We start from the raw sequence: 115,343 nt of genomic DNA, 5'->3' as shown, positions 1-115,343 counted from the left end.
CGATGCCGACCATGTTCGAACGCCTGATGCGCCAGTATCGCTTCGACGCCAAGCCGCCGGAGTTCCTGCTGACTCACCCGGTCACTGAATCGCGTATCGCCGACACCCGCAACCGTGCCGAACAGGCCAAACCCGGCGGCATCGAAGACAGCCTGCGCTATCAACTGATCCGCGCGCGCGTGCAACTGATCTACGAAGAAACCCCGGGGCTGAGTGCCAAACGCTTCCGTGCACAACTGGATGAGAACCCGAAGAACAACGTCGCACGCTACGGTCTGGCAATCGCCCAGATCAAGGGCGGCCAGTTGAACGAGGCTCGGGAGAATCTCAAGCCACTGCTGGCAGCGGCGCCGAACGAAATCATCTACAACCTTGCACAGGTCGATCTGGACATCACCAATAATCGCTTGGCAGATGCGCAATCGCGGGTGGACCGGATGCTCACGCAGTATCCGGGCAACTATCCACTGAATCAGGTGCGCGTGGATCTACTGCTCAAGCAGAACCGCACAGCCGATGCCGAGAAGGCCCTGGAAGGCTTGCTCAAGTCGCGCCCGGATGATCCGGACGTCTGGTATCAGGTCGCTGAAACCCGGGGCTTGTCAGGCAACATCATCGGTTTGCATCAGGCGCGCGCCGAGTACTTCGCACTGGTCGGCGATTACCGTCAGGCGATCCAGCAACTGGATTTTGCCAAGCGCAAGGCAGGCAGCAACTTCCCGCTGTCATCGCGTATTGATGCCCGCCAGCGCGAGCTGATGGAGCAGGAGCGCATGATCAAGGACATGATGGGCTGATTCTGTCTTTCGGCAAAAAGCTTCCGGCATAAAAAACCGCCTCTTTCGAGGCGGTTTGTTTTTGCCTTCGGCGCTGAATTATTCAGCCAGCTTGAAGGTGATGAAGCTCGCGCGACCTTGACGCAGAACCCGCATCGACACCGAACGGTTCTTCGGCAGTGCCTTGGCGATGTCGGCGAACTCCTTGGTGGAGCCGATGGCCTGGTTGTTCAGGTGAGTGATCACGTCACCCGGCTGCAGACCGATCAGGGCCGCAGGACCATCCTGCACTTCCTTGATCACCACACCACCTTTAAGGTCGTAGGTTTTCTTCTGCTCGGCGGTCAGCTCGCCTACCGAAACACCAAGGCGATTGCTGGTGCTTTCAGTGCCCGACTTCGGCAGCGCGTCCAGCGCCTTGTCTTCGTCCGGAATCGCACCCACCGTCAGCTCGACGTTCTTGCGCTTGCCTTCACGAATCACTTCAAGATTGGCTTTCGCGCCCGCCTTCAGTGCGCCGACCAGATGCGGCAGGTCAGCGGACATGACAATCGGCTGGCCGTTCATGCTCAGAATCACGTCGCCGACTTGCAGACCGCCCTTGGCCGCCGGACCGTCATCCTGGATCTGTGCCACCAGCGCACCGGCCGGCTTTTCCAGACCGAACGACTCGGCCAGATCCTTGTTCACTTCCTGAATGACCACACCAAGCCAACCGCGGCTGACCTTGCCACCGCTCTTCAACTGGTTGGACACATCCATCGCCACGTCGATCGGAATGGCGAACGACACGCCCATGAAGCCACCGGAACGGGTGTAGATCTGCGAGTTGATCCCGACCACTTCACCATTCAGGTTGAACAGCGGACCACCGGAGTTACCCGGGTTGATCGGCACGTCGGTCTGGATGAACGGCACGTAGTTTTCGTTCGGCAGGCTACGGCCCACGGCGCTGACGATGCCTTGGGTCACAGTGTGGTCGAAGCCGAACGGCGAACCGATGGCAACGACCCACTGGCCGGCTTTCAGGTCCTGGGATTTGCCAAGCTTCAGCACTGGCAGATCCTTGCCTTCGATTTTCAGCAGCGCCACGTCGGAACGTGGGTCGGTGCCGATCAGTTTGGCTTTCATTTCACTGCGGTCGGCGAGACGGACGAGGATTTCGTCGGCATCGGCGATCACGTGGTTGTTGGTCAGAATGTAGCCATCCGGAGAGATGATGAAGCCCGAACCCAACGATTGCGCTTCACGCTGACGATCACCACGCGGCGAGCGCTGTTGAGGCGGCATGCCACGTTCGAAGAACTCGCGCAGCATCGGCGGCAAGCCTTCCAGGTCTGGCATCTGCTGGTTGACCTTGCGATCCGGCAGTTTCTGCGTGGTACTGATGTTCACCACGGCTGGCGAAGCTTGTTCGACCAATTGGGTGAAGTCAGGCAGATCGGCTGCTTGCGCAGCAGGTACGGCCTGACCGAGCAACAGCACGGTGGCGAAAATGGAGAGATAAGATTTCAAACTTGGTATCGACATACAGCTCCCGTTACGACGAGCAGGGTTAAGCGATATGGAGCAAGGAACACCGGAAACCACCGACCGGCATTTTTGTTCCGGGAACAACAAACAAGGCCAGAGCCGTGAGGCTCTGACCTATAAAAAATTTTCAGGTGTTTTGCAAATGAAAATGCTCAGCAAACATTTCTACGTCTCGGCGACGAAGTGGGAATGACTGGAATCAGCTCACTGCTTGCTGGTTGCAGCGCCATCATTGTTACGCATCGACAGCGCAATTCGTTCGGCTGTGCCAATAGGAATCTCGCCCACCACCGTCACCATCATTTCGCCTTGTGGCGTCGTCAGGCGGCGGGATACGGCAACGGTCGGGCCCAATTGCGTACGGGTATCGGTGACCGTAGCGCCATTCAAAGGCTCGAGGAAAACCGAGAAACGCGCCAGACCGTCGTCATACAGCAAGCTGTTGACCTGGGTCTTGGTTTCCGGATCCTTGTGCGACGTGCTGCTGGTCAGTTCGAAGCCCGGTGGCAACCAGTCGGAATGCCAGACCTGAGCGGTCTTCATGGCTGAAGCCTTGTCACTGTCCAGCGTGACTGACTTGCAGTCGGCGTCAGCCAGCAAATCCTTGTCCGAAGGAACTTCGTCGGTATTGAGGCTGGTGAACTGGAATCGCTCCAGCAACTGCCCCTTGTCGTTCAGCAGCAACGACTTGAGCGGCAGGCCGGTCTGTTTGTCCAGATGCAGTTCGAAGCCGTAGCGATGCTGATCGCGAGGCGTCAGCGATACGATCACTGCGTCCCGCCCGGCCACGCGCGATTTGCCAATGACGGCAAGGTCATACCAGTTTTTCAGCTTCTGGGGATCGAGAGAACGAGCAGTAGAGTTTGGAGAATCTCCCAACCCCGCAATCAGGGTGCCGCTGACGCATTGAGTATGTCCATCAATGCGCACGACTTCCTGTGCCGAACCGTCGAGCTGGAGCAAACGCTCGCGGACCTGGCCATTCTGGACACGATGCCAGATGTTGTGGGTAGAAAAACTACCGTTACGCTCGTAAACGAAGGTGCCGTGAAAGCTTTGCCGCTGCTCGGCCTGGCCCAGCCGGGTCAACCAGTCCTGGGCCTCATCAGCGTGGGCTGGAACAATGAACCAGCCACTGAGCAGAAGCGAAAGTAGAGGTATGGCGCGCATGATCCTCCTTAACGGTTTTCCAGGCTTGCGGCACGCGCATAAGGCAGTGCGCTTTCAGTACCTTTCAGTGCAGCCTGCTGAGCGTGCTGACGCAGATAGCCTGGCAGACGCTGGTCATGCCAGCCTGGCTGACCTTGCAATACGCCATTGGCCATTGGGCCAGTCGCTTCGGAACTCTCACTGTAGCCTGCCAGAACAGCCGGGCCTTTTACCTGTGGAGTGGCCAGGGTTGGCTGATTGGATTGCTGAGCCAGTTCGGCACCAGCGATTTCGTCCTGGTTGTACAGACGCACACCCGCCAGAACGGCAACGGTCACCGAGGCGGCAACAGCCAGACGACCAAGGCTGCGCCATGGGCTGCGGGATACTTTGGCCGGAGCCGTTTCGTCTTCCAGCGCAGCAGACACTGCCGCAGCGATATCCAGACGTGGAAGCAGCAAATCCTTGTGCATGGCTGCCCGAGCGATCTGGTAACGAGCCCAGGTCTCACGGGTATCCACATCATCCAGTGCATTGAGCACTCGACGCAATTCCAGTTCGTCCGCTTCGTTATCCATCACTGCGGACAGCGATTCCTGCAGGGCTTCACGACTCATGGCGTTCCTCTCTTGGCTGTCGCCGCTGTCTCAGTTTTCCTGCAACAACGGCTGCAGGGCTTTATCGATGGCCTCCCGAGCGCGGAAAATCCGGGAGCGCACGGTACCCACCGGGCATTGCATGACGCTCGCAATGTCCTCGTAACTCAGACCATCGAATTCACGTAAAGTTAAAGCCGTACGCAAATCCTCTGGCAGTTGCTGAATGGTTCGATGGACGGTGCCTTCGATCTCATCCCGCAGCAGTGCTCGTTCTGGTGATTCGAGATCCTTGAGGCCGTGATCGCCATCGTAGAACTCTGCATCTTCGGAACTGACATCGCTATCCGGCGGCCGGCGGCCGCGTGAAACCAGGTAATTCTTCGCCGTGTTAATGGCAATACGGTACAGCCACGTATAAAACGCACTGTCGCCGCGAAAGTTTCCAAGTGCTCGATACGCCTTGATAAAGGCTTCCTGAGCCACGTCCTGGGCTTCATGGGTGTCGTGCACGAAACGCACGATCAACCCGAGAATTTTGTGCTGATACTTCAGCACCAGCAGATCGAAAGCTCGCTTGTCGCCACGCTGAACGCGCTCGACCAGCTGCTGATCCTCTTCCTGGGTTAGCATGAACACTCCTCGATAAGCCCGGAGGAGGCTTGCACAACTAAACGACCAGACTTGCAAACATAGACTCGGGCTTTTCGCAAAAGTTCTCCCCCTCCAAGCAAGTTTCCTGCGGGCTCTGATTTGGCACGCACGAAAAACGCAGCTCGGGATAAACCGGCTGCGCGAATAATCTTGTCATCGGTTTCGCCGGCAGGAATCTAACTGCAGATTCCGCACTGAAGCCGACACGTCCCTTGTTTCTGGCACCGACTATTGATCTTGGGCCTTTGGCAAAAGTTCCAATTATTTATAGCCGGACCGATCCGACATTGGGCAACCCTGCGCTGAAAAATCCTGTTTCAACGCCGATACAGTCGTCTTTTCGCGAACCCGGCGAAAAAAACTTCCGACGAAGCACCCGGCTTTTTTCGTCACAGTAGTTTCACAATGCCATATCGGCGCGGCTATTGTGCCGCCCCACCCCTCTATATACTAGTGGGCTGTGTGGCTGCCTTGACTCGCCGACCCAGCTGTCTTGCGCCAACCCCGATCCGGGTCGCTTTGAGCGGAATCCTGAAATGAGCCAACAGTTCCAACACGATGTTCTGGTCATTGGCAGCGGTGCTGCCGGTTTGAGTCTCGCGCTGACCCTGCCGGGTCATTTGCGCATTGCCGTATTGAGCAAGGGCGATCTCGCCAACGGTTCAACCTATTGGGCCCAGGGCGGCGTCGCCGCCGTGCTCGACGATACCGATACTGTCGAATCCCACGTTGATGACACCCTCAATGCCGGCGGCGGTCTGTGCCATGAAGACGCCGTCCGGTTCACTGTCGAGCACAGCCGTGAAGCGATCCAGTGGCTGATCGACCAAGGCGTGCCGTTCACCCGCGATGAACAGTCCGGCACCGAAGACGGCGGATTCGAATTCCACCTGACCCGCGAAGGCGGCCACAGCCATCGGCGCATCATCCACGCGGCCGACGCGACCGGTGCAGCCATTTTCAAAACCCTGCTGGCCCAGGCGAGGGAACGTTCCAACATCGAATTGCTCGAGCAGCGGGTTGCCGTCGATCTGATCACCAAGCGCCGTCTGGGACTGGATGGCGACCGTTGCCTGGGTGCCTACGTGCTCAACCGGGCCACCGGCGAGGTCGATACCTACGGCGCCCGTTTCGTGATCCTCGCCTCGGGGGGCGCCGCCAAGGTCTACCTCTATACCAGCAACCCCGATGGCGCCTGCGGGGATGGCATTGCCATGGCCTGGCGTTCCGGCTGCCGGGTGGCGAACCTGGAATTCAACCAGTTCCACCCCACCTGCCTGTATCACCCGCAGGCCAAGAGTTTTCTGATCACCGAGGCCTTGCGTGGCGAAGGCGCGCATTTGAAATTACCGAACGGCGAGCGCTTCATGCACCGCTTCGACAAGCGTGCCGAGCTGGCTCCACGGGACATCGTCGCCCGGGCCATCGACCATGAAATGAAGCGCCTGGGTATCGACTGCGTCTACCTCGACATCAGCCACAAGCCCGAGGCCTTCATCAAGAGCCACTTCCCGACCGTCTACGAGCGCTGCCTCGGCTTCGGCATCGACATGACGAAGCAGCCGATCCCCGTCGTACCCGCCGCGCACTACACCTGCGGCGGGGTGATGGTCGACCAGAATGGCCGCACCGACGTAACGGGCCTGTACGCCATTGGCGAAACCAGCTTCACCGGTTTGCACGGCGCCAACCGCATGGCCAGCAACTCGCTGCTCGAATGTTTCGTGTATGCGCGCTCGGCTGCAGCCGACATCGTTGCGCAACTGGATGATGTCGCCGCGCCAAGCGCCCTGCCCGCGTGGGACGCCAGCCAGGTGACCGATTCGGATGAGGACGTGATCATCGCGCACAACTGGGACGAATTGCGGCGGTTCATGTGGGACTACGTCGGTATCGTGCGCACCAACAAGCGCCTGCAACGGGCTCAGCACCGTGTGCGCCTGCTGCTGGACGAAATCGACGAGTTCTACAGCAATTACAAAGTCAGCCGCGACCTGATCGAGCTGCGCAACCTGGCCCAGGTCGCCGAACTGATGATCAGCTCAGCGATGGAGCGCAAGGAAAGTCGCGGCCTGCATTACACCCTCGACTATCCCGACCTGCTGCCCGAGGCGCTCGACACTATTCTGGTGCCGCCCACCTACGTCGGCTGAACTTGAGCCGGACCCGCAGGCGTCGGTGCAAGTCCGCCGCCTGCGAGTCACGCGGTACGCAGACCGATCTGACCCGCCATTCCCCACGCAAACGAAAGCGCAGCACCACGATCAGTGGCAGCGCCAGGCTGTCCGGGCGCAGTTGGACAGCCTGCCAGCCATCGGCCTGATTCCACAGTTGCCAGCCATCGGCATCCCGACGCAACCCTCGAAACGCCCTTGGATGGCTCAGCAGAATCTGCCTTGGCAGTACCCGAAAAGCGTGCGCAAGACAGGCGAAAGCCCCGAGCACACTGGCCCAGAGCGGAATCGAAAGCAGAAACAAGGCACCCAGTGCGAACGCCTGGGCCAACAGATACACCGCCAGCAACTGCCTTGAGGCATGCCAGCGGCATTCGAACGAGTTACTTGGGCTGAACACGGTCCAGAATCATGCGAACCATGCGCTGCAGCTCAGGATCTTCAGACTCGCTGCGCTCCATGAACCAGCCGAACATGTCCTGATCCTCACACTCCAGCAGGCGAACGTACAATGCGCGATCGACCTCGTTCAGATCGGCATAAACCTCTTTCACGAACGGCACCAGCAACACGTCTAGCTCAAGCATGCCGCGGCGGCTGTGCCAAAAGAGGCGATTCAGTTCAACTTGTTCGACCATGGGGCCCTCCTCAAATTTGCCGGCAAGTATACAGGCCCGGCGCGGGCCGCACAGTCGGCTTTGGTCGGGCACCACCGATCCTTTATCAACTACCCATTTCAACAACGCGCCCTTATGATGTGCCCCAGTCTATTTACCCTGCGATGACCCATGGCCGATTCTGCTTTTTTCTGCACCCTGTCTCATGAAGGCGTTCTCGCGGTTCGCGGCGCGGATGCCGGAAAATTCCTGCAAGGCCAACTGACCTGCAATATCAATTACCTGAGCGACACCCGGGCCAGCCTCGGCGCCCGCTGCACGCAGAAAGGCCGGATGCAGTCGAGCTTCCGCATCCTGCTCGAAGGTGACGGCGTGGTGCTGGCGATGGCCAGCGAGCTGCTGGAGCCGCAACTGGCGGACCTGAAAAAGTACGCGGTGTTCTCCAAATCGAAACTCACCGACGAAAGCACGGCCTGGGTGCGCTTTGGCCTGGAGCATGGCGATACCGCCCTGACCAGCCTCGGCCTCGATCTGCCAGCCGAAACCGACAGCGTCGTGCGCAACGAAGGATTGATCGCCATTCGCGTCTCGCCGCAGCGCGCCGAACTCTGGGCGCCGGCCGATCAGGCCGATGCGAGCAAAGCCAGACTGGCCGCAGCCCTGCCCGAAGCCGGGCTGAATCAATGGCTGCTGGGCCAGATCCGCGCCGGTATCGGCCAGGTCATGTCGACCACCCGCGAGCTGTTCATCCCGCAAATGCTCAACCTGCAAGCCGTCGGCGGCGTAAGTTTCAAGAAAGGCTGCTACACCGGCCAGGAAATCGTCGCGCGCATGCAGTACCTGGGCAAACTCAAGCGCCGTCTGTATCGACTGAGCCTCGACACTGCCCAATTGCCAGAGCCTGGCACCCCGCTGTTCGCACCGAGCCACAACAGCTCCATCGGTGAAGTGGTGCTGGCTGCCCACGCCGGGCAAAACATTGAACTACTGGCGGTGCTGCAGGCCGAATCTGCCGAAGCGGGCGACCTGCATGTGGGCAGCCTCGAAGGGCCCGCCCTGCATTTGCTCGATTTGCCCTACGAACTGGATCGCGACCGCGAAATCCAGCGCTGATCGCAGCGTTTGGTTGCAACACCCTAGAGAGTCTAAATGAGCGAACTGGCGGAAAAGGTCCAACAGGATTTGGTTGAGGCCATCGATAACGATGACCTGGTTCTGCCAACGTTGCCGGAAGTGGCCCTGCAGATTCGCAAGGCCGCTGAAGACCCGGAAATCAGCGTCAGCGACCTGAGCAAAGTGATCGGCCGAGACACGGCGCTGTCGGCGCGCCTGATCAAAGTGGTCAACAGCCCCCTGCTGCGGGCCGCACAGGAAGTCACCGACCTGCACACCGCCATTACCCGCCTGGGTATCAACTACAGCAGCAACCTGGCAATCGGGCTGGTGATGGAGCAAATCTTCCACGCCCGCTCTGAGGTGGTTGAACAGAAGATGCGTGAAGTCTGGCGCAAGAGTCTGGAGATCGCCGGTGTCAGCTACGCGCTGTGTCGGCGCTACACCCAGCTCAAGCCCGATCAGGCCGCGTTGGGCGGGCTGGTGCATCAGATCGGCGTACTGCCGATTCTCACCTACGCCGAAGACCATTACGAACTGCTGTCAGATCCTGTCAGCCTCAACCATGTGATTGATCACATTCACCCGCTGCTGGGCGACAAGTTGCTGCGTGTCTGGGAGTTTCCGGAACGGCTGGTGGAATTGCCGGGGCGCTATCAGGACTTCAAACGCGATTCGACGACCATCGACTATGTCGATCTGGTGCAAGTGGCGAGCCTGTACTGCCACAAGGACACCGACCATCCGTTTGGGCGGATTGATCCGCTCAGCGTTCCGGCATTTCGCAAGTTGGGGATTGATCCGGAGAACGAGGCGCTGTGCGCGGATCTGGAAGAATCGCGGACGATGTTTTACTGATCCGCAACCGAGACGCCCCGTTCGCAAGCAAACCGCTCCCACAGGAGACAGCATTCGTCTGTGGGAGCCGGCTGGCTCGCGAAGAAGTCATGACAAACCACGGCAACTCAGCCGGCAATAAAACTGACCCGCACTTTAAGCCCCGCCTGTTCGCCATCATGCAACGTGATCTGCGCCAGGTGCGCGCGACAGATTTCCCCGACAATCGCCAGCCCCAGCCCTGAACCGGCCACCTGCTGATTGCGCCGGTAGAAGCGCTCGAACACTCGATCGCGCTCCTGCAGCGGGATCCCCGGTCCGTCATCCTCGACCTCAAGCACCGCTGGCGCCGTCACCCGCAAAATCACATTACCGCCCGGCGGCGTGTGGGCCAGTGCGTTGTCCACCAGATTGCTCAGCAATTCATTAAGCAGCGTCGGCTCACCGCGCAGCCACACCGGTTCATCCGCTTCCAGCGCCAGCGCCACCCCGCGTTTGTGCGCCAGCGGTGCCATGGCCATGCCCAACTCGCGGGCCAACTGGCTCAGATCGAGCAACTGCGCACCGCCCTCGGCAATCGCCCGCGCGCCGTTTTCGACCCGCGCCAGCGACAGCAATTGATTGGCCAGATGGGTCAGACGGTCAGTGCTTTGCGCTGACGACTCCAGCGTGCTGTGCCAGGTTTGCGGATCACTCGAGCGCAGGCCCAGTTCCAGCCGCGCCTTCAACGCCGCCAGCGGCGTGCGCAATTCGTGGGCGGCATCGGCGATAAACTGCGCCTGCCGTTCGAACTGGCCCCGCAGGCGCTCGGTGAAATGATTGAGGCCGCGCACCAGCGGCCACAGTTCATGCTGCACTTCCACCAATGGCAGCGGACGCAAATCGTCGGGTTGGCGCTCCTCCACCGCGGTGCGCAAACGCTCCAGTGGACGCAACGCGGCACTGACCGCAAACCACACCAACAGCAACGCACCGATCGCCAGCATGCCCAGGCGCAACAAAGTGTCGGCCGCCAGACTGCGGGCCATGCTGACCCGGGCTTCGTCGGTTTCGGCCACGCGGATTTCCGCCATGCCGTTCATGTTCGGCTCGGTGACCGCTTTCAACAGGCTGACCACACGCACGTTCTGTCCGCGGTAGGTCGCGTTGTAGAAGCGCGCCAGAGCCGGATAATCATCGGTTCTGGGGGTGCCGGGCGGCGGGCCTGGCAGGTTTTCATAACCGGAAATCAGCTTCTGATGGATGTCATTGACCTGGTAGTAAATCCGCCCGGCGCTGTCGTAAGCAAACGTGTCGAGCGCCACGTAAGGCACATCGGCACTCAGGGTGCCGTCGCGTTGCGACAAGCCCGCCGCGATAGTGCGCGCCGAAGCCAGCAATGTGCGGTCATACGCTGTGTCGGCGGCTTCGCGACCATTCCAGTAAGCACTCAAGCCGCTGGCGAGCATCAGCACCACCAGCAGCAACGCAAGGTTCCACAGTAACCGCCAGCGCAGGCTGCTGGGCTTATGCATCGCGGCTTTCCAGCAAGTAGCCAAGGCCACGGAAGGTCACGATAGCCACCGGTTGGCCGTCGAGTTTCTTGCGCAACCGGTGCACGTAGATTTCGATGGCATCGGGGCTGGCCTCTTCATCAAGGCCAAACACCTGCGCGGCCAATTGTTCCTTGCTCATCACCCTGCCCGGCCGGGCGATCAGGGCCTCCAGCACGGCCTGCTCGCGGGAGGTCAGCGTGAGCAACTCCTCGCCGAGGGTGAACCGCCGGGTGTCGAGGTCATAGGCCAGCACACCGCAGCGCTGTTGCCGCTCGCCGCCGAGCACACTGCGCCGCAACAGGGCTTTGACCCGCGCTTCCAGTTCCGTCAGTTCGAACGGTTTGGCCAGGTAATCGTCAGCGCCTAGATTCAACCCGTGCACGCGATCCTTCACATCGCTGCGCGCCGTCAGCATCAGCACCGGCAGATTTTTCCCGCGTGCCCGCAAACGCGCCAGCACTTCAAAACCATCCATGCGTGGCAGGCCGACATCAAGGATCGCGACCGCGTATTCCTCGCTGCCCAGCGCCAGATCGGCGGCCACGCCATCGTGCAACACATCCACGGTCAGACCGGTGCTCTTGAGCGCCTGAGCGACACTTTCGGCCAGTTGCAGATGGTCTTCGACGAGCAGAACACGCATGGTTTTTTACCTCGTTCAGGGATGGCCGACGCCACGCTTTGCCGCGGAGTTTACAGCCGCCACCGCAGCTGTGAAGCCCGAAAACCGTGAAAGCCAGCTGAAAGGTTAGTGAAAGGTTAGCCCGTTAGAGTCGTGCTACGGACAGTCCCGACTGCCGTCGCTGATGCCACACAGCGCAAAGAAAAACGCCTCGAAGCGTTTTCGACCAATAAGAACAATAAACGGAGTACACCCGCATGCAGTCCGTGCAGCCTCAGGCGTCCACGCCTGTTCGCCCTTCCCGCTTCAGCCACGCCACCCTCGCCAGTGCCGCCGCCCTCGCCGGTTTTTCGCCGCTGAGCTACGCCGACTTTATCGAAGACAGTTCCGCCACTTTCGAAACCCGCAACATGTACTTCAACCGCGACTTTCGCGACGGCACCAGTGCCCAGCAAAGCAAGCGGGATGAATGGGCACAAGGGTTCATGCTCAACCTGCAGTCGGGTTACACCGACGGCACTGTGGGGTTCGGTGTCGATGCGTTGGGCATGCTGGGCGTCAAACTCGATTCGAGCCCTGACCGCACCGGCACCGGCCTGCTGCCGACCCACGATGACGGGCGCGCCGCCAACGAATACTCCAAGGTCGGCCTGACCGGGAAAATGAAAATCTCTGCCACTGAACTGAAAGTCGGCAGCCTGATTCCTGAGCTGCCGATCCTCAAGCCGAACGACGGGCGCATCCTGCCGCAGACCTTTGAAGGCGGCCTGCTGACCTCTAAAGAAATCAAGAACCTGACGTTCACCGGTGGCCGCCTGGAAAAAGCCAAGGACCGTGACAGCACCGACTTCGAGGACATTGCCCTCAACAACAAGAACAGCCGCTTCGCCGGCACTGCGGTCGGCAAGCATTTCGATTTTGGCGGCGTCGATTACAAGTTCACCGACAAGATCACCGGCAGTTACCACTTCGCCCAACTCGACGAAGTCTACAACCAGCACTTCTTCGGCCTGGTCGCCTCGCGTCCGATGGGCCCCGGTACGTTTGCCACCGACCTGCGCTTTGCGGTCAGCGATGATCAGGGCGCGGCCCGTGGCGGCAAGATCGACAACCGCTCGCTCAACGGTCTGGTCAGCTACGCCCTGAGTGGCCACAAATTCAGCGCCGGCTACCAGCACATGTCCGGCGACAGCGCTTTCCCGTATGTCGATGGCAGCGACCCGTACCTGGTCAACTTCGTGCAGATCAACGACTTCGCCGGCGCTGAAGAACGCTCCTGGCAAGCGCGCTACGACTTTGACTTCGCCAAACTCGGCATTCCTGGCCTGAGTTTCATGAGTCGTTACCTGAGCGGTGACAACATCAAGCTCAAGAACGGCGAAGAAGGCAAAGAGTGGGAGCGCAATACCGAGATCAAATACGTTGTACAAAGCGGCGCCTTGAAGGATGTCGCCGTGCGTTTGAGGAATGCCACCTACCGCTCCAACTACTCCGCTCGCGATGCAGACGAAGTGCGTTTGCTGGTGAGCTATAGCGTTGCCCTTTGGTAATTCAGTACGTCCATAACAACAACTCCCAAGGAGACATAGATGAACTTATCACTGCGTAAAGTTGCTCTAGCCGCTGGCGTCATGCTGTTCGCCGGCCAACTCATGGCCGAACCGAAACGTCCGGAATGCATCGCCCCGGCCTCCCCCGGCGGTGGTTTCGACCTGACCTGCAAACTGGCGCAAAGCGCGCTGGTCAACGAAAAACTGCTGACCAAACCGATGCGCGTGACCTACATGCCCGGCGGTGTCGGCGCGGTGGCGTACAACGCTGTGGTCGCCCAGCGTCCGGCCGACGCCGGCACACTGGTGGCGTGGTCCAGCGGCTCGTTGCTCAACCTGGCGCAGGGCAAGTTCGGTCGTTTCGATGAAACCAACGTGCGCTGGCTGGCAGCAGTCGGCACCAGCTACGGCGCCATCGCGGTCAAAAGCGATTCGCCCTACAAGACCCTCGACGATCTCGTTCAGGCCCTGAAGAAAGATCCAAGCTCGGTGGTGATCGGTTCCGGCGGCACCGTCGGCAGCCAGGACTGGATGCAAACCGCACTGATCGCCAAGGCTGCCGGGATCAACCCGCGCGACCTGCGTTACGTGGCCCTCGAAGGCGGCGGCGAAATCGCCACCGCCCTGCTCGGCGGCCACATTCAAGTCGGCAGTACCGACATCTCCGACTCCATGCCGCACATCCAGAGTGGCGACATGCGCCTGCTCGCGGTGTTTGCCGACAAGCGCCTCGACGAGCCGGAAATGAAAGACATTCCGACCGCTCGCGAGCAAGGCTACGACATCGTCTGGCCAGTGGTGCGCGGTTTCTACCTCGGGCCGAAAGTCAGCGACGAAGACTACGCCTGGTGGAAAGACGCGTTCGACAAACTGCTGGCCTCCGAGGATTTCGCCAAGCTGCGCGATCAGCGTGAACTGTTCCCGTTCGCCATGACCGGCCCGGAACTGGACACCTACGTGAAGAAGCAGGTCGCGGACTACAAAGTGCTGGCCAAAGAGTTCGGCCTGATCCAGTGATCGCCTCTGTCTAGCGGCTGCGTTCCCGGTTGCGGGGACGCGGCACAGGAGCTCCCATGCTTATTCAACGCATTTTCGCCTCGGTGCTGTTGCTGGTCTGTGCCGGCCTGGCCCTGATGGCGTGGCCGTACCAGGCGGCCTTTTCCTACGAACCGGTGGGCCCGCGCGCCTTCCCTCTGCTGATGCTCGGCCTGATGGGATTGGCGCTGCTGTACATGGTGTTCCGCCCGGCACCGATCAAACACAGCGAAGACGAGCCGCCTCTGGATCGCGAAACCCTGACCAAGATCGCGATCTGCGTCGTCCTGCTGCTGGTGTTCGCCGGCACGTTCGAACCGCTGGGTTTCATCATCGCCAGCATCATCACCGGTGTTCCGATGGCTCGCCTGTACGGCGGCCGCTGGGTACCGAGCGTGGTGATCATCAGCCTGATGGCCATCGGTCTTTACTTGCTGTTCGACCGTTTGATGGACGTTCCGCTGCCCCTTGGCCTGCTCAGCGTTCTGGAGAACTGATATGGATACTCTTGGCTATTTGGGTCAGGGTTTCGGCGTCGCGCTGAGCCCATACAACCTGGTGACCGCGCTGTGCGGCACGCTGATCGGCACCGTCGTCGGCCTGTTGCCGGGCCTGGGCCCGATCAACGGCGTGGCGTTGCTGATCCCGATCGCATTTGCCCTCGGCCTGCCACCGGAATCGGCACTGATCCTGCTGGCGGCGGTGTACCTGGGCTGCGAATACGGCGGCCGGATCAGTTCGATCCTGCTGAACATTCCGGGCGAAGCCTCCACCGTGATGACCACCCTCGACGGCTACCCGATGGCCCGCAAAGGCCTGGCCGGTGTGGCGCTGTCACTGTCGGCGTGGAGTTCGTTCATTGGCGCGTTCATCGCCACCTGCGGCATGGTCCTCTTCGCACCGTTGCTGGCGAAATGGGCGATTGCTTTTGGCCCGGCGGAATATTTTGTGCTGATGGTGTTCGCGATCGTCTGTCTCGGCGGCATGGCCGGTGACCGTCCGCTGAAAACATTCATTGCGGCGTTGATCGGTCTGTTCCTGTCAACGGTCGGCATTGATGCCAACAGCGGCGTGTACCGCTTTACCGGCGACAACATTCACCTGACCGACGGCATTCAGTTCGTGGTGCTGGTGCTGGGCCTGTTCTCGATCAGCGAAATTCTCCTGCTGCTGGAAAAAACCCACCACGGCCAGGAAGCGGTGAAAGCCACCGGCCGGATGATGTTCAACTTCAAGGAAGCGGCGTCGGTGTTCGCAGTCAACGTCCGTTGCGGCGTGCTGGGTTTCATCATGGGCGTGTTGCCGGGTGCCGGCGCGACCCTCGCCAGTGCCGTGGCCTATATGACCGAGAAACGTCTGGCCGGCGCCAGCGGCAAGTTCGGTGAAGGGGATGCCCGTGGCCTCGCCGCGCCGGAAACCGCGATCGGCGGCGCAGCCTGCGGTGCGCTGGTGCCGATGCTGACCCTCGGCGTTCCCGGCTCAGGTACCACGGCGGTGATGATCGGCGCCCTGTCGCTGTACAACATCACCCCGGGCCCGCTGCTGTTCCAGCAACAACCGGACATCGTCTGGGGCCTGATCGCGTCGCTGTTCATTGCCAACATCATGCTGGTGATCCTCAACATCCCGATGATCCGCATCTTCACCCGCATTCTCGCCGTGCCGAACTGGGCACTGGTGCCGGTCATCGCGATCATCACCGGGATCGGCGTCTACGCGGTGCACGCCACCACGTTCGACCTGTTCCTGATGATCGGTATCGGCATCTTCGGCTACATCCTGCGCAAGCTGGACTTCCCGCTGTCGCCGCTGCTGCTGGGGTTCATCCTTGGCGAACTGATGGAGCAGAACCTGCGTCGCGCCCTGTCGATCTCCAACGGTGCGCTGGAAATCCTCTGGTCGAGCCCGATCACCGTCGGTTGCTGGGTGTTGACGGGGATCATGCTGTTGATGCCGATCATCCGTATCTGGCGCAAGCGTGCGGCTGCGCAACGCGCCATTGCCGATGTTTGATCGCTCCGCGCTCAAATCCTGGTGGGGCACCCCGCTGGTCGGTCTGCTCGGCGGTTATCTCGCCAGTCAGATCGGCTGGCCGCTACCGTGGATGGTCGGCTCGTTGCTGGCGATCATCCTGGTGCGCTGCCTGACGCCCTGGCAGCTCACGGAAATCCCTGGCGGCCGCAAGTGCGGCCAGTGGATCGTCGGCATCGGTATCGGCCTGCACTTCACCCCGGTGGTGATGGAGCAGGTACTCAGTCATTTCGGTTTGATCTTCTTCGGCGCGCTGGTCACGAGTCTGTCGGCGGTGGTCGGCGTCTGGCTGATGCGCCGCACCGGCGAAGATCGCGCCACGGCATTCTTCTCCAGCATGCCCGGCGGTTCCGGGGAGATGGTCAACCTCGGCGCGCGCAATGGCGCGATGCTCAGCCATGTCGCGGCGGGGCAGAGTCTGCGGGTACTGGTGGTGGTGCTGTGTGTGCCGGCCGCGTTCAAGTACCTGCTCGGCGATGGCACGCCGATCGCTCACGCCGGCAGCGTCGACTGGCGCTGGCTGGCGATTCTGTTCCCGGCAGGCGCCCTGCTCGCGTGGCTCTGGCAACGTCTGCGTCAACCCAACCCGTGGCTGTTCGGGCCGTTGCTGGTGAGTGCGGCGGTGAGTATTGGCTGGGACCTGCACATCGGTTTGCCCAATGGCGGCAGTCAGATTGGCCAGTGGCTGATCGGCAGCGGTCTGGGTTGCCACTTCAACCGGCAGTTCTTCCGCCGTGCACCGTCGTTCATGGGCCGTACCTTGATCGGCACGGCACTGACCATGTTGATCGCCACGTTGGCCGCATTGGGCTTGAGTGCGCTGACCCACCTGGATCTGCGCTCGCTGACCCTGGGCATGATGCCCGGCGGCATTGCCGAAATGAGCCTGACGGCGGAAACCCTGCAACTGTCGGTGCCGCTGGTGACGGCGATGCAGGTGATGCGGCTGTTGTTTGTGCTGTTTCTGGCGGAGCCGTTGTTCAAGTACTGGAACCGTAATCCCGAGTAGCACCGAGTCGACTTCATCGCTGGCAAGCCAACTCCCACAGGTTCTTGTGGCTGCCACAGACTATGGGCACCCCCCAAAAACCTGTGGGAGCTGGCTTGCCAGCGATGGGGCCCTTCAGACCGCCATCAGATCGGAGGAAGCCGCCACTCGATCGGCGTCTCGCCATTCTGCTCAAGAAACTTGTTGGTCCGGCTGAAGTGCCCGCAGCCCAGGAAGCCACGATACGCCGACAACGGCGACGGATGCACCGACGTCAGTACCAGATGTTTGGTTGCATCAATCAGCTTCTGCTTGCTCTGCGCATGGGCGCCCCAGAGCATGAACACCAGATGCGGCTGGCGCTCGCTGACCAGTTCAATGATCCGGTCGGTGAAAAACTGCCAGCCCCTGTCCTTGTGCGCATTGGCGTTGGCACGCTCGACGGTCATGGTGGTATTGAGCATCAACACGCCCTGATCGGCCCAGCTCTGCAGGTAACCGTGGTTGGGGATGTCGATGTTCAGGTCGCGTTTCAACTCTTTATAGATGTTGACCAGCGACGGTGGCGCCGGCACGCCCGGTTGCACCGAGAAGCACAAGCCGTGGGCCTGACCCGGGCCGTGATACGGGTCCTGGCCGAGGATCACCACTTTGACTTTATCCAGCGGCGTCGAATTCAGCGCATTGAAAATCAGCGGTCCCGGCGGATAGATCTCCTTGCCGGCCGCCCGCTCCTGCTGCAGAAAGTTGCGCAACTCTGCCATGTAAGGCTGGTCGAATTCAGCACGCAGTGCCTCCTTCCAGCTCGGTTCGAGTTTGATACGGTCGTCAGCAGTCATGGTCATACCCGGCAAAAACAATGGGGCGAACCCTAGGAAAGCCGACCACGCTTGTCAATTGATCTGACGCAGATCCGGCACTTTCCCACGCAACGATCATACTGATCGTTCAAATTCCCGATCGAGGTCACGATGAATCTGCACTTCGAAGAACTCACCGGCACCGACGGTGCCCGCCTCGGTATCGCCAGCCTGGATGCTGAAAAATCCCTGAACGCGCTGTCGCTGCCGATGATCAACGCCCTGAGCGACAAATTGAACGCCTGGGCCAAGGATCCGCAAATCGTCTGCGTACTGCTGCGCGGCAATGGCGCAAAGGCGTTCTGCGCCGGCGGCGAGGTGCGCAGTCTGGTCGAAGCCTGTCGCGCCCACCCTGGCGAAGTACCGCCGCTGGCCGCACAGTTTTTCGCGGCGGAATACCGCCTGGATTACAGCCTGCACACCTACCCGAAACCGTTGATCGGCTGGGGCCACGGTTACGTGCTGGGCGGCGGCATGGGCCTGCTGCAAGGCGCGAGCACGCGGATCGTCACGCCGAGCAGCCGTTTGGCGATGCCGGAAATCACCATCGGTCTGTATCCGGATGTCGGCGCCAGTTGGTTTCTCGCGCGCCTGCCGGGCAAGCTCGGTTTGTTCCTCGGCCTGACCGGCGCGCACATGAACGGCCGCGATGCGATTGACCTGGATCTGGCCGACCGGTTCCTGCTCGACGAACAGCAACCGGAGCTGATCGAAGGCTTGCTGCAACTGAATTGGCAGGAACAGACCGACATGCAGCTCAACAGTCTGCTCAAGGCCTTGCAGCAGGAAGCCGTGGCGCAAATGCCTGAAGCACAGTGGTTGCCGCGTCGGCAGCAGATTGATGAGTTACTGGACGTGAGCGACGTAACCTGCGCCTGGAAAGCCATCAGCCTGCAACGCGACAGCCACGATCCGCTGATCGCCCGAGCGGCGAAAACCCTGAGCGAAGGTTCACCGCTGACCGCGCATCTGGTCTGGGAGCAGATCCGCCGCGCCCGGCACCTGTCGCTGGCGGAAGTCTTTCAGATGGAATACACCCTGAGCCTCAATTGCTGCCGGCATCCGGAATTCAGCGAAGGCGTCAGGGCGCGGTTGATCGACAAGGATCAGAAGCCGCACTGGCATTGGCCGGACGTCAGCAGCGTGCCGGATGCGGTGGTCGAGGCGCACTTTCACAAGGTCTGGGAGGGGCGCCATCCGTTGGCGGATCTGACGCAGTATTGAACTGACGCGATGCTCGCGATGACGACAGGATTCCCATCGCGAGCTGGCTCAATCGGTCGCCATAGAACTCAGACATTCAGCTCGTAAAACTGAATGATCTCCGTCATCGCCTGCTGCGCTTCTTCGTCGCCCTTTATCAAAATGTCTTCGACATCCCTCAATGGCGGAAGAGGATGCAGACGTTCAGCAATCTGCATCTCACTGTAGTCTTGAGTCGCTGTTCCTTCGCTGACTCTTATGAAGCCGATAGCGCTTTCGACTGCGGCAAAATGATTGGAAACCCGGATTTTCGGTGCCATGCCGTAATCCACCACGATCACCAGATCATCGCGCTCACGGTGAAACTTCAAGTTGTCGATCGTCAGCCTGCGCTCGGAAAAGTCGATTCCGTCAAGGCCGTCTCCCCGATTGATGATCACGTCCCTGCCGAGGCCATCGTATCGGTAGATATCATTTCCGGCGCCGCCGGTTAGCGTGTCATTGCCCGGCCCACCCAACAGCAGATCATCACCGGGGCTGCCCGTGAGCACGTCATCCCCTTCCATGCCTCGGATTTCCCCCGCGCCGCTTATCGTGTCGTTGCCTCGACCACCGACTAACGGCAACGCCCGTCCGTCTCGCAGAGACGTAAAACGCATTGAATTGTTAACGGTTACCCCCGTATGAAAAGTCTCGGGCGCGGGGCCCAGCTGACTTGACTCCAAGAGTTGTTTCAAACTCACGACCGACCCATCGGAGAAATTCAAGAGCTCAATCCCGGCCCCCTCAAGTTCACCATTGAGGGGCAAGACGATGCGAACTTTCTGTATCCCACCCCAATTGATATCGAGTGTCGGATGGAGCATTTTCGCTCTTGGCGGATTGCGGTGTGCCCCGCGACCTGGGTTGGGTTCCAGCTCGACATGCGTGGTTTCTATCAGCGCAGCACCCCAGCTCAATTGCAGTGCATCGCGCTGCGCATCTGCTGGAAGGACGACAGTGTCCTGATCGATCAATCCGTACTCGTCTTTCCACCCCGCTGCGCCAACTTCTGCTCGGTGGAAAACAGGGTTCGGCACATCCGCAATCGTGGTAGTTGCTCCGGCGTGCGCTTGCACGATGTAGGTGTCGGCACCGTCTTCACCGTAAAGCCAATCATCCCCTGCCCCGCTGACCAGATAGTCGGCGCCCTCGGAGCCCAGCAAGGTGTCGTCACCTGCACCTGCGGATAAAAACGCGCCCGGCGTTCTGTCGCCGACAGTGCCGTAGTCAAGTGGGGAGCCTGCATAAGCGACAATCAGATCGTCTCCCGCGCCGCCGTGGAAAACGTTTTCCACTTCGACGTTGACTCGCCCGCCGGCATCGTCGCCAGGGACGATTTTGCGTTTGATCGTTTCAGTTGTGACATCCCAGCGAAACGCCTTGGGCACCGTTTCCCCCGAACCGAAGCTTGCTGCCGGATAGATGTACCAGCCCTCAAGCGCGCCGGATTCCTTACGGTCTTCAACCAATACATCTCCCGTATTGAATGAAAAGCCGTTGGCCGAGCCGGATCGATAATAGCGAGGCGCCTGACTTGAAGAGGCTATCGTCCCATCGGCTTTCACCTGTTTATGTTCGACACGAGTTGTGGTTTTCGACTGCCTTTCACTGACCACGGCATGCCCTGCATCAACCTTCATCCATGGCGGCGTTTCAGACAGTGTTCCCGCTTCAACGCCGTCATCGCTCAGCTCGGTGTGAGTGATGAAACCGGTGTCGCTAGTCGTGATATGACTGCGAACCCAGACGCCTTGATCACTCAAGGTGAAACCTGTGGCGTGTTTGCGGGCGTAGCGCTTGGATTTGATTTGCGCGAGGAATTTTTCAGTCCAGTCAACGGGGTGATCAGATGCCACAGGGCGTTGCGCCGCGATGGTTACATCGTCTGGCTGAACCGGGTCTTCAACTTTGCTTTGCTGGATTCCTGTGGCGGTTACAACTTCCGGTACAGGTGACTCGGGCACCTTTATCGGCGGCAATGTTTTGCGCAGGACATCCTCATAACCAAGTACAACGCCATCGCTGAAACAGAATGTGGAATCCTTCCACTGCTCGTGACTCTTGATGAGTATCGCGTCGCCCGCGCCATTGGCCAGCCGCAATACTGTGCCGACGGCAACTTCGATAATGTCGGCTTTCAAACTTTCCGCAGAGAACCCGGCACCGAACTTGATGACATTGCTGCCACCTGAATCGGTGATAACGTCAAGACCATCACCCACCCCGAAATAGTAAACATCAGCGCCGTCATGGCCCTCCATCACGTCGTTACCGGCCCCGCCATCAAAAACGTTATTGCCGGAATCCCCACGAAGGTGGTCTACACCCTCCCCGCCCAATAACGTGTCATTGCCACCACCGCCCAGCAAGGTATCGTTGCCTGAACCACCGTCCAGATAATCTGCGCCATGTTCGGCTTCGGCTGTCTGCGCGTAGTCGCCGGATAAAATGTCATCATCTGCGCCGCCATAAAGCGTGTCGGCGCCCAAGCCTCCTAGAAGGGTATCGTTTCCTTCATCGCCTTGAAGGTAATCATTGTTAATTCCACCTGACTGCAGGTTGGACACATCACCATCCAGCGCGTCAGCTCCTGCTCCACCGATCAGGGTGTCGGAGCCCCCCATTCCCTGAAGTGTGTCATCGCCCGCTCCACCATCAAGTAAATCATTGCCGTGGTACCGAATTGGGTGCTCGGCATAATCCCCGGCCAGCGCGTCGTTACCCTCACCTCCGAACAGCAGATCATCCGCCCCACCGCCCCAGAGTGTGTCGTCTCCTGCACCACCGTCCAGCAGGTCGCTTCCAAAAAAGTGGGCAGCGTCACCGGCAACGCCGTTCAGTACATCGTCATCGCCCTTGAGAGTGTCATTGCCTGGACCACCATAAATCGCATCGTTTCCACCGTTACCAGCGAGCCAATCATCGCCACTGCCACCGTCCAATACATCGTTGCCATGGTGTTTGCTTTGCAGGCCACCGCCCCAATCAAGGTTGTCTCCCATTATCGTGTCGTTACCACTTCCTCCGGCCAGCGTGTCATCCCCCCCATCCCCTCCAAGAAGATCATCTTCAGTTCCGCCATCAAGCAGATCCTCGCCCCATCCGCCATTGAGAACATCGCTGCCGCCCTGGCCGTAGAGAACATCGTTATCGCCCTGCGTCGAACTGTTAAAGGAGGCCTTTGACAAGACAGTTCGGTGACTGGTGACACCACCGTCTATAAGAACGTCGACGCGTTTGAATCCCCATTTCTGCTCCAGCGCGCCGGTCGTTTCATCCCCTGATAAAACGTCGTCTCCCGCACCTCCAATCAGCGTATCCCGATCGTTACCGCCCAGAAGCACGTCCTGGGACGCCGTACCGATGAGCAAATCGTGACCTGCCCCGCCATCAAGCCAATCGCCTCGAGCGGCTTTCCCTTTAGAGTCACCAGCGGCCATGGCTTTTTCGAGCGTCGTCTGTTTATCCCCAAACAACTGATCGTTTCCGTCCTTGCCGAACAATCGGTCTGATCCACCAAGTCCGAGAATGATGTCGTCTTTTGCAGAGCCGTAGAGCACATCGGCCTTGTTTCTCTGTTTTACGTTGGGCAATAGCAAGGCGTTGCCCAGCTCATCGTATGAGAACTGATCACCGGGAACATTGGGGTCGATATCTTTCGCTTTCCAGTCGCCCTGGAGAACCAGGTCGGGAGCAGACACCGTATGGTCTTGGTGTTCAGGAAGTCGGATGCCAAGCATCCCGGGGCGGAAGTTCTTGATAACGACGAGGTCGTTCAGGCCATATTTGATGTTGAGGGTGGGTTCAGTGAGTTCTTCGATGAGGGTCAGGGTGATGGCCTGATCCTCGGTCGACCAGATATTGCTCAAAGGGGCGCGACGTTTGAGTGAAGGAATCGGCGAGCCGTTGATCCATAACTGCCCATTTACGTTGGCGTCGAAGATCTCATCGATGCCATCACCGCTGGAAAACTCATAGCGGTCGCTGCCCTCGCCACCGATCAAAGAGTCGTTACCCTTTCCTCCGACCAGAACATCATCACCGGCCATTCCGTACAGCGCATCATTGCCGTCGCCTCCGCCAAGCAAGTCGTTGCCGCGTCCACCCTCGATGACATCGTGACCTGCCAGTCCGTTGATCGTGTCATTGCCCGCGCCGCCATACAGATGATCAGTGTTCGCACCGCCCACGAAAGACCGCGCACCGTCATCACCGAACATCACCAGCGGGTTCAACACACCGGTGGTCATCGGCACCTGTTTGGCTGAGGCGAGATCGGAGTAGGAAAACTTCTGCAGCGAGTGTTCTCCAAACGAACCCTGGGTTCGGGCAATCAACCGGGCCAACATCTGCGCACGATCGGCAAGCCATTGCGCGGTGATGAAACCTTCGCCGGTCAGCGGATCGTAGAGTTCCAGTCCGCGTCCGGAGTAACCGTCATCGCGTTCGATGACGATTTCACTGAGTTGCTTCAGGGAATTGCGCAACGACAGGCCGATGGGTGTCGACTCGCCAGCCAGTTTTGCCCATGAATTCGCGTTTCCGTATTCGCCTATCGAACGGGTGACGATGCTTTGAGACTGCTCTGGTGAAAATGCCGAGAAGAATGCGTAGGCGTTAGTGGCGAAGGTTTCATCGGTGGTAGGTGGCGCTGCTGAATCGCCGTCGTAGGTGCGCTTGAACATGTCCAGGAATTCGTTCTGGCCATAGCGCAATATCAGGTCGACCACGACGGAAACCGGCGTGCCTTTCACTACATGCTGAATCAGCGGATTGAGGCTGCCACTGGCAAGCGCGATATTGATTTGCTCTGGCACGACGGAAAGCAGACTTTGCAATGGATTGACGCCGAAATTGCTGATCGCCGCTCGCAGGCCGACACTGTAGGAATCGATGGCGAACAGAATATTTTTATAGTCATCGAGCCTGTTGGCTTTTGTTTGAGTCGGCGGGCCGCCATCTTCCCCTTGCGAATCACCCGCGGAGATCAATCTCCAGGTTTCATAGGGCGGCGCTCCACCCAACAGGCTGAATCCGACTGTCCCTGACCAGCCGGCGTTATGGCTCACGGCGGTATCCGTCTCTCCGCAATCCTCACTAAACAGTGCCTTGCCGATCGCACTGGCATCAATCTCTGCAATCTGGCTGATGGATGGAACCGTCCAGGGTGCCAGCCGACCAGCGAGGGATCCGTCGATCAAGGTATTGATGAAATTGGCGGCGACCTGATTCGATGACAGCTGCATCAGTTCTTCACTGAAGATTTTATTCAATCTCAGTTCACCTTGCCGCGAGGTATAACCGCGAATCAGGGCGGAGTAGGCACCGTTTCCCCCGTTGGCATCAATGGCCACGGCAAGCCAGAGCCTGGCGCTTTTCAGAATTTTCCCCGTTTCATTATCGACAACGGTAACCTCAGAAACTCTGAGGCCAATAATATCGAATAGCTTTTGATACAGGGGAGCGCAGCTAGCCCCTGTTAATTTCAGCGCAAGATATTCGGTATCTTCAGAATCGAACATCAGTCCCTTGCAAACATTTGCTGCATTTAAAATCTCTGACTTTTCCAGATCGCTAAAAACATAACTCATCGTTACTTCCTTGTAATAACAGAGCGTGAAAGATACTCACTGAGAAACTTGAGCATCTCAGGTGCTTCGCGTAATGACGACAGTCCAAGACTTACCCGACCGTGCCCCCCGGCAAAGTCAAAACTGTGCAACTCCACAGTGCAAAAAAAGCTCAGCCTACCAAAATCCAGATTTTCCAATTCAGCTCTGCTGAACTTTGACAGTTTCTCGTCAGTCAATTCTTCCTCTGCAGCCGGGCGAATCAAGCCGTTACAGCTTATCAAGCGAGGGGTGCCATCACGCCGCGGCCAGTCAGCAATGACAAACTTTCGAACGGAAGCCTCATTCTTGAAATGCGGCGGAGGTGCATTCAGCCAAAGTTCCAGTCCCGGATAATTTTTCAACTTCACAATCAACTCATCCGGCCAGTTGACGTGCCGATAACCCCGCTCATGGGGCTCGGTAGTCTCTTTTCTTGTATAAAGCCCGGCGTTCAGTTTATAAAGACGCCAACTTTCAGGGATCGACCCCAAGCTCTGATCCTGGTACCGGCGCAAGCCCGTCCCGGTCCACCAGAAATGCCCCTTGAGCGTATTGGCAAGGCAGGCTTTTTTATTCGCCAATTCAGGCATGCCCACATAAAACTCCGGGACCAGAGTCTTATCCACATAGCTGCCGCCCAGTATGGGCACCTGCTTCATGCTCGCCAGCTTCTTTTGGCAGGCCTCCTGATCCGCGTAATAGATTGCCATCGCCGCGGCGACTTCTTCTTCACGGATATAAAAATCCACCACGCAATAACAGGCATAAATAAACAAGCCGTATTTCAACAACTTCTTAAACCATTTAATCAATTGCTTATACGACATCCGGAGCATTTCAAACCTCCCTGCCAAACTGAGGAGCAGGCTGTTTCTTGAGATACCCGGATGTCGCGTTCTCAAACACCTCAAAGTATTGTTTCGTGCCGTACTCCACATTAAATCTGCTCGCCGTCAACTTCGCAGCGCTGCGAAGGCGGTCGTACTCACCAGCGGATTCAAGAACCCTGGCAATACGTTTGGCAATAGCGTGATGATCGAAGAAGTCCACCAGCAACCCATTGTGACCATCAACGATCACTTCCCTTACCGGAGCCGTGTCCGACGCTATTACCGCACACCCAACTGCCATCGCCTCCAGCAACGACCACGACAAAACAAACGGATACGTCAAATAAACATGAACCTTTGAACAGTCCAGGACTGCCCGGTAAGTCCGATAAGGAAGCTTCCCTGTGAAATGCACCCTGGAGTCATCGAAACATATCTCAGCCTCCATTTTGCTGCGCCAATTTGCATATCCAACCGGCTTACACCCGTAACTGACTTCATCACCGCCCACTATGATTATCTGCGCATCGGGACACTCAGCCTGAATATGCGGGATCGCTCGCATAAAACTGTGAAACCCGCGATAAGGCTCAAGATTCCTCGCGACATAAGTAACGATCGGCTGCCCGGCTCTCAGTTCGACGCCATTGGGCAACCTGACGTCCCCAACTTTCGCCAAACAGGAACTTTGAATGACGCCCTCGTGAATAACCCGAATGGCCGACTGATAAGCGGCCGGAAACAGACTGCGCTGCCACCGCGTGGGCGCAATGGCAATGTCACATTGCTCAAGATTCAAAAGATGCAGCGAATTAAGCACTCGCAGCCTTGATGACTCTCTTGTGGCTCGCGGGAATTCAGGGTCGAACCCGGAATCTGCGCCCCGCGCCCGATAGTAATATTCGCAATAGTGAATAAGCGGCGCGTCAGGATAGACATCCTTGACGAAGAGCGTTTCCCCCCATCCGGGATGAGCGAGAATCACGTCCGGCCGATAACCCGAATGTTTCAGCCAGCTCAGAATCTCAAAAACCTTCTGTCCATCAGTCACCGCTTGTTCGTAACGGGTCAGGTAGGGGTGAATACCGCCTGGTGCTCGGCTGGCAGCGCGGTATCGATATATTTTCACTCCTGCGATACCCGGCGCCGTATCCCGACCTATCGCTAAAATCTCATAACGCCTGTCAATCGCCGCCAGCACCACATGACGGAACTGGCCCGGAAAGTTTTGGTGAATCACAAGAAGCTTCATAGCGGCATCGTCCTTTTATTCGCCGCTGTTGAACTGAGTTTTGCTCACCTCGATCGGCACGAACAGACGCTAACAAATGCAAGGAAATGAAACTGTAGGAAGCGTCTGGGAATGCCCTGGGAGATGGCTAATGGGACGACTTTTCGACGGGCATAAAAAAGCGGCGCTAATTGCGCCGCTTTCATTTGCGGATGATTACCAGCGATTGCCACGTCCGTTGTGGTCACCGCGTCCACTGTGTCGGTCATAGTTGCCACGACCGCGGTGATCGTTATCCCAACCGCCGCGACGGTGGCCATCCCAGCGCCCGCGATCATTGTCGTGCCAGCGACGACTTTCGTAATAACGTGGTGCCGGTTGGTAGTAGCGCGGCGCCGATTGGTAATAACGCGGTTGCTGGTAATACCGCGGAGCTGGCTGGTAGTAGCGAGGCTGCGCGTAATACGTGCTGCCACCGCGGTAATAGGTGCCGCCCGTGTTGTAGTAGGCCGGTGCGGGTGACGTGTAGACCTCTGAGCTGTAATACGAGTCCGCGTAAGAGTACGGGACGCAACCGGCAACGGAAAACATCAACGCAGCAAGCAGAAGAATTCGTCTATACATGGCGGCCTCCTGGACCGCGGGTAGCCTCGCCAGCGACGCTGGCAGGCGTCAGTCGTTTATTCGGTGACTGACGAGAAATCAGACAGCGTTTTCGGCATCTGGTGCGTTCCTGCAACAAGTTGAAACAAGTGATTGATGAAATCCTGTTCATTTGGAAAACGCTGTCATTCAGCGACTGATCAATGGTGACCACCGTGGTACCCACCGCCGTGATAACCCCGTCCATAGCCGCCCCGATAGCCGTGGCCACCGTAGTAGTAGCGCCCGCCGCCGTAGTAGCGCGGACCGTAATAGCCGCCGTAGTAATAAGGCGAGTAATAGCCCGGAGAGTAGTAAGTAGAAGGGTAAGCATCGTAAGGGCCGGCGTAGTAATAACAGCCGGATAAGCCCAGACCGAGCACCGCTCCCAGCAGCACCCGACGCAACGTTTTCTGAATAAGCATGGCGGCCTCCTGAAAGACCTGCGACAGCAGTCGGCACAGACCGGCTGACATCTGGTTTGACTGACAAATCAGGGCCGAGTGCCAACGGTGCATCAGCATCAGATCAGCGGCAGACACGCTGCATCACGGTGCAGTCGCGCACCAACACAAAGCGTCGCTCCGCTGCGCATCAGCGATGATCCACCCCGTGAGCCCGCGCCAGAGCGCCTGACGCGACTTGGCACGCCTCTCGCTTTAGCGAACCCGTGCAGGAGTCATCACAGGTTCGCGGCACCACAATTTGCAATGGCTGACTAGGGTTCCGGCTCGCACTCGCGAGTGGCTGGTCCGAGAGTTGGCGACCTCCAGTTGAGGTTACACGGCGGGACAAAAGCCCGGGAGACAAGCCACCGTTCGCGGTGCCGCGTTGCCTTCCTGTCCGCCCTTGATCAACTGGAGAACCCACCATGTCCCGACTACGTTTGCCCGCCCTGCTCGCCGCTGCGTTCGCCGCGCTCATCAGCACGCAATCCCCCGCCGCCCAGAAAGACCACTTCAGCGTGTGCTGGACGATCTACGCCGGCTGGATGCCGTGGGAATACGCCGGCAGCCAAGGCATCGTCGACAAATGGGCGAAGAAATACGGAATCAAGATCGACGTCGTGCAACTCAATGACTACGTCGAATCGATCAACCAGTACACCGCCGGCCAGTTCGACGGCTGCACCATGACCAACATGGATGCGTTGACCATTCCCGCCGCCGGCGGCGTCGACAGCACCGCACTGATCGTCAGCGACTTCTCCAACGGCAATGACGGCATCGTCCTCAAAGGTGAAGGCAAGACAGTCGCCGACCTCAAGGGCATGGACGTCAATCTGGTCGAACTGTCAGTCTCGCACTACCTGCTGGCCCGGGCACTGGACTCGGTCGACCTGACCGAGCAAGACCTGAAAGTGGTCAACACGTCCGACGCCGATATCTCGGCTGCCTTCAACACCGCGCAAGTCAAAGCCGTGACCACCTGGAACCCGATGCTCTCGGACATCAAGGCCAAACCGGGGGTGACCGAAGTGTTCAACTCCAGCCAGATTCCCGGCGAGATCATGGACATGATGGTGGTCAACAGCGCCACCCTCAAAGACAACCCGGCGCTGGGCAAAGCGCTGACCGGTGCGTGGTTCGAAGTGGTCGAGCTGATGAACGCGAAGAACGCCGCGAGCAAAAGCGCGCTGGAGCACATGGCCAAGGCCTCGGGCACTGATCTGGGCGGATTCCAGGCACAACTGGACACCACCCGACTGTTCGCCACACCGAAGGAAGCCCTGAGCTTCGCCACCAGCAAACAACTGCCGGAAACCATGCGCAAGGTCGCCGAGTTCTCGTTCCAGCACGGCTTGCTTGGCGAAGGCGCGAAAGACACCAGCGCGGTCGGCATGGCCTTCGCCAACGGCGTGACCAGCGGCGACACCGGCAACCTCAAGCTGCGTTTCGATCCGACCTACGTGCAAATGGCTGCCGACGCCAAGCTGTAAACCACGGAGGATTTGGCCATGCGCCTGATCAATCACCACCCGGATCGCCCGAGTCGCCTGCTGTTGGTGATCCTGCCGTTCGCCCTGGTGCTGTTCGCCTACTTCATGGGCTCGGCCGAGCGCCTGGCCGACAACCCCAACGACAAACTGCTGCCTAGCGCGGTACAGATGAGCGACGCGGTAAAGCGACTGGCCTTCAATGCCGACAGCCGCACCGGTGATTACCTGTTGTGGCAGGACACGGCCTCCAGCCTGCGGCGTCTGGCCATCGGCCTCGGCATCGCTGCGCTGGCCGGGCTGTGCCTGGGCATAGCTGCCGGCACCTTGCCGTTGTTCGGCGCACCGTTGTCGCCGTTGCTGACGGTGCTGTCGATGGTGCCGCCGCTGGCGATCCTGCCGATCCTGTTCATCGTTTTCGGTCTGGGTGAGTTGTCGAAAGTCATGCTGATCGTGATCGGCATCACTCCGGCCCTCGCCCGGGATCTGGAACAGCGCGCCCGGGAAATCCCCGTCGAACTGCTGATCAAGGCGCAGACCCTCGGCGCCTCGACCTGGACGCTGATGCTGCGCGTGGTCCTGCCGCAACTGCTGCCGCGTTTGCTGATCTCGCTGCGGCTGATGCTCGGCTCGGCGTGGCTGTTCCTGATTGCCGCCGAGGCGATCGCTTCCACCGACGGTCTCGGCTACCGGATCTTTCTGGTCCGGCGTTATCTGGCGATGGACGTGATCCTGCCGTACGTGGTGTGGATCACCCTCCTCGCCTGGCTGATGGATTGGGGCCTGAAATACCTGACCCGCCGCGCATTCCCTTGGTATGAGGGGGCGGCCAAATGAGCTTCATCACAGTCAAAAACGTCTGGCAGCAATACGCCGATCAGGTCGTGCTCGAAGGCTTGAACCTGAGCGTCAACGAGGGTGAATTCTGCACCCTGGTCGGCGCCTCCGGTTGCGGCAAATCGACCTTCCTGCGCCTGCTGCTGGGGCAGGAAACCGCCAGTCGCGGCACGATCCTGCTCGACGGCCGGCCACTGGCCAACGAACCGGATGCCAGCCGTGGCGTGGTGTTCCAGCGCTACTCGGTGTTCCCGCATTTGAGCGTGCTCGACAACGTCGCCCTCGGCCTTGAACTGCCTTGCTCGCCGTTGTTCGGTCGGTTGTTCGGCAGCGCCAAACGTGAGGCGCGCGAACAGGCCGCGGCATTGCTCGACAAAGTCGGCCTCGGCCATGCGCTCGACAAATACCCGGCGCAGCTGTCCGGCGGCATGCAGCAACGGCTGGCAATTGCCCAGGCGCTGATCATGAAACCGCGGGTGCTGCTGCTCGACGAACCGTTTGGCGCGCTCGATCCGGGCATCCGCAAGGACATGCACGCCTTGCTGCTGGAGCTGTGGCGCGAGACGAAACTGACGGTGTTCATGGTCACCCATGACCTGTCCGAAGGTTTCAGTCTCGGCACCCGGCTGCTGGTGTTCGACAAGGTTCGCCTCGACCCGCACGCCCCCGGCGCCTATGGCGCGCGCATCACCTACGACATCCCTTTGAACAGCGACCGCTGCGCCCAACGCGCCGCCGTCGACGCCCTGCCGTTGCCACTGGCAGGCGCCCTTCACACCGCTTGAGAGGATTGCTCCAATGACCGATTCGACCCAACTGTTCCCACCGTTTGCCGAAGAAATGCTTCCCGGCGGCGGCCATCGCTCTTTCGTGTTGAAGCGCGGCCAATTGCTGCGCCTGACTGATCTGCGCGGCGGCGCCAACGTCAGCCTGACCCTGCTCAATGCCAATGAAAAAACCGAACGGCTGAACCTGCCCGACAGCCTCAAATGCCAACACACCGCCAAGCTCACCAGCGGCCATTGCCTGTATTCGGACATGGGCCGCGTACTGGCCGCGATCACCGCCGACACCTGCGGCTGGAGCGACAGCCTCGGCGGCGTGCTCTGCGCCGAGGAAGTGGCCGAGAAATACGGCCAGGGCCGTTACCAGGAACTGCGCAACGGCTTCTTCCGCAACGGCACCGACAACCTGCTGGTGGAACTGGGCAAGTGGGGGCTGGGCCTGTCCGACCTGCTGATGACCCTCAACCTGTTCAGCCGCGTGAACGTCGATGACGCCGGACGCTTCCACTTCGTCGAGGGCAACTCCAGGGCCGGCGACTACATCGAGTTGTACGCGCCGATGGACACGCTGGTGGTGCTCACCGCCCTGCAACACCCGATGGATCCGGCACCGGAATACGCGCCAAAACCCTTGAAGCTGAGCTGGATGAACGCCGACGCGAGCGTCGCCGAACACTGCCGCACCTCGCGCCCGGAAAACGAGCGCGGCTTTATCAACACCGACCGTTTGTTCGCCTGAGGATCGCTGCCATGTCCGTTGCTATCGCCACTTCGCAAAAACAACCCGACACAGCGGTGTACCGCGCCACGATCCCGGCCGGTGAACCCTGGCTGATGGAGGTCAAGGCCGGCCAGACCCTGCGCATCCTCGACCTGGAAGGCAATCAGGCCATCGACACCTTGTTCTACAGCCTCGCCAATCCCAAGGAGCGCTACGACGTGCAACGCACCTTGCGTCGGCAAAACAGCGTCTACCTGAGCACCGGCAGCGTGCTGTATTCCAATCTCGGCCACGCGATGCTGACCATCGTCGCCGACACCTGCGGGCGCCACGACACCCTCGGTGGCGCCTGCGCACAAGAGAGCAATACCGTGCGCTACGCCCTGGAAAAACGCTACATGCACAGCTGCCGCGACAACTACCTGCGCGCCTGCGTCCACGACGGGCGGCTGGGCAAAGGCGACATCGGGCCGAACATCAATTTCTTCATGAATGTGCCGGTGACGGCGGATGGCGGGCTGACCTTCGAGGACGGGATTTCGGCACCGGGCAAGTACGTCGATTTGCGTGCGGAGATGGATGTGATCGTGCTGATTTCCAACTGCCCGCAATTGAACAACCCGTGCAACGCATACAACCCGACACCTGCGCAGTTGCTGGTATGGAACTGACCATGAGCCGATTGCGCCGTTGGTTTTTCGCACTGTGCCAGGCGCGTTCCGGGCAGTGCCTGAAATCTCCCAGACACCCCTAAACCTTGTGGGAGCTGGCTTGCCAGCGATAGCGGTGTGTCAGTCACCATTGATGTTGGTAGTGCCGGCGTCATCGCTGGCAAGCCAGCTCCCACAGGGACCTGTAGTGATTTGAAGTAAATGTTTTTTTCATCCGGGACGGCCCGGATGTCTGTCGAAAAACGGCGGGACGGCCCGCTTCCCCTTCAGGGGTTATGCCATGTTCGAAAAAATCCTCATCGCCAACCGGGGCGCCATCGCCTGCCGCATCCTGCGCACGCTGCGTGACTTGCAAGTGCAAGGCGTCGCCGTGTATTCCGAAGCCGATGCCGCCAGCCTGCATATCCTGCACGCCGCTGAAGCCCACAGCCTCGGTGAAGGGGCCGCCGCCGGCACTTATCTGGCCGTCGACAAAATCCTCGCCATTGCCACGGCCAGCGGCGCGACTGCCATTCATCCCGGTTACGGTTTCCTGTCCGAGAACGCCGCCTTCGCCGAGGCCTGCGAAGCGCACGGCATCGCGTTCATCGGCCCTACAGCCGAACAACTGCGGGTGTTCGGTCTCAAGCACACCGCGCGCGCGCTGGCCAAACAGCATGGTGTGCCGATGCTCGAAGGCACCGAGCTGCTCGACAGCCTCGACGCCGCGCTGATCGCCGGCGAACAGGTGGGCTATCCGGTGATGCTGAAAAGCACCGCCGGCGGTGGCGGCATCGGCATGCGTGTGTGTCGCAATGCCAGCGAACTGAGCGAGTCGTTCGAAGCGGTGAAACGCCTCGGCCAGAACAATTTCAGCGACGCCGGAGTGTTCATCGAGAAGTACATCCAGCGCGCCCGGCACTTGGAGGTACAGGTGTTCGGCGACGGTCGCGGTGAGGTCATCGCCCTCGGCGTACGCGACTGCTCGGTGCAACGGCGCAACCAGAAAGTCCTTGAAGAAACCCCGGCACCGAACCTGCCGGACGGCATGGCCGAAGCGCTGTGCGCGGCGGCGATCAAACTGGCGCAAGCGGTGAACTACCGCAGCGCCGGCACCGTGGAATTCGTCTTCGACAGCGAGGCGCAGCGCTTCTATTTTCTCGAAGTGAACACACGGCTGCAGGTGGAGCATGGCGTCACCGAACAGGTCTGGGGCGTCGACCTGGTACGCTGGATGATCGAACTGGCGGCCGGTGATCTGCCGCCGCTGAGCACGTTGTATGGCGCACTGAAACCCGAAGGCCATGCGATTCAGGCGCGACTGTATGCGGAAGATCCGGGGCGCGATTTCCAGCCGAGTCCGGGCTTGCTGACGGCCGTGGAATTCCCGCCGGCCAACGGCATTCAACTGCGCATTGATACCTGGGTCGAAGCCGGCTGCGAGATCCCGCCCTACTTCGATCCGATGCTTGCCAAAGTCATCACCTGGGCGCCGACCCTCGAACAGGCGCGTGCCGAGCTGCATCAAGCATTGGGCGACAGTCTGTTGTACGGCGTGGAAACCAACCGTGATTATCTGCGGCAGATTCTCCTTGATACGCCGTTCGCCAGCGGTGAGCCGTGGACCCGCTGCCTGGAGCATCTGGTCTACCGCGCCAACACTTTCGAAGTGCTCGGCGCCGGCACGCAAACCAGCGTGCAGGACTACCCCGGTCGCCTCGGTTACTGGGCCGTCGGTGTGCCGCCGTCCGGGCCGATGGACAGTCGCGCCCTGCGCCTGGGCAATCGCCTGCTCGGCAACGCTGAAGGCGCAGCTGCACTGGAAATCACCATGAGCGGGCCGCTGCTGCGCTTCAACTGTGAAGCGGTGATCGCGGTGACCGGTGCGCCGATTGGCCTGACGCTTGAGGGGGAAAGCGCGCCAATGAATACCGCCCTGCTGATCCCGGCGGGCGCGACACTGCATCTGGGCAGCATCAGCGGCGCCGGGGCACGCAGTTATCTGTGCCTGCGCGGTGGCTTGCAGGTGCCGGATTATCTGGGCAGTAAAAGCACCTTCACCCTTGGCCAGTTTGGTGGCCATGGTGGTCGGGCATTGCGTGCCGGGGATGTGTTGCATATCCCTGCGCTGACTGACCGCTGTACTGGTCAGCAGCTGGCCGAACAGCACATCACCGCGTTGCCAGCGGTGCGGCAGATCCGGGTGATCTACGGCCCGCACGGCGCGCCGGAATACTTCACCGAAAACTACATCAACACGTTCTTCACCACCTTGTGGGAAGTGCATTTCAATTCCAGCCGCACCGGCGTGCGCCTGATCGGGCCGAAGCCGGAGTGGGTGCGCGCCGATGGCGGTGAAGCCGGGTTGCATCCATCGAACATTCACGACAATCCGTATGCAATCGGTGCAGTGGACTTTACCGGTGACATGCCGGTGATCCTCGGCCCGGACGGCCCGAGCCTTGGCGGTTTTGTCTGCCCGGTGACGGTGATCGAGGCGGACCTTTGGCAACTGGGGCAGCTCAAGGCGGGCGATAAAATCCAGTTCATCCCTGTCTCTCTCTCAAACGCCCGCAACCTGGCCTGCCAGTGGGATACCTGTGGGAGCTGGCTTGCCAGCGATGGGGCCCGTCCAGACACCGCATCAACTTCATCGCTGGCAAGCCAGCTCCCACAGGGAATTGTGTCGCCTGTGGTGCTGACGTTGGGGCAGGGTGACAGGCGGCTTGTCGGGCGGGTTTCTGGCGACACTCATTTACTCCTGGAAATCGGCGAGCCTGAACTCAATCTCGTCCTGCGCTTCCGCGCCCACGCGCTCATGCAAGCGCTGGAAAGCAAAACCCTGCACGGCGTGATCGACCTCACGCCCGGCATTCGCTCGCTGCAAATCCACTACCAGCCCGAGCAACTGCCACTCGCCGATCTGCTCGGCATCATCGCCGGCGAATGGGACGCGGTGTGTGCGGCCAACGATCTGCAAGTGCCGTCGCGCATCGTGCATTTGCCGCTGTCCTGGGACGATCCGGCCTGCCAACTGGCCATCGAAAAATACATGACCACCGTGCGCAAGGACGCGCCGTGGTGCCCGAGCAATCTGGAGCTCATCCGCCGCATCAACGACCTGCCGAACCTCGACGACGTGCAGCGCACAGTGTTCGACGCAAGCTATCTGGTGATGGGCCTTGGCGACGTTTACCTCGGCGCCCCGGTGGCGACCCCGCTGGACCCGCGCCATCGTCTGGTGACCACCAAATACAACCCGGCACGCACCTGGACTGCGGAGAATTCGGTGGGCATCGGCGGCGCCTACCTGTGCGTGTACGGCATGGAGGGCCCCGGCGGTTATCAGTTTGTCGGGCGCACGTTGCAGATGTGGAATCGCTATCGCGAAGTCGCCGCGTTCGATGGCAAACCGTGGCTGCTGCGCTTCTTCGACCAGATCCGGTTCTACCCGGTCAGCGCCGACGAGCTGCTGCGTATCCGCCGGGATTTTCCGCTCGGGCGCTTCGAACTCAACATCGAACACAGCCAGCTCAACCTTGCCGATTATCAGGCGTTTCTCAACCGTGAAGCCGAGAGCATCAGCGCGTTTCGGGCTCAGCAACAGGGCGCCTTCAATGCCGAGCGCGAACGCTGGATCACCAGTGGCCAGGCACATTTCGACAGCGAAGAAGCCCTGGCGCCGTGCAGCGAGGATTCGCCGTTGGTCGACGGTGAACACAGCGTCGACAGCCACATTGCCGGCAACCTCTGGCAGGTGCAGGTCGAGGCCGGCAGCCGTGTCGCGGCGGGCGATGTGCTGGTGATTCTCGAGTCGATGAAGATGGAAATCCCGGTACTCGCGCCGATGGCCGGGGTGGTGCGCGAGATTCGCGTGCAGCCCGGTTCGGCGGTGCGCGCCGGGCAACGGCTCGTGGTACTCGAACTCGACTGAAGCCAATTGGATAAGGATCAACTCATGAATCTGCAACTCGATGTTCTGCGCCAGGCCTATCGCTCCGGCGCCACCACACCGCGTCAGCTGCTGCCGAAGCTGCGGGAAAAAGCCGCCGCGCTGAACCCGGATTATCACCTGTTCATTCATCTGCTCAGCGCCGAAGAACTGGAGCCGTACCTCGCCGCCTTCGACGGTCGTGACCTCGACAGTCTGCCGCTGTACGGCGTGCCCTTCGCGATCAAGGACAACATTGATCTGGCCGGCATTCCCACCACCGCCGCATGCCCGGACTTTTCTTACGTGCCAGAGCGCTCGGCGACCATCGTCGAGCAATTGCTGGCGCTGGGGGCGATTCCGCTGGGCAAGACCAATCTCGATCAGTTCGCCACCGGCCTCAATGGCAGTCGCTCGCCTTTTGGCGCATGCCCCAACAGCGTGTTGGCGGAGTATCCGTCCGGCGGTTCCAGCGCCGGTTCGTCGCTGGCGGTGGCATTGGGCGTGGCGAGTTTTGCCCTGGGCACCGACACCGCAGGCTCCGGTCGGGTGCCGGCGGCGCTGAACAATCTGGTCGGGTTGAAGGCGAGCAAAGGGCTGATCTCCACGGCCGGCGTGCTGCCGGCTTGCCGCACGCTGGATTGCGTGACTACGTTCACCGCCACTGCGCGTGAGGCCAGTCAATTGCTGGCGCTGACCGCCAAACTTGATCCGCGTGATGAGTACAGCCGCCGCAATCCATCATGGAATGACGGCTCGGCGTTTGGTGCGCCACGGGCGTTTCGTTTCGGTGTGCCGCGCGCGCAGGACCTTGAGTTTTTCGGCTGCGTCGAAAGCCCGCTGCTGTTCGGCGATGCCATCGACCGGCTCAAGGCTTTGGGTGGCGAAGCGGTTGAACTGGATCTGTCGCCGTTCCTCGAAGCCGCACGCTTGCTCTACGAAGGGCCGTGGGTCGCCGAGCGCTACAGCGTCGCCGGTGAACTGATGGAGCAGAATCCCGCAGCGGTGTTGCCGGTGATCCGCGCCGTGCTGGCCAAAGCGCCAGCGGTGACCGGCGTGCAGACCTTCCGCGCGCAGTATCGCTTGCAAGCCCTGAAAGCCCTGTGCGACCAGGCACTCGAAGGGCTCGACTGCGTACTGACCCCGACCATCGGCCGCCCGGTGACACTGGCCGAACTGGACGCAGAACCGGTGCTGCGCAACTCCGAACTGGGTTACTACACCAACTTCATGAACCTGCTCGACTACGCCGCCGTCGCCGTGCCGAGCGCGTTCATGGCCAACGGTTTGCCGTGGGGCGTGACGTTGTTTGGCCGGGTGTTTACCGATCAATACCTGCTGAGCGTGGCCGATGCATTGCAGCGTCAGTTGGATTGCGACCTGCCGACACCGGCGAACGCAGCTCGCCATGATCGCGCACGCATCGTGGTGTGTGGCGCGCATCTGCAGGGGTTGGCGTTGAACTGGCAACTGACCCAGCGGGTTGGGCGCTTGCTGGAGACAACGTTCAGTTCGCCGGACTATCAACTGTATGCGTTGGCCGGCGGCCCACCACTGCGTCCGGGGATGGTACGAGTCAAGCATGGCGGCGTGGCGATTGCGGTGGAAGTGTGGGAGTTGCCGAGCAGCGAATTGGGCTCGTTCCTGACCGGAATTCCGGCGCCGCTTGGACTGGGCAAGGTGCAGTTGGCGGATGGGCGTTGGGAGAGCGGATTTATCTGCGAACCGTATGGTCTGGAAGGTGCGCTGGACATCAGCCATTTGGGCGGGTGGCGGACGTATCTTGAAACTCGGAGCTGATCCAAAAACCAACCCTCACCCTAGCCCTCTCCCGGAGGGAGAGGGGACTGACCGAGGTATCTGTAAGAGGGTTGTCATTCAGTGATACTCCGTCGAACTCAAGTTTTGAACTCAGCAAAATTTAGCCCCCTCTCAGGAGGGCAAGGGGACTGACCGAGGTGGTTGCCAGGTGGTTGCCATGCGGTGATACCGAGCCGAACACAATTTTTGAAATCACCACAATTTAGCCCCTCTCCCTCCCGGGGAGAGAGGAGACTGACCGAGGTGTTTGCCAGGTGGTTGCCATTCGGTGATATCGAGCCGAACACAACTTTTGAAATCACCACAATTTAGCCCCCTCTCCCTCCGGGAGAGGGTTGGGGTGAGGGGAGCGATCCTCCTGGCACACCCTCTGCGCCATATCCCCTGCCATTTCAGGCATAAATCCCGCAGTCTTTTCCCGGCCATCCCACTAGAATGCATGCCATCGGGCAACTGCCAACGGAACCGCCATGCCGCTTCGTTCTCCCCTGTACTCGCAACGCTCGCTGGTCCTGACGCTGATCGCCCTCCTCGGCGCCGGGTTCCTCGCCACGTCACTGCTGAGCTACTACGCCTCCCGCGCATCGATCCGCGACAGCATCGTCAACACCGAACTGCCGCTGACCTCCGACACGGTCTACTCGGAAATCCAGAAAGACCTGGTCCGGCCGATCCTGATTTCTTCGATGATGTCCCGCGATACTTTCATGCGCGACTGGGTGGTCAACGGTGAACAGAACCCCGAGCAGATGACCCGCTACCTCGACGAGGTCATGACCCATTACGGCGCCTACACGGCGTTTTTCGTGTCCGACAGCACCCACACCTATTACCACGCCAAAGGCGTGCTCAAGCAGGTCAAGGTCGATGAGCCGCGCGACACCTGGTACTTCCGCGTGCGCGACATGAAAGACCCGTACGAAATCAACGTCGACCCGGATCTGGCCAACAAGGACAACCTGACGTTCTTCATCAACTACAAGGTCTACGACTACCACAACCGCTTCATCGGCGCGGCGGGCGTCGGCCTGACCGTGGACGCGGTGATCAAGCTGATCGACAAGTATCAACAGCGCTATCAACGCAGCGTGTATTTCGTCGATACCTTCGGCCGGCTGGTGTTGACCGGTGCCGACGGCGGCCCGGAAGGTGCGCACATCGGCCAGCGTCTCGGTGAACTCGAAAGCCTGAAAGGCCTGGTCAGTCAATTGCCCAAACCGCACAGCGGCAGCTATGAATATGCCACCCATGGTCAGGGGCATTTTCTCAACGTGCGATTTATTCCGGAGTTGAACTGGTACCTGTTCGTCGATAAACGCGAGGACGGCGCGCTGAGTGAAATCCGGCAGTCGCTGTACTTGAATCTGCTGATCTGCCTGTTGGTGACGCTGATTGTCCTGGCGTTGCTCAACCGTGTGATCAAACGTTTCCAGCGCAAAATCCACGCCCAGGCCACCCTCGACAGCCTCACCGAACTGCCCAACCGCCGAGGCTTCGACATTCTCGCCGCACAGGCTCTGCACGAAGCGCAACGCGAGACCAAACCACTGACCGCGTTGCTGCTCGACCTCGATCACTTCAAAGTGTTGAACGACACCTACGGACACATGGCCGGCGATCAGGTGTTGATCGGTTTTGCCCGCGATCTGCAAAGCTGCCTGCGCCACGCCGACATTGTCTGCCGCTGGGGTGGTGAGGAATTTATCGTTTTGCTGAAGGACACCGACGGCGACACCGCTCAGAAAATTGCCGAGAAGATCCGCCAACATGTCGAACAGCATGAATATGCCTACAACGGCCACAGCCTCAATCTGACGGTGAGCATCGGTGTCACCACCCTGCAACGCGATGACACCTTGCACAGCCTGCTGTCGCGGGCCGATCATGCGATGTACCGGGCCAAACAAACCGGCCGCAACCGAATCTGCGTGGAAATGCCTCACTCGACTTATGCCTGAATCTGACGTTAAACCCGACCATTGCCCGGCCTGCGGCGCCCGCAACGACTGCAGCCTCGCCGACCCGCGCACCGCCGACCGCGAATGCTGGTGCTATGGCGTGACTATCGACCCGGCCGTGCTCCAAGCGCTGCCGCCAGAACTGCGCAACCAATCCTGCCTGTGCCCGCGTTGCGCGCAGGTCGAGGCGCAACTGCAAGCGACCCGGCCGTCGATCCCGTAAGATGCGCGGCCTTTCACCCTGCGAATTCTGAACATGCGTGTCAACCGTTTCCTCAGCAACCTGCCCCGCTACAACCGTCAGCAGGTTCGTCTGTTGCTGGTGGAAAAGCGCGTGCGGATTGACGGAAAAGTCGTCAGCGATCCCCACAGCGAAGTACTCGACTTCAGCCGAGTCGAAGTCGACGACGAGGTGTTGCAGGTCGGTAAACCGGCGCGCTACTTCATGCTGCACAAACCACCGGGCTGCGTCAGTGCCACCCGTGACCCGCAGCACCCGACCGTGCTCGACCTGATCGACGAACCCGACAAGGACGATCTGCACATCGCCGGGCGTCTGGACTTCAACACCACCGGTCTGATGCTGATCACCAACGACGGCGCGTGGTCGCGCCGTCTGACCCAGCCACAGACCAAGCTGCCGAAGGTCTATTACGTCGAAACCGAAGAGGCGATCGGGCCGGAATACGCGATCACCTTCGCCGAGGGCATCTACTTCGCCTTCGAGGACCTGACCACACAACCGGCGCATCTGGAACGGCTCGGCCCACGCTCGGCGCGGTTAAGCATCGTCGAGGGTCGTTACCATCAGGTGAAGCGCATGTTTGGGTTCTTCAACAACAAAGTCCTGCGCCTGCACCGCGAATCCATGGGCCCGCTACTGCTCGATAACGCGCTAAAACCGGGCGAGTACCGTGCTTTGCGCACCGAAGAGATCCATTTGTTCTAAGCCTGTGACCGCTCAGCAGAAGTTGTCGAACAATTTACCAATGGCACTTGCGCGATCCCCATCCCCCTGCTTGAATCAGGACGTCGGCCAGATTGTGACCGATGAGTCACAACATACATCCAAGAAACTTTTTGCCGGTAGAGAGCCTTCAAGGCTCCGCCTCAGCCGGCAGACTGCCCGCCAATAACAATACCCGTCGACCGCAGTCATGGATCGACATGGGCCAAGCAAATTCCAGGCGTATGCCTACCTGTCACAAAGCTCGTGCAATCTCTATTTGCGCGCATACCCGCTTGCTTGCCAGGAGTCTTATGACATGAGGCCAGAAATCGCTGTGCTGGATATACAGGGTCAGTATCGGGTTTACACGGAGTTCTATCGCGCAGACGCCGCAGAAAAGACCATCATCCTGGTCAACGGCTCGATGGCCACGACTGCGTCGTTTGCACAGACTGTGAAAAACCTGCACCCGCAATTCAACGTGGTTTGCTACGACCAGCCCTACGCGGGCCGGTCAAAAGCCCACAACCGACACGAGAAACATCTGACGAAGGAAGTCGAAGGGCAGATCCTGCTCGAGCTGATCGACCACTTCGCCGCCGAACACGTGCTCTCTTTTTCCTGGGGCGGCGCAGCTACGCTGGTTGCCCTCGCGCAACAGCCACGGCGCATCGAACGAGCGGTGATCAGTTCGTTCTCGCCAGTGATCAACGCACACATGCTCGATTACCTTGAGCGCGGCGTCGATTACCTCGGGCAACGCGACGGCGATCGCGTCGGGCACCTGGTCAACAACACTATCGGCAAACATCTGCCGTCACTGTTCAAACGCTTCAACTATCGCCACGTCAGCAGCCTGGCGGAACACGAATACGGGCAGATGCACTTCCACATCAGCGACGTGCTGCACAGCGATCGGCAGTGCTATCTGAATGCAGCGAAAAAGATCAACGTGCCGGTGCTGTTTCTAAACGGCGAATGGGACGAATACACCGCCGCTGAAGACGCTCGCCTGTTCGGCAACCACGTGGCACACAGCACCTTCACTACGCTGCAAGCCACCGGGCACTTCCTCGACATGGAACACAAGGCCGCCTGCCGCGATAGCCAGAACGCCTTGCTCGGCTTTCTGAAACCGGCGCAGCAGGCCAGCCGAACGCGTTACTCGTTTGTTCAGGATCAACATGCACTGGCCATTTGAAAAAGCGTCGTCGCGAGCGAGGCTGCAGGGTTGGGATTTTGCTTTGCGCACCGCAGTGCTCGCCCGCGATTGACCGTTTTCAGCGATTTAAAGCGTTCATGAGTAAAAGAAAAACTTCAAATCCGTGGCCGAGTCTGGTACAAAGTCAGCCGCTCTGAGCGGGTATAGTTTAATGGTAGAACAGTAGCTTCCCAAGCTTCCGACGAGGGTTCGATTCCCTCTACCCGCTCCACTCGAATTTTGGTCTCACGTTGTGTTTTTTGACGGGGGGTGCAGGAATAGAAAAAACCGGCCTACAGGGCCGGTTTTTTTGTGGCTGGGATTTGAGGTTGGCCGCTTCGACAGCGCAGAACCATTCAGCAACACACCGTAGATTGCAGATTCGCCAGTCCCCCCTCTCCGCTTCGGTTTCTCTAATGACAACAAGTGCAGTCTGCTCAAGGGAATGATCCGCACCCAGGGGCTTTGACCACCCTATCCCCGAGAAGCAAGACACGACCTGATGACCATGCTTGGGATCAATGACGAAGCAACCCAATGAAATTCAGATCCACAAAGGACTCCAGGAGTCCATTCGCAGACTTCATTCGAAATGCGAAATCGGAAGAAAAGAAGCGCGTTTACAGTGAAGTGCTGACCGAAGCTACCAAGAAACAGAATGAAGTGATGTTGGCGGCGCGCGAAAAGCAGGCCTGAGTACGATATTGAATTTCAAAAACGCCCGACCGATTGCCGGGCTATTTCATTCCATCGAAAACCCCATCTCTCATCTGCCGATTATCGTATTCCACTGGTTACCATTCGCGAACGGCAGCGTTCGGCCCAGAGTGTGTAAAAACGCTTCGCCAAAATTGGAGTGTGCGCGTTTACGTCGAATCTGAAATTTATCGGCACATCAGCAGGTGCGGATTTTACGTAGAAGCGCGATTCTCAGTCCGGGCTTGAGTACCTGTCGCGCTGAAAAACGTTTTTACACAGCCTCGGCCGATAGCAGCCGTTGATGAACGACCCCTTCTGGTTTAAGCCGTTAGCCACTGAGGCATCGCTTGATGCCCCTAGCTAGTTTGATCTCGATGTAGCCCTGCCCTCCGTTCGAAGGCAGACAAAAATGCATTACTCGCAAATGGATTGGATGCCAGAAATCATCCCTCTACCCGCTTCACTCAAACATTGGTCTCACGTCGTGATTTTTTGACGGGGAATGAAGGCACAGCAAAAACGCGCATAAAGAACCGATTTTTTGTGTCCGGGGATTGAGGTTGGCGCTTCACATTACAGATCCACAACACTCCACCGGTTTTCACCTCCCGCCCAACCGACTAGCATTTCTCCATCACCCACCACCCTCCCCCTGCGCGGCCATCGACGAATACGCGCCATCACTTTCGAGGGATTCCAATCGCGGCCACTTTGCCGCTGACGATCGAACTCAAAAGAGCACTTCACCATGACGCAAAACATTTACGACGATCCCGAATTCTTTCAGGGCTATAGCCAGATGAATCGCTCCATCGGCGGCCTCGACGCGGCGCCGGAGTGGCCGGTGCTCAAGGCATTGCTGCTTTCCATGCATGGTTTGAACGTGGTGGATCTGGGCTGCGGCTATGGCTGGTTCAGCCGTTGGGCGGTCGAGCATGGCGCGGCCAGTGTGTTGGCGCTGGATGTTTCGGAGAAGATGCTGGAGCGCGCGCGTGCGACCACGACGGCGGCGAACATTCGCTATGAGCGCGCCGATCTGGAACAGCTCGACTTGCCCGCCTGCAGTTTCGATCTGGCTTACAGCTCACTGGCGCTGCATTACATCAAGGATTTGCCGGGGCTGTTTGCGCATCTATACGCGGCACTGAAACCGGGTTCGCATTTTGTGTTTTCCATTGAGCATCCAATCTTTATGGCACCGCGTAATCCGGGCTGGTTGATTGATGCTGAAGGTAACAAGCGTTGGCCGCTGGACAGCTATCAGATGGAAGGAGAACGGGTGACAAACTGGTTGGCCGAGGGAGTGATCAAGCAGCATAGGACGGTAGGAACGCTGCTGAATTCGTTGATCGATGCAGGGTTCGCCATTCGCCATGTCAATGAATGGGGCCCGAGCGATGCAGAGGTGGCGGCGCAACCGGCGCTGGCGGAAGAGCGGGAGCGGCCGATGATGATGCTGGTGGCGGTGCAGCGCTGAGCGGGTTTACAACTTGAGAAGCCCCCTCACCCTAACCCTCTCCCAAAGGGAGAGGGGACTGACCGCGGTGCCAGTACGAGCTACGCCGACGTGCGAAATCGAGGCGAACTCAGGTTTTGGAAACAACACCACTCGGCTCCCTCTCCCTCGGGAGAGGGCTGGGGTGAGGGGCCTGTCCGAAAGTGCAGCCAAAATCTCAAGCCGGACAACAGTCCGAATTGATTTTATCGGGTCGCGACGATAAACAACCTGGGAAACGGCAACAACACCGAGCCATCCGCCAACGCCGGATAAGCCCGCTCAACCTCCGCCAGATACTGCTCCAGGTACTGCGTCTTTTCCTCTTCGGTCAGCGGACTCAAAAACGGAATCAAGCCGCTGCCCTTGAACCACTCCACCACCCCCGCCGCCCCGCCAGACAGCTGATGGTGATAGGTCGTGCGCCACACATCGACCCGCGCACAGTGCGGTCGCAGCATGGAGAAGTAATCGCTCGCACTCGCCATGTCGGTGCGTTGCCCCGCTGCGCCGCTGAGCTTGCTCGCCCACGGGCCATTCGCAGCGACTTCACGCATCAAGCGGTGGGACGGCTCGTTGAGGTTGTCCGGCATCTGGATCGCCAGACTGCCACCGGCCGACAACTTGCCGGCGAGTGCCGGTAACAATGTTGCGTGATCCGGCAGCCACTGCAGCACGGCGTTGGCAAAGATCACATCGTAAGGGCCGACATCGGCCCATTTATCAATGTGCGCGACGTCGAACTGCAACTGCGGCAAGCGCTTGCGCGCGGCCTCGATCATGTCGGAGGAACTGTCCAGGCCGCTGACCGTGGCTTGCGCAAAACGCTGCACCAGCAGTTCTGTCGAGTTACCGGGACCGCAGCCGATATCGACCACCGTTCGTGCCTGTGCCGTTGGAATCGCCGCCAGCAGATCGCGGGCCGGGCGGGTGCGTTCGTCTTCGAAAGCGACGTATTGTCTGGCGGACCAACTCATTGCGTTCTCCTGTCGGGGGCATGGCAGCGGTTCGTCACGATACAGGCAGCGCAGCGGGCAGTTCCACAGCGACTGATTGCAAACGATGTCAGATCACCGCACCGGCTTATCGCCGACCGATTGGTCGTTATGAATGCTGCGACCGTCCGTCGAGTCGCATAAAAGCGATTTTGACAGCTAAAAAAACAAACCTATAGTCAAGTGGCGGCAATCGGAAGGAACCCGATCAGACGATTTCGTGCAAGGAGCACGGCCTGCTCATCTCTCGTGACCGGTGGGTTCCCCCCAGTAGTGTGCTCGCAAACGCCATACGGCAAGCAAGCGTCGTCGTGCCTGGACTGCGGGCCGGCGTTCACTATGAAAAAGGAGCATTACCATGTCTCGAGTGACAGATATTCTGGTTTCCATCGACACCGAAACCATTCTGAAAAAGTATCCAAACATCAGCAAGGACCCGAAAAATCCGACGCTGATCGATTGGAAACATGTGTACATGGTTACCAATCAGGACAACGTCGTCAGCGGTCAGGCCGGTGGCGAACTGGATCTCAAGGCGCAGGTCGGCGACCTGATCCGCTGGCGTGAAACCAGTCTGTCGCAGAGCTTCGAACAGGCGGTGATCTTCTACAAATTCATTGGCAACGCCGGCGCCGACCTGATCTCCCCACCCTCGCCACGCAAGGCCAGCGCCTGTGTGGCGGTGCCGAACACCAGCAATCCATCCGTGCCGAGCTGCCAGAAAGTCGATAACCATTACTGGTCATCCGAGACCCTGGACTGCGGTCGCGTGACCTATCACTTCCACTTCCTGATCGTTGACCGCAACTGCCAGATCATCGGCTGCTGCTCGTGGGACCCATTCATCTCGATCCACAACTGATGATGCGTCGAGCCCCTTGGCAACGAGGGGCTTTACCGATCCGTCGCCGCCCCGGCCGGAACAGGATGCGTTGCCTTGACCGAAGCGGCTGTCGCCTTGAGCCACCATCATGAAAGGAATCCATGATGACCAGCGAACCGATCCGTTCCCCCTCATCCGGCGCCACCAGCGCACAAAATGTGCTGCTGATCGTCGATGCCGAATCCGTGCTTTCCCGGTATCCGAATCCCAGTCTGGACGCTGCTGCGCCGACAAGCATTGCCGACGGCTTCATCTTTTTCGCCACGGGTGATAACTCGAAAAAAATAGTCACAAATGACAGTAAATTAACGATTACGGTGGACATTGATCGTGACCTGCATGTGCGCGCAAGATCCGTCAGCCTGATCGCTGAACACAGCATTGTCATGTACGCCCTGACCGCTGATGGCGACGCCTTGTCCGATCCGCGGCTGGAGGTCCACACCAACCTGACGGTGCCCGCCCCCAATCCGGACAACCCGGCTGAACCGGGCAGCAAGAACGCCGATGATCACCTCTGGATCTGCACACCGAAAAACAGCGGCACTGCCCACTGCCACTTGAGCTTCATGCTGGTCAATCAACAGTGTGAGGCCGTGGGGTATTTCGATTGGTCGACGAAAATAGAAATCACAAAATGACCTATAAAAAAACCGGCCTCCTGGGCCGGTTCTCTCAATCAATCGTAAAAGCCGACTGTCTTCTTCAAATGCTCTGAATACTCATAAATGTCGTCAACCGAACTAATCGGGTGTCGCGTTTCGTTCTTTTCTTCATCAAAGATACCAATATATTTCTGAGAGCGATTGAAGTGTAAGCGACAGATCGGCTTACGATTATTGTCATCCAGCAAGATGCCAAAATAACTTTGAGTATCACGTTGAACAATTCGCTTGGCGTCAACCACTGATCTGACTAGGGCACGGACAATGTGATAACCCTCAAGCTCTTCCAGCGTTGTCAGCACCTTATCGTCTGATTCGTCTCGTGGATCAACTGGGTCAGTTCCAGTTGAAGCCGATGGCAAGGACGCCAACGCGGGCTGGATTGCACCACTCATTGCAGATTTTAGGCGATCGTTTATCTGATCGTTCAAAAACTGCACTACGGCTTTCCTCGTCAACTCATGAAACTGTTCACGTACCTTTTGCGTAATCACGCCGTCGTACACACGAGAAGCGAAAACCTTGACGAAGTCATCGTCCGGCTTGCTGACCTGCGCCGCGATCACCTTCTTTATCTGGCTGACATATTTCAATTCGCCAGCCGCGTTGATGATTGAGTCAACATCAAAAGCCGACTTCGTCAATTTGACCAACTCGGGCACCGAGTATTCATCAATATCTAGAAGGTCCAACTCCAGGAATGGCTTTTCATCCATTTTGTTAGGCGCATCCAAGTCCGTAAAAAACTTGTAGACCTGACCATTGGTAAGGATGGAGATGCGGGCACTGGTCACGTGAAAGTAGCGAAACAGCTGAGAGGCATGATTGATATGCAGTGGCTCACCGATCTTTTTGCACTCGATCAGAATCTGAACCTCTCCTTCCTTCATGATGGCGTAATCAATTTTTTCGCCTTTCTTCGTACCAATGTCACAGACAAACTCGGGGGTCACCTCAGTCGGGTCAAAAACGTCGTAGCCCAGAACAGTGCTGATAAAAGGCATGACAAAAGCATTTTTCGTTGCTTCTTCCGTCTGGATGGCAGCGCTTTGCAACCGGACTTTGGCGGCTAGGCTGGCTAACTTTTCGAAGAATTCCATGAGTGGCCTCTTGCGTTGTTGTCTATCCGTGTTGTGCGCTAATGGCAGTTTGATTGCCACTTGATACTAGACACAAACCAGCACAATGAAAGTTTCGCCTCCATGCGCAGCGAAACGCTGACGAACTCACAACGTTTATCTCAGAGCTAAGGCTGCAAGTAGAATTTTCATCCCGCCGTCACTGTCTGAATTTCAGGCATTCCTTATGAGGAACACGGCAATGAAATTCGCGAAAATCTCCCAGAAGCTCGCCCTGTGGGCCGGTAGCCCCAAGACGTTTATGGGGGCGCTGATCCTGATTGGACTGTGGGGCTTGAGTGGGCCGATTTTTCATTACAACGACACCTGGCAACTGATCATCAATACCTCGACGACCATCATCACCTTTCTGATGGTGTTCCTGATCCAGAACACCCAAAACCGCGACACCGACATCCTGCATTTGAAGATCGACGAATTGCTGTTGGTGACCAAAGAGGCGCAGAACGCGATGCTCGGGCTGGAGGCGCTGGATTTGAAGCAACTGGAAGCGCTGCGCAGGCATTACCGTGCGTTGGGCGAAGGGGAAGTGTTCAATCTTGAGGGGCTGGGCGAGAAGAGCAAGTCGAAACAGGATCTGAATGAGTGTTGATGGTCAGATAAAAGCAAAAAATCGCAGCCTTCGGCAGCTCCAGCAGAAAGAGTGCCGGAGCTGCCGAGTGCTGCGATCTTTATATCTTGATCAACGGCTGGCCTGTAATTGGCGAGCCATTTGCAAATGGCTTTGCAGCTTGGGTAACGTTTCATCCGCGAAGGCTTTGATTTCCGGCACGTCAGTGTTTTGTGCCTCCTGCTGAATCTGCTCGATGGCCTCTTCAGTGGCTTTGACCTGGCTGGCGGCATAGGCCTGATCGAAAGAAGGGCCGTCGGTCACCTGCGGCATCAATTCCTTGGCCTTGTCTGCGAGTTCTTCACGGGGCGCCACCGGCAGATCAAGCTTCTTGGCGATTTTCGCCAGGTGCTGATTGGCCGTGGTGCGATCGTTGATCACGACGATGGTGTAGTCCTTGACCTCTTTCGATTCGGCCTTGCTGTGGGCCAGACGGCTGGCCTCGATGTCGGCCATGCCTTTGGCGGAGGCATCGTTGATGAAATCGGTGGGCGACTGGGCAAAAACGCCAGTGGCACACACGCTCAACAGCAGGCCCGACACAGGTGCAAAAACAGCGTTACGTATACGGGTGGCCATCCGGCTCATGGTCGCGCCCTCCTTCATTCGAAATTCAAGCGGGAGCTTACGCCCCCGCCTCTCAATCAAAACAACCTTCACTTACTTCGATTTTTGAGCGGGTTTGCGGCCCATTTCGGTTTTCGCAGGCTCTTTATCGACGGTCGTGGTGGTGGTTTTCCCACCTTTGCGACCGGCTTCAGACGCCTTCGTTCGATCGTTAGCGAAGTTTCCCGAGTTCGAGTTTCTTGAATTAGGCATGATTCTCTACCTCTTGGTATTGATCGTCGCGAGCAACTGCCCACCTGAATTGAGAATTTTCTGGGCGGCAAAGGTTTAGAAAAGTTGCCGATGTCGCGACGAACGGCGCGCCGCCGATCAGATATCCAGCGCCCGATGGTTCAAGCGTTTCGCCGTGTACATGGCCTGATCGGCGTGGCGAAACAGTTGTTGTTCTTCACTGCCGTGTTCCGGGTAACGGGCGACACCGATGCTCGGTTCGATGTGCAGGTTGTGACCGTCCAGACGCATCGGTTGTACCAGCACCTGGCGGATTTTTTGCGCCACGCTGTCGGCATCTTCCGCGACGTGAACGCTGTGCAGCAGCACGATGAACTCATCGCCACCGATGCGCGCGACGGTATCAGTCTCGCGCACGCACCCCTTCAACCGGTTGGCCACGGTTTGCAACAGCATGTCGCCAACGGCGTGACCAAAGGTGTCATTGACCTGCTTGAAGCGATCCAGATCGACATACAGCAGCGCCATGTTGCCCGACGCTTCCCGTGCGCTGGTCAGCGCAGATTTGAGGCGATCCCGGAGCAATTCGCGATTGGGCAACTGCGTCAGTTGGTCGTACTGCGCCATGCGTTTGAGCCGTGCATGCAATTGCTGGCGCTCGATGGCAGTCGCGACCTGGGCACAGACGTATTGCAGCAGTTCCTTGTCCTGTTCGGTGTAGCGCTCGCCGCCGGGCAGGCTCTTTACGATCAGTGCGCCGATGGTGCCGTTTTTCGAGTGCAACGGCACGCCGAGCCAGCAGGGTGAATCCTGCCCGGCCACCAGCGCGGCGAATTCGGGAGAGGCATCGGGACTGTCCGGTGTCAGCAGGATCGGTTGACCGCTGCGGATCACTTGCGTGCACAGACGTCCGGTGACCGTGCCCGGTTGCTCGGGCTGCAATTCGTGGTCATCGACGTGGTAAGGGAAATTCAGCTTGGCGCAATGTTCGTCGTACAGCGCCACGGAGAAGTTCAGCGCCGGTAGCCATTCGCCAATGATCAGGTGAATGCGCTTGAACAGCGCCAGCAAATCCTCTGCCACGTGCGCCGCCTCCGAGATCGCATACAACGCCGCCTGCCGGGATTCGGCCTGCTTGCGTTCGGTGATGTCGCGGGCCACGGCAATGCGCAGTTGATCGACTTCCGACCAGCGTGCCGACCAGAGGATATGGGCGATGCTGCCATCCTTGCGCACGTAGCGGTTTTCGAAGTTGTGTTTGGGGTCGCCACCCATGATTTCATGGGCGGCGGCCAGGGTGCGCTGACGGTCGGCCGGGTGCACTAGTTCGATCATTTGCCGGCCGATCAGCTCTTCAGGTGTGTAACCGAAGATCCGCTCGCAAGCAGCACTGACAAAAACGAAACGGCCCTGCTTGTCGACCGCGCAAACGGCATCCAGCAATAAATCAATAAAACTCGCCAACGGCGCGGAATTTCGGCTTTCCATGGTTCAGCGTGGGTGTCCGGGTAATGCAGCACTGATCAACCATCCGTGACCTCTTGATTGCGCATCCCTGCACACACCTTCAAGCCTTGTTCGGCATCAGCCCCGGCAGCGCATGCATCAGCGCGTTGATGGCGAAACCGATGAACATCACGCCACACAACCGCGTGATCAGCAATTCGTGACGCTGATACAGCCTCCGCACGCGCTGCGCGCCGACCACGCCAATCAGGATCGCGTAGGCCAGCAGTCCGCCGAGGAAGCTCAGGGCGATCAGCGTCGGCAGCATCGACCAGCTCAGCAATTCAGCGCGGCTCGACAGCAGCGCGGTGAACGTCGCGACTGCCACTGGGTACGCCTTGGGATTGGTCAGACCGAACACAATACCGTGCCAGAACGGCTGGCGCGCCGCGCCTTGCGGTTCGTCACCGCTGCGACGCTGAGCACGCACTGCACGCCAGCCAAGCCAGAACAGGTACAAACCGCTGAGCACGCCGAGCACATCGAACGCAGTGCTGCCGATTTCCCGGGCGCCGACAATGGCGATCAGCGCGGTGCTGCACCAGACCACATCGCCGAGCAGATGCCCGCAGAGAAAACCGGCCCCGGCCCGCCGTCCGTGGGCCGCGCCAATACCGAACACCGCCAGCACGCCAGGACCCGGCGTGATGCCATAGATGAAACCCGAGGCCAGCACGGCCAGTAACAACGATGGAGTCATGGAAAACCTGCACGGGGCCATTACACGTGGTGGCCAGTCTATAACAGACAAATGTGTCTGATCATGACTCGTCGTAAAAACGCATGCCGGTGTACGGTTTGAACCGACACGCTGCCAGTCGCGAGGCCAGATCACCGACGTGGACTTCGAGCTTGTGGCCATCAGGATCGAGAAAGTAGAACGATGCACCTTCGCTGCGGTTGTCCCGCCATTGCTGCACGTTGGCCGCTTTTAGCCGCTGGACGAAGTGCGGAAAATCCACCTCGCCGAGGCTGAACGCGTAATGGGTGTAATCGACGGCGGGCGCGGACAGGCGCTGCGGATCGAGTGACAGACACAACCACAGCCCCGGCAGCGACAGGTAGGCACCGGCGTCCCATGTCGCTTCGACGCGCAGTTGCAGCAGCTCGTGATAAAACGCCAGGCTGCGATCCACATCGCTGACCGCCAGGGTCAGGTGGTTGAGGCCGGTGAGCATCGGTTCAGTAACCTCTGAGGTCTTCGGGGACGATGTATTGCTGGCCGTCGTAGGTCAGGGTGATCTGTTGGCTTTTCAGGTGGGTGGTTTTCGACACGCACTGGCTGGCGGATCGGGTGTTCTTCATTTTTGTGCCACGGGTGGTGACGATCAGGTCGGCGAAACCATGATGACTCGACGGGCCGACCTCGAGCGTCCTGCGGATTTCCCGGGTATAGCCTTCGCAGTCGTTGGTGAATTCACCGTTGTTCTTGTACACGACGAGGCCTTCGAGTACCGGACGCAATTCATCCCCCTCACGCACATACAACGCCAGATCGGTTTTCTCATAGGGAATGGCATGGGAACTGTGCACGAACTTGGCGCGCAGGCCAAAGGCCCGAACCTCCGGCGCCAGGCGATAGCGAGCGGTGTCGATGCGCAGATCATCAAAGCGCACCGCATCGGAGTTGAAGGCCCCCGGTTTGCGATAAGTGGCGATGGGCTTGGCGTTACTGGCATTGACGATCGACAGGTCCAGGTCGAATACCCCGGCATCATCGCCGCCGGAATCGGCAAGGTAGGTGGATTTCACCGAGATCGCCTGACTCGGGAAGGCCGGCCAGACGTTGCAGCGCGACATGGATGTGCCGTCGAAACTCTGGGTGGTGCAGGCGGCGTTGACCTGAGTACTAACGGCCAGAAAACTGAAGGCAATAAGAAGTCTGGTGGGTGTCAGCATGGTTCTTCCTTGAAAAGAGAGGGGTTGCGGGCGCGTCAGATGCCCTTGAAATCTGCAGGTATGACGTAAGCCTTGCCGTCATAGCGAAGCGTGGTCAGCACCGGCTTGTTGGTCGTCGTTTTCAGCTCGCAGGTTTCGGCGGTTCCCTCGCCAGCCACGCCCGTTGTGACGGACTTGACGATGAGGTCGGCATAGCCGTGAGAGCTGGTTTTAGCCATTTCGAGGGTGCGAACCGTGGTTGCACGCTCGCCGGCGCAGTTGCCGTCCCACTCACCACTGAAACCGTAAACCACCAACCGATCCAGCACCGGGCGCAGATGCCTGCCCTCTTTGACATAGAGGGTCAGCCACGTTTCATCCATAGGATTGACGCGCGAAGAACCTTTGAAACTGACCCGCACACCAAACGCCCGAAGCTCAGGGCTGAGTTTGTAGCGCGCCGTGTCGAGTTCCAGCCCCTGCAAGGCAATGGCATCGGAGACAAAAGCAGATCGCTTGTAGTAATCGGCCAGCATCTCGTTATCTGTACTCGACCTGATCGAGACCACAAGATCGTAAGTCCCGCTGGTATCGTCATTTCCGGCGGTGCCATCCGACTCAAGCTTCGTCGCGGCGTTCAGGGTCTGGCCTGGATACGCCGGCCATTCCTTACAGACCGAATACCCTGCAACATCCCCTTGCTGCGGAGGCAGACATTCCGCCAACGCAGCTTCCGTGATCAACCCTCCACACAGCGCTAAGCAGCCGATCCATCCAGACTTCACTGGCACTTCCCGCTCCTTGATAATGTTTCAGCCGCGCACTATCCCCTCCTCAATCCTGCGATTCAAGCCGTTCAACGCTTGTGCCACGTCAGCACGAACGTGAACGACGATATCTCCAACGGCGACGGCACCACGATCCATGCCCGCCGCTCGCTCTCACGCACGCGTGCCACACGTGTTGGAGACGTTGCTCCACTGGAGGGGGGGGGGTGTTGATTCAGATTGGCGGGGGCGAGAGGAATGTGGTGGCTGTTGGCCGATGTGAGAATCCTTGATTTTGTGGTGTTGGCGAAGCCGTCTTCACGAGCAAGCCCACTTCCCGGGGGATTTGCAAACAACACAGATCCAATGCGGGAGCGGGCTTGCTCGCGAAGGGGGCAGTCAGGTCAGCTCATCAAGATCGGCACGCTACCGACTCAAAACGCGTTGCGGAAAATTTCCTCGATCTGCCGCTGATCCGCCGCCCGCGGGTTGGTCAGGCCACATGCGTCTTTCAAGGCATTGGTGGCAAGCACCGGAATGTCGTTGAGTTTGGCGCCGAGCTCACGCAGGCCACCTGGAATATCGACATCTCTGGCCAGGCAACGGATCGCGTTGATCGCCGCTTGCGCGCCCTCCTCCGGGCTGAAGCCGCGAATGTCCGCGCCCATGGCATGGGCAACATCGGTCAGACGATCGGCACACACCAGCGCATTGAACGTCTGCACGTGGGGCAGCAGCACGGCGTTGCACACACCGTGAGGCAAGTCGTAGAAACCGCCCAATTGATGCGCCATCGCGTGCACATAGCCGAGGGACGCATTGTTGAAGGCCATGCCGGCAAGGAACTGTGCATACGCCATGTTCTCCCGCGCGGCGAGGTCACTGCCGTCGCGCACGGCCAGGCGCAGATTGTTGCTGATCAGGGTCATGGCCTTCAGCGCGCAGGCGTCGGTGATCGGGTTGGCGGCGGTCGACACGTAGGCTTCGATGGCGTGGGTCAAGGCGTCCATGCCGGTGGCGGCAGTCAGGCCTTTGGGCATGGCGACCATCAGTTCAGGGTCGTTGACCGACAGCAGCGGTGTGACGTTACGGTCGACGATGGCCATTTTCACGTGACGCGATTCGTCAGTGATGATGCAAAAGCGGGTCATCTCACTGGCCGTGCCGGCGGTGGTGTTGATGGCGATCAGCGGCAGTTGCGGCTTGCTCGATTGGTCGACGCCTTCGTAGTCGCGGATCTGCCCGCCGTTGGTCGCACACAGGGCGATGCCCTTGGCGCAGTCGTGCGGCGAACCGCCGCCCAGCGATACAACGAAATCGCAGCGACTTTCCTTGAGCAGCGCCAGCCCGGACTCGACGTTAGCGATGCTCGGGTTCGGTTTGGCGCCGTCGAAGATCACCGAGTCGATGTCCTGCATCGCCAGTTTTTCGGCGACCATCGTCGCCACACCGGCCTTGGCCAGCCCCGCGTCAGTGACGATCAGCGCCTTGCGGAAACCGTAATTGCGAATCGCAATCATGGCCTCGTCGAGGCATCCGTTGCCCATGATGTTTACGGCCGGAATGAAAAATGTGCTGCTCATGCGCGTCTCCTGACTGAGGCCGAATCGACTGCTCCGATACGGCGGATGTGCACAGGATCGACCGATCGGTCACGGCCGATGTTGATCTGGCTCAATGCCCGCTCGTGATAAAGTCGCCGCCCATCAGCCCCTAAGTTTTGAGATGTGCCAAGCAATGAGCGATTTTCTGGATGTCGACGCGACCCTCGAAGACTGGAACGCCCTGCGCGCCACCAACGACTTCACAGGCTTGCTGGTGGGCAACGGTGCCAGCCGCGCGGTGTGGGACGACTTCGGCTACGACTCGCTGTTCGAAAACGCCCGCAGCGTGGAAGAGAAACCGCTGAGCCCGTCGGAACTGAGCGTGTTCGACGCGATGCAGACGCGCAGCTTCGAGCAGGTACTCGGCGCGCTGAAAACCACCAGCCGGGTGAACAAGGCGCTGGCCGTCAGCTCGGCGGCACCGCGCAACCGCTACTACGCGATCAAGGAAGCGCTGATCAATACCGTGCACGCGGTGCACATTCCGTGGCGGCTGGTGCAGGCCTCAACCCTGGCGACGCTCAACGAAGAACTGGCGCGTTATCGCACGGTGTTCACCACCAACTACGACTTGCTCAATTACTGGGCGCTGCAACACAACAATGAGGCCATAGACGACCTGTTCAACGGCCCCGATGCCAGTTTCGACCTGAGCGAAAGCAGCAGTGAAAAGCCGCGCCTGCTGTACCTGCACGGCGGTCTGCACCTGGTGCGTAATCAGGACGGCACTGCGCGCAAACTGACCTCGACCGAAGGCACCCTGCTCGGCAGTTTTGCGATCAACAACACGATCAAGACGCTGGACGACGTGCCGCTGTTCGTCAACGAAGGGCCGAGCGCGGACAAGCTCAAGACCATCCGCAGTTCGGATTATCTGTCGTTCTGCTATGAGCAGTTGCTGGGGCATGGCGACAGTCTGTGCATCTTTGGCCATGCCCTGGGTGAACAGGACGCCCACATCGTGCGCGCCTTGCGGTTGGCGAAACCGAAGACCGTGGCGATCTCGATTTATCCGCGCAGTGTGGCGTTCATTCAGCATCAGAAGCGGCATTACGCGAAGGTGTTCGAGGGCACGGGCGTTGAGTTGCGTTTTTTTGATGCCAAGAGCCATGCACTCGGCAGCCCGAAACTGTCGGTGCCAGTCGAAGTTTAGTGGCGAGGCTACCGACGCCATCGCGAGCAGGCTCACTTCTACAAGGGATCGCATTTCAACTGTAGGAGTGAGCCAGCTCGCGATAGCTTTAGCCCAATCAACTCATTCTTCGGTGCTGTGCACCACCACCAGCAACTGCGCCTGCACCTCGCCCACCGAGCGGATCCGGTGTGGCTTCTGTGCATTGAAGTGCAGCGCATCGCCACGCTCGAGCAGCACCTTCTCGTTCATGAAATCGACTTCCACCTGCCCTTCGTGGACGAACAGAAACTCCTCGCCCACATGCTCCTTGAAGGTCTTGTCGGTGAATTCCTTCGCCGGGTAAATGATGAACGGCAGCAGGTTGCGTTCGCTGACCTGATGCGCCAGCACCGCATACCCGGGGCTCTGATCGTTGGCCGCGAGGGACTGGCGTTCGTGGCTGCGCACCAGGCTGTAGCTGTCGAGGCTGACGCTGTCCTCGGAGAACAATTCCTCGACCTTCACGTTCAGCGCTTTCGCCAGTTTCAGCGCGGCAGCGATCGACGGCGTGTTCAACCCGCGCTCGACTTTTGACAGGTAACTCTTGGTCATGCCGGATTTTTCGGCCAGCGCCTCAAGTGTCACCCCAAGTTTTTTTCTCAATAATTTCAAACGGATAGACATGCGCAGCGGTTATTCCAGCAAGGAAGCGACGATTTATACTTGCCAATGACACTTTGTGTCATATAGCCTCTTTCGTGTCATTTGCTCTCACCCAAAGGACACACACATGGCCAAGACATTAGCACTACCCAAAGAACAACTGGTCAAGCAAGCGCTGACCCAGATGCAAAAAAGCCTGGCTGATAATACGTGGACTGACCGGCAAAAGCTGGCACTGACCTGCCGGATTCTATTCGAGAATGGCCACGACTCCGGTCTGGCCGGACAAATCACCGCCCGTGGTCCACAGCCCGGCACCTATTACACTCAGCAACTGGGCCTGGGGTTCGATGAAATCACCGCGAGCAATCTGCTGCTGGTCAATGAAGACCTGGAAGTCCTCGAAGGGCACGGCATGGCCAACCCGGCCAACCGTTTCCACAGCTGGGTGTACCGCGCCCGGCCAGACGTGAACTGCATCATCCACACCCACCCGGCGCACATTGCCGCGCTGTCGATGCTGGAAGTGCCGCTGCAGATTTCCCACATGGACCTGTGCCCGCTGTACGACGACTGCGCGTTTCTCGAAAGTTGGCCGGGCGTGCCGGTGGGCAATGAAGAAGGTGAGCTGATTGCCGGCGCGCTGGGCGACAAGCGCGCGATTCTGCTTTCGCACCACGGCCAGTTGTCGACCGGCACCACGATCGAAGAAGCCTGTGTCATCGCCCAACTGATCGAACGCGCCGCCAGGCTGCAACTGCTGGCGATGGCGGCCGGCACCATCAAACCGATCATTCCGGCGCTGGGCCGCGAGGCCCATGACTGGGTGTCGAAACCCAAACGCCACGCCGCCGCTTTCAACTATTACGCCCGGCAGAACCTGCGCCAGCACGCCGATTGCCTGAACTGATTTCAGCTTTTTCCGGAGACTCATCATGTCCAACATTCACGGCATCATCGGCTACACCATCACCCCGTTCGGCGCCAACGGTGAAGGCCTCGACCTGCCGGCGCTCGGCCAGTCTATCAATCGCCTGATCGACAGCGGCGTCCACGCCATCGCCCCGCTGGGCAGCACCGGCGAAGGCGCCTACCTGAGCGACGCCGAGTGGGATCAGGTTGCCGAGTTCAGCATCAAACACGTGGCCAAACGGCTGCCGACCATCGTCAGCGTGTCCGACCTGACCACCGCCAAAGCCATACGCCGTGCACGCTTCGCCGAAGCCCACGGCGCCGACGTGGTGATGGTGCTGCCAGCCTCGTACTGGAAGCTCAGCGAAGCGGAAATCCTTGCGCACTACCGCGCCATCGGCGACAGCATCGGCGTGCCGATCATGCTCTACAACAACCCGGCCACCAGCGGCACCGACATGTCGGTGGAACTGATTCTGCGCATCGTCAACGAGGTGGAAAACGTGACCATGGTCAAGGAGAGCACCGGCGACATCCAGCGCATGCATAAGCTGCAACTGCTCGGCGACGCTCAGGTGCCCTTCTACAACGGCTGCAATCCGCTGGCGCTGGAAGCGTTTGCCGCTGGAGCCAAGGGTTGGTGCACCGCCGCACCGAACCTGATCCCCCAGCTCAATCTGGATTTATACGCGGCGTCGCTGGCCGGTGATCTGGAACGGGCACGCGAGTTGTTCTACCGCCAGTTGCCGCTGCTGGACTTCATCTTGAAGGGTGGTTTACCGGCGACGATCAAGGCCGGGTTGCGCGAGACAGGGCTGGAGGTTGGCGATCCGCGCTTGCCAGTGTTTGCGTTGAGCGAGGCGGGGCGAGGTCAGCTGCAAGCGATCCTCGAGACCCTGCGTTGATCTCACACACACAATTACCTGTGGGAGCGGGCTTGCCAGCGATAGCGGTGTATCAGTCAACATCAATGCTGAATGATAGGCCCTCATCGCGGGCAAGCCCGCTCCCACAGGAGCTGTGTGAAATTTGAGAGCGAATTCAGAGCACTGGCAAGGTCTTGTCCTTGACCGTTTTGCTCGGCCCGTTGGCCTTGACGCTGGCGATGCCTTTGGCGCACGCAGCGTCATTGGTGTACGACTCGCTGCTGCCAATGATCTGATGGTTGGCAGCCTTGAGGTTGAAGTACGGATGGCCATCCCTGGTGGTCTTTTTCTCGTAGCGCTCGTCCAGCGGACTGTTGGTCTGCACCGCAGCAATGCCGTTATCGGCGGCCGCACGGGTGGTGTAGAGCTCGCTGGTGAGAATGGTTTCGGCGTTGGCGGCCTTCAGCACAAACCTGAACTGACCGTTGCTGCTTTTGCTCACTTCGTACCATCCGGACATGCTCGATTCTCCTTGGCGGTTGAGAGGTTCCGCGCTTCGAAGTAAAGACCAGCCTCAGACTTCTGTCGCCTGAAGCGGCGCCTTCGCGAGCAAGCTCGCTCCCACAAGGTTCTTCAGCGAACACAAAATTTGTGAGCACCAGAGAAAACTGTGGGGGTTTGCCCGCGATGGGGTCAACTCGGTCAGGGCTATTTCACCAGCGCCCGCACCACCGACAACTCCGGCGCACTCACCCGCCGCTGACTCAGATACCGCGTACAACTCACCCGCAGGAACGAGGCGAAATTCACCACTTCGCCGCGATAGTCCATCACCTCTTCATACAGCTTGGCGATCAGTTGATTGGTGGTCATGCCGTCAACTTCGGCGATTTCGCTGAGGATGTCCCAGAACTGGTTTTCCAGGCGCAGCGTCGTCACCACGCCGCGGATGCGCAGCGAGCGCGAGCGGGATTCGTAGAGAATCGGATCGGCCTTGACGTAGAGCTCGCACATGGACGAATCCTCGTTACAGGGTAATTTTGGTGCCAAGCAAGCCGAGGAAACCGGCCAGCCAGTTCGGATGCGCCGGCCAGGCCGGTGCAGTGGCCAGATTGCCTTGAACGTGGCCGTCCGTCACCGGGATGTCGATGTACGTACCACCGGCCAGGCGCACTTCCGGGGCACAGGCCGGATAGGCGCTGCACTCGCGCCCTTCGAGAACGCCCGCCGCCGCCAGCAATTGCGCACCGTGGCAGACCGCCGCAATCGGCTTGCCGGCCTTGTCGAAGGCGCGCACCAGTTCGAGGACTTTTTCGTTCAGGCGCAGGTATTCCGGCGCACGACCGCCGGGGATCAGCAGGGCGTCGTAGTCGGCTTCGGCGACCTTGGCAAAGTCGAAGTTGAGGGCGAACAGGTGACCGGGTTTCTCGCTGTAGGTCTGATCGCCTTCGAAGTCATGGATCGCGGTGCGCACGGTCTTGCCGGCGGCTTTGTCCGGGCACACGGCGTGCACGGTATGCCCGACCATTTGCAGGGCCTGGAACGGCACCATCACTTCGTAGTCTTCGACGTAATCGCCGACCAGCATCAGAATTTTTTTCGCGGCCATGGGGAGGACTCCTCTGGGAAATGCCTGGGAGTATTCAAGGTAGACCTTATCCGTTCGGGCGGGTAACAACCGGCTACTACCGAGTTGACTTCATCGCTGGCAAGCCAGCTCCCACAGGTTCTGTGTCGATCACCCATTTGGCGCTCAACTCGGACACTGTGGGAGCTGGCTTGCCAGCGATGGCAAACTCGAACTGTACGCCTAAGTCTGTGCCTAGCTGTAACAGCCAGAAGTCCACGGTTTATGGCTTTATGAGGGGCGTTCCCTGCCACCCTCAATTTCGGTCTTCCTATGTCTTCGCGCGAAAACACCGGCATGGCCCTCGGCCTGCTCGGGGTTGTGATTTTCAGCCTCACCCTGCCCTTCACCCGGATCGTGGTGCAGGAACTGCATCCATTGCTCAATGGCCTGGGGCGGGCGTTGTTCGCGGCAATCCCGGCAGCGTTGCTGTTGTTGTGGCGCCGGGAAAAATGGCCGACCTGGCAGCAGATCAAAGGCCTGAGCCTGGTGATCGCCGGGGTGATCCTCGGCTTCCCGGTGTTGTCGGCGTGGGCCATGCAGACCTTGCCGGCGTCCCATGGCGCACTGGTCAATGGTTTGCAGCCGCTGTGCGTGGCGCTGTATGCGGCGTGGCTGTCCCATGAACGGCCGTCGAAAGCCTTCTGGGCCTGCGCCGCGCTGGGCAGTGCGCTGGTGCTCGGTTACGCGCTGTACACCGGTGCCGGCAGCATTCAGGCCGGGGACCTGTTGATGCTCGGCGCAATTGCCGTGGGTGGCCTGGGGTATGCCGAGGGTGGGCGACTGGCGAAGGAGATGGGCGGCTGGCAGGTGATCTGCTGGGCGCTGGTGCTGTCGACGCCGCTGCTGATCGGGCCGGTGCTGTACCTGGCGCTGCAACATCACGGCGCAGTGTCGGCCAGGACCTGGTGGGCTTTTGGCTACGTCGCGCTGTTCTCGCAGTTTCTCGGGTTCTTCGCCTGGTACGCCGGGCTGGCGATGGGCGGGATTGCGCGGGTCAGTCAGATCCAGTTGCTGCAGATTTTCTTCACCATCGCGTTTTCAGCGTTGTTCTTTGGCGAACAGGTGGAGCCGATCACCTGGGTATTTGCCTGCGGGGTAATTGCGACGGTGATGCTCGGTCGCAAGACCGTCATCAAGCCCCATGTGGGAGCGAGCGCGCTCGCGAAGGCCGACTGACCATCACAATGATGTCGCGAGCAGGCTTGCTTCCACAGGATCCAGGTCAGGCCAGGTAACCGTCTGCGCGCAGCAAGGTTTCCAGGCAGTGCTCGCTGATGTTGTAGAAGTCTTTCAACGCCTGAATCTTCACCAACAACTGAGCCGGGTCCAGCGGCTCGGCGCGTTTCACCGCCAGAATCATCTTGTTCTTGTTGGTGTGTTCCAGCGAGATGAACTCGAACACCTTGGTCTCGTAACCACAGGCTTCGAGGAACAGCGCGCGCAAGCTGTCAGTGACCATTTCCGCCTGCTGTCCGAGGTGCAGACCGTATTGCAGCATCGGTTTGAGCAGTGCCGGGCTCTGGATCTGCAGACGAATCTGCTTGTGGCAGCACGGCGAGCACATGATGATCGAGGCACCCGAGCGGATGCCGGTGTGGATCGCGTAATCGGTGGCGATGTCGCAGGCATGCAGGGCGATCATCACGTCCAGCTCGCTCGGCGCCACGCTGCGCACGTCACCGCACTTGAACACCAGCCCCGGGTGTTCCAGCTTCACAGCGGCGGCGTTGCACAGGTTGACCATTTCCTCGCGCAATTCGACGCCGGTGACTTCGCCTTCGGCCTTGAGCGTGTTGCGCAGGTAATCGTGGATGGCAAACGTCAGGTAACCCTTGCCCGAACCGAAGTCCGCCACCCGCACCGGTTTGTCCAGCGCCAGCGGTGACGAGGTCAGGGCGTGGCTGAACACTTCGATGAACTTGTTGATCTGCTTCCACTTGCGCGACATCGCCGGGATCAGCTCATGTTGCGCGTTGGTCACGCCGAGGTCCTTGAGGAACGGTCGACTGAGCTCCAGAAAACGGTTTTTCTCGCGGTTGTGCTCGGCGGACGGCGCTTCACGCAATTGCTGAGGTTTGCTCTTGAACAGCGAAGACTTGCCCTTTTTGCTGTATTCGAGCTGGGCTTCGTCGGTCACGGTCAGCAAATGCGCATTTTTGAACGCGGCCGGCAGCAGCTCGGCAATCACCGCCACGCCTTCGCTCAGCGCCAGATTCTTGGTGATGTCACGGGTCTTGTAGCGATAGACGAACGACAGGTTCGGCTGGGCCTTGACCGTCACCGCTTTGATGATGATCCGCTGCAGATCTGCCTCTTCGCCCACGTACTTGGCCAGCACCAGTTTGATGAAGCCGTTCTGTTCGAGGCTGGTTTGCAGCAGTTCGATGAACTGGGCGTGGTGATCGGGCGCAGGCTTGATGGACGGGGCGGTAACGGACATGAAAAAGCGGCCTCGGACGGGCGAAATCGGGAATGGCAGGTATTTTAGGGGGGATGGGGATTGGGGACACGCTCTTATTTGCCGAACGGTTGGTTAAAGCGGCCCTCACCCTAGCCCTCTCCCAGAGGTAGAGGGGACTGATTGGGGGATATTGACGAGATACACCGACTTGAACGATTTGCCTTGAATCCATAATCCACACGGTTTTTCAGGTCGATGTCGAGCGCAAGACACCTCGGTCGGCCCCCTCTCCCTCCGGGAGAGGGCTGGGGTGAGGGTTTGTCTCACCCCAGCACAATCAACCGATTCGGCAACTCATTCCTCACCTGCGTCACCGGCACATGCACTTTCAGCAATTCCCCACACGCTTCGATACAGGTGACAAACCCCTCCAGCGTGCGCCCTTGCCTGACCTGCTCGGTAAACGCCGCAACAATCAAATCCCAGCTCTTGTTGTCCAGCCGCCGGGAAATGCCCTCGTCCACCAGAATCTCCACGTAACGCTCGGCCTCGCAGACAAAGATCAGCATCCCGGTGCTGCCGACGGTGTGGTGCAGGTTCTGTTCGAGAAATTGCCGCCGCGCCAGGTTCGATGCACGCCAGTGGCGCACGCGGCGCGGGACTAGGTGAGTGGTGACTTTCGGCAGGCGAAACAGCAGGCACAGGACAATGAACAGCCCCCACTGCACCAGTAACAGACTGCGCATGGTCAACCAGCCCGTCAGGTAGTGGACGATGCCTGGCACCAGCAACGCCAGCAGACTGGCCCACAGCAACGGGATGTACGCATAGTCGTCGGCGCGGGCTGCCAGCACCGTCACCAGTTCGGCGTCAGTGTCGCGTTCGACCCGGGCGATCGCCTCGGCGACTTTGCGCTGTTCGTGTTCAGTCAGTAATGCCATGTCGAAAGTGCCTGCTCATTATTCTTTTAATGTCACCAGCCGCCGGACGAACCGCCGCCGCCGAAACTGCCCCCGCCGCCGCTGAAGCCCCCGCCTCCGCCGCCGCCACCAAATCCACCGCCGCCGAAGCCGCCCCCGCCACCGGAGCCGCCACGGCCGGCGGGAAGGATACCGAGCATCTGGCAGACAAACACCGTCAGGATGAACAACATCACCAGAAAAACGAACAACAGCGGATGGCGCGAGACAAAATCGTTTTGCGGATCACCGCTCGACTCATACACCGTCGACGGCTCGTCCAGCGGATTACCGCCGAGCACCACCAGCATCGCCGCCACGCCGTCGCTGATGCCCTTGCTGAAATTGCCGGCCTTGAACGCCGGAGTGATGACCTGGTGGATGATCACCGATGTCTGGGCGTCCGTCAGGCGATCCTCCAGCCCGTAACCGACTTCGATGCGCAACTTGCGCTCGTCCCGGGCGACGATCAGCAGCGCGCCGTTGTTCTTGTCCTTCTGGCCGATGCCCCAGTGCCGGCCCAGTTGCACGCCGTAATCCTCGATGGTGGTGCCTTGCAGGTCCGGCACCGTGACCACCACCAGTTGCTCGCCGGTCGTCTGCTCGTGCGCCTGCAATTGCTGGCTCAGTTGCGCACGCACCGACGGCTCGATCATTTGCGCTTCGTCGACCACGCGTCCGCTCAGCGCCGGGAACGTCAACTCGGCCCGGGCGCTGACGGCGAACAGCCACAGGATCAGCACCAGGCCTATCTTCAACACACGCATGAATAACCTCGGGTCAGAACTTCACTTCCGGGGCCTTTTCCGCACCGGGGGTCGTGGCTTCGAAGGTTTCGCGAATCGGCAGATCGCTGTACATCACGCTGTGCCAGAGGCGACCGGGAAACGTGCGGATCTCGGTGTTGTACTTCTGCACCGCCAGAATGAAATCGCGCCGCGCCACGGCAATACGGTTTTCCGTGCCTTCGAGTTGCGATTGCAAGGCGAGGAAGTTCTGGTTGGCTTTCAGGTCCGGATAACGCTCGGAGACCACCATCAAGCGACTCAACGCGCCGCTCAGTTGATCCTGCGCCTGCTGGTACTGCTTGAGTTTCTCAGGATTGTCGAGGGTGCTGGCATCGACCTGGATCGACGTCGCCTTGGCCCGGGCTTCGACGACCGCTGTCAGGGTTGCCTCTTCATGCTTGGCGTAACCCTTCACGGTTTCCACCAGGTTGGGAATCAGGTCCGCGCGACGCTGATACTGGTTCTGCACCTGGCCCCAGGCGGCCTTGGCCTGTTCGTCGAGGGTCGGAATATTGTTGATGCCGCACGCAGTCAGCAGCGTTGCCAATATCAGTAACGTGACAACTTGCAAACGCGAACGGTAGATCGGACTGACATTCATCAAAATGATGCTCCCTGGCACATTTCATTTAAAACCGAGCGCGAAACATTCTCGCCGGCTGTTGGGGCATAATCGGCCGCGCCACTGGATTGCGACGGGCCAATGGGCTAAAAAGTGCCCTGCGCGCTCACGCTGCCAACCGTCGGCTGCCGTTTTCCGGCTCTGACTTTTCGAGCCTGCACCCGAACAACAATAGTCGCTCCCTAAATTTTGGCTGGCCGGCATTGCATTGCCGTTTGGGCCCTAGAGAAAAACATTCATGAAGAAGCTGTGTTTGCTGGGTCTGTTCGTCAGCCTGGCCAGTCATCAAGTATTGGCCGCCACGACCCCGGTACCCCTGGAAAACAAGGACGCGTTCATCAGCAACCTGATGAAGCAAATGACCCTCGACGAGAAGATCGGCCAGTTACGCCTGATCAGCATCGGCCCGGAGATGCCTCGCGAGCTGATCCGCAAAGAGATCGCCGCCGGCAACATCGGCGGTACGTTCAACTCGATCACCCGCCCGGAAAACCGTCCGATGCAGGACGCGGCGATGCGCAGTCGCCTGAAGATTCCGATGTTTTTTGCGTACGACGTGATCCACGGCCACCGTACGATTTTCCCGATTCCACTGGCCCTCGCCTCGAGCTGGGACATGGACGCCATCGGCCAGTCCGGGCGCGTTGCCGCCAGGGAAGCTGCGTCCGACAGCCTCGACATCACCTTCGCGCCGATGGTCGATATCTCCCGTGACCCACGTTGGGGCCGCAGCTCCGAAGGTTTCGGTGAAGACACTTACCTGACCTCGCGCATCGCCAAAGTCATGGTCAAGGCCTATCAGGGCGACACCCCGAGCGCCGCCGACAGCATCATGGCCAGCGTCAAGCACTTCGCCCTGTACGGTGCGGTCGAGGGTGGTCGCGACTACAACACCGTCGACATGAGCCCGGTGAAGATGTACCAGGACTACCTGCCACCGTACCGCGCCGCGATTGATGCCGGCGCTGGCGGTGTGATGGTGGCGCTGAACTCGATCAACGGCATCCCGGCCACGGCCAACACCTGGCTGATGAACGATCTGCTGCGCAAGGACTGGGGCTTCAAGGGCCTGGCGGTCAGCGACCACGGCGCGATCTTCGAACTGATCAAGCACGGCGTGGCACGCGACGGTCGTGAAGCGGCGAAGCTGGCGATCAAGGCCGGCATCGACATGAGCATGAACGACACCCTGTACGGCAAAGAGCTGCCGGGGCTGCTCAAGTCTGGCGACATCGAACAGAAAGACATCGACAACGCGGTGCGCGAAGTGCTCGCCGCCAAGTACGACATGGGCCTGTTCAAAGACCCGTACCTGCGCATCGGCAAGGCTGAAGATGATCCGGCCGACACCTACGCCGACAGCCGCCTGCACCGCGCCGAGGCCCGTGACGTGGCGCGCCGCAGTCTGGTGCTGCTGAAGAACCAGAACGACACCCTGCCGCTGAAGAAAGACGCGAAAGTCGCCCTGGTCGGCCCGCTGGCCAAGGCGCCGATCGACATGATGGGCAGTTGGGCTGCCGCCGGGCGCCCTGCGCAGTCGGTGACCCTGTTCGACGGCATGAGTTCGGTGATCGGCGACAAGGCGAACCTGATCTACGCCCGTGGCGCCAACATCACCAGCGACAAGAAGGTCCTGGACTACCTGAACTTCCTCAACTTCGACGCGCCGGAAGTGGTCGATGACCCGCGTCCGGCCAACGTACTGATCGACGAAGCGGTGAAAGCCGCCAAGGACGCTGACGTGATCGTCGCAGCGGTGGGCGAGTCCCGTGGCATGTCCCACGAATCCTCGAGCCGTACCGACCTGAACATCCCGCAGAACCAGCGCGAGCTGATCCGCGCACTGAAAGCCACCGGCAAGCCGCTGGTGCTGGTATTGATGAACGGCCGGCCGCTGACCATCCTCGAAGAGAACCAGTCGGCTGACGCGATTCTGGAAACCTGGTTCAGTGGCACCGAGGGCGGCAACGCCATCGCTGACGTGCTGTTCGGCGACTACAACCCGTCGGGCAAACTGCCGGTGACCTTCCCGCGCTCCGTAGGCCAGATTCCGACCTATTACAACCACCTGAGCATTGGCCGGCCATTCACACCGGGCAAACCGGGCAACTACACCTCGCAGTATTTCGATGACACCACAGGTCCGCTGTTCCCGTTCGGTTACGGGCTGAGCTACACCAGCTTCGCCCTGAGCGACATGGCGCTGTCGTCGACAACCCTGAACGCCACCGGCAAGCTCGACGCCAGCGTCACGCTGAAGAACACCGGCAAACGTGACGGCGAAACCGTGGTGCAGCTGTACATTCAGGACGTCACCGGTTCGATGATCCGCCCGGTGAAAGAACTGAAGAACTTCCAGAAAATCATGCTCAAGGCCGGCGAACAGAAAGTCGTGCACTTCACCATCACCGAGGATGACCTGAAGTTTTACAACGCCCAGCTCAAATACGCGGCCGAGCCTGGCAAGTTCAACGTGCAGATCGGCCTGGATTCCCAGGACGTGACGCAGCAGAGCTTCGAATTGCTGTAAGAACTGAAGCTACACACAAAACCTGTGGGAGCTGGCTTGCCAGCTCCCACAGTGTTTTGGGGTGTTGCAACTAGCCGCGTCTATCGAGGATATTGACCACCACCCGATCCACCCATCCCCACACCCGCTGCTTCACCCGCCGCCACAACGGTCGGCGCTGCCATTCTTCCAGACTCACCTGCTGGCTCAGCCCGAAGTCCTTCACGAAACTCGCCTGCACTGCTGCCGTCAACGCCGGATCCAGCGCTTCCAGGTTCGCCTCCAGATTGAAGCGTAAATTCCAGTGATCGAAGTTGCATGAGCCGATGCTCACCCAATCGTCCACCAGCACCATTTTCAAATGCAGAAAGCACGGCTGGTATTCAAAGATCTGCACCCCGGCCTTGAGCAGTCGCGGGTAGTAGCGATGCCCGGCGTAGCGCACCGAGGGGTGATCGGTGCGCGGGCCGGTCAGCAGCAGGCGCACATCGACGCCACGCGCGGCCGCTTTGCGCAGGGAGCGGCGAATTTTCCAGGTGGGCAGGAAGTACGGCGTGGCCATCCAGATGCGTTGCTGTCCGCTGTTCAAGGCGCGGAACAGTGATTGCAGAATGTCGCGATGCTGGCGGGCGTCGGCATACGCTACGCGGCCCATGCCCTCGCCCTTGTCCGGTACTCGTGGCAAACGCGGCAGACCGAAATGCGCGGCCGGTCGCCAGGCGCGGCGATAGCGGTTGGCGATCCATTGGCGGTCGAACAGTAATTGCCAGTCAATCACCAGCGGGCCGCTGATTTCCACCATCACCTCATGCCATTCACTGGTGGCGTGGCCCGGCGTCCAGAATTCATCGGTGACACCGGTCCCCCCCACCACTGCCAGACGCTGATCGACCAGCAACAGCTTGCGATGATCGCGGTAGAAATTGCCGACCCAGCGCCGCCAGTTCAGGCGATTGTAGAAACGCAGCTCGACGCCGGCCTGGATCAGGCGCTGACGCAGATGCAGGGTAAACGCGAGGCTGCCGTAATCATCGAACAGGCACCGCACGCGCACCCCGCGCTCGGCCGCCAGCACCAGGGCTTGCACGATGGTTTCGGCACAGGCGCCGGCCTCGACCAGATACAACTCAAGCTCGATCTGCTCCTGAGCGCCGGCAATCTGCTCGAGCATGCGCGGGAAAAATTGCGGGCCGTCGATCAACAACTCGAACCGGTTGCCGTCACGCCACGGAAACACCCCACCGCGCATGTCAGCGCGCCGTGAAGATCAGCACCGCACCCACCGGCACTGACAGACTGATGGCTGACAGGTCGGCCAGTTTGCGCAAGGACTCCAGCCCCGGCGCCAGATCGAAATCCTCGGCGTTGATCACCAAGGGCTCCAGCGTGACCACTTGAAACCGGCGGTCATCGAGACGCGTTGCCAGCAGTTCGGCGGGATATTCGTGTTGTTTGCCGTGCAGGTTGACGGTCAGCGGCAAGCGCAACTCCAGCTGCGCGCCGGGGGCCAGATCGTTGATCGGCCGCAGGTCGATCTGGGTGGTGATGGTCGCTTCGGGGAATTGCTCAATCTGGAACAACTCTTTGCGCATGCGTTCATCACGCAGCGGGACGCCGCTGTTGATCGAGTCCAGCTCGACTTCGACTTCGGCGCGGCCATCCGGATCGACCTTGCCGTGCAACACCAGAAAGCGCTGCACTTCGGAGACGTTGGCGTTTTTCGTGCTGACGAACGAGAGCCGCGACGACTCGCCATCCAGGTACCAATTGGCCTGCGCCGGCAACGCGGCGGCGGCCAGCAACAGGCTGGACACGGTTGCAATGAGGGGGCGGTTGAACATTGAAGACTCGTGGGGGCAATAAACCTGCACGAACCTTAACCGCCCACGCAGTTATTGCAAACTGATCGCAGCAAATCTAACGATTGGTGAAAATCCCTGTGGGAGCTGGCTTGCCAGCGATAGCGCCAGGGCAGGCTATATCTCTGTTGACTGAAACACCGTCATCGCTGGCAAGCCTGCTCCCACAGGGTTATCTACTGTCTGGCGGATCGAGGGTTTCAGGGATCGAGGCGACAGCCCTGGCGCTCGCCCTGCCAGCGGGCGCTGTTGCTGCGACCCAGGCCGCTGACGGTGATGGTTTTGCTGGCGGCGTCATCGGTAAAGTGGCGGGTCGGCAGCCACTGTTTCACATAGCCACGGCAATACCCGACGTCGTTGTTCATCACATAACGGCACGAACAATATTCCTTGGCGGTGTAGGCGCTGATGATGTCCGGGAACGCCCATAGATTTTCACGCTCGTAGCCGATCCACCCAAGCAACACGATCAGCAGCACCACAAACAAGCGCTTCATGGCTGCACCGCCTTCAACACATGTTTGAGCAATTCGTTGTGGCGGTAACTGCCATCACGATCATCGCCATAGCGCACGATCACCAGTTTTTCACTGGGAATCACGTACAGCGCCTGGCCCCAGTGGCCGAGGGCGGCAAAGGTGTCGGGAGGGGCGTCGGGCCACGGCGAGGCGGCGCCATCGGCCGGGCGATTGAGCCACCATTGGCCCCCGGGAACGGCTTCGTCCTGATGGGCCTTGTAACCGCTGAAGGGTTGACGGTTGAAGGCCACCCAATCCTTGGGCAGCAATTGCCGATCCTTCCAGCGTCCATCGCGGGCCATCAACAGACCGACCCGCGCCAGATCGCGCGCCGTCAGATAAGCGTAGGACGACGCGACAAACGTGCCGGCGGCATCGGTTTCCCACACGGCGTGGCGGATATCCAGGGGTTCGAACAACGCCGTCCACGGGTAGTCCGGATAACGTTGCGCGCCGACGATGTTTTTCAAGGCGGCGGCGAGCAGGTTGCTGTCGCCGCTGGAGTAACGGAACGCCTGCCCCGGTTCGGCATAGGCTGCGTGATCGGCGCTGAACGCCGCCATGTCTTGATGACCACGGGTGTAGAGCATCGCCACCACCGAGGATTTCAGCGGTGCGTACTCGTAGTCTTCCTGCCAGTCGATGCCTGAGGCCCAGTGCAGCAGGTCGGCGATTTTGATCGTCGGGTGTTTTTCCAGCGGTGGGTAAAACTGCACGGCCGGGTTTTCGAGTTTGAACAGGCCTTCGCCGTACGCCACGCCGAGGACGGTGGCCATCAGGCTTTTGCTGATCGACCAGGTCAGATGCGGGGTTTGTTCGGTGGTCGGGCCGGCGTAGCGTTCGTAGATGATCTGGCCATCGCGGACGATCAGCAGGGCATCGGTGCGGACGCCCTGGCGGGTGCTGTCATCGCGGGACGGGAAGGCGTAACGCTCCAAGGCCTCGACAGCCGCGCCGGTGATCTTCGGGCCGATTGGCCATTCTTCGCCGGGCCATGGTTCGGCTTGAACGGTGAAGCAGATCAGCAGCAGAAACAGCGACAGGCCTTTGCACATGACGAGGGCTCTTGGGGAGAACCTGCTGAGACTAGTCGGGGCTCATGACAAATTTGAGATTTTGCTGTCCATGAGATCGCCATCGCTGGCAAGCCAGCTCCCACAGGGTTCTTTCGTGAATACAAATTTTGTGAACACCTGTGAAACCTGTGGGAGCTGGCTTGCCAGCGATGGGGCCAGTCAGGACACCGCCAAAGCCTTGGCCAAGCGCTTGGCCCGAGCCCCCGCCGCCAATTGCATCACCCCCTGATCGCGCTGCCACATCTGCGCCCACTCCGGATTGCCCTCGGCCAACGCCTGATCAATCTCGGGTTTGAACGCATCAAACTGCGCAAACAACCCGCCCAGCAACACATGCCCGGCGGGATTGTTCGGCGGCTGCCGACTCGCTTCGGCACACCCGGCCAACAGCGCCAGCAAGCGCAATTGCAGGGTCTGCGGCCAGTCGCTGTCCTGGCCGACGCCGTACAGCCACGCGGTCATCGCGCTCAGGACATAGACATCTTCAAGGGTACGAAACGGTTTGACGTAAGCATCCCAGCCATCACCCGCGAGCAACTCGCACAACGCACCATCCAGCTGCAAACGGCCATGACTGATGTCGGGCATCAACGGTAGCGCCGGCAGTTTTTCCACGCTCACGCCGGGTTCACCGGGATAGACCACGGCCAGACTCAGACGCGGCGTTTCACCGGGTTCCTCACTGCGTGCCGCGATCAACAACCAGTCGGCAGCATCGCCGGCCGTGACGAAATCCTTGCGCCCGCTCAGGCGCAAATCCGTCAGCCGGGTCTGCATGTCTGCCGGGCGCAGGCTGCGCTGTTCGGTCGCACACAATGCACCGAGGCTCAGTGGCGCGCTCGGCCACAACATCCTCAGCGCCGCCTGATATCCGACCAGAAACGCCAGCCCCGGCGTCGCCATCCGGCTTGCGCCGGCCACCGCCAATTCAAACGGTGTGACGTTGCCCAGTTGATGCAACAACGTCGCAAAACCCTCCGCAAGGTCAGGGGCGGCGGGCAACCGTTCACGGTTTTGCAGCAGAGCGGGCCAGGGCATAAGAGGCTCCTTGTGGGCTGTCATATAAGCATCACCGAACGTTCATGGCGATGACACCGGGGCTACATAGCCTGACTTTGCACAACACGGCTGCATAAAGAAAGTCGATCGGCTGCAACCCACGACGGGTTAAAGGCCCGTACGGAGATTCACAATGACTCAGATCGCCCGCATCAGCGACACCGGCAATGAACGCCGCCTGCAAGCCGAACGCCTGATCGGCGCCGAGGCTCTGCAGCAAGCCCAGGCCTTGCGTTTCAACGTTTTCAGCGGCGAGTTCAACGCCAAACTGAAAGGCGCGGAACTGGGTCTGGACATGGATGACTATGATGTTCACTGCAGCCACATCGGTGTGCGTGACTTGAACACCGGCCGTTTGGTCGCGACCACCCGCCTGCTTGATCACACCGCCGCCAGCAGCCTGGGCAAGTTCTACAGCGAAGAAGAATTCAGCCTGCATGGCCTGGCGCATCTGCAAGGCCCGATTCTGGAAATCGGCCGCACCTGCGTCGACCCGGCCTACCGCAACGGCGGCACCATCGCCGTGCTCTGGGGTGAACTGGCGGAAGTGTTGAATCAGGGCGGTTACAGCTATTTGATGGGTTGCGCGAGCATTCCGATGCAGGACGGCGGTATCCAGGCCCACGCGATCATGCAGCGCCTGCGCGAACGTTATCTGTGCACCGAAAACCTGCGCGCCGAGCCGAAAAATCCGCTGCCAACGCTGGACATCCCGTCCAACGTGATCGCCGAAATGCCGCCCCTGCTCAAGGCTTACATGCGTCTGGGCGCGAAGATCTGCGGCGAGCCGTGCTGGGACGAAGACTTCCAGGTCGCCGACGTGTTCATCCTGCTCAAGCGCGACGAACTCTGCCCGCGCTACGCCAAGCACTTCAAGGCGGCGGTGTGATGAGCCGGCTGCGGGTGTACGCGCGAATCGCGCGAGTGTTGCTGGTGGTGGCACTGGGTTTGACCATGGCCAGCGTCTTTGGTGTGTTCGAACGGATTGGCCTGGCGCATTCAATGGAGCGTCGCCAGCGCTGGTCGCGCTTTTTCATGGCGCGTCTGAGCAATGCCCTGCCCTTTCGCGTGACCGTGCACGGCGAGCTGCCAAAGCAGCCGATGCTGTGGGTCAGCAATCATGTGTCGTGGACCGATATTCCGCTGCTGGGCATGCTGACGCCGCTGTCGTTTCTGTCCAAGGCCGAAGTGCGCACCTGGCCGGTGGCCGGCTGGCTGGCGGCTAAGGCCGGCAGCCTGTTCATCCGTCGCGGTTCGGGCGACAGCCAGTTGATCCGCAAGCAGATGACCCGTCACCTGCAAACCGATCATGCGCTGCTGATGTTCCCGGAAGGCACCACCACCGACGGCCGTTCGCTGCGGACCTTCCATGGGCGCCTGTTGTCGGCGGCGATTGATTCGCAAGTGATGCTGCAACCGGTGGCGATCCGTTATCTGCGCGATGGCGAAATCGACGCGCTGGCGCCGTTCATTGGTGACGACGATTTGCTCTCGCACCTGATGCGCCTGTTCAGCCACGATTGCGGTGACGTAGAAGTGCATCTGCTCAAGCCGATTGCCTGCCAGGGTCGTGAGCGTGCGGCATTGGCGTTTGAAGCGCAGCAGGCAGTGCAGAAGGCGTTGTTTGGTGAGGTGGCGAAACCCGCTGAACCACGTCGTGCCGGCGAGCTGATCGCCGCCTGAAGCACACTTCTCCCCTGTGGGAGCGAGCTTGCTCGCGAAAGCGGTATGTCATTCAAAGTTGGTGTTGGCTGACACGACGCCTTCGCGAGCAAGCTCGCTCCCACATTGGTTTTATGTCATTGACGGGTTTTGGGCGAAGTCCTGAAGTTGCGGGTAGAACAACCGGAAGTCTTCGCTCAATGGCTCATACAACCGCCGCAATTCCTGCATCGCCCCCGCCAGTTCTTCCGGCCGAGTCAACCGCCGCGAGATCCCGCGCAATACCTGCTCCAGCACTTCAAATTCCTGATACGAACCCAGCCAGTCATTGGCGACCATGTGCGGGGCAATCTTCGCCAGTCGCTCGGGCAATTGCGGTTCACGGGACAGCACCCGATACACATCTGCGGTGAAGTGCTCCAGCGGCTGATCGGCATACAGCGTCCAGTCCCGCGCCAGGCAATGATCAAAAAACACATCGAGGACGATCCCGGCATAACGCCGGCGGGTCTGGGTAAAGCGCCCGAGGGCAGTGTCCACCAACGGATGACGATCGGTAAATACGTCAATCCGTCGATGCAGTTGAATGGCCGCCTCGACCTCCGGAGCGAACTGCCCTTGCAGCCGGCCTTTGACGAAGTCGCCATAGAGGCTGCCGAGTAATTGGCCGGGACGCTGGCCACCGAGGTGCAAATGTGCGAGATAGTTCATGGGCGCAGCTTAGCACTGCGTCCTGCAATCAACACCCCATGTATCGTTATAACCCGATATACCGATTTATGCTGAGTTCAGATCAAAATCATATTGGTGTATCGCGAACTAACGATTTAAAGTTCGCCTCATCGCGATATAGCGTTGTACACACACGAGCACCCTGCCATGAACCTTGACCTCGACGAAATAATAAAAGCCCTGGCGCACCCAGTACGGCGAGACATCCTCAACTGGCTGAAAGACCCGAAAGGCGAGTTCCCGGAACAGTTGCACAACCACGAGTACGGCATCTGCGCCGGGCAGATCGATCAGCGCTGCGGCCTGTCGCAATCGACTGTCTCGGCACACCTGGCAACGTTGCAACGCGCCGGTCTGATCAGCAGCCAGAAGGCCGGTCAATGGCACTTTTTCAAACGTAACGAGGACGTGATCCAGGCGTTCCTCAGCACCCTCAGTAAAGAGCTCTGACCCTTAACGTCAGCCAGCCGACAAGGAAACCTGCATGCCCCTCTCGCTACTCATACTCGCCTTGAGCGCCTTCGCCATCGGCACCACCGAGTTCGTCATCATGGGCCTGCTGCCCGATGTGGCGGCCGACCTCGGTGTGTCGATCCCCGGCGCCGGCTGGCTGGTGACCGGCTACGCCCTCGGCGTGGCCATCGGTGCACCGTTCATGGCCCTGGCCACGGCAAAACTGCCACGCAAGGCTGCACTGGTCGCGTTGATGGGCATCTTTATTGTCGGCAACCTGCTTTGCGCCATCGCCAGTGACTACAACGTGCTGATGTTTGCCCGCGTGATCACTGCGCTGTGCCACGGTGCCTTCTTCGGTATCGGTTCGGTGGTGGCGGCCAATCTGGTGCCGGCGAACAAACGCGCTTCGGCCGTGGCCCTGATGTTCACCGGCCTGACCCTGGCCAACGTCCTCGGCGTGCCGCTGGGCACCGCACTGGGTCAGGAAGCCGGCTGGCGTTCGACCTTCTGGGCCGTGACCGTCATCGGTGTGATCGCACTGATCGGCCTGATCCGCTTCCTGCCGGCCAAGCGTGACGAAGAAAAACTCGACATGCGCGCCGAACTCGCCGCCCTCAAAGGCGCCGGTATCTGGCTGTCGCTGAGCATGACCGCGCTGTTCGCCGCCTCGGTGTTCACCCTGTTCACTTACGTGGCGCCGCTGCTCGGCGAAGTCACCGGCGTGTCGCCCCGTGGCGTGACCTGGACGCTGATGCTGATCGGCCTGGGCCTGACGGTCGGCAACATCATCGGCGGCAAGCTGGCCGACAAAGGCATGGCCGCCACGCTGATCGGCGTATTCATCGCCATGGCCGTGGTCTCCACCGTGCTGACCTGGACCAGCGTCGCGCTGATCCCGACAGAAATCACCCTGTTCCTCTGGGCCACCGCCTGTTTCGCCGCCGTGCCGGCACTGCAAGTCAACGTGGTGACCTTCGGCAAAGCGGCACCGAACCTGGTTTCGACCCTGAACATCGGCGCGTTCAACGTCGGCAATGCCCTTGGCGCCTGGGTCGGCGGCACCGTCATCGCGCACGGCTACGGCCTGACCAGCGTGCCGCTCGCAGCCGCCGCGCTGGCAGTGCTCGCCCTGCTGGTGACCCTGATCACTTTCCGTCAGAACGGCAACGCCGATCTGGCCCCGGCAACCAACTGATTAACTTTTACTTATGAGGGTTGTAGACATGGCAACTATTTTTGATCCGATCAAACTCGGCGACGTCGAACTGGCCAACCGCATCATCATGGCCCCGCTGACTCGCTGCCGCGCCGACGAAGGCCGTGTGCCGAACGCGCTGATGGCCGAGTACTACGTACAACGCGCCTCTGCCGGCCTGATCCTGTCCGAAGCCACTTCGGTGACACCGATGGGCGTCGGTTACCCGGACACCCCGGGTATCTGGTCCAATGACCAGGTGCGTGGCTGGGCCAACGTGACCAAGGCCATTCACGCGGCCGGCGGCAAGATCTTCCTGCAACTGTGGCACGTTGGCCGTATCTCCCACGAGTCGTACCTGAACGGTGAAACCCCGGTTGCGCCGAGCGCGATCCAGCCTAAAGGTCACGTCAGCCTGGTGCGTCCAATGGCTGACTACCCAACCCCGCGCGCTCTGGAAACCGCTGAAATCGCCGACATCGTCGACGCTTACCGCACCGGTGCCGAAAACGCCAAGGCGGCTGGTTTCGACGGCGTGGAAATCCACGGCGCCAACGGTTACCTGCTCGACCAGTTCCTGCAAAGCAGCACCAACCAGCGTACCGACCTCTACGGCGGCTCCCTGGAAAACCGCGCCCGTCTGCTGCTGGAAGTGACTGACGCGGCGATCGAAGTCTGGGGCGCTGGCCGCGTCGGTGTGCACCTGGCACCGCGCGCCGATTCCCACGACATGGGCGATGACAACCTGGCGGAAACCTTCACCTACGTCGCCCGTGAGCTGGGCAAACGCGGTATCGCGTTCATCTGCTCCCGCGAGAAAGAAGGCGCCGACAGCCTCGGCCCACAACTGAAGGAAGCCTTCGGTGGCCCGTACATCGCCAACGAACGTTTCACCAAAGACAGCGCCAACGCCTGGCTGGCGGCTGGCAAGGCAGATGCCGTGGCCTTCGGCGTGCCGTTCATCGCCAACCCGGATCTGCCGGCACGCCTGAAGGCGGATGCGCCGTTGAACGAGGCGCGTCCAGAGCTGTTCTACGCCAAAGGCCCGATCGGCTACATCGACTACCCGACGCTGTAAGCCGTAACGTTGGAAGACAAAAGCCCCCGACTCGTGAGAGCCGGGGGCTTTTTTGTTCGCCTGGAGATTGATTGGGCGGCTGAGTACGTGGCCTCTCACCCCAGCCCTCTCCCAAGGGCGAGGGAGCCGATCTGTGTGCTTTTCAAATCTGGAGTTCGGCCCTGATATCTCAGGTCGGTGTAACTCGAATGAACAACACGGTCAGTCACCTCTCCCTCTGGGAGAGGGCAGCAGCCAACACTTGTTCACACAGAAGACACAAATTCCCTACAAAATGCGTAGCTCGCTACGTATAAACTCCCTGCCGCGAACGTATATAAAAGCCGGCCAATTGACATAAGCTGTGCCAATTACGCATTTTGTTTCATTTGCGCAGGCTGGGGCTCAGGCGCAGCATATCCAACCCTGTATCGACCCAACGCTCGGCCTCGGCATGCAGCTCAAAGCTGTCCGGCGCCAGAAGCCATCCATACAGGAGGCCATCAATATAGCCATGAATACTGATGGCCGCACGGGCGGTGTCGAGATCTTCCGGCAACTGGCCGCGATTGACCGCATTACGCAAGGTCAGCGCGATGCGCTCATTGCAATCGAGACTGACTTCCCGGCGCTGCTGACGCAGATCGCACATTTCATCGGTGAACTCGCACTTATGAAACAGAATTTCGTTGATACGCCGGGTTTTCGGGTCCAGCGCAACTTGATGAAACAAATGAATCAGCAATTGGCGCATGCAGCCCAGCGGATCCAGCTCATCCTCACTTTCACTGGCCCGAGCCAGCTCATCCAGCGGCTCCCGCAAGGAGTCGAGCATGGCCTGTACCAGATCGGCCTTGTTACTGAAATGCCAATAAATAGCACCGCGCGTGACGCCGGCCAACGCCGCGATATCCGCCAGGGTGGTGCGCGCAACGCCCCTTTCATAAAAAGCTTTCTCCGCCGCTTCCAGAATCTGGCTACGGGTTTCTTGAGCTTCCTCTTTGGTACGACGGACCATGGCAGTAAAACCTCAAACAGGATGTTTCAGGGATGGCTGAATATCCGCTGAATAAAGAGGGGGCGATCTCTCGTGAATCGGCTCCCCGGCCTACAATTTCAAACCTTGCGACGCGTTTTGTAACAGGGTGGGTACAACGCCAAGGTGTTTACAAACAACCATGAACGTAAGTATATTCCTTAGCAAGCTACTTATCCACCCGGAAGCCGTTTTTTACCCTTCCACACTTCTTGTGCGTTTTTCGCGCGCCTGACCCGAGGATCTTCATGCAATTCAAGCCAGCTGTTACCGCTCTGGTCACTGCCGTCGCCCTGGCATCGCTGCTCAGCGGATGTAAAAAGGAAGAAGCGGCTCCAGCCGCTCCGCCTCCTCAGGTCGGCGTCGTCACCCTGCAACCACAAGCGTTCACCCTCACGTCCGAACTGCCGGGGCGCACCAGTGCGTACCGCATCGCTGAAGTTCGACCGCAGGTCAACGGCATCATCCTCAAGCGTCTGTTCAAGGAAGGCGGCGACGTCAAAGCCGGCCAGCAGCTGTATCAGATTGACCCGGCGGTCTATGAAGCGACCCTGAAAAGCGCCGAAGCCAGCCTGCGTTCGACCAAGTCGATCTCCGACCGCTACAAGCAACTGGTCGATGAGCAGGCCGTGAGCCGTCAGGAATACGACACCGCCGTGTCCAACCGTATGGAATCGGAAGCGGCGTTGCAGAGCGCACAGATCAACGTGCGTTACACCAAGGTGTACGCGCCGATCTCCGGGCGTATCGGCCGCTCTTCGGTCACCGAAGGTGCCTTGGTGAGCAATGGTCAAACCGACGCCATGGCCGTGATCCAGCAATTGGACCCGATCTACGTTGACGTCACCCAGTCCTCGGTGGAGCTGCTGGAACTGCGCCGCGAACTGGAAAGCGGTCGTCTGCAAAAAGCTGGCGACAACGCCGCCGCCGTCAAACTGACCCTGGAAGACGGCAGCCAATACAAGCTCGACGGTAAGCTGGAATTCTCCGAAGTGTCGGTCGACCAGACCACCGGTTCGGTGACCCTGCGCGCCGTGTTCCCGAACCCGGATCACACCCTGTTGCCAGGCATGTTCGTCCACGCCCAATTGCAGGCAGGTGTGAACAGCGCAGCTATCCTCGCTCCGCAGCAAGGCGTGACCCGTGACCTCAAAGGCACGCCGACCGCACTGGTCGTCGGCCCGGACAACAAAGTCGAGTTGCGTCAGTTGAAGGCCAGCCGCACTGTCGGCAGCCAGTGGCTGATCGAAGACGGTTTGAAGGCCGGCGATCGCCTCATCACCGAAGGGCTGCAATTCGTCAAACCGGGCGTCGAGGTCAAACCGACCGAAGCGACCAACGTCGGCACCAAAAACCCGGCCCCCGCTCAGGCAGCTGACAAAGCCGCTGGCGGCAAAGGGGAGTAACTCATGTCGAAATTTTTTATCGACCGTCCGATTTTCGCCTGGGTAATTGCCCTGGTGATCATGCTGGTCGGGGCACTCTCGATCCTGAAACTGCCGATCAACCAGTACCCGAGCATTGCGCCTCCGGCCATCGCGATCTCCGTGACCTACCCGGGCGCTTCGGCGCAAACCGTGCAGGACACCGTGGTCCAGGTGATCGAGCAGCAGCTCAACGGTATCGACAACCTGCGTTATGTGTCCTCGGAAAGTAACTCCGACGGCAGCATGACCATCACCGCGACCTTCGAGCAAGGCACCAACTCCGACACCGCGCAGGTTCAGGTTCAGAACAAGCTGAACCTGGCCACCCCGCTGCTGCCGCAGGAAGTGCAGCAACAAGGTATCCGCGTCACCAAGGCAGTGAAAAACTTCCTCCTGGTGATCGGCGTGGTGTCGCGTGACGGCAGCATGACCAAGGACGACTTGTCCAACTACATCGTGTCGAACATGCAGGACCCGATCTCGCGAACCGCCGGTGTCGGTGACTTCCAGGTCTTCGGTGCCCAGTACGCGATGCGCATCTGGCTCGACCCGGCCAAGTTGAACAACTTCAACCTGACCCCGATCGACGTGAAGACTGCCATCGCGGCGCAGAACGTCCAGGTCTCGTCCGGCCAGCTCGGCGGCTTGCCTGCGGTGCAGGGTCAGCAACTGAACGCGACGATCATCGGCAAAACCCGTCTGCAAACCGCCGAGCAGTTCAAAGAGATTCTGCTCAAGGTCAACAAGGACGGCTCGCAGGTTCGCCTCAAAGACGTCGCCGACGTCGGCCTCGGTGGTGAGAACTACGCGATCAGCGCCCAGTTCAACGGCAGCCCGGCTTCCGGCCTGGCAGTCAAACTGGCCAACGGCGCCAACGCCCTCGACACCGCCAAAGCCCTGCGTAATACCATCGACAGCCTGAAGCCGTTCTTCCCGCCAGGCATGGAAGTGGTGTTCCCGTACGACACCACGCCAGTGGTGACCGAGTCGATCAAGGGTGTGGTTGAAACCCTGGTCGAAGCGATCGTGCTGGTGTTCCTGGTGATGTTCCTGTTCCTGCAAAACTTCCGCGCCACGGTCATCACCACGATGACCGTGCCGGTGGTACTGCTCGGTACGTTCGGCATCCTCGCCGCCGCCGGTTTCAGCATCAACACCCTGACCATGTTCGGCATGGTGCTGGCCATCGGCTTGCTGGTGGACGACGCCATCGTCGTGGTGGAAAACGTCGAACGGGTGATGAGCGAGGAAGGCCTGTCACCGAAGGAAGCGACCAAAAAATCCATGGGCCAGATCCAGGGAGCCCTGGTCGGTATCGCCCTGGTGCTGTCGGCGGTACTGCTGCCGATGGCGTTCTTCGGCGGCTCAACCGGGGTGATCTACAAGCAGTTCTCCATCACCATCGTTTCGGCCATGGCGTTGTCGGTACTGGTTGCCCTGATCTTTACCCCTGCGCTGTGCGCCACCATGCTCAAGCCGATTCCCCATGGCGAGCACGGCATACCGAAAAAAGGCTTCTTCGGCTGGTTCAACCGTGGATTCGACCGCAGCGTCAAAAGCTACGAACGAGGCGTGGGCAATATCCTGCGTCACAAGGCCCCGTACCTGCTGGCTTACGTGATCATCTTCGTAGGTATGATCTGGCTGTTCCTGCGCATACCGTCCTCCTTCCTGCCGGAAGAAGACCAAGGCGTACTGTTTGCCCAGGTGCAGACACCGGCCGGTTCCAGTGCCCAGCGCACGCAGGTGGTCGTGGATGAAATGCGTGAATTCCTGCTGCGTCCGAGCAAGGATGGCGGCGAAGGTGACGCGGTCTCGTCGGTGTTCACCGTCACCGGCTTCAACTTCGCCGGCCGTGGTCAGAGTTCGGGTATGGCGTTCATCATGCTCAAGCCGTGGCACGAGCGGAACGCCGACAACAGCGTGTTCAAACTCGCCGCCCGCGCCCAGCAGCACTTCTTCAGTTTCCGCGATGCAATGGTGTTTGCCTTCGCCCCGCCTGCGGTACTGGAACTGGGTAACGCCACCGGATTCGACGTGTTCCTGCAGGACCGTGCCGGTATCGGCCATGATCAACTGATGGCTGCTCGCAACCAGTTCCTCGGCATGGCAGCGCAAAGCAAAGTGCTGTCGCAGGTGCGTCCAAACGGTCTGAACGACGAGCCGCAGTTCCAGCTCGAAATCGATGACGAGAAGGCCAGTGCACTGGGTATCACCATCAGCGACATCAACAACACCCTGTCGATTGCGCTGGGCAGTAGCTACGTCAACGACTTCATCGACCGCGGTCGCGTGAAGAAGGTGTATGTCCAGGGCCAGCCGGATTCGCGGATGAGCCCGGAAGACCTGAAGAAGTGGTACGTGCGCAATGCCTCCGGCACCATGGTTCCGTTCTCGGCGTTTGCCAAGGGCGAGTGGATCTACGGGTCGCCGAAGCTGTCGCGTTACAACGGCGTGGAAGCGATGGAAATCCTCGGGGCCCCGGCACCGGGCTACTCCACCGGTGAAGCGATGGCTGAAGTCGAGGCAATCGCTGCCAAGCTGCCTAAAGGTGTCGGTATTTCCTGGACCGGACTGTCCTATGAGGAGCGTCTGGCAGGCTCCCAGGCTCCGGCGCTGTTTGCGCTGTCGTTGCTGATGGTATTCCTGTGTCTGGCGGCGCTGTACGAGAGCTGGTCGATCCCGATCGCCGTTGTGCTCGTAGTGCCGTTGGGGATTATCGGGGCATTGCTCGCCACCAGCCTGCGCGGCCTGTCCAACGACGTGTACTTCTTGGTGGGTCTGTTGACCACCATTGGTCTGGCGGCGAAAAACGCTATTCTGATCGTCGAGTTCGCCAAGGAGCTGCACGAGCAGGGCAACAGCCTGATCGATTCCGCAGTCGAAGCGTGCCGCATGCGTCTTCGCCCGATCATCATGACGTCCCTGGCGTTCATTCTGGGCGTCGTGCCACTGGCCATCTCCACCGGGGCCGGCTCGGGTAGCCAGCATGCCATCGGTACTGTGGTAATCGGCGGTATGATCACCGCCACGATCCTGGCGATCTTCTGGGTCCCACTGTTCTTTGTCACGGTTTCGTCCCTCGGCCAGCGCAAAATCGCCGACCAGGACGAGACGACTGAAACCCCTAAAGAGGCTGGCCAATGAGCAAGTCGCTACTCTCCATCGCAGTCGCCGCCTTCGTGCTGAGCGGTTGCTCGCTGATCCCCGATTATCAGCAGCCTGAAGCACCGGTTGCGGGCCAGTACCCGCAGGGCCCGGCGTACTCGCCGGCCCAGGCTCCGGCGCAAGCGGCTGCCGAGCAAGGCTGGAAGCAGTTTTTCCATGACCCGGCCCTGCAACAGCTGATCCAGGTCGCCCTGGAAAACAACCGCGACCTGCGTGTCGCGGCGCTGAACATCGACGCCTATGCGGCTCAATACCGCATCCAGCGTGCCGATCTGTTTCCGGCGGTGTCGGCCAATGCCAACGGCAGCCGTCAGCGGGTTCCGGCCCGTGCCTCGCAGACCGGTGAAGCGTCGATCAGCAGCTCCTACTCCGCTACCGTCGGCATCAGTGCCTACGAACTCGACTTGTTCGGTCGCGTTCGCAGCCTGAGCGAACAAGCGTTGCAACAATACTTCGCCACCGAAGAAGCACGGCGCAGTACCCAGATCAGTCTGGTGGCCAGCGTGGCCAACGCCTACCTGACCTGGCAAGCGGACAAGGAACTGCTCAAGCTCACGCAGGACACCCTTGGTGCCTTCGAGGAAAGCTACAAGCTGACCAGCCGCAGCAACGAAGTCGGCGTGGCTTCGGCACTCGACCTGGCGCAGTCGCGGACTTCCGTGGAAAACGCCCGGGCCCAACTGGCGCGTTATACCCGCCAGGTCGCGCAGGACGAAAACAGCCTGACCCTGCTGCTCGGCACCGGTATCCCGGCCAACCTGCAAGGAGCGAAGCCGCTGTCGGATGACCTGCTCAGCGACGTACCGGCCGGTCTGCCATCGGACTTGCTGCAACGTCGTCCGGACATCCTGCAAGCCGAGTACAACCTGAAGGCGGCCAACGCCAACATCGGCGCGGCCCGTGCCGCGTTCTTCCCGAGCATCAGCCTGACCGCCAATGCGGGCAGCCTGAGCCCGGACCTGTCCGGTCTGTTCAAGGGTGGTTCGGGGACGTGGCTGTTCCAGCCGCAGATCAACCTGCCGATCTTCAACGCCGGCAGCCTGCGCGCCAGCCTCGATTACGCCAAGATCCAGAAGGACATTGGCGTGGCGAACTACGAGAAGTCGATTCAGACCGCCTTCCAGGAAGTCGCCGACGGCCTGGCGGCCCGCCAGACCTACACCGAGCAGTTGCAGGCGCAGCGTGACTTCGTCGCGGCCAACCAGGATTACTACCGCTTGGCCGAGCGTCGTTACCGCATCGGTGTCGACAGCAACCTGACCTTCCTCGATGCCCAGCGTCAGCTGTTCAGTGCGCAACAGTCACTGATCACCGACCGCCTCGCGCAGCTGACCAGTGCGGTCAACCTATACAAGGCCTTGGGCGGCGGCTGGAATGCGCAGACCGCGCAGAACGAAGCACTGAAAGAAGAAGCACCGAAGATGAAGCTGTTCTGATCATCTTCAGGTGAAAACAGGAAGCCCACCGATTGGTGGGCTTTTTGTTGCCTGTCAAAACGCTGTGGTATCCGACCCGGCCCCATCGCTGGCAAGCCAGCTCCCACAAGGATCTTCAGTGAACACACATTTGCAGACCCCCAGATAAATCTGTGGGAGCTGGCTTGCCAGCGATGGGGCCTGATCCCCCCCACAAAACCCGACAGAATCTTGCGTTCGATAATCGCCCAAAACCCGCTTTCCCCGATTGAAACTCGCCCTTCGCGCCCCGCACCATTCGCTCCACAAAACCAATAACAACAGGTTCGATACCATGCTCCCGCGCCCTGCTCCGTCCGGCTGATCGCTCGCCGCTTCATCCCCAAAAGTGCAACTTCGTAACTGCCCCGAGAACGGCGGCAACGGATTTCGTTCGACCCCAAAAAATAACAAGAGACCCTGCGATGACCCATCCCATTGCGCCGTATGCAATTCCCGGCCTGATCGCCCTGACACTGGCTGGCGCGGCCCTGCCCGTAGCGGCCGAAGAAGCCGGTTTCATCGAAGGGGCAAAGGTCAACCTCAACCTGCGCAACTTCTACATCAACCGCAACTTCACCAACCCGACCAAGGCCCAGGGCAAGGCTGAAGAATGGACGCAGAGCTTCATCCTCGACGCCAAATCCGGCTTCACCCAAGGCACCGTCGGCTTCGGCATGGACGTACTCGGTTTGTACTCGGTGAAGCTCGATGGCGGTAAAGGCACCGGCGGCACGCAACTGCTGCCGCTGGATCACGACGGCCGTCCGGCTGACAACTTCGGTCGCACCAACGTCGCGTTCAAGGCCAAGCTGTCGCAGACCGAAATCAAGGTCGGCGAATGGATGCCGGTGCTGCCGATCCTGCGCTCCGACGACGGTCGTTCGCTGCCGCAAACCTTCCGTGGCGGGCAGATCACCTCGAAGGAAATCGACGGCTTGACCCTCTACGGCGGACAGTTCCGCGCCAACAGTCCGCGCGACGACAGCAGCATGAGCGACATGTCGATGACCGGCAAAGCGGCGTTCACCTCCGATCGCTTCAACTTCCAGGGTGGTGAATACGTTTTCAACGACAAACGCACGCAGATCGGCCTGTGGAACGCCGAGCTCAAGGACATCTACAGCCAGCAATACGTCAACCTGATTCACAGCCAGCCACTCGGCGACTGGACGCTGGGTGCCAACCTCGGGTTCTTCTATGGCAAGGATGACGGCAGCGCCCGCGCCGGTGACCTCGATAACAAAACCTGGTCCGGAATGTTCTCGGCCCGCTACGGCGGCAACACCTTTTACCTCGGCCTGCAGAAACTCACCGGCGACAGCGCCTGGATGCGCGTCAACGGTACCAGTGGCGGCACCCTGGCCAACGACAGCTACAACGCCAGCTACGACAACGCGCAAGAACGCTCCTGGCAATTGCGCCATGACTACAACTTCGCCGCCATGGGCATTCCCGGCCTGACGCTGATGAACCGCTATATCAGCGGCGACAACGTACACACCGGAACCATCACCGACGGCAAGGAATGGGGTCGCGAATCGGAACTCGGTTACACCGTGCAAAGCGGCACGCTCAAGGACCTGAACGTGCGGTGGCGCAACTCGACCATGCGCCGCGACTTCAGCAACAACGAGTTCGACGAGAATCGCCTGATCGTCAGCTATCCGATCAGCCTGCTCTAACCCCTTGCAGGAGTGAACCTGCGCGCGAAGGCGGCATACCAGCCAACACTGTTGGTGACTGATCTACCGCCCTTGCGAGCAGGCTCACTCCTACAGGGTCGGTGCCATCCGTCAGGATCTGTGGCACATCGCGAGGCCTCGGATAAAGTAAGAAAAACCTGAAGGACTCAGGCGCCACACTCACCCCGCTTCCGCTACCCATAGTTGTTGGTCCTCAAGATTTGGCCAGATTGTCATCGGAAGACACTGCTGATCATCGGAGGACCACCTCATGATCACCCGTTTCTACACCGTGCCCGACTGGGACGCCAAGGCGTACCAGCAGTTTTCCCGCCACCGGCAACGCCCGGTCAACGAATTGCTCGACCGTGTCGAACTGGACGACCCCAAATGCATTTACGACCTCGGTTGCGGCACCGGCATTGCCACGCAACTGCTGGCCGAACGCTGGCCACGTGCGCAGTTGCATGGCGTCGACAGTTCCGCACAGATGCTCGAAGAGGCGCGTTGCCTGCCAATCAGCGCACTGTGGAAACAATGCGACCTGCTCGACTGGCAACCTGAACAACCGGCCGACCTGCTGCTCGCGGCGGCGGTGTTGCACTTCATCGGTGACCACGAACAGTTGCTGCCCCGTTTGCTGGGCCATCTCAGCCCCGGCGGCTGTCTGGCGGCGCATATGCCGGACTGGCGCGATGCGTTGTGGTATCGCCTGATGCTCGACACGCTTGAGGACTCCGGCCCAGGCCACACGCCCTTGGGCACTGCGCAATTGCGCCAGCGCATGGCCGCGCGACCGTTGCTGTCGCTGGAAGATTACTACCGCTTGCTGGCGCCACTGACCACGTCGCTGGATATCTGGGAAACCGAACAACTGCAGGTGGTGGACGGCAAGTCGCCGATTTATGACTGGGTAAAGGTGTCGGCGCTGCGGTCGGTGATGCAGGCGCTGAACTCAGAAGAACAGGCGCGGTTTATCTACCACTTCATGATGCGCGTGCATGCGCATTATCCGCAGGAGAAAAACGGCAATACGCTGTTTCCGTTCAAGCGGATTTTCATTGTGGCCAGGGTTTAATTCATCAAGGCACCTACCGCTATCGCTGGCAAGCCAGCTCCGACAGCGATGTTCAGTGAACACCATTTTTGTGTACACCCGAAAACCTGTGAGAGCCGGCTTGCCAGCGATGGCGCCGTTATTCCCGGGATTCGACGCCTAGCTCATCCCAAACCGATTCGGCCAGATGGAACGTCGCATTGGCCGCCGGAATCCCGCAATAAATCGCACTCTGCATGATCACTTCCTTGATCTCGCTACGGCTCACGCCGTTATTGGCCGCCGCCCGCAGGTGCAGTTTCAGTTCGCCCTCGCGGTTCATGCCGATCAGCATGGCGATGGTGATCAGGCTGCGGGTATGTCGCGGCAACCCCGGACGTGTCCAGATATCGCCCCAGGCGTGGCGGGTGATCATTTCCTGAAACTCCGAGTTGAACTCGGTCAGGGTGGTGAGGCTGCGATCGACATGCGCATCGCCCAGCACCGCACGGCGAACCTGCATGCCCTCGTCGTAACGTTGTTTCTCGTCCACAAACACTTCCTCACTGAGCCTGCAAAAACGCCAGCACGCGATCACTGAAATCCGCACCGGCCTGCACGTTGGACAAATGCGCCGCATAGAACTCGGCGTACTCGGCGCCGCGCACATGTGCCTGAATGAAATGCCCGCCGGACGGCGGTGTCACCGCATCTTCGGTGCCGGCAATCACCAGCAGCGACAGGTTGATCGAGGCCAACTGTTCACGGAAGTCGGCATCGCGCACCGCCGCGCAGTTGGCTGCGTAACCTTCAGGCGAGGTGGCCGCGAGCATGTCGGTGATTTTCTTCGCCGCGGCCGGATCGGCCGCCGAAAAGTCCGGGGTGAACCAGCGCGCAATCGACGCATCACGCAGGGCGACCATCGCTGCCGGGCCATCACGCAGCACAGTTTCGATGCGCGGGTTCCACACCGACGGGTCGCCGATCTTCGCCGCGGTGTTGCACACGATCAATTTGTGCAGACGATGCCCGGCGTTGATCCCCAGCCACTGGCCGATCAAACCACCCATCGACAGCCCGCAGAAATGCGCACGCTCGATGTGCAATGCATCGAGCAGACCCAGCACGTCGCGGCCCAGTTGTTCGATGCTGTAAGGCCCCGCTGTCAACAGCGACTGGCCGTGGCCACGCGTATCGAAACGCAGCACGCGAAAGTGTTCGGTGAACGCCGGCATCTGCGCGTCCCACATGTGCAGGTCGGTGCCCAGTGAGTTGGACAGCACCAGCACCGGCGCCTCAGCCGGGCCCTCCAGTTGATAGTGCAGTTCGCCATCGGCGAGTTGAACGAAAGCCACAGCCCTCTCCTTCAGACAGTCAAAGCGTTGTGTTCGGCCACCGCACGCTCGACCCAGACCTGCGCCTGGCCGAGGTAATGGGCGGGATTCAAAAGATCATCGAGTTCGGCGTGGCTCAACTCGGCAGTCACCTTGGGTTCGTCACCCAATACCGCACGCAAATGCCGTTGTTCGGCCACCGCCCGCTTGCAGCATTGTTCGAGCAAGTGGTGCGCGGTGTCGCGACCGACCCGTTGCGCGAGCACGATGCTCACCGCTTCGGCCAGCACCAGCCCTTGGGTCAATTCGAGGTTGCGCGCCATGCGCGCGGCGTCGACTTCCAGGCCAGCGGCCAGCAACTGCGCTTGTTGCAACGCGCCGGACACCAGGCAGCAGATCTCCGGCAAGGTTTCCCATTCGGCATGCCAGAGACCGAGGCTGCGCTCGTGCTCCTGAGGCATGGCGCTGAACAGCGTCGAGACTAGCCCCGGCACCCGGGTCGCCGCGCCGATCAACACCGCCGCGCCCACCGGATTGCGCTTGTGCGGCATGGTTGAAGAACCGCCCTTGCCCGGCGCCGACGGCTCGAACACTTCCGCCGCTTCGGTCTGCATCAACAGACTGATGTCGCGGCCGAACTTGCCAAGGCTGCCGGCGATCAAGCCGAGTACCGCACCGAACTCGACGATGCGATCACGCTGGGTGTGCCACGGTTGCTCGGGCAGCGTCAGGTGCAGTTCTTCGGCCAGGGCTTGCGCAATGGGCAACGCTTGCTCGCCGAGCGCCGCGAGCGTCCCCGACGCACCGCCGAATTGCAGCACCAGCAAGCGCGGCTTGAGTTCACGCAGACGCTGGCGGCTGCGAGTCACCGCACCGAGCCAGCCGGCGATCTTCATGCCGAGGGTCACCGGTGTCGCGTGTTGCAACCAGGTACGGCCGGCCAGTGGCGTGGTGGCGTAACGCTGTGCCTGGGTCGCGAGCGCATCCGCCAGTTGCGCCAGATCGCTTTCGATCAACTCCAGCGCCTGACGCACTTGCAGCACCAGCCCCGAATCCATCACGTCCTGACTGGTGGCACCCAGGTGCACATAGCGTTCTGCTGCAGCGTCGGTGGCAGCGATCTGCTTGCCCAACGCCTTGACCAGCGGAATCGCCGAATTCCCTGCCGTGGCGATGGCCTCACCCAGTGCTGCGAAGTCATACAGACCGGCGTTACAGGCAGTGCCAATCGGGGCAACGGCGGACGCCGGAATCACCCCGACCCGTGCTTCGGCCCGCGCCAGTGCAGCTTCGAAGTCGAGCATCGCCTGCACGCGGCCCTGATCGCAGAACACCTCACGCATATCGCGGGCAGTGAAGTAGGCATCGAACAATTGATTGCCCGGTCGCTGAGTCATAAAAATCCTTGCCGGCGCGGGCCGTGGCGGCCCGCGCCCATCGGGTTAAAGATCGTGGTGCAGATACGCGGCCTGTTTCGGCAAGCGCAGGCTGAACAAAAACGCCACTGCCATCATCACCGTGACGTACCAGTAGAACGCGTTTTCCATGCCCCCGGCTTTCAGGCTCAGGGCGACGTATTCCGCCGAGCCGCCGAAAATCGCGTTGGCCACGGCGTAGGCCAGGCCGACGCCGAGGGCGCGCACTTGCGGCGGGAACATTTCGGCTTTCACCAGGCCGCTGATCGAGGTGTAGAAACTGACGATCGCCAGCGCCACGGTGATCAGCACAAACGCCAGAATCGGGCTGCTGACGCTTTTCAGGCTCAACAGAATCGGCACCGTGAACAGGGTACCGAGCGCGCCGAACCAGAGCATCGAATTACGTCGACCGATCTTGTCAGCAAGCATGCCGAACAGCGGCTGCATGCACATATACAGGAACAGCGCGCCGGTCATGATGTAGCTGGCGGTCTTGGCATGCATACCGGCGGTATTCACCAGGTACTTCTGCATGTAGGTGGTGAAGGTGTAGAAAATCAGCGAGCCACCGGCGGTGTAACCGAGCACGGTGATGAACGCGGCTTTGTGATCGCGAAACAGTGCGCGGATGCTGCCGGCGTCCTCGTTCTCGCGCATTTCCTTGCTGCTGGTTTCTTTCAGGGAGCGACGCAGGAACAACGAAATCACCGCCGCCACCGCACCGACCACAAACGGAATCCGCCAGCCGTAGGCACGCAGTTCGTCTTCGCTGAGGAACTGCTGCAGGATCACCACCAGCGACACCGCCAGCAATTGCCCGCCGATCAGGGTCACGTACTGGAACGAGGCGAAGAAGCCGCGCTGGCCCTTGAGCGCGACTTCACTCATGTAGGTCGCGGTGGTGCCGTACTCCCCGCCCACCGACAAACCTTGCAGCAGACGGGCAAACAGCAACAGCAGCGGCGCCCAGACACCGATGCTGGAATAGGTCGGCAAACAGGCGATGAGCAACGAGCCGAAGCACATCATCAGCACCGAGATCATCATCGAAGTCTTGCGGCCCTTCTTGTCCGCCAGCCGACCGAAAATCCAGCCCCCAATCGGGCGCATCAGGAACCCGGCGGCGAACACCCCGGCCGTGTTGACCAGTTGCACCGTGGGATTGTCGGAGGGGAAAAACGCCGGGGCGAAATAGATCGCACAGAAGGCATAGACATAGAAGTCGAACCATTCGACGAGGTTGCCGGACGAGGCACCGACAATCGCGAAGATGCGCTTGCTGCGCTCCTCGCCAGTGTAATCAGCGGTGGTAGTTGTCATTGCTTTTTACTCTGAAGGGACAGGTGAGAGTCTAGACACACTTTGCAACAGTCCCGTTCCACAGATACATCCAACACAGTTCCCTTGCAGGAGTGAACTATGTGGCGAGGGGATTTATCCCCGATGGGCTGCGAAGCAGCCCCAAAACGGATAATCACGAAGCAACAGACTTGGTGCATTTACCGGTTTTGCGAGCGCTGCGCACTCGGTCGGGGATAAATCCCCTCACCACAAACTCACTCCCTTGGAAGGGGATTTCGATCAGTAATCGAAGAACACCGTCTCCGCCTCAGTGCCCTGCAAAATCACATTCCACTGATAAACCCCCGCCGCATCCGGCTTGGCCAGCAACGTCGCGCGACGCTCGGCCGGTACACACTCCAGCAGCGGATCAGCAACGTTCGCCGGCTCGCCTTCAAAGTAGATCCGTGTCAGCAAATGCTTCACCAGGCCACGGGCAAACACCAGCACCACCAGATGCGGCGCCTGGGTCGAGCCCTTCAGGCCTTCGACCGTGCCCGGTTTGATCGTGGTGAAACGGAAACGCCCCTCGGCGTCCACCGGCACCCGACCGAACCCTTCGAAATTCGGGTCCAGCGGTTTGTCCTGCTCGTCTTCCGGGTGCGCGTACTTGCCGGCGGCGTTGGCCTGCCAGACTTCGAGCATGGCGTCATTGACGACATCGCCATTGCCATCAATCACTTGCCCGGTGATCGCCACGCGCTCGCCGAGGGTTTGTTCAACCGCGAGGTTCTCGCGGTTCAGCCAGGTCAGGCCGATGTGGTAGTACGGCCCGACGGTGTGGGACGTGGTCGCAGTCAGCGTCATCTTATTTCTCCATCGGCGTGGCTTCACGGCCGCGCAACACGATGTCCCAGCGGTAACCGAGGGCGTAGGACGGAATGGTTTTTTCCAGATCGAAAGCGGCGATCAGACGTTCCTTGGCAGAAGTGTCCGGCACGCAATTGTAGATCGGGTCGTAGGCCAGCAGCGGATCGCCGGGGAAGTACATTTGCGTCACCAGACGGGTGAGGATGCTCGGCCCGAACAGCGAGAAATGGATGTGCGCCGGGCGCCATGCATTATGGTGGTTGCCCCACGGATAGGCGCCGGGCTTGATGGTCTGGAACTGATACCAGCCGTCGGCATCGGTCACGGTGCGGCCGGTGCCGGTAAAATTCGGGTCCAGCGGCGCGTCGTGCAGATCGCGCTTGTGGTTGTAGCGGCCGGCAGCGTTGGCCTGCCAGATCTCCACCAGAATCCCCGGCACCGGCAAGCCGTTTTCGTCGAGCACGCGGCCGTGAATGATGATGCGCTCGCCCAACGGTTCGCCGTCGTGCTGGGCGGTCAGGTCGTTGTCCTTGTCGGCGACGCGTTCGGCGCCGATGGTCGGACCGGTGATCTCCGACAACGAATGCGGCAGAAACACCAATGGCTTGGACGGCGAGCGCAGGTTGGTGGATTGATACGTCGGGTGCAGGTACTCGGGCTGGGTGCCTTCCTGCGGACGACGGTAGCCAGGCTTGTCAGTCATTTCGCTTTCCTCTGTTCTTATCAGTCGACGCGCTGCGTCAGACGCGTTCGATGGCCAGGGCCAGACCCTGGCCGACACCGACGCACATGGTCGCCAGACCTTTCTGGCCGCCGGTCTTTTCAAGTTGATGCAGCGCGGTCAGCACCAGGCGCGCACCGCTCATGCCCAACGGGTGACCGAGGGCAATCGCGCCACCGTTCGGGTTGACCTGCGCCGCATCGTCGGCCAGGCCCAACTCACGCAGCACCGCCAGGCCCTGGCTGGCGAAGGCTTCATTGAGTTCGATCACATCGAAATCGCTGACTGCCACGCCGAGACGTTCGGTCAATTTGCGCACCGCTGGCACCGGGCCGATGCCCATCACCCGTGGCGCGACGCCGGCACTGGCCATGCCGAGCACTTTGGCGCGGGCGGTCAGGCCGTGTTTCTGCACCGCTTCAGCCGACGCGAGAATCAGCGCCGCAGCACCGTCGTTGACGCCGGACGCGTTGCCGGCAGTGACGGTTTTGTCCGGGCCGTTGACCGGTTTCAATTTGCTCAGCGCTTCGATGGTGGTCTCAGCGCGCGGATGTTCGTCCTGGCTGACCACGGTTTCGCCCTTCTTGTGGGCGATGCGGACTTCGACGATTTCCTCGGCGAAGTAGCCGGCAGCCTGCGCGGCGGCGGTGCGTTGCTGACTGCGCAAAGCAAAAGCGTCCTGATCGGCGCGCGAGACTTTATAGTCATCGGCCACGTTGTCGGCGGTCTGCGGCATCGCGTCGACACCGTACTGGGCCTTCATCAACGGGTTGATAAAGCGCCAGCCGATGGTGGTGTCTTCCAGTTTCATGTTGCGCGAAAACGCCGCGTCAGCCTTGCCCATCACGAATGGCGCACGGGACATCGACTCGACGCCACCGGCAATCGCCAGTTCCATCTCGCCACTGGCAATCGCGCGGAACGCGGTGCCGATCGCGTCCATGCCCGATGCACAGAGACGGTTGAGGGTCACGCCCGGCACGGTTTCCGGCAGGCCGGCCAGCAGCAGCGCCATGCGCGCGACGTTGCGGTTGTCTTCGCCGGCCTGGTTGGCGCAACCGAGGAACACTTCGTCGATGGCGTTCCAGTCCACCGACGGATTGCGCTCCATCAGCGCCTTGATCGGCACGGCGGCCAGATCGTCGGCGCGCACGCCGGCCAGACCACCGCCGAAACGGCCGATGGGGGTACGAATCGCATCGCAGATATACACGTCACGCATCATGCTTCTCCCGGTGCCTGGCCGTGGGCGGCGGCGGTGCGTGCTTCGAGATCGCGCAGCGCAGTCAGTTCGACGTCGGTCGGCTCGGCGGTAATGGCGACATGGTCGGCAAAACGAATCGCCCATCCGGTGGCTGCGACCACTTGCTCGCGGGTCACACCAGGGTGCAACGCGGTGACCACGAACTCATGAGTGCCCGCTTCCGGCTCCATGATGCACAGGTCGGTGATGATCCCGACCGGGCCGGCACCCGGCAGGCCCAGACGCTTGCGCGAATCGCCGCCCTCGCCATGACCGACCGAGGTAATGAAGTCGAGCTTGTCGACGAACGAACGCGCCGACTGTTTGAGGATGATCAGCACGCTTTTCGCCGAACCGGCGATTTCCGGCGCGCCACCGGCACCCGGCAGACGCACTTTCGGCGCATGGTAATCACCGACCACGGTGGTGTTGATGTTGCCGAAACGGTCGACCTGCGCCGCGCCCAGGAATCCGACGTCGATGCGCCCGCCCTGCAGCCAGTAGCGAAAAATCTCACCGGTCGGGACCACGGTGTCGGCGGTTTCCGCCAGCTCGCCGTCACCGATCGACAGCGGCAACACGCTTGGCTTGGCGCCAATCGGGCCCGACTCGTAGATCAGTACCACGTCCGGCGACGAGGTCAGGCGCGCAAGGTTCGCGGCTTTCGACGGCAGGCCGATACCGACGAAGCACACCGAGCCGTTTTTCAGGCGACGGGCTGCGGCGACGGTCATCATTTCATTGGTGGTGTACGTCATTACTTGGCCTCCGAAGCAGCGGCCAACTTGGCCTGGAACTCGCTGAAGTCAGCGCAGCCATGGATGTATTCGTTAATCCACGCGGTAAACGTCGCGCGGTCGCGGGCGATCGGATCCCACGCCTGATAGAAACGGTTGTCGCGTTCGGTGTAACCGTGGGCGTAGGACGGGTGCGCGCCACCGGGTACGTGGCAGACCGCGCTCAAGGCCCAGGTCGGCAGCACGCAGGCGTTCATCGGGGCGTTGAGGTTGTCGACGATTTCCTCGACGGTGACGATGCAGCGCTTGGCCGCCAGTGCGGCTTCTTTCTGCACACCGAGAATGCCCCACAGCAGCACGTTGCCCTGGCGGTCGGCTTTCTGCGCGTGGATCACGGTCACATCGGGACGCACCGACGGCACCGCCGCCAGCACTTCACCGGTGAACGGGCAGGTGACCGATTTGATCAGCGGATTGACCTTCGGCAGGTCGGAACCGGCGTAAGCCCGCAACACGGCGAACGGCAGGCCGGAAGCGCCGGCAACATAGGCATTGGCCAGGTCGGCGTGGCTGTGTTCTTCGATTTCCAAAGCGTGCGGCCATTGCTTCTCGACCGCATCGCGCAGACGGTGCAGCGAACCGACGCCCGGGTTGCCGCCCCAGGAGAAAATCAGCTTGCGGGCACAACCGGCACCGATCAGTTGGTCGTAGATCAGGTCAGGCGTCATCCGCACCAGGGTCAGGTCTTTCTTGCCCTGCCGAATGATTTCATGACCCGCTGCCGTAGGGATCAGGTGAGTGAAGCCTTCGAGCGCGACGGTATCGCCGTCGTTGACGAATTGCTTCACCGCGTCGTGCAGCGAAAGGATCTCAGCCATGGAGCGGGCTCCCGTTTTTGTAATGAATCGCCAGTGATAAAAAGGCGCGAGGTTCAGCGCCGGAGTCACTGCAGATTAAGCCGCTGAAAATCGCCAAACAATCCGATAATCGACTGAGTGTTCGTTTATCGAACGAATTGTTATCACCCTAACAATCAAAACCAAAGGCATCGCGAGCAGGCTCACTCCTACAGGGGAAATGCATTCTCAAATGTCGGAGTGAGCCTGCTCGCGATGCGGCCATCACATTCACCGACGATGCTGAAAGTGAAACTCAGGTCGCATCCGCATGACTGACCATGCCTTTGATCACCACCGCCATCGTCGCCAACGCCGCCGGAATCACCAGCGCCGTCAACACCTGTTCGAAGTTCCAACCCAGGCCCAACAGCGTCGCGCCCATCCACGCTCCGAGAATCGCGCCGAAGCGACCAATCCCCAGCATCCAGGAAACACCGGTCGCCCGGCCCTGAGTCGGATAAAACCGCGCCGCCAGCGACGGCATCGCCGATTGCGCACCGTTCACGCACATCCCCGCCACCAGCACCAAGGTCGCAAGCAAGGTAATGTTGCCCAGGCTCTGCCCCACCGCATAGGCAAACACCCCGGCCAACAGATAGAACGTGCCGATGACCTTGTGCGGATTGAAGCGGTCCATCGCCCAGCCCACCGCGACCGCGCTCAGCACACCGCCGAACTGGAACAGCGCACCGATGAACGCGGCCTGCTCCATGCTCGCACCGCTGTCACGCATCAGCGTCGGCAACCAACTGGTCAGCAGGTACACGATCACCAGCCCCATGAAATAGGTCAGCCACAACAACAAAGTGCCGGTGCTGTAGGTGCCGGAGAAGATCACCGCGAACACATTGCGCGCCTTGACGGTTTTCTGTTCCGGCACACTGAAACTCGACGCCTGGGCAACGGTGAACGGGTCGATCGGTGCCAGGGTCTTGCGCACCTTGTCGGTGCCGCGGTTACGCACCACCAGGTAACGCGCCGATTCCGGCAGCCAGACCAGCAATACCACCGCGAGGATCAACGGCAGAATCCCGCCAATCAGCAGCAGGCTGTGCCAGCCGAACGCCGAAATCAATTTGGCGGAAATGAAACCGCCGCCGGCCATGCCGAGGTTGAAGCCGCAGAACATGCTGGTCACCAGCAGCGACTTCTTGCGCTCCGGGGTGTACTCCGACAGCAGCGTGGTGGCGTTGGGCATGCCGGCGCCCAGACCGAGGCCGGTGAGAAAGCGCAGCACCAGCAGTTGTTCGACATTGGTGCTGTACGCTGACGCCAGGCTGAAGGCACCAAACAACACCACTGCGCCGACCAGCACGACTTTGCGCCCGAAGCGGTCAGCCAGGGGGCCGGAACCCAGTGCACCGAAAACCATGCCGATCAACGCGGCGCTCATCACCGGGCCGAGGCTGGCGCGGTCGATGCCCCAGTCCTGAGACAGCGCCGGGGCAATAAAGCCCATCGCGGCGGTATCAAGGCCATCGAGGAACACAATCAGGAAACACAGGATCACCACCCGCCACTGATAGCGCGAGATCGGTTGGGCATTGATGAAGGTCTGCACGTCGAGGCAGTTACCCACAGCGGACTGAGGCTGGTTCATTATTTTTATTCCACGCAAAAAACGCAGTCGAACGGCGGCCGGCCAGAGAGCGGCACGGTCACAAGAATAGAAGGTGTGGATCAGGCGTTGCGTTGAAACCGGCAACACGGGGAGCGGCGGCGACAGTCGGGGAACGTGCTCATGGGGAGTTGCCTCTTGTCATTATTATGGGAGTCGGCAGTCCGGCGAGCTCATTCACATCAGCGCCGGATGACGCTGCCGCGACATTAATGATCCGAGGGTTTTAGCGTCAATTCGATAAACGCAACACTGTGCGTTTATCGAACAGCTTCCTCAGGCAAACAGTTGCGCACTGAGGTCGCGGCTGGCGCTGAGCAGGCCCGGCAGGAAGCGTTGCTCCAGCTCGGTACGGCTGACACGGCCAGCGTGGGTGCTGACGTTGAGCGCAGCGACCACTTGCCCCGAAGCGTCGTAGACCGGCACGGCAATCGAGCGCAGGCCTTGTTCCAGCTCCTGATCGACAATGCACCAGCCCTGCTGCCGCACTTCTTGCAGACACTCGAGCAAGGCTTCCGGGGTGTGAAGCGTGCGGCTGGTCTTGGCCACGAGTTCGGCATGATCGAGGTATTCACCGAGGGATGTGTCGTCCAGCGCCGCCAGCAGAATCCGCCCCATCGACGTGCAATACGCCGGCAGGCGCCCGCCCACCGACAGGTCCACCGAAATCAGTCGTTGCGTGGTCGCCGAGCGGGCGATGTAGAGAATGTCGTCCCCTTCGAGCGTGGCCATGTTGCAGGCTTCGTGCAATTGCTCGCTCATGCGGTCGAGGTACGGCTGGGCCGAAACCGCCAACGGAGTCGAAGACAGATAGGCGTGACCGAGGGTCAGCACTTTGGGCAGCAGCGAATAGGTACGGCCGTCGGTGGTGGCGTAGCCGAGCTTGATCAGGGTGTGCAGGCAACGACGCACGGCAGCGCGGGGAATTTCCGTGCGGTGGCTGATCTGGGCGATGGTCAGGTGCCGCTTGCGCTCCTGAAATGCCTGCACCACCGCCAGGCCCCGGGCCAGCGAGGTCATGAAGTCTGGATCGCCGGTCAGGGCCTGAATGCGCTTGGCCGGCGAGGCAACGATCGGCGGCGCCACGGAGGTAAAGGAGTTGCGCATTTGATCGTTCATGTCGGGTCCTTGTTTTTGTGCTCGGCTCAGCGGCTATACAAACGACTTGGCAACCGATGCACAAGCGTCGAACCGCCAACATTGGGCGATTATCGAACCGTCGACCGATAATCGCAATCGGCCTGCGCTGCCTCGTTCGGTGCTTTTTTGCTCAGGCCTCAACTTCGCCTGCGCACTGAACAGCGCTTTAGTTGTTCGACTAAATGACGCCAAAAACAGATCGCCAGGCCAATAACGTATTTTCCAGACGTTAACTAGCAATAAAGTTGCGAGCAACAAAACGATCACACATCCAGAACCGTTTTTAACTTGGCAAAGATAGTCATTCCCGAATCGACCGCTATAATGCACCTCAGTGGCACCGCGTTTTTAATCACCGGGGTCGCCACTGGCTGATGCGATGTCCATCGCCGACGCCCCGGCCTGCGCCTGACACCAATGCCTCATGCAAAGCCAGCGCTCGCTGAAACAGGAAACTGATGCTGCGTCAGTTTTAATCTGGTGCCGTAGCCGCCTGTAACATGGAAGTCCTTGACCCGCCCTGCTCTTATATCAATGTCCGTTCAGGCGTTGAGCACTCGACAGGACCGATCAAGCGACTCGTTGCAGTGTGTTCACCAGACATTCAACTCAACTCAAACAGGTAGCACTGTGACGAAAGACGAACTGCGCGCGGAACTTGAGCGCCAGGAACAACGTTACAAGGAAGTTTACGGCGGGGAAGTCACCACCTACGCCGCTCAACCCGAGCCGGAACGCAAGGCATGGCGCAAACGCCCTACCGTTCAGGATCAGGTCTTCAAGCAGGAAATCGAAAAGATCGAAAAGGAACTCAAAGCCGAAGAGCCATGAGCCACGGGTTTTGACGATTTCGAAGGTCAACGTGCGCACCGGTTACCAGCGCGGTGTATCGACGATGCCTTGCGCGCCCGCTACCCGCGGGCAGCGGCTCTCTTTCAGTCAGACCGACTGAAGGAAGCTTCCTACACGTTTCAGAGATATTTCAGACAAGCGTTTGATGCTTTGTCACGCCTGGAAAAACCCCTTCCAGGCAAAGCTTTTAGCAACAAAATCAATGACTTGAAAAACCCTGCGCCGCGCTTGGTTTTAACCTGCTGCAACAAATTAAATCGAAGAACATTGTTACCAATGAGCAGGTAGGGGATCGATTCCCAGTCTTTTCTGGCATAATCGCGCCCCCTTACGACCGGGTCAGAAAACCTTCATGATCGATTTATTCAGCGGACTGGATGCTTGGGTGCTTGTGAGCCTCTTGCTCGCCCTGACGTTTGTCCTCGCCTTCGAGTTCATCAATGGATTTCATGACACCGCTAACGCGGTAGCCACTGTTATCTACACCAAAGCCATGCCGCCTCACTTGGCGGTGTTCTTCTCCGGTGTGTTCAATTTCCTCGGCGTGCTGCTGGGCGGCGTTGGCGTGGCGTATGCCATTGTCCACCTGCTGCCGGTAGAGCTGCTGATCAATGTGAACACCGGCCATGGCCTGGCAATGGTGTTCTCGTTGCTCGCCGCGGCAATCGCCTGGAACCTGGGCACCTGGTACTTCGGTATCCCGGCCTCCAGCTCGCACACCCTGATCGGTTCGATCCTCGGTGTCGGCCTGGCCAACGCCCTGATCAACGACATTCCGCTGGCTGACGGCGTGAACTGGCAGAAAGCGATCGACATCGGCGCCTCGCTGGTGTTCTCGCCGATGGCCGGTTTCCTTGTCGCGGCGCTGGTGCTGATTGGCCTCAAATGGTGGCGCCCACTGTCGAAGATGCACAAGACGCCGGAACAGCGCCGCAAGATCGACGACAAGAAACACCCGCCATTCTGGAATCGTCTGGTGCTGGTGATGTCGGCGATGGCCATGAGTTTCGTGCACGGCTCCAACGACGGTCAGAAAGGCATCGGCCTGATCATGCTGGTGCTGATCGGTATCGTGCCGGCGCAGTTCGTGCTCGACCTGAACAGCACCACTTACCAGATCGAACGCACCCGCGACGCGACCCTGCACCTGAGCCAGTTCTACCAGCGCAACTCCGCCACCCTCGGTGAGTTCCTGGCCCTGGGCAAAAGCGTGGAAGGCGACCTGCCGGAGAAATTCCGCTGCAACCCGCAGCAGACCGAACCGACCATTTCCGCCCTGCTGCACACCCTCAAAGGTGTAGCGGACTACCACTCGCTGCCGGCCGAAAGCCGCATCGAAGTGCGTCGCTACCTGCTGTGCCTGGACGACACCGCAAAGAAAGTCGCCAAGCTGCCAGGCCTTGAAGCCCGCGAAAAGGCTGACCTCGACAAGTTGCGCAAAGACCTGACCACCACCACCGAATACGCCCCGTTCTGGGTAATTCTGGCGGTCGCGCTGGCCCTGGGTCTGGGCACCATGATCGGCTGGAAACGCGTGGTACTGACCATCGGCGAGAAAATCGGCAAGCAAGGCATGACCTATGCCCAGGGCATGTCGGCGCAGATCACCGCCGCGAGCATGATCGGCCTGGCCAACATCTTCAGCCTGCCGGTATCCACCACTCACGTTCTGTCCTCGGGCGTGGCGGGCACCATGGTCGCCAACAAAAGCGGCCTGCAGGGCGGCACTGTTCGTACCATCCTGCTGGCTTGGGTCCTGACCCTGCCGGCGACGGTGGCGCTGTCGGCTGGTTTGTTCTGGCTGGCGTCGAAGGCGTTGGGTAGTTGATAGGCTGCTTCAAGCTTTGATGAAAAGACGCGATTCTTGAGGATCGCGTCTTTTTTTTGGGTCTGGTTTTGTGAGCATATCCGTTGCTGTGGGTGTTGCTGCTGGCGGTTTCGCGCTTACAGCGAGTCACTTTTTCCAAACGCCGGAATGCCGGCCCAGCGAAAAAATAACCCAAAAGGCTTTGCCCCGGCGTACGGCACTTCGCTGAGGCTCAGTGTTCCCTCGCTACGATGGGGCAAAAGATCAAAAGCCGAAGCCAGATCAAAAGCCCCTCACCCTAGCCCTCTCCCGGAGGGAGAGGGGACTGACCGAGGTGTTTGGTAGAGTTACGCCGACGTGAAAGTCCGAGTTGAACGCAAATTTTCACAGGCCCACCATCGGCTCCCTCTCCCTCGGGAGAGGGCTGGGCGGGCGGCGTTCCGATGAGGGGCAAGAGCAGCACAAACCCAAAGCCGAACACCCGCTTTTCACCACTCAATAGGCCGAGTGTCAGCTCGCCTGCTTTTGATCTTGATCTGTAAGGCGACGTCGGAAGGCTGAGTGGAGGGATTGATTCGGGCGTGGGAGCGCAGCGACCGTACGACGCAGTCGTACACAGCGGAAGGAGGTGCAGCGAAGCAAACCGGAGCCGCTGCGCCCGGATTGATCCCGCAGCGAAGGAACCCGAGCCTGCGAGGGCCGAACGTAGGAGCAAGCCTTTTCGGTTACCTTTTTGGCGTTTGAAAAAGGTGACCCGCCGTAAGGGCGGAACCGTAATCAGCAACACCCGCAACAACGGATATCCACCCAGAACCCCAAGAGCCTGGTCGGCCCAAAGGCCGCCACGGCACAAAAAAAAGGGCAACCGAAGTTGCCCAAAATGCCTTGCGTGCTCATCAAACCCAGAAAGACCTACTTCTTGCGCTTATTCGCATCCTTCCAGATAAAAAATCCAAACCCTGCAAAAAACAGAACCATGAGCCCAACGGTCAGAACCCCGGCAAACACCACGTTATCGAAAAACATGACTGTGGCCTCCCGGCCCCTGCTTTGCTGCGATGGAGCTAAGTTAACCAATCACGCAGGCGCAGAAATTGACCAGGATCAAGTCCGGTCAACACAGAGGGCAAAGGCGGGAAAATAACTGACCTGCATCAAAGGATGCGGAGGGAGATCAACGCTTTTTCGGTTTCTTTTTCGGCTTTTTCTGGGTTTTTCCCAACGGCATGGCCTGCTCGAAGGCCTTGCGCACTTCATTCAGGCGCTTCTCGTTGAGGTCATGCACGCGCTTGGCGCGCTCGGTGCTGAGGTCAATCAGTTTATCGTCTTGGCTCATGGCGTTCGGCGCATCGCTTGAAGAAATCACAACTGCCGCATCGCCGGCAGGACTGCGCCAATCATGCCGCCTGACGCCAGCGCTGACCAGCCACCGCTCTAAGACATTTCATGTAAATGGACGGATTCAGATCTCGATATCGACCCACAAACCCTGACGCGGCTGGTCTTCCATCAGCGGCACCACCGGTACGGTGTTGTCGGCATTGAGTTCGGTGCCTGGCACCGCAAGGTGTTCTTCCGGATCTTCGTCGGCCTCGCGACGACGGCGATCACGCTCCTGCTGACGGCGCTGTTCTTCGCGCAACAGCAAGCCATCCTCTTCCGGATCGCGTTTTTGCAGATCAATCGTGCTTTCGTTGGAGCTTTCCTGCACCGGTACCACTGGCGGAATGTCCGGTCGCTGGCGGATCGGATCCTGCTGGGAAGTGATCGGCACGGCGCTCAGGGGGAGCATCGGTGGCAACATATAAAGGGTCTCCTGTCAGCAGGCTATCGGCTGTGGCAAAGGCGCCTTGAGCCACTCGTCGTAAATCTGTGACGCGCTTGGCACCTGCAGGAGCTGCCGAAGGCTGCGATCTTTTAATCGGACACCACAAAACTCAAGTGTTCCCAACGATTAAAAAATCGCCGTCCGCCACCGCGCCTACCCAGTAATCTTTGGCCCTTAAGCCCGCATTCCGTTAAGATAGCCCGCTTTTTCAAGGTGGGAGTCAGGCAGCATGGCGCAGCAGTATCAACCGGGGCAACGCTGGATCAGTGACAGCGAAGCAGAGCTTGGTTTAGGCACCGTTCTGGCACAGGACGGCCGCTTGTTGACCGTGCTTTACCCGGCCACTGGCGAAACCCGCCAGTACGCGCTACGGAATGCGCCCCTGACCCGCGTGCGGTTCTCGCCGGGTGACAGCATCACCCACTTCGAAGGCTGGAAGATGACCGTACAGCAAGTCGACGACGTCGACGGGCTGATGGTCTATCACGGTCTCAACGGGCAAAACGAAGCAGTTACCCTGCCGGAAACCCAGCTGTCGAACTTCATTCAGTTCCGTCTGGCCAGCGACCGTCTGTTCGCCGGGCAGATCGACCCGTTGGCGTGGTTCTCCCTGCGTTACAACACCCTCGAACACACCAGCCGCCAGTTGCAATCCTCGCTCTGGGGCCTGGGTGGCGTTCGTGCTCAGCCAATCGCGCACCAGTTGCACATTGCCCGTGAAGTCGCCGACCGTATCGCCCCGCGCGTTCTGCTGGCGGACGAAGTGGGCCTGGGTAAAACCATCGAAGCCGGTCTGGTGATCCATCGCCAACTGCTCTCGGGCCGCGCCAACCGTGTACTGATCCTGGTGCCGGAAAACCTCCAGCACCAATGGCTGGTGGAAATGCGCCGCCGCTTCAACCTGCAGGTCGCGCTGTTCGACGAAGAGCGCTTCATCGAAAGCGATGCCTCCAACCCGTTCGAAGACACGCAACTGGCGCTGGTGGCGCTGGAGTGGCTGGTCGAAGACGAGAAAGCCCAGGACGCGCTGTTCGCCGCCGGCTGGGACCTGCTGGTGGTCGACGAAGCCCACCACCTGGTCTGGCACGAAGACAAGGCCAGCCCGGAATACACCCTGGTCGAGCAACTGGCAGAAACCATACCGGGCGTGCTGCTGTTGACCGCTACCCCGGAACAGCTCGGTCAGGACAGCCACTTCGCTCGCCTGCGTCTGCTCGACCCGAACCGTTTCCATGACCTGGCCGCGTTCCGCGCCGAGAGCGACAACTATCGCCCGGTGGCCGAAGCCGTCCAGGAACTGCTCGACAAGGGCCGCCTGTCGCCAGAAGCGCACAAGACCATTCATGGTTTCCTCGGCAACGAGGGTGAAGCCCTGCTGACCGCCGTCAACGATGGCGACACCGAAGCCAGCGCCCGCCTCGTGCGCGAATTGCTCGACCGCCACGGCACCGGCCGCGTGCTGTTCCGTAACACCCGCGCCGCCGTGCAAGGGTTCCCGGAGCGCAAACTGCACCCGTACCCGCTGCCATGCCCGGATGAATACCTCGAACTGCCGCTGGGCGATCACGCCGAGCTGTACCCGGAAGTCAGCTTCCAGGCCCAGCCGGACGCCAGCGAAGAAGAACGCTGGTGGAAATTCGACCCGCGCGTCGAATGGCTGATTGATCAGCTGAAAATGCTCAAGCGCACCAAAGTGCTGGTGATCTGCGCCCACGCCGAAACCGCGATGGACCTGGAAGACGCCCTGCGCGTGCGCTCCGGCATCCCGGCCACGGTGTTCCATGAAGGCATGAACATCCTCGAGCGTGACCGCGCCGCCGCCTACTTCGCCGACGAGGAGTTTGGCGCGCAAGTGCTGATCTGTTCGGAAATCGGCAGTGAAGGCCGCAACTTCCAGTTCGCGCATCACCTGGTGCTGTTCGATCTGCCGTCGCACCCGGACCTGCTTGAGCAGCGGATCGGTCGTCTCGACCGGATCGGCCAGAAGCACATCATCGAACTGCACGTGCCGTACCTGGAAACCAGCCCGCAAGAGCGCCTGTTCCAGTGGTACAACGAGGCGCTGAACGCGTTCCTCAACACCTGCCCGACCGGCAACGCCTTGCAGCATCAGTTCGGCCCGCGCCTGCTGCCGCTGCTCGAAGAAGCCGACGACGGCGAGTGGCAAGCGCTGATCGACGAAGCGCGCAGCGAGCGCGAGCGTCTGGAAGAAGAGCTGCACACCGGTCGCGACCGCCTGCTGGAGCTGAATTCCGGTGGCGCTGGCGAAGGTGATGCGCTGGTCGAAGCGATCCTCGAGCAAGACGATCAGTTCGCCCTGCCGATCTACATGGAAACCCTGTTCGACGCCTTTGGCATCGACAGCGAAGACCATTCGGAAAACGCCCTGATCCTCAAGCCGAGCGAAAAGATGCTCGACGCCAGTTTCCCGCTGGGTGACGACGAAGGCGTGACCATCACCTACGACCGCAACCAGGCGCTGTCGCGTGAAGACATGCAGTTCATCACCTGGGAACACCCGATGGTGCAGGGCGGCATGGACCTGGTGCTGTCCGGTTCGATGGGCAATACCGCCGTCGCGCTGATCAAGAACAAGGCGCTGAAACCGGGCACCGTATTGTTGGAGCTGCTCTACGTCAGCGAAGTGGTTGCCCCGCGTTCGCTGCAACTGGGCCGCTATCTGCCACCAGCGGCCCTGCGCTGCCTGCTCGACGCCAACGGCAACGACCTGTCGCCACGGGTCTCGTTCGAAACCCTGAACGATCAGTTGGAAAGCGTGCCACGCGCCAGCGCCAACAAGTTCATCCAGGCCCAGCGCGATCAGCTGACGCCACGGATCAACGCCGGTGAAGACAAGATCGCCCCGCGTCACGCCGAGCGCGTGGCCGAGGCCCGCCGCCGCCTGGCGGCCGACACCGATGAAGAACTGGCGCGCCTGACCGCGTTGCAAGCGGTCAACCCGTCCGTGCGCGACAGCGAACTGGATGCGTTGCGCAAGCAGCGTGAACAGGGTCTGGCGATGCTCGATAAAGCGGCGTTGCGCCTGGAAGCAATCCGGGTGTTGGTAGCGGGTTAAACCCCTCCTCCTTGCTGAAAACAAGAAGGCCCGCAGCGATGCGGGCCTTTTTGTTTGCCTGTTATTTATCCGGTGATGCTGACGGCTTCATCGCTGGCAAGCCAGCTCCCACAGTGATCGGGTCGTTCACATAATCTGTAAACACCACAAAACCTGTGGGAGCTGGCTTGCCAGCGATAGCGGTCAGGCAGTCGCTGCTGCAACCTCTGGCTCAACCACCGCCACCAACCCCTCCTTCATCCGCTTCGCATCCCGCACAAAACACCGCGCTGCCAGAAACAGAAACACCATGGTCAAGAACAGCGCCACCGGAATCAGGTACATCGCATCATGCAGGCCGACTGCCTTGAACGCTTCGGTCATCTGCTCCGCCCCCGCCGACAACATCGCGGTATGCGCAAAATGATCCGACAAACCGCCGACCACCACCGGCCCCAGACCACCGCCGAGCAGATACAACCCGGCAAAGAACAATGCCATCGCCGTCGCCCGCAGACGTGGCTCGACCACATCCTGAATCGCCGTGTAAACGCAGGTGTAGAAGTTGTAGGCAAACAGCCAACCGACACTGAACACCGCGACAAACACACCAATCTCGATCCGCCCGGCATGCAGCGCCCACGCCGTGCACAGGGTCGAGATGATCAGGCTGAACGCCGCAAACAGCAGCCGCCCGTTGGCCACGCGCTGGTGAATCTTGTCGGCAATCCAGCCGCCCAGCGTCAACCCGACTAACCCGGTGACGCCAACGATCATCCCGGTGGCCACCGCCGCTTCCTGCAACGGCATGAGGAAATAGCGCTGCAGCATCGGCACCAGAAACGAGTTGCAGGCGTACGTCGCGAAGTTGAAGCACAACCCGGCCATGACCAGCCAGAGAAAAGTCGGCACTGCCAGAATCCGGCGGATCGGCTTGTCGACTTTCTCCTGCGAGACTTGCACGGTTTCCGCCGCACCGCGCTTCGGCTCTTTAATGAAGAACATGAAAATCGCCAGGATCAGCCCCGGTACGGCGGCAATAAAGAACGGCGCGCGCCAACTGTCGAACGCCTTGACCATCGCGCCGATGGTGAAGAACGCCAAGAGCAGTCCGAGCGGCAGACCGAGCATGAAAATGCCCATCGCCCGCGCCCGACGATGGGCCGGAAACAGGTCGCCGATCAGCGAGTTGGCCGCCGGCGCATAACTGGCCTCGCCAATGCCGATGCCCATGCGCACGATCAGGAAACTCCAGAAACTGCCGACCAGACCGTTGACCGCCGTCAGCGCGCTCCAGGTCGCCAGGCCCCAGCCCATCAATTTGCTGCGCGAACCGGTGTCGGCCATGCGCCCCAGCGGCAGCCCGGCAATCGCGTAAACAATGGTGAATGCGGTACCGACAATGCCCAGTTGAAAGTCACTGAGGTGCCATTCCATGCGGATCGGTTCGATGATGATCGCCGGAATGGTGCGGTCGAAGAAATTGAACAGGTTGGCCAGGAACAGCAGGAACAGAATGCGCCAGGCATTCGCCGCTTGGGTCGAGTTCTGCATGGGTCCGTCTCTTTATTGTTATAGGGCTTCACTGCCACCGCATCCGAGCCCGGAACCTGCAATCTAGTCAGCGCGGACTGGCCTGTCTGTGATCATTCGTCTGCCTGATATCGGGCCATGGCACTGTAACGAAACGTAAGCCCTTGATAAGCCTGCAATCCCCCGAAAACCGGGGCTTTTGCGGCAAAATCCTGGCACAAAAAAATACTTTCGCGCCCCCCTTCCCAAGTTTGTGGCAAAGCCTAGAATGGCCGCCGGATCCGTCCGGATCTCCCGATCAATCCCTTTGATACCCTCGCCCATGTCTGAAGTCAGTCCGTGTCTGAATTGCGGTGCCTGCTGTTCCCATTTTCGCGTGTCTTTCTTTTGGGGTGAGTGCTCATCTTCAGGTGGCACGGTGCCTGATGAGCTGGTCACACAGATCAGCCCCAGTCGGGTGGCGATGAACGGCACCGACTGCAAATCGCCGCGCTGCACGGCGTTGGTCGGTGAAGTCGGCAGCGAGGTGAAGTGCTCGATTTATGAACTGCGCTCCAGCCCCTGCCGCGAATTTGAGTCGTCATGGGAAAATGGCGAGCAGAATGTCGATTGCGATAAGGCCCGCGCGCGTTTCGGCTTGCCGCCCCTGCAACCCGACTGGGCGCAAATCCCTTTCGAACAGATCGCTTAAGCTTTTAGCGCTAATCGCTATGACGCTAATGCCAAAATCATTAGCGCCAATGTGCCACTACCGCTTGCACCCCGAAATCGGCCTCTATACTCCTGACATTCAGCTGCGTTCAACGCTTACTCGGGACGACTTCAGAGACGGGGCATGCTATGGAGTGGCTTGGTTTGCAGTTTGTTACCGAGCTGCCGGAGAGCGGGCAGGTCATCCTCGATTGCACACATAATCCCCTGCTGGTGCTGGTGGCCTATCTGGTCGCCAGCGCCGCGAGTTTTGCCACCCTCGACATGGCCGAGCGCGTCGTCCATGCCGAAGATCCACGCTCGCAACGCCTTTGGCGCTGGATCGGCGCGACGTGCCTGGCCGGCGGCATCTGGGCCATGCACTTCATCGGCATGCTGGCGTTCCAGGCACCGATCGAAATCCATTACGACCTGCCGATTACCCTGTTTTCCCTGCTGATCGCCCTGCTCGCCTCGTGGCTGGCCATGTACACGTTGAGCGAAGCGCAGACCAGTCTGGTGCGGTATCTGAAAACCGCCATCGTCATCGGTCTGGGCATTGCCGGCATGCATTACGTCGGCATGGCGGCGATGAAATCGAACGCCACCGCCTACTACCAACCGACGCTGTTCGTGTTGTCGATCGCCATCGCCATCGGCGCCAGTTTCGCCGCATTGTGGGTCGCCGGTTATTTGCGTGAAGGCAGTGGCCTGTTCCATCAGATGCTCAGGTACAGCGCGGCACTGCTCCTCGGCGCCGGCATTTTCAGCATGCATTTCACCGCCATGGCGGCGCTGAATCTGGTCTTGCCCGAAAGCGGCCAGCCGATACCGACAGCCCAAACCAACCATCTGCAGCTGGGCCTCACCGTCGCGCTGATTACCTTGCTGATCCTTGGCAGTGCGATCAGTGCGGCGCTGGCCGACAAGAAACTGCAGAACAAGGAAGAGGACCTGCGCCGGGTCAACGCCCTGCTCAGCCAGCTCGATCAGGCGCGCATGTCGCTGCAGCAAGCGGCCAACTACGATGCCCTGACCAACCTGATCAACCGTCGCGGTTTCAACCAGATCTTTGCCGAAAAGCTCTGCCAGAAGACCACTGAGGGCGGCATGCTCGCGGTGATGTTTCTCGACATCGACCACTTCAAACGGATCAACGACAGCCTCGGCCATGACGCCGGTGACGAACTGCTCAAGGTTATCGCCCAGCACATCAAAGGCTCGGTGCGCAGCCATGAAGACGTGGTCGCGCGTTTTGGCGGCGACGAGTTCTGCATCCTGATCGGCCTTCGTGATCGCGAAGAAGCCCGCAATATGGCCCAGCGCATCATGCTCAAGATGAAAGAGCCGATCGAACTGGCTGGACGCCGCATGGTGATGACCACCAGCATTGGCATCAGTCTGTTTCCGGAGGATGGCACCACCTGCGAGGAACTGCTCAAGCACGCCGATCTGGCGCTGTATCAATCCAAAGGCGCGGGACGTAATGGCCTGCATTTTTTCAGCTCCAACCTCAAGACCCGCGCCAGCTTCGAGCTGCAACTGGAAGAAGAGCTGCGCCACGCCTTGCGTGAAGAAAACGGCCTGACCCTGTATTACCAACCGATCTTCGAACTGAAGACTGGCCGTGTCACCAAGCTCGAAGCGCTGATCCGCTGGCAGCATCCGCTGCACGGTTTGCTGACCCCGGATCGCTTTATCTCCATCGCTGAAAATAACGGCCTGATTGCCGAGCTGGATAATTGGGTGCTGCGCCGGGCCTGCAAGGACCTGGGTGAATTGTCGCGGCATGGCTGCGAAGAACTGAAAATTGCCTGGAACTGCTCACCGCTCAACCTCGCCCGTGAAGAACTGGCCATGGAAATCGAAAGCGCATTACGCACCGCCGGGGTGGCGCCGGAACGGCTGGAACTGGAAGTCACCGAAAACGCACTGATGGGCAACATTGCCAACACCCTGGTATTGCTGCGGCAGATCCGCGCGCTTGGCGTCTCACTGTCGATTGACGACTTCGGCACCGGCTACTCCTCGCTGGCCTACCTCAAGCGCCTGCCGCTCAACACGCTGAAGATCGACCGCTCGTTCATCCTCGACATTCCCACGGCGACCGCCGACATGGAGATCGTCCAGGCGATCATTGTCATGGCGCATACCCTGCATTTACAGGTGGTGACCGAGGGTGTGGAAAGCCTGGAGCAGTACGAATTCCTTGAACGCTCGGGCTGCGATTTCATTCAGGGTTACCTGCTCAGCCGCCCGGTGCCGCTGGACGAATTACGTCCGGTGCTCGAAGAAATCAATCAACGCACGCCGCCCCACGCGGTCAATCCGCTGATTCTGGCGCGCGGTACATTTGCACCAGTGTCGCTGGATCCTGCGCCAAATAGCCTTGCGCCCCATGCAGGCGCATCAGTTGTGCGGCCAATCCGCTGATTGGCGTCGCCGAACCCTGTTCGCGGGAGAATTTGACGGCGGTATCAAGATCCTTGAGCAGCGTGCGCACGTGCCATTTGATCGGTTCGAAACGGCTTTCCGCCATTTGCGGGGCGAGGATCTGCAACGGTTTCGAATCGGCAAAACCGCCGGCCAGCGCTTCAGCGATCAGGCTCGCATCGACGCCCGCGTGTTCGGCGAGCGCCACCACTTCGGCAATCACCAGCGCGTTGCAGGCAACAATCATCTGGTTGCAGGCCTTGGTCACCTGCCCGGCACCGATGCCGCCCATGTGCGTGACCCGCTGACCGAGGTTGAGCAACACCGGGCGTACGCGCTGAAGATCGGCCACAGCGCCACCGACCATGATCGCCAGGCTGCCCGCCTCGGCACCGACCACGCCGCCGGACACCGGTGAGTCCAGCCAGCTCATGCCGGTTTTCTCCACCAGCTCTGCCGCCATCTCGCGCGTGGCGGTCGGTTCAAGGCTGGAAAAGTCCACCAGCAACTGGCCTTTTTTTGCGCCTTCGGCGACACCCGCCGGGCCAAACACCACTGCGCGAACCACCGCCGTGTCCGCCAGACACAGCATCACCACGTCGGCGTGTTCGCACAGTTCAGCGGGGCTCGCTACCTGTCGCGCACCGGCTTCAACCAGTGGTGCGCACTTGTCCGGGTTGCGATTCCACACGGTCAGCGGGTAACCCGCCGCCAACAGACGCCGGCACATGGGCAGCCCCATCAGACCGATTCCGGCGAACCCCAACGAAGGTAGCGTTGACATCACTTTGCCTCTTTTCGATTAAAGATCGCCGAATAATGGCCGATTCATCAACGATCAGGAAAGGATTCCCCCCAGCGATAGTCAGGCCAGAAGCCTGACGCTCGGGCTCAATTCGCGCACAAAAGACGCGAGATCTTATTCCGTGAGGCCCGCTGACATCGGTCAGCGGGCCAAACCAGTCCAGGTATATGGCGCCCAATGACTTCTAAAAACAATCCTGCCACTGCGGTCTCCGATCTGACATTGAGCCCCGCTGCCAACAGCCCGTCATCGTCAAAGCCAGCGGTCCCGTCGCGCCCGCTGTCGACCCAGCAATACCTGTACTTCACCGAAACCAACACCGACCGCATCCTCGACAACCTCGACGGCTTGCGCGACCTGGTGTTCCCGCGCCCACCGCACCTGGAAGGCGACAACGAACAGCACAACGACCAGGAATTCCCTTCGGTGTGCCTGATCGGCCTCGGTCGCTGCGGCTCGAACATTGCCCTCGACGTCGCGGAGCTGGTGTACAACGCGCGCAAGTTCTACCTCAACGAATTCAACAACGAAGACCGCGCGGCGGATCGGCGTCTGGCCGACAAGGGCTACAGCCCGGCCCAGTGGATCAAGCAGAACCTGCGGATCGGCCCGAACAAATCCACCAAACCGGTGTTCCTGGTAGAACCGTTGGTGATGCTCGGCGACCTCGACAAGGACATCGCCGGGCGCATCCGTTTTTCGCGCAAGGGCGAGAAAAGCGGCTTCCTGCGCGACTACAGCAAAATGAAAATCATGGACTTGTCCGAAGTCCACGCCGGTGGCGCCGGTAACGCGCCGATCCTCGGCCAGTACCTGGCGAAGATCATCCTCAACAAGGACACCCAGCGTTTCTCCAGCCCCGACTGGAAAATGATCCACTCGTACCTGATCGACAGCTGCGGCATCAAGGCCAACCAGTCGCGCCTGTATTTCTCGATTTTCAGTGCCGGCGGCGGTACCGGTTCGGGCATGGCTTCGGAGTTCGGCCTGGCCCAGCAGCACTCGTACATGAACAAGACGTTCGACACCAAGCCGATGGACGAGCACGACGGCAAGAGCGGCCATTCGTTTGTGTTCGAGCCGATCTTTACCAGTGGCATCTGCGTGCTGCCGAACATTTCCGACCACCGCAGTGAAATGTCCGAAGCGCTGCACATCAACGCCGGACGCCTGCTGTGCAAATACCTGTCGGAAGAATGGGATTTCTCCTACAACTTCGCCAACGAAGACAGCAGCGAAGCCAGCGTCATGGGCCGTATCCGTCCATGGAACGCGATGATGCTGATCTCCAATGACATCATGCGTTACGCCGAAGAAAGCGATGACGGCAACATCCAGAACATTGATGTCAATGCGATGGAGAAGCACGCCAATCAGTACATCTCGCAGCAGATCTTCAACATTCTGACGGCGCAGGCGGTGACCACCGACTACGACCAGAACTACTTCCGTCGTGCCGGCATCGACATCGGCGAAACCATTCGCCTCGACGCCAACGACCTGTTCATGAGCCTGGCCGGCCCGGTGGCGATCGCCTACGCCGAATCGGTAGTGCCGGAAACCCCGCCGCCGAGCAGCGACAAGTTCAAGGTGTTCGACAAAGAGCCGCAGCGCCTGAACATCGACGACCTGTTCTTCCGCTCGATCGACCTGCCGCATTTCAACAAGGTCACCCAGGCGATCGAGGGCATCAGCCTGCTGCCGATCGAATCCAAGCGCTATCGTGCGTCGCTGGAGCAGTACAAGAACTCCGGCTACGACGCCGCCGCCCTGCACGACCTGCACTTCTTCAAGAACTGCTCGTCGGTGGTCTCGATTGTCTCGCTGCCCAAAGACTACAAACTGTCGTACATGGACCTGAACCGGTTGAAGACCCACCTCAACAGCCTGTTCCCCAACACCACGCTCAAGCGTTACGCGCTGGTGATCGGCGCCTCGGCCAACCTGTCGCTGACCACTCTGATCGCCAAGAGCCCGTGCCTGTCGGACGACTTCCTGACGTTGATCGTGGCGTTCATCAAGCGTTGCTTCGCGAAGAACCCGTACCGCTTCGACGAGACCCTCGACAACTCGATCCTCGACTTCATCATCCACGAGGATTTCGACGAAGACCGCATCGACGATCTGCTCAACGAGTTCGAAAACCCGGCGAAGATCCTCGACACCAACTGGTACGCGATCAAACCGATGTACGAGAAGAAGTACCGCGAGCTGATCAACGACAAGGACAAGTTTGTCTCGATCAATGACATTCGCCTGTCACGGGATTGCGTGAAGAAGTCGATCAAGTACCTGCGCGAGATCTACCGTCACCGGATCGGCAAGACCAAGGTTATTTCCCTCAATAACCATACGGGGAAGACTTACTCGGCCTGATCCAGAACCGAGTCGCCTCAATCGCTGGCAAGCCAGCTCCCACAGGATTTGTGGTGTTCACAATAGTTGTGTTCACTCGGACCCTGTGGGAGCTGGCTTGCCAGCGATGAGGCCATGACAACAGCGCAAAAACTCACGCCTCCCAACATCCAGAAACAATTAAGCAGCCGTTAGGCTGCTTACTAAACTGTTCCCGTTACGTTTACGTCACCGTGATGCCACCCCCGCTTGTGGCATTTCTCTACGGCAACCTGCCATCACGCTACTCCACTACACACTTTTCCCCGGCGGCAACGCGCACCACCGAGGTGCACACATTCAACTGCGCGCCCTTTCCTGGACCAGAATCCAAGGCCGAACCACCACCGCCCACATCTCGGGATCGCGCTCGAAAATATCCAGCGCCCGCGTTTCAGACAGCTTGCCGACCTTGTCTTCGGCCAGCCAGGCAGCCACTTTCTCGCCGTCGTCCGAGGCCACGGCCTCGGCGGCAGCGATCAAATCCAGGTCAGGGTCGACCCACAATAGGGCACCCTTGGCAAAGAACGGCTCCAACTCTTTCCAGGTAATAGATGCGGTTTCACCAAGCAGCTTGGCATAGAGGGTGCTAGGTTCTTGATTCATGGGAACTGTCCGGAAAAGAAATCGGCGCGAATGATAACGTCGGTGGTCCGCCAGAAAAACCCGGTTGCAAAGGGCTGCACCGAACGAAAAGAGCAGGAACGCCAGGGAATGCTGCTGATTGAGCTATATGCCCACGATCGCCCCGCCGCAATTCTGTCTTTTTCATTCAAAAATGCGACACCCTCAAGTTTTGCCCCTCGGCGCCCGCTTCCCAGGCTAACAACCGGCGCTCTACACTGTACCGGTACAGTTGCCGGGGGCATTTCCGGAGGGTATCGCAAAGATATCTGACCCGGTTCTGCTGCTACGGCGCCAGGACTCTAAAAAAATACAACAGTAAGAGTGGAGCACTATGACTAAGGCTACTAAGCAGATTTCCAAACTGTTTGCCGCTATGGTTCTGGCCGGGGTTGCCAGCCATTCGTTCGCAGCTGACACCATCAAAATCGGTATCGCCGGTCCAAAGACCGGTCCAGTAGCCCAATACGGCGACATGCAGTTCAGTGGCGCGAAAATGGCCATCGAGCAGATCAACGCCAAGGGCGGCGTCGACGGCAAGAAACTCGAAGCCGTTGAATACGATGACGCCTGCGATCCGAAACAAGCCGTAGCGGTCGCGAACAAGGTCGTCAACGACGGCGTCAAGTTCGTGGTCGGTCACCTGTGCTCCAGCTCCACTCAACCGGCTTCGGACATCTACGAAGACGAAGGCGTGATCATGATCACCCCGGCTGCCA

Annotated in this window: 104 protein-coding genes, 1 tRNA gene and 1 riboswitch (2 of these 106 cut by a window edge); of the genes, 49 read left to right on the top strand and 56 right to left on the bottom strand. The window is 59.9% G+C overall.

Going from position 1 to position 115,343, the window contains the following annotated elements; translation table 11 throughout:
* On the top strand, window positions 1-797 hold the 3' portion of the coding sequence (locus HV782_RS07825; RefSeq protein ID WP_123465470.1) for a M48 family metalloprotease. Its footprint begins 637 nt before the window's first position; 797 of the gene's 1,434 nt are visible here — the last part of the coding sequence; its start codon lies off the left edge, out of view; it ends in the stop codon at window positions 795-797.
* Window positions 798-875: 78 nt separating this feature from the next.
* On the opposite strand, the gene HV782_RS07820 is transcribed toward HV782_RS07825, so the two are convergent.
* A complete protein-coding gene (locus HV782_RS07820) occupies window positions 876-2,306 on the bottom strand; it encodes a DegQ family serine endoprotease (RefSeq protein ID WP_123465468.1) in 1,431 nt (476 codons plus the stop codon).
* A 34-nt stretch (window positions 2,307-2,340) separates the two neighbouring features.
* Between HV782_RS07820 and HV782_RS07815 the strand changes: the two genes are divergently transcribed.
* Window positions 2,341-2,502 (top strand): hypothetical protein, encoded by a 162-nt coding sequence (locus HV782_RS07815; protein ID WP_177490577.1) that lies wholly within the window; start codon window positions 2,341-2,343, stop codon window positions 2,500-2,502.
* An 11-nt stretch (window positions 2,503-2,513) separates the two neighbouring features.
* Here the strand turns inward: HV782_RS07815 and HV782_RS07810 are convergent, their stop codons facing one another.
* Genes HV782_RS07810 through rpoE form a run of 3 tightly spaced genes read right to left on the bottom strand, consistent with a single transcriptional unit; the run spans window position 2,514 to window position 4,687 of the window.
* Window positions 2,514-3,479, bottom strand: coding sequence for a MucB/RseB C-terminal domain-containing protein (locus HV782_RS07810; RefSeq protein WP_186744592.1), 966 nt, complete (start codon window positions 3,477-3,479; stop codon window positions 2,514-2,516).
* A gap of 8 nt (window positions 3,480-3,487) precedes the next feature.
* The gene (locus tag HV782_RS07805; RefSeq protein ID WP_128615223.1) at window positions 3,488-4,075 is read right to left on the bottom strand and encodes a sigma-E factor negative regulatory protein; all 588 of its coding nucleotides are present in this window, start codon (window positions 4,073-4,075) and stop codon (window positions 3,488-3,490) included.
* A 30-nt stretch (window positions 4,076-4,105) separates the two neighbouring features.
* Window positions 4,106-4,687 carry an RNA polymerase sigma factor RpoE/AlgU gene (gene rpoE / locus HV782_RS07800; RefSeq protein WP_003172477.1) on the bottom strand — a complete coding sequence of 194 codons (582 nt, stop codon included), beginning with the start codon at window positions 4,685-4,687 and terminating at the stop codon, window positions 4,106-4,108.
* Window positions 4,688-5,244: 557 nt separating this feature from the next.
* On the opposite strand from rpoE, the gene nadB reads away from it, so the two are divergent.
* On the top strand, window positions 5,245-6,861 hold the full coding sequence (nadB, locus tag HV782_RS07795) for an L-aspartate oxidase (RefSeq protein ID WP_186744590.1): 1,617 nt from the start codon (window positions 5,245-5,247) through the stop codon (window positions 6,859-6,861).
* On the opposite strand, the gene HV782_RS07790 is transcribed toward nadB, so the two are convergent.
* Window positions 6,830-7,282 carry a protein YgfX gene (locus HV782_RS07790; protein ID WP_123465461.1) on the bottom strand — a complete coding sequence of 151 codons (453 nt, stop codon included), beginning with the start codon at window positions 7,280-7,282 and terminating at the stop codon, window positions 6,830-6,832. The genes nadB and HV782_RS07790 overlap by 32 nt on opposite strands.
* Window positions 7,266-7,520 carry an FAD assembly factor SdhE gene (locus HV782_RS07785; RefSeq protein ID WP_095049216.1) on the bottom strand — a complete coding sequence of 85 codons (255 nt, stop codon included), beginning with the start codon at window positions 7,518-7,520 and terminating at the stop codon, window positions 7,266-7,268. Before HV782_RS07785 ends, HV782_RS07790 begins: the two co-directional genes overlap by 17 nt.
* Window positions 7,521-7,670: 150 nt before the next feature.
* Here HV782_RS07785 and ygfZ point away from each other — a divergent pair, with 150 nt between their 5' ends.
* Both ygfZ and HV782_RS07775 read left to right on the top strand, forming a co-directional pair.
* The gene (gene ygfZ / locus HV782_RS07780) at window positions 7,671-8,612 is read left to right on the top strand and encodes a CAF17-like 4Fe-4S cluster assembly/insertion protein YgfZ (RefSeq protein ID WP_186744588.1); all 942 of its coding nucleotides are present in this window, start codon (window positions 7,671-7,673) and stop codon (window positions 8,610-8,612) included.
* A 36-nt stretch (window positions 8,613-8,648) separates the two neighbouring features.
* Window positions 8,649-9,470: an HDOD domain-containing protein gene (locus HV782_RS07775; protein WP_123465457.1), complete on the top strand. Its 822-nt coding sequence runs from the start codon at window positions 8,649-8,651 to the stop codon at window positions 9,468-9,470.
* A 107-nt stretch (window positions 9,471-9,577) separates the two neighbouring features.
* Here the strand turns inward: HV782_RS07775 and HV782_RS07770 are convergent, their stop codons facing one another.
* Window positions 9,578-10,963 carry a sensor histidine kinase gene (locus tag HV782_RS07770; RefSeq protein WP_186744586.1) on the bottom strand — a complete coding sequence of 462 codons (1,386 nt, stop codon included), beginning with the start codon at window positions 10,961-10,963 and terminating at the stop codon, window positions 9,578-9,580.
* Window positions 10,956-11,627 carry a response regulator gene (locus tag HV782_RS07765; protein WP_034153139.1) on the bottom strand — a complete coding sequence of 224 codons (672 nt, stop codon included), beginning with the start codon at window positions 11,625-11,627 and terminating at the stop codon, window positions 10,956-10,958. The genes HV782_RS07770 and HV782_RS07765 overlap by 8 nt, the downstream gene beginning before the upstream one ends.
* Before the next feature lie 236 nt (window positions 11,628-11,863).
* Here HV782_RS07765 and HV782_RS07760 point away from each other — a divergent pair, with 236 nt between their 5' ends.
* Genes HV782_RS07760 through HV782_RS07740 form a run of 5 tightly spaced genes read left to right on the top strand, consistent with a single transcriptional unit; the run spans window position 11,864 to window position 17,231 of the window.
* Complete coding sequence (locus HV782_RS07760; protein ID WP_123465453.1) at window positions 11,864-13,156, top strand: OprD family porin; 1,293 nt, start codon at window positions 11,864-11,866, stop codon at window positions 13,154-13,156.
* A gap of 39 nt (window positions 13,157-13,195) precedes the next feature.
* Window positions 13,196-14,173, top strand: a complete 978-nt coding sequence (locus HV782_RS07755; protein WP_128615220.1) for a Bug family tripartite tricarboxylate transporter substrate binding protein — start codon at window positions 13,196-13,198, stop codon at window positions 14,171-14,173.
* Between the two features lie 56 nt (window positions 14,174-14,229).
* Window positions 14,230-14,688 (top strand): tripartite tricarboxylate transporter TctB family protein, encoded by a 459-nt coding sequence (locus HV782_RS07750; protein WP_128615219.1) that lies wholly within the window; start codon window positions 14,230-14,232, stop codon window positions 14,686-14,688.
* A gap of 1 nt (window position 14,689) precedes the next feature.
* Window positions 14,690-16,204, top strand: a complete 1,515-nt coding sequence (locus HV782_RS07745) for a tripartite tricarboxylate transporter permease (RefSeq protein WP_186744584.1) — start codon at window positions 14,690-14,692, stop codon at window positions 16,202-16,204.
* Window positions 16,197-17,231: an AbrB family transcriptional regulator gene (locus HV782_RS07740; protein WP_186744582.1), complete on the top strand. Its 1,035-nt coding sequence runs from the start codon at window positions 16,197-16,199 to the stop codon at window positions 17,229-17,231. Before HV782_RS07745 ends, HV782_RS07740 begins: the two co-directional genes overlap by 8 nt.
* 125 nt (window positions 17,232-17,356) lie before the next feature.
* On the opposite strand, the gene ung is transcribed toward HV782_RS07740, so the two are convergent.
* Window positions 17,357-18,049 carry a uracil-DNA glycosylase gene (gene ung, locus HV782_RS07735; protein WP_128614833.1) on the bottom strand — a complete coding sequence of 231 codons (693 nt, stop codon included), beginning with the start codon at window positions 18,047-18,049 and terminating at the stop codon, window positions 17,357-17,359.
* A 132-nt stretch (window positions 18,050-18,181) separates the two neighbouring features.
* Here ung and dspII point away from each other — a divergent pair, with 132 nt between their 5' ends.
* On the top strand, window positions 18,182-19,294 hold the full coding sequence (dspII, locus tag HV782_RS07730; protein ID WP_123465445.1) for an enoyl-CoA hydratase/isomerase DspII: 1,113 nt from the start codon (window positions 18,182-18,184) through the stop codon (window positions 19,292-19,294).
* Between the two features lie 68 nt (window positions 19,295-19,362).
* Here dspII and HV782_RS28720 read toward each other — a convergent pair whose 3' ends face one another.
* The 5 genes from HV782_RS28720 to HV782_RS07705 all read right to left on the bottom strand — a co-directional run bounded on the left by HV782_RS28720 (window position 19,363) and on the right by HV782_RS07705 (window position 28,055).
* Window positions 19,363-24,906, bottom strand: coding sequence for a calcium-binding protein (locus tag HV782_RS28720; protein ID WP_186744579.1), 5,544 nt, complete (start codon window positions 24,904-24,906; stop codon window positions 19,363-19,365).
* Between the two features lie 2 nt (window positions 24,907-24,908).
* Entirely contained in the window at window positions 24,909-25,763 is an 855-nt protein-coding gene (locus tag HV782_RS07720; protein WP_186744577.1) for a hypothetical protein, read from the bottom strand.
* A gap of 1 nt (window position 25,764) precedes the next feature.
* Complete coding sequence (locus tag HV782_RS07715) at window positions 25,765-27,009, bottom strand: glycosyltransferase family 4 protein (protein ID WP_186744575.1); 1,245 nt, start codon at window positions 27,007-27,009, stop codon at window positions 25,765-25,767.
* A gap of 195 nt (window positions 27,010-27,204) precedes the next feature.
* The gene (locus HV782_RS07710) at window positions 27,205-27,612 is read right to left on the bottom strand and encodes a hypothetical protein (protein ID WP_186744573.1); all 408 of its coding nucleotides are present in this window, start codon (window positions 27,610-27,612) and stop codon (window positions 27,205-27,207) included.
* Between the two features lie 179 nt (window positions 27,613-27,791).
* On the bottom strand, window positions 27,792-28,055 hold the full coding sequence (locus HV782_RS07705) for a hypothetical protein (RefSeq protein ID WP_123465994.1): 264 nt from the start codon (window positions 28,053-28,055) through the stop codon (window positions 27,792-27,794).
* A gap of 282 nt (window positions 28,056-28,337) precedes the next feature.
* A riboswitch (guanidine-I (ykkC/yxkD leader) is annotated at window positions 28,338-28,438 on the top strand.
* Between the two features lie 63 nt (window positions 28,439-28,501).
* Here HV782_RS07705 and HV782_RS07700 point away from each other — a divergent pair.
* The 13 genes from HV782_RS07700 (at window position 28,502) to HV782_RS07640 (ending at window position 44,595) form a co-directional block, all read left to right on the top strand.
* A complete protein-coding gene (locus HV782_RS07700) occupies window positions 28,502-29,569 on the top strand; it encodes a putative urea ABC transporter substrate-binding protein (protein ID WP_123465441.1) in 1,068 nt (355 codons plus the stop codon).
* Window positions 29,570-29,587: 18 nt separating this feature from the next.
* Entirely contained in the window at window positions 29,588-30,403 is an 816-nt protein-coding gene (locus HV782_RS07695) for an ABC transporter permease (RefSeq protein WP_186744571.1), read from the top strand.
* Entirely contained in the window at window positions 30,400-31,188 is a 789-nt protein-coding gene (locus HV782_RS07690; RefSeq protein WP_186744569.1) for an ABC transporter ATP-binding protein, read from the top strand. Before HV782_RS07695 ends, HV782_RS07690 begins: the two co-directional genes overlap by 4 nt.
* Before the next feature lie 13 nt (window positions 31,189-31,201).
* Complete coding sequence (locus HV782_RS07685) at window positions 31,202-31,927, top strand: urea amidolyase associated protein UAAP1 (RefSeq protein ID WP_186744567.1); 726 nt, start codon at window positions 31,202-31,204, stop codon at window positions 31,925-31,927.
* Between the two features lie 11 nt (window positions 31,928-31,938).
* Entirely contained in the window at window positions 31,939-32,580 is a 642-nt protein-coding gene (locus tag HV782_RS07680) for an urea amidolyase associated protein UAAP2 (protein ID WP_123465435.1), read from the top strand.
* Between the two features lie 280 nt (window positions 32,581-32,860).
* A complete protein-coding gene (uca, locus tag HV782_RS07675) occupies window positions 32,861-36,493 on the top strand; it encodes an urea carboxylase (RefSeq protein WP_186744565.1) in 3,633 nt (1,210 codons plus the stop codon).
* A gap of 24 nt (window positions 36,494-36,517) precedes the next feature.
* Window positions 36,518-38,290: an allophanate hydrolase gene (gene atzF, locus HV782_RS07670; RefSeq protein ID WP_186744563.1), complete on the top strand. Its 1,773-nt coding sequence runs from the start codon at window positions 36,518-36,520 to the stop codon at window positions 38,288-38,290.
* 491 nt (window positions 38,291-38,781) lie between these two features.
* Complete coding sequence (locus tag HV782_RS07665; protein ID WP_123465429.1) at window positions 38,782-40,269, top strand: sensor domain-containing diguanylate cyclase; 1,488 nt, start codon at window positions 38,782-38,784, stop codon at window positions 40,267-40,269.
* Window positions 40,262-40,492, top strand: coding sequence for a cysteine-rich CWC family protein (locus HV782_RS07660; RefSeq protein WP_123465427.1), 231 nt, complete (start codon window positions 40,262-40,264; stop codon window positions 40,490-40,492). The genes HV782_RS07665 and HV782_RS07660 overlap by 8 nt, the downstream gene beginning before the upstream one ends.
* 33 nt (window positions 40,493-40,525) lie before the next feature.
* Window positions 40,526-41,218, top strand: coding sequence for a pseudouridine synthase (locus HV782_RS07655; RefSeq protein ID WP_186744560.1), 693 nt, complete (start codon window positions 40,526-40,528; stop codon window positions 41,216-41,218).
* A gap of 316 nt (window positions 41,219-41,534) precedes the next feature.
* Window positions 41,535-42,419, top strand: coding sequence for an alpha/beta fold hydrolase (locus tag HV782_RS07650; RefSeq protein ID WP_123465423.1), 885 nt, complete (start codon window positions 41,535-41,537; stop codon window positions 42,417-42,419).
* A gap of 158 nt (window positions 42,420-42,577) precedes the next feature.
* Window positions 42,578-42,651 (top strand) — tRNA-Gly (locus HV782_RS07645).
* A gap of 1,215 nt (window positions 42,652-43,866) precedes the next feature.
* The gene (locus HV782_RS07640; protein WP_186744558.1) at window positions 43,867-44,595 is read left to right on the top strand and encodes a class I SAM-dependent methyltransferase; all 729 of its coding nucleotides are present in this window, start codon (window positions 43,867-43,869) and stop codon (window positions 44,593-44,595) included.
* 224 nt (window positions 44,596-44,819) lie between these two features.
* Here HV782_RS07640 and tam read toward each other — a convergent pair whose 3' ends face one another.
* On the bottom strand, window positions 44,820-45,590 hold the full coding sequence (tam, locus tag HV782_RS07635) for a trans-aconitate 2-methyltransferase (RefSeq protein WP_123465414.1): 771 nt from the start codon (window positions 45,588-45,590) through the stop codon (window positions 44,820-44,822).
* 376 nt (window positions 45,591-45,966) lie between these two features.
* On the opposite strand from tam, the gene HV782_RS07630 reads away from it, so the two are divergent.
* A complete protein-coding gene (locus HV782_RS07630) occupies window positions 45,967-46,470 on the top strand; it encodes an inclusion body family protein (protein ID WP_123465412.1) in 504 nt (167 codons plus the stop codon).
* 125 nt (window positions 46,471-46,595) lie between these two features.
* Entirely contained in the window at window positions 46,596-47,132 is a 537-nt protein-coding gene (locus HV782_RS07625; protein ID WP_186744556.1) for an AidA/PixA family protein, read from the top strand.
* Window positions 47,133-47,170: 38 nt separating this feature from the next.
* Here the strand turns inward: HV782_RS07625 and HV782_RS07620 are convergent, their stop codons facing one another.
* The gene (locus HV782_RS07620; protein WP_186744554.1) at window positions 47,171-48,256 is read right to left on the bottom strand and encodes a type I restriction endonuclease; all 1,086 of its coding nucleotides are present in this window, start codon (window positions 48,254-48,256) and stop codon (window positions 47,171-47,173) included.
* A 220-nt stretch (window positions 48,257-48,476) separates the two neighbouring features.
* Between HV782_RS07620 and HV782_RS07615 the strand changes: the two genes are divergently transcribed.
* Complete coding sequence (locus HV782_RS07615) at window positions 48,477-48,887, top strand: low affinity iron permease family protein (RefSeq protein WP_123465408.1); 411 nt, start codon at window positions 48,477-48,479, stop codon at window positions 48,885-48,887.
* Between the two features lie 90 nt (window positions 48,888-48,977).
* Here HV782_RS07615 and HV782_RS07610 read toward each other — a convergent pair whose 3' ends face one another.
* The 8 genes from HV782_RS07610 to yiaY all read right to left on the bottom strand — a co-directional run bounded on the left by HV782_RS07610 (window position 48,978) and on the right by yiaY (window position 55,437).
* Window positions 48,978-49,493: a DUF4142 domain-containing protein gene (locus tag HV782_RS07610; RefSeq protein ID WP_128614009.1), complete on the bottom strand. Its 516-nt coding sequence runs from the start codon at window positions 49,491-49,493 to the stop codon at window positions 48,978-48,980.
* Between the two features lie 72 nt (window positions 49,494-49,565).
* Window positions 49,566-49,724, bottom strand: coding sequence for a KGG domain-containing protein (locus tag HV782_RS07605; protein ID WP_003222499.1), 159 nt, complete (start codon window positions 49,722-49,724; stop codon window positions 49,566-49,568).
* 117 nt (window positions 49,725-49,841) lie between these two features.
* The gene (locus HV782_RS07600) at window positions 49,842-51,191 is read right to left on the bottom strand and encodes a sensor domain-containing protein (protein ID WP_186744552.1); all 1,350 of its coding nucleotides are present in this window, start codon (window positions 51,189-51,191) and stop codon (window positions 49,842-49,844) included.
* Between the two features lie 79 nt (window positions 51,192-51,270).
* Complete coding sequence (locus HV782_RS07595) at window positions 51,271-51,909, bottom strand: LysE family translocator (RefSeq protein WP_123465402.1); 639 nt, start codon at window positions 51,907-51,909, stop codon at window positions 51,271-51,273.
* Between the two features lie 61 nt (window positions 51,910-51,970).
* Complete coding sequence (gene fos, locus HV782_RS07590) at window positions 51,971-52,387, bottom strand: fosfomycin resistance glutathione transferase (RefSeq protein ID WP_186744542.1); 417 nt, start codon at window positions 52,385-52,387, stop codon at window positions 51,971-51,973.
* Between the two features lie 4 nt (window positions 52,388-52,391).
* Window positions 52,392-53,108, bottom strand: a complete 717-nt coding sequence (locus HV782_RS07585; RefSeq protein ID WP_186744540.1) for a PA3715 family protein — start codon at window positions 53,106-53,108, stop codon at window positions 52,392-52,394.
* Between the two features lie 35 nt (window positions 53,109-53,143).
* Window positions 53,144-53,878 (bottom strand): PA3715 family protein, encoded by a 735-nt coding sequence (locus HV782_RS07580; RefSeq protein WP_186744538.1) that lies wholly within the window; start codon window positions 53,876-53,878, stop codon window positions 53,144-53,146.
* A gap of 410 nt (window positions 53,879-54,288) precedes the next feature.
* Entirely contained in the window at window positions 54,289-55,437 is a 1,149-nt protein-coding gene (yiaY, locus tag HV782_RS07575; protein WP_123465394.1) for an L-threonine dehydrogenase, read from the bottom strand.
* 154 nt (window positions 55,438-55,591) lie between these two features.
* Here yiaY and HV782_RS07570 point away from each other — a divergent pair, with 154 nt between their 5' ends.
* Window positions 55,592-56,611 (top strand): DUF4917 family protein, encoded by a 1,020-nt coding sequence (locus HV782_RS07570; protein WP_186744536.1) that lies wholly within the window; start codon window positions 55,592-55,594, stop codon window positions 56,609-56,611.
* Between the two features lie 102 nt (window positions 56,612-56,713).
* Here the strand turns inward: HV782_RS07570 and HV782_RS07565 are convergent, their stop codons facing one another.
* A complete protein-coding gene (locus HV782_RS07565; RefSeq protein ID WP_186744534.1) occupies window positions 56,714-57,256 on the bottom strand; it encodes a helix-turn-helix domain-containing protein in 543 nt (180 codons plus the stop codon).
* Between the two features lie 106 nt (window positions 57,257-57,362).
* On the opposite strand from HV782_RS07565, the gene HV782_RS07560 reads away from it, so the two are divergent.
* A complete protein-coding gene (locus HV782_RS07560) occupies window positions 57,363-58,145 on the top strand; it encodes an aldolase (RefSeq protein ID WP_123465388.1) in 783 nt (260 codons plus the stop codon).
* A gap of 22 nt (window positions 58,146-58,167) precedes the next feature.
* Window positions 58,168-59,052 (top strand): dihydrodipicolinate synthase family protein, encoded by an 885-nt coding sequence (locus tag HV782_RS07555; RefSeq protein ID WP_185015796.1) that lies wholly within the window; start codon window positions 58,168-58,170, stop codon window positions 59,050-59,052.
* Window positions 59,053-59,188: 136 nt separating this feature from the next.
* Here the strand turns inward: HV782_RS07555 and HV782_RS07550 are convergent, their stop codons facing one another.
* The 3 genes from HV782_RS07550 to HV782_RS07540 form a co-directional block, all read right to left on the bottom strand.
* Window positions 59,189-59,533 (bottom strand): YegP family protein, encoded by a 345-nt coding sequence (locus HV782_RS07550; protein ID WP_186744532.1) that lies wholly within the window; start codon window positions 59,531-59,533, stop codon window positions 59,189-59,191.
* A 188-nt stretch (window positions 59,534-59,721) separates the two neighbouring features.
* A complete protein-coding gene (locus HV782_RS07545; RefSeq protein ID WP_186744530.1) occupies window positions 59,722-60,027 on the bottom strand; it encodes a ribbon-helix-helix domain-containing protein in 306 nt (101 codons plus the stop codon).
* Window positions 60,028-60,040: 13 nt separating this feature from the next.
* Window positions 60,041-60,622, bottom strand: a complete 582-nt coding sequence (locus tag HV782_RS07540; RefSeq protein WP_123465380.1) for a DJ-1/PfpI family protein — start codon at window positions 60,620-60,622, stop codon at window positions 60,041-60,043.
* A gap of 291 nt (window positions 60,623-60,913) precedes the next feature.
* On the opposite strand from HV782_RS07540, the gene HV782_RS07535 reads away from it, so the two are divergent.
* Window positions 60,914-61,819: a DMT family transporter gene (locus tag HV782_RS07535; protein ID WP_186744528.1), complete on the top strand. Its 906-nt coding sequence runs from the start codon at window positions 60,914-60,916 to the stop codon at window positions 61,817-61,819.
* A gap of 46 nt (window positions 61,820-61,865) precedes the next feature.
* On the opposite strand, the gene HV782_RS07530 is transcribed toward HV782_RS07535, so the two are convergent.
* The 4 genes from HV782_RS07530 to HV782_RS07515 form a co-directional block, all read right to left on the bottom strand.
* Window positions 61,866-63,083: a class I SAM-dependent methyltransferase gene (locus HV782_RS07530; RefSeq protein ID WP_186744526.1), complete on the bottom strand. Its 1,218-nt coding sequence runs from the start codon at window positions 63,081-63,083 to the stop codon at window positions 61,866-61,868.
* 284 nt (window positions 63,084-63,367) lie between these two features.
* A complete protein-coding gene (locus HV782_RS07525) occupies window positions 63,368-63,985 on the bottom strand; it encodes a TPM domain-containing protein (RefSeq protein ID WP_186744524.1) in 618 nt (205 codons plus the stop codon).
* A gap of 32 nt (window positions 63,986-64,017) precedes the next feature.
* On the bottom strand, window positions 64,018-64,770 hold the full coding sequence (locus HV782_RS07520; protein WP_186744521.1) for a TPM domain-containing protein: 753 nt from the start codon (window positions 64,768-64,770) through the stop codon (window positions 64,018-64,020).
* Window positions 64,771-64,783: 13 nt separating this feature from the next.
* Complete coding sequence (locus HV782_RS07515) at window positions 64,784-65,392, bottom strand: LemA family protein (protein ID WP_128616228.1); 609 nt, start codon at window positions 65,390-65,392, stop codon at window positions 64,784-64,786.
* Window positions 65,393-65,651: 259 nt separating this feature from the next.
* On the opposite strand from HV782_RS07515, the gene bglX reads away from it, so the two are divergent.
* Window positions 65,652-67,943: a beta-glucosidase BglX gene (gene bglX / locus HV782_RS07510; protein WP_186744519.1), complete on the top strand. Its 2,292-nt coding sequence runs from the start codon at window positions 65,652-65,654 to the stop codon at window positions 67,941-67,943.
* A gap of 70 nt (window positions 67,944-68,013) precedes the next feature.
* Here bglX and HV782_RS07505 read toward each other — a convergent pair whose 3' ends face one another.
* The 5 genes from HV782_RS07505 to HV782_RS07485 form a co-directional block, all read right to left on the bottom strand.
* Window positions 68,014-69,171, bottom strand: a complete 1,158-nt coding sequence (locus tag HV782_RS07505; RefSeq protein ID WP_123465366.1) for a phospholipase D-like domain-containing protein — start codon at window positions 69,169-69,171, stop codon at window positions 68,014-68,016.
* A gap of 1 nt (window position 69,172) precedes the next feature.
* Window positions 69,173-69,763: a YceI family protein gene (locus HV782_RS07500; protein ID WP_186744517.1), complete on the bottom strand. Its 591-nt coding sequence runs from the start codon at window positions 69,761-69,763 to the stop codon at window positions 69,173-69,175.
* A 218-nt stretch (window positions 69,764-69,981) separates the two neighbouring features.
* Window positions 69,982-70,278 (bottom strand): amidase, encoded by a 297-nt coding sequence (locus HV782_RS07495; protein ID WP_186744515.1) that lies wholly within the window; start codon window positions 70,276-70,278, stop codon window positions 69,982-69,984.
* The gene (locus HV782_RS07490; protein WP_186744514.1) at window positions 70,275-71,354 is read right to left on the bottom strand and encodes a serine hydrolase domain-containing protein; all 1,080 of its coding nucleotides are present in this window, start codon (window positions 71,352-71,354) and stop codon (window positions 70,275-70,277) included. The genes HV782_RS07495 and HV782_RS07490 overlap by 4 nt, the downstream gene beginning before the upstream one ends.
* Window positions 71,355-71,534: 180 nt before the next feature.
* Window positions 71,535-72,413, bottom strand: coding sequence for an acyl-CoA dehydrogenase middle domain-containing protein (locus HV782_RS07485; protein WP_186744513.1), 879 nt, complete (start codon window positions 72,411-72,413; stop codon window positions 71,535-71,537).
* Between the two features lie 154 nt (window positions 72,414-72,567).
* Between HV782_RS07485 and olsB the strand changes: the two genes are divergently transcribed.
* Both olsB and HV782_RS07475 read left to right on the top strand, forming a co-directional pair.
* Complete coding sequence (gene olsB, locus HV782_RS07480; RefSeq protein ID WP_016982801.1) at window positions 72,568-73,323, top strand: L-ornithine N(alpha)-acyltransferase; 756 nt, start codon at window positions 72,568-72,570, stop codon at window positions 73,321-73,323.
* On the top strand, window positions 73,323-74,117 hold the full coding sequence (locus HV782_RS07475; protein ID WP_123465356.1) for a lysophospholipid acyltransferase family protein: 795 nt from the start codon (window positions 73,323-73,325) through the stop codon (window positions 74,115-74,117). The genes olsB and HV782_RS07475 overlap by 1 nt, the downstream gene beginning before the upstream one ends.
* 111 nt (window positions 74,118-74,228) lie before the next feature.
* Here HV782_RS07475 and HV782_RS07470 read toward each other — a convergent pair whose 3' ends face one another.
* Entirely contained in the window at window positions 74,229-74,807 is a 579-nt protein-coding gene (locus tag HV782_RS07470; protein ID WP_186744512.1) for an acyl carrier protein phosphodiesterase, read from the bottom strand.
* A gap of 168 nt (window positions 74,808-74,975) precedes the next feature.
* Between HV782_RS07470 and HV782_RS07465 the strand changes: the two genes are divergently transcribed.
* The 3 genes from HV782_RS07465 to HV782_RS07455 are packed head-to-tail and all read left to right on the top strand — an operon-like array spanning window position 74,976 to window position 77,557.
* Complete coding sequence (locus HV782_RS07465) at window positions 74,976-75,278, top strand: ArsR/SmtB family transcription factor (RefSeq protein ID WP_016771327.1); 303 nt, start codon at window positions 74,976-74,978, stop codon at window positions 75,276-75,278.
* 34 nt (window positions 75,279-75,312) lie between these two features.
* The gene (locus HV782_RS07460) at window positions 75,313-76,479 is read left to right on the top strand and encodes an MFS transporter (RefSeq protein ID WP_123465352.1); all 1,167 of its coding nucleotides are present in this window, start codon (window positions 75,313-75,315) and stop codon (window positions 76,477-76,479) included.
* A gap of 28 nt (window positions 76,480-76,507) precedes the next feature.
* Window positions 76,508-77,557 (top strand): alkene reductase, encoded by a 1,050-nt coding sequence (locus HV782_RS07455; protein ID WP_123465350.1) that lies wholly within the window; start codon window positions 76,508-76,510, stop codon window positions 77,555-77,557.
* Window positions 77,558-77,921: 364 nt separating this feature from the next.
* On the opposite strand, the gene emhR is transcribed toward HV782_RS07455, so the two are convergent.
* Complete coding sequence (gene emhR / locus HV782_RS07450; protein WP_123465348.1) at window positions 77,922-78,554, bottom strand: efflux system transcriptional repressor EmhR; 633 nt, start codon at window positions 78,552-78,554, stop codon at window positions 77,922-77,924.
* A 266-nt stretch (window positions 78,555-78,820) separates the two neighbouring features.
* On the opposite strand from emhR, the gene emhA reads away from it, so the two are divergent.
* The 5 genes from emhA to HV782_RS07425 all read left to right on the top strand — a co-directional run bounded on the left by emhA (window position 78,821) and on the right by HV782_RS07425 (window position 87,384).
* On the top strand, window positions 78,821-79,978 hold the full coding sequence (gene emhA / locus HV782_RS07445; protein ID WP_123465345.1) for an efflux RND transporter periplasmic adaptor subunit EmhA: 1,158 nt from the start codon (window positions 78,821-78,823) through the stop codon (window positions 79,976-79,978).
* Between the two features lie 3 nt (window positions 79,979-79,981).
* Complete coding sequence (emhB, locus tag HV782_RS07440; protein ID WP_123465343.1) at window positions 79,982-83,146, top strand: efflux RND transporter permease subunit EmhB; 3,165 nt, start codon at window positions 79,982-79,984, stop codon at window positions 83,144-83,146.
* Window positions 83,143-84,603 carry an efflux RND transporter outer membrane subunit EmhC gene (gene emhC, locus HV782_RS07435; protein WP_123465341.1) on the top strand — a complete coding sequence of 487 codons (1,461 nt, stop codon included), beginning with the start codon at window positions 83,143-83,145 and terminating at the stop codon, window positions 84,601-84,603. The genes emhB and emhC overlap by 4 nt, the downstream gene beginning before the upstream one ends.
* Before the next feature lie 443 nt (window positions 84,604-85,046).
* Window positions 85,047-86,306, top strand: a complete 1,260-nt coding sequence (locus HV782_RS07430; protein ID WP_123465339.1) for an OprD family porin — start codon at window positions 85,047-85,049, stop codon at window positions 86,304-86,306.
* A gap of 271 nt (window positions 86,307-86,577) precedes the next feature.
* Window positions 86,578-87,384, top strand: a complete 807-nt coding sequence (locus tag HV782_RS07425; RefSeq protein WP_186744511.1) for a methyltransferase domain-containing protein — start codon at window positions 86,578-86,580, stop codon at window positions 87,382-87,384.
* 118 nt (window positions 87,385-87,502) lie between these two features.
* Here the strand turns inward: HV782_RS07425 and pcaC are convergent, their stop codons facing one another.
* From pcaC to pcaR, 11 genes are all read right to left on the bottom strand, one after another.
* On the bottom strand, window positions 87,503-87,895 hold the full coding sequence (pcaC, locus tag HV782_RS07420) for a 4-carboxymuconolactone decarboxylase (protein WP_095113833.1): 393 nt from the start codon (window positions 87,893-87,895) through the stop codon (window positions 87,503-87,505).
* Window positions 87,896-87,905: 10 nt separating this feature from the next.
* Window positions 87,906-88,697 (bottom strand): 3-oxoadipate enol-lactonase, encoded by a 792-nt coding sequence (gene pcaD, locus HV782_RS07415; protein WP_186744510.1) that lies wholly within the window; start codon window positions 88,695-88,697, stop codon window positions 87,906-87,908.
* Between the two features lie 11 nt (window positions 88,698-88,708).
* A complete protein-coding gene (locus HV782_RS07410) occupies window positions 88,709-90,073 on the bottom strand; it encodes a 3-carboxy-cis,cis-muconate cycloisomerase (RefSeq protein WP_186744509.1) in 1,365 nt (454 codons plus the stop codon).
* Between the two features lie 45 nt (window positions 90,074-90,118).
* Window positions 90,119-91,414, bottom strand: coding sequence for an MFS family transporter (locus HV782_RS07405; protein WP_123465331.1), 1,296 nt, complete (start codon window positions 91,412-91,414; stop codon window positions 90,119-90,121).
* A 261-nt stretch (window positions 91,415-91,675) separates the two neighbouring features.
* Complete coding sequence (pcaG, locus tag HV782_RS07400; protein WP_186744508.1) at window positions 91,676-92,242, bottom strand: protocatechuate 3,4-dioxygenase subunit alpha; 567 nt, start codon at window positions 92,240-92,242, stop codon at window positions 91,676-91,678.
* 1 nt (window position 92,243) lies between these two features.
* Entirely contained in the window at window positions 92,244-92,948 is a 705-nt protein-coding gene (pcaH, locus tag HV782_RS07395; protein ID WP_123465327.1) for a protocatechuate 3,4-dioxygenase subunit beta, read from the bottom strand.
* A gap of 37 nt (window positions 92,949-92,985) precedes the next feature.
* Window positions 92,986-94,191: a 3-oxoadipyl-CoA thiolase gene (gene pcaF / locus HV782_RS07390; RefSeq protein ID WP_186744506.1), complete on the bottom strand. Its 1,206-nt coding sequence runs from the start codon at window positions 94,189-94,191 to the stop codon at window positions 92,986-92,988.
* A complete protein-coding gene (locus tag HV782_RS07385) occupies window positions 94,188-94,967 on the bottom strand; it encodes a CoA-transferase subunit beta (RefSeq protein WP_128616245.1) in 780 nt (259 codons plus the stop codon). Before HV782_RS07385 ends, pcaF begins: the two co-directional genes overlap by 4 nt.
* Complete coding sequence (locus HV782_RS07380; protein ID WP_123465321.1) at window positions 94,967-95,824, bottom strand: CoA transferase subunit A; 858 nt, start codon at window positions 95,822-95,824, stop codon at window positions 94,967-94,969. Before HV782_RS07380 ends, HV782_RS07385 begins: the two co-directional genes overlap by 1 nt.
* Before the next feature lie 274 nt (window positions 95,825-96,098).
* On the bottom strand, window positions 96,099-97,445 hold the full coding sequence (gene pcaK, locus HV782_RS07375; RefSeq protein WP_186744504.1) for a 4-hydroxybenzoate transporter PcaK: 1,347 nt from the start codon (window positions 97,443-97,445) through the stop codon (window positions 96,099-96,101).
* A 294-nt stretch (window positions 97,446-97,739) separates the two neighbouring features.
* The gene (pcaR, locus tag HV782_RS07370; protein ID WP_123465317.1) at window positions 97,740-98,582 is read right to left on the bottom strand and encodes a pca regulon transcriptional regulator PcaR; all 843 of its coding nucleotides are present in this window, start codon (window positions 98,580-98,582) and stop codon (window positions 97,740-97,742) included.
* Window positions 98,583-99,233: 651 nt separating this feature from the next.
* On the opposite strand from pcaR, the gene HV782_RS07365 reads away from it, so the two are divergent.
* Together HV782_RS07365 and HV782_RS07360 are read left to right on the top strand one after the other, a co-directional pair.
* Window positions 99,234-99,434: a hypothetical protein gene (locus tag HV782_RS07365; RefSeq protein ID WP_008080067.1), complete on the top strand. Its 201-nt coding sequence runs from the start codon at window positions 99,234-99,236 to the stop codon at window positions 99,432-99,434.
* A gap of 373 nt (window positions 99,435-99,807) precedes the next feature.
* A complete protein-coding gene (locus HV782_RS07360; protein ID WP_123465315.1) occupies window positions 99,808-101,283 on the top strand; it encodes an inorganic phosphate transporter in 1,476 nt (491 codons plus the stop codon).
* Window positions 101,284-102,174: 891 nt separating this feature from the next.
* Here HV782_RS07360 and ccoM read toward each other — a convergent pair.
* From ccoM to HV782_RS07350, 3 genes are all read right to left on the bottom strand, one after another.
* Complete coding sequence (ccoM, locus tag HV782_RS28770; protein WP_003222396.1) at window positions 102,175-102,288, bottom strand: cytochrome c oxidase subunit CcoM; 114 nt, start codon at window positions 102,286-102,288, stop codon at window positions 102,175-102,177.
* A gap of 148 nt (window positions 102,289-102,436) precedes the next feature.
* Complete coding sequence (locus tag HV782_RS07355; protein ID WP_164747860.1) at window positions 102,437-102,598, bottom strand: hypothetical protein; 162 nt, start codon at window positions 102,596-102,598, stop codon at window positions 102,437-102,439.
* 126 nt (window positions 102,599-102,724) lie between these two features.
* Window positions 102,725-103,066 (bottom strand): aspartate-semialdehyde dehydrogenase, encoded by a 342-nt coding sequence (locus HV782_RS07350; RefSeq protein WP_085581675.1) that lies wholly within the window; start codon window positions 103,064-103,066, stop codon window positions 102,725-102,727.
* 253 nt (window positions 103,067-103,319) lie between these two features.
* Between HV782_RS07350 and rapA the strand changes: the two genes are divergently transcribed.
* Entirely contained in the window at window positions 103,320-106,166 is a 2,847-nt protein-coding gene (gene rapA, locus HV782_RS07345; protein WP_123465313.1) for an RNA polymerase-associated protein RapA, read from the top strand.
* A gap of 183 nt (window positions 106,167-106,349) precedes the next feature.
* On the opposite strand, the gene HV782_RS07340 is transcribed toward rapA, so the two are convergent.
* Window positions 106,350-107,699 (bottom strand): spinster family MFS transporter, encoded by a 1,350-nt coding sequence (locus HV782_RS07340; RefSeq protein ID WP_123465312.1) that lies wholly within the window; start codon window positions 107,697-107,699, stop codon window positions 106,350-106,352.
* A gap of 301 nt (window positions 107,700-108,000) precedes the next feature.
* Between HV782_RS07340 and HV782_RS07335 the strand changes: the two genes are divergently transcribed.
* Window positions 108,001-108,369, top strand: a complete 369-nt coding sequence (locus HV782_RS07335) for a YkgJ family cysteine cluster protein (protein WP_007918504.1) — start codon at window positions 108,001-108,003, stop codon at window positions 108,367-108,369.
* Between the two features lie 149 nt (window positions 108,370-108,518).
* Window positions 108,519-110,801, top strand: coding sequence for a putative bifunctional diguanylate cyclase/phosphodiesterase (locus HV782_RS07330; protein WP_186744502.1), 2,283 nt, complete (start codon window positions 108,519-108,521; stop codon window positions 110,799-110,801).
* On the opposite strand, the gene HV782_RS07325 is transcribed toward HV782_RS07330, so the two are convergent.
* The gene (locus tag HV782_RS07325) at window positions 110,692-111,585 is read right to left on the bottom strand and encodes an NAD(P)-dependent oxidoreductase (protein ID WP_189655752.1); all 894 of its coding nucleotides are present in this window, start codon (window positions 111,583-111,585) and stop codon (window positions 110,692-110,694) included. The genes HV782_RS07330 and HV782_RS07325 overlap by 110 nt on opposite strands.
* A gap of 198 nt (window positions 111,586-111,783) precedes the next feature.
* On the opposite strand from HV782_RS07325, the gene HV782_RS07320 reads away from it, so the two are divergent.
* On the top strand, window positions 111,784-113,982 hold the full coding sequence (locus HV782_RS07320; protein ID WP_186744498.1) for a hypothetical protein: 2,199 nt from the start codon (window positions 111,784-111,786) through the stop codon (window positions 113,980-113,982).
* A gap of 318 nt (window positions 113,983-114,300) precedes the next feature.
* Here the strand turns inward: HV782_RS07320 and HV782_RS07315 are convergent, their stop codons facing one another.
* Window positions 114,301-114,606: a DUF2288 domain-containing protein gene (locus HV782_RS07315; RefSeq protein ID WP_123465304.1), complete on the bottom strand. Its 306-nt coding sequence runs from the start codon at window positions 114,604-114,606 to the stop codon at window positions 114,301-114,303.
* 352 nt (window positions 114,607-114,958) lie between these two features.
* On the opposite strand from HV782_RS07315, the gene HV782_RS07310 reads away from it, so the two are divergent.
* Window positions 114,959-115,343: the beginning of a branched-chain amino acid ABC transporter substrate-binding protein gene (locus HV782_RS07310; protein WP_186744496.1), read on the top strand. Its footprint extends 743 nt past the window's final position; only the first 385 of its 1,128 coding nucleotides appear in the window; the start codon lies at window positions 114,959-114,961; its stop codon lies beyond the right edge, outside the window.

The sequence above is a fragment of the Pseudomonas monsensis genome, from assembly GCF_014268495.2.
In the GTDB taxonomy this organism is placed as follows: domain Bacteria; phylum Pseudomonadota; class Gammaproteobacteria; order Pseudomonadales; family Pseudomonadaceae; genus Aquipseudomonas; species Aquipseudomonas monsensis.
The sequence above is the reverse complement of the archived record's forward strand: the minus strand, read 5'-3'. Positions and strand labels throughout refer to the sequence as shown.

Coding starts and splice junctions, on each gene's coding strand:
- HV782_RS07820 (WP_123465468.1), bottom strand. CDS start 2,306: ATGTCGATACCAAGTTTGAAATCTTATCTCTCCATTTTCGCCACCGTG.
- HV782_RS07740 (WP_186744582.1), top strand. CDS start 16,197: ATGTTTGATCGCTCCGCGCTCAAATCCTGGTGGGGCACCCCGCTGGTC.
- HV782_RS07525 (WP_186744524.1), bottom strand. CDS start 63,985: ATGGCATTACTGACTGAACACGAACAGCGCAAAGTCGCCGAGGCGATC.
- HV782_RS07630 (WP_123465412.1), top strand. CDS start 45,967: ATGTCTCGAGTGACAGATATTCTGGTTTCCATCGACACCGAAACCATT.
- HV782_RS07815 (WP_177490577.1), top strand. CDS start 2,341: ATGGAGCAAGGAACACCGGAAACCACCGACCGGCATTTTTGTTCCGGG.
- HV782_RS07350 (WP_085581675.1), bottom strand. CDS start 103,066: ATGTTGCCACCGATGCTCCCCCTGAGCGCCGTGCCGATCACTTCCCAG.
- HV782_RS07340 (WP_123465312.1), bottom strand. CDS start 107,699: ATGCAGAACTCGACCCAAGCGGCGAATGCCTGGCGCATTCTGTTCCTG.
- bglX (WP_186744519.1), top strand. CDS start 65,652: ATGAAGAAGCTGTGTTTGCTGGGTCTGTTCGTCAGCCTGGCCAGTCAT.
- HV782_RS07430 (WP_123465339.1), top strand. CDS start 85,047: ATGACCCATCCCATTGCGCCGTATGCAATTCCCGGCCTGATCGCCCTG.
- HV782_RS07625 (WP_186744556.1), top strand. CDS start 46,596: ATGACCAGCGAACCGATCCGTTCCCCCTCATCCGGCGCCACCAGCGCA.
- HV782_RS07410 (WP_186744509.1), bottom strand. CDS start 90,073: ATGACTCAGCGACCGGGCAATCAATTGTTCGATGCCTACTTCACTGCC.
- ygfZ (WP_186744588.1), top strand. CDS start 7,671: ATGGCCGATTCTGCTTTTTTCTGCACCCTGTCTCATGAAGGCGTTCTC.
- HV782_RS07330 (WP_186744502.1), top strand. CDS start 108,519: ATGGAGTGGCTTGGTTTGCAGTTTGTTACCGAGCTGCCGGAGAGCGGG.
- HV782_RS07640 (WP_186744558.1), top strand. CDS start 43,867: ATGACGCAAAACATTTACGACGATCCCGAATTCTTTCAGGGCTATAGC.
- fos (WP_186744542.1), bottom strand. CDS start 52,387: ATGCTCACCGGCCTCAACCACCTGACCCTGGCGGTCAGCGATGTGGAT.
- HV782_RS07755 (WP_128615220.1), top strand. CDS start 13,196: ATGAACTTATCACTGCGTAAAGTTGCTCTAGCCGCTGGCGTCATGCTG.
- HV782_RS07805 (WP_128615223.1), bottom strand. CDS start 4,075: ATGAGTCGTGAAGCCCTGCAGGAATCGCTGTCCGCAGTGATGGATAAC.
- ccoM (WP_003222396.1), bottom strand. CDS start 102,288: ATGTTTTTCGATAACGTGGTGTTTGCCGGGGTTCTGACCGTTGGGCTC.
- pcaH (WP_123465327.1), bottom strand. CDS start 92,948: ATGACTGACAAGCCTGGCTACCGTCGTCCGCAGGAAGGCACCCAGCCC.
- HV782_RS07550 (WP_186744532.1), bottom strand. CDS start 59,533: ATGTCCGGATGGTACGAAGTGAGCAAAAGCAGCAACGGTCAGTTCAGG.
- HV782_RS07685 (WP_186744567.1), top strand. CDS start 31,202: ATGACCGATTCGACCCAACTGTTCCCACCGTTTGCCGAAGAAATGCTT.
- HV782_RS07315 (WP_123465304.1), bottom strand. CDS start 114,606: ATGAATCAAGAACCTAGCACCCTCTATGCCAAGCTGCTTGGTGAAACC.
- HV782_RS07335 (WP_007918504.1), top strand. CDS start 108,001: ATGTCTGAAGTCAGTCCGTGTCTGAATTGCGGTGCCTGCTGTTCCCAT.
- pcaK (WP_186744504.1), bottom strand. CDS start 97,445: ATGAACCAGCCTCAGTCCGCTGTGGGTAACTGCCTCGACGTGCAGACC.
- HV782_RS07750 (WP_128615219.1), top strand. CDS start 14,230: ATGCTTATTCAACGCATTTTCGCCTCGGTGCTGTTGCTGGTCTGTGCC.
- pcaG (WP_186744508.1), bottom strand. CDS start 92,242: ATGACGCTGACTGCGACCACGTCCCACACCGTCGGGCCGTACTACCAC.
- HV782_RS07455 (WP_123465350.1), top strand. CDS start 76,508: ATGGCAACTATTTTTGATCCGATCAAACTCGGCGACGTCGAACTGGCC.
- HV782_RS07320 (WP_186744498.1), top strand. CDS start 111,784: ATGACTTCTAAAAACAATCCTGCCACTGCGGTCTCCGATCTGACATTG.
- HV782_RS28720 (WP_186744579.1), bottom strand. CDS start 24,906: ATGAGTTATGTTTTTAGCGATCTGGAAAAGTCAGAGATTTTAAATGCA.
- rapA (WP_123465313.1), top strand. CDS start 103,320: ATGGCGCAGCAGTATCAACCGGGGCAACGCTGGATCAGTGACAGCGAA.
- emhB (WP_123465343.1), top strand. CDS start 79,982: ATGTCGAAATTTTTTATCGACCGTCCGATTTTCGCCTGGGTAATTGCC.
- emhR (WP_123465348.1), bottom strand. CDS start 78,554: ATGGTCCGTCGTACCAAAGAGGAAGCTCAAGAAACCCGTAGCCAGATT.
- tam (WP_123465414.1), bottom strand. CDS start 45,590: ATGAGTTGGTCCGCCAGACAATACGTCGCTTTCGAAGACGAACGCACC.
- HV782_RS07540 (WP_123465380.1), bottom strand. CDS start 60,622: ATGGCCGCGAAAAAAATTCTGATGCTGGTCGGCGATTACGTCGAAGAC.
- HV782_RS07715 (WP_186744575.1), bottom strand. CDS start 27,009: ATGAAGCTTCTTGTGATTCACCAAAACTTTCCGGGCCAGTTCCGTCAT.
- HV782_RS07775 (WP_123465457.1), top strand. CDS start 8,649: ATGAGCGAACTGGCGGAAAAGGTCCAACAGGATTTGGTTGAGGCCATC.
- pcaR (WP_123465317.1), bottom strand. CDS start 98,582: ATGAACGATCAAATGCGCAACTCCTTTACCTCCGTGGCGCCGCCGATC.
- HV782_RS07500 (WP_186744517.1), bottom strand. CDS start 69,763: ATGTTCAACCGCCCCCTCATTGCAACCGTGTCCAGCCTGTTGCTGGCC.
- HV782_RS07690 (WP_186744569.1), top strand. CDS start 30,400: ATGAGCTTCATCACAGTCAAAAACGTCTGGCAGCAATACGCCGATCAG.
- HV782_RS07765 (WP_034153139.1), bottom strand. CDS start 11,627: ATGCGTGTTCTGCTCGTCGAAGACCATCTGCAACTGGCCGAAAGTGTC.
- HV782_RS07355 (WP_164747860.1), bottom strand. CDS start 102,598: ATGAGCCAAGACGATAAACTGATTGACCTCAGCACCGAGCGCGCCAAG.
- HV782_RS07745 (WP_186744584.1), top strand. CDS start 14,690: ATGGATACTCTTGGCTATTTGGGTCAGGGTTTCGGCGTCGCGCTGAGC.
- HV782_RS07325 (WP_189655752.1), bottom strand. CDS start 111,585: ATGTCAACGCTACCTTCGTTGGGGTTCGCCGGAATCGGTCTGATGGGG.
- emhC (WP_123465341.1), top strand. CDS start 83,143: ATGAGCAAGTCGCTACTCTCCATCGCAGTCGCCGCCTTCGTGCTGAGC.
- HV782_RS07760 (WP_123465453.1), top strand. CDS start 11,864: ATGCAGTCCGTGCAGCCTCAGGCGTCCACGCCTGTTCGCCCTTCCCGC.
- pcaF (WP_186744506.1), bottom strand. CDS start 94,191: ATGATGCGTGACGTGTATATCTGCGATGCGATTCGTACCCCCATCGGC.
- HV782_RS07660 (WP_123465427.1), top strand. CDS start 40,262: ATGCCTGAATCTGACGTTAAACCCGACCATTGCCCGGCCTGCGGCGCC.
- HV782_RS07465 (WP_016771327.1), top strand. CDS start 74,976: ATGAACCTTGACCTCGACGAAATAATAAAAGCCCTGGCGCACCCAGTA.
- HV782_RS07565 (WP_186744534.1), bottom strand. CDS start 57,256: ATGTCTATCCGTTTGAAATTATTGAGAAAAAAACTTGGGGTGACACTT.
- ung (WP_128614833.1), bottom strand. CDS start 18,049: ATGACTGCTGACGACCGTATCAAACTCGAACCGAGCTGGAAGGAGGCA.
- HV782_RS07595 (WP_123465402.1), bottom strand. CDS start 51,909: ATGACTCCATCGTTGTTACTGGCCGTGCTGGCCTCGGGTTTCATCTAT.
- HV782_RS07535 (WP_186744528.1), top strand. CDS start 60,914: ATGTCTTCGCGCGAAAACACCGGCATGGCCCTCGGCCTGCTCGGGGTT.
- HV782_RS07680 (WP_123465435.1), top strand. CDS start 31,939: ATGTCCGTTGCTATCGCCACTTCGCAAAAACAACCCGACACAGCGGTG.
- HV782_RS07665 (WP_123465429.1), top strand. CDS start 38,782: ATGCCGCTTCGTTCTCCCCTGTACTCGCAACGCTCGCTGGTCCTGACG.
- HV782_RS07505 (WP_123465366.1), bottom strand. CDS start 69,171: ATGCGCGGTGGGGTGTTTCCGTGGCGTGACGGCAACCGGTTCGAGTTG.
- HV782_RS07785 (WP_095049216.1), bottom strand. CDS start 7,520: ATGGTCGAACAAGTTGAACTGAATCGCCTCTTTTGGCACAGCCGCCGC.
- atzF (WP_186744563.1), top strand. CDS start 36,518: ATGAATCTGCAACTCGATGTTCTGCGCCAGGCCTATCGCTCCGGCGCC.
- olsB (WP_016982801.1), top strand. CDS start 72,568: ATGACTCAGATCGCCCGCATCAGCGACACCGGCAATGAACGCCGCCTG.
- HV782_RS07695 (WP_186744571.1), top strand. CDS start 29,588: ATGCGCCTGATCAATCACCACCCGGATCGCCCGAGTCGCCTGCTGTTG.
- HV782_RS07655 (WP_186744560.1), top strand. CDS start 40,526: ATGCGTGTCAACCGTTTCCTCAGCAACCTGCCCCGCTACAACCGTCAG.
- HV782_RS07495 (WP_186744515.1), bottom strand. CDS start 70,278: ATGAAGCGCTTGTTTGTGGTGCTGCTGATCGTGTTGCTTGGGTGGATC.
- HV782_RS07610 (WP_128614009.1), bottom strand. CDS start 49,493: ATGAGCCGGATGGCCACCCGTATACGTAACGCTGTTTTTGCACCTGTG.
- HV782_RS07515 (WP_128616228.1), bottom strand. CDS start 65,392: ATGAATGTCAGTCCGATCTACCGTTCGCGTTTGCAAGTTGTCACGTTA.
- HV782_RS07650 (WP_123465423.1), top strand. CDS start 41,535: ATGAGGCCAGAAATCGCTGTGCTGGATATACAGGGTCAGTATCGGGTT.
- HV782_RS07810 (WP_186744592.1), bottom strand. CDS start 3,479: ATGCGCGCCATACCTCTACTTTCGCTTCTGCTCAGTGGCTGGTTCATT.
- HV782_RS07600 (WP_186744552.1), bottom strand. CDS start 51,191: ATGGAAAGCCGAAATTCCGCGCCGTTGGCGAGTTTTATTGATTTATTG.
- emhA (WP_123465345.1), top strand. CDS start 78,821: ATGCAATTCAAGCCAGCTGTTACCGCTCTGGTCACTGCCGTCGCCCTG.
- HV782_RS07605 (WP_003222499.1), bottom strand. CDS start 49,724: ATGCCTAATTCAAGAAACTCGAACTCGGGAAACTTCGCTAACGATCGA.
- HV782_RS07585 (WP_186744540.1), bottom strand. CDS start 53,108: ATGCTGACACCCACCAGACTTCTTATTGCCTTCAGTTTTCTGGCCGTT.
- HV782_RS07770 (WP_186744586.1), bottom strand. CDS start 10,963: ATGCATAAGCCCAGCAGCCTGCGCTGGCGGTTACTGTGGAACCTTGCG.
- uca (WP_186744565.1), top strand. CDS start 32,861: ATGTTCGAAAAAATCCTCATCGCCAACCGGGGCGCCATCGCCTGCCGC.
- rpoE (WP_003172477.1), bottom strand. CDS start 4,687: ATGCTAACCCAGGAAGAGGATCAGCAGCTGGTCGAGCGCGTTCAGCGT.
- HV782_RS07545 (WP_186744530.1), bottom strand. CDS start 60,027: ATGTGCGAGCTCTACGTCAAGGCCGATCCGATTCTCTACGAATCCCGC.
- dspII (WP_123465445.1), top strand. CDS start 18,182: ATGAATCTGCACTTCGAAGAACTCACCGGCACCGACGGTGCCCGCCTC.
- HV782_RS07700 (WP_123465441.1), top strand. CDS start 28,502: ATGTCCCGACTACGTTTGCCCGCCCTGCTCGCCGCTGCGTTCGCCGCG.
- HV782_RS07405 (WP_123465331.1), bottom strand. CDS start 91,414: ATGACAACTACCACCGCTGATTACACTGGCGAGGAGCGCAGCAAGCGC.
- HV782_RS07560 (WP_123465388.1), top strand. CDS start 57,363: ATGGCCAAGACATTAGCACTACCCAAAGAACAACTGGTCAAGCAAGCG.
- HV782_RS07425 (WP_186744511.1), top strand. CDS start 86,578: ATGATCACCCGTTTCTACACCGTGCCCGACTGGGACGCCAAGGCGTAC.
- HV782_RS07475 (WP_123465356.1), top strand. CDS start 73,323: ATGAGCCGGCTGCGGGTGTACGCGCGAATCGCGCGAGTGTTGCTGGTG.
- HV782_RS07530 (WP_186744526.1), bottom strand. CDS start 63,083: ATGTCCGTTACCGCCCCGTCCATCAAGCCTGCGCCCGATCACCACGCC.
- HV782_RS07705 (WP_123465994.1), bottom strand. CDS start 28,055: ATGCTTATTCAGAAAACGTTGCGTCGGGTGCTGCTGGGAGCGGTGCTC.
- HV782_RS07360 (WP_123465315.1), top strand. CDS start 99,808: ATGATCGATTTATTCAGCGGACTGGATGCTTGGGTGCTTGTGAGCCTC.
- HV782_RS07620 (WP_186744554.1), bottom strand. CDS start 48,256: ATGGAATTCTTCGAAAAGTTAGCCAGCCTAGCCGCCAAAGTCCGGTTG.
- HV782_RS07385 (WP_128616245.1), bottom strand. CDS start 94,967: ATGACGTACACCACCAATGAAATGATGACCGTCGCCGCAGCCCGTCGC.
- HV782_RS07490 (WP_186744514.1), bottom strand. CDS start 71,354: ATGTGCAAAGGCCTGTCGCTGTTTCTGCTGCTGATCTGCTTCACCGTT.
- HV782_RS07615 (WP_123465408.1), top strand. CDS start 48,477: ATGAAATTCGCGAAAATCTCCCAGAAGCTCGCCCTGTGGGCCGGTAGC.
- HV782_RS07460 (WP_123465352.1), top strand. CDS start 75,313: ATGCCCCTCTCGCTACTCATACTCGCCTTGAGCGCCTTCGCCATCGGC.
- HV782_RS07570 (WP_186744536.1), top strand. CDS start 55,592: ATGAGCGATTTTCTGGATGTCGACGCGACCCTCGAAGACTGGAACGCC.
- HV782_RS07485 (WP_186744513.1), bottom strand. CDS start 72,413: ATGCCCTGGCCCGCTCTGCTGCAAAACCGTGAACGGTTGCCCGCCGCC.
- nadB (WP_186744590.1), top strand. CDS start 5,245: ATGAGCCAACAGTTCCAACACGATGTTCTGGTCATTGGCAGCGGTGCT.
- HV782_RS07710 (WP_186744573.1), bottom strand. CDS start 27,612: ATGTATAGACGAATTCTTCTGCTTGCTGCGTTGATGTTTTCCGTTGCC.
- HV782_RS07470 (WP_186744512.1), bottom strand. CDS start 74,807: ATGAACTATCTCGCACATTTGCACCTCGGTGGCCAGCGTCCCGGCCAA.
- yiaY (WP_123465394.1), bottom strand. CDS start 55,437: ATGAGCAGCACATTTTTCATTCCGGCCGTAAACATCATGGGCAACGGA.
- HV782_RS07380 (WP_123465321.1), bottom strand. CDS start 95,824: ATGGCTGAGATCCTTTCGCTGCACGACGCGGTGAAGCAATTCGTCAAC.
- HV782_RS07720 (WP_186744577.1), bottom strand. CDS start 25,763: ATGCTCCGGATGTCGTATAAGCAATTGATTAAATGGTTTAAGAAGTTG.
- HV782_RS07520 (WP_186744521.1), bottom strand. CDS start 64,770: ATGCGTGTGTTGAAGATAGGCCTGGTGCTGATCCTGTGGCTGTTCGCC.